105 protein-coding genes and 1 pseudogene (2 of these 106 running past the window's edge) are annotated in these 113,644 nt (G+C 70.0%); 57 read left to right on the top strand and 49 right to left on the bottom strand.

The genetic code is table 11. The annotated features are described in order from the left end of the window. The 4 genes from ASE56_RS04475 to ASE56_RS04460 all read right to left on the bottom strand — a co-directional run. Positions 1-548 carry the 5' portion of a DUF11 domain-containing protein gene (locus tag ASE56_RS04475; protein ID WP_156371607.1) on the bottom strand. The gene continues 1,537 nt to the left of window position 1, outside the view, so only the first 548 of its 2,085 coding nucleotides appear in the window; its start codon is at positions 546-548; its stop codon lies beyond the left edge, outside the window. Positions 549-652: 104 nt separating this feature from the next. Continuing rightward, positions 653-2,632, bottom strand: coding sequence for an S-layer family protein (locus ASE56_RS04470; RefSeq protein WP_156371606.1), 1,980 nt, complete (start codon positions 2,630-2,632; stop codon positions 653-655). A gap of 72 nt (positions 2,633-2,704) precedes the next feature. Next, positions 2,705-4,504 carry an Ig domain-containing protein gene (locus ASE56_RS04465; protein ID WP_056225459.1) on the bottom strand — a complete coding sequence of 600 codons (1,800 nt, stop codon included), beginning with the start codon at positions 4,502-4,504 and terminating at the stop codon, positions 2,705-2,707. 102 nt (positions 4,505-4,606) lie between these two features. Next, positions 4,607-5,902: a sigma-70 family RNA polymerase sigma factor gene (locus ASE56_RS04460; RefSeq protein ID WP_082450307.1), complete on the bottom strand. Its 1,296-nt coding sequence runs from the start codon at positions 5,900-5,902 to the stop codon at positions 4,607-4,609. A gap of 135 nt (positions 5,903-6,037) precedes the next feature. Here ASE56_RS04460 and ASE56_RS04455 point away from each other — a divergent pair, with 135 nt between their 5' ends. Beyond that, entirely contained in the window at positions 6,038-6,463 is a 426-nt protein-coding gene (locus tag ASE56_RS04455) for a hypothetical protein (protein ID WP_056225452.1), read from the top strand. A 233-nt stretch (positions 6,464-6,696) separates the two neighbouring features. Then, positions 6,697-6,942 (top strand): hypothetical protein, encoded by a 246-nt coding sequence (locus ASE56_RS04450; protein ID WP_156371605.1) that lies wholly within the window; start codon positions 6,697-6,699, stop codon positions 6,940-6,942. Positions 6,943-6,981: 39 nt separating this feature from the next. On the opposite strand, the gene ASE56_RS04445 is transcribed toward ASE56_RS04450, so the two are convergent. Together ASE56_RS04445 and ASE56_RS04440 are read right to left on the bottom strand one after the other, a co-directional pair. Continuing rightward, the gene (locus ASE56_RS04445; RefSeq protein WP_056225446.1) at positions 6,982-7,320 is read right to left on the bottom strand and encodes an Lsr2 family protein; all 339 of its coding nucleotides are present in this window, start codon (positions 7,318-7,320) and stop codon (positions 6,982-6,984) included. Positions 7,321-7,447: 127 nt separating this feature from the next. Then, positions 7,448-8,647, bottom strand: coding sequence for a sensor histidine kinase (locus tag ASE56_RS04440; protein WP_235556929.1), 1,200 nt, complete (start codon positions 8,645-8,647; stop codon positions 7,448-7,450). Positions 8,648-8,929: 282 nt separating this feature from the next. On the opposite strand from ASE56_RS04440, the gene ASE56_RS04435 reads away from it, so the two are divergent. Further along, positions 8,930-9,520 carry a response regulator transcription factor gene (locus tag ASE56_RS04435; protein WP_056225442.1) on the top strand — a complete coding sequence of 197 codons (591 nt, stop codon included), beginning with the start codon at positions 8,930-8,932 and terminating at the stop codon, positions 9,518-9,520. A 446-nt stretch (positions 9,521-9,966) separates the two neighbouring features. Here the strand turns inward: ASE56_RS04435 and ASE56_RS04430 are convergent, their stop codons facing one another. Next, entirely contained in the window at positions 9,967-11,220 is a 1,254-nt protein-coding gene (locus ASE56_RS04430; RefSeq protein WP_056225439.1) for a DUF4190 domain-containing protein, read from the bottom strand. 143 nt (positions 11,221-11,363) lie between these two features. Beyond that, entirely contained in the window at positions 11,364-12,557 is a 1,194-nt protein-coding gene (locus tag ASE56_RS04425) for an NAD(P)/FAD-dependent oxidoreductase (protein WP_056225436.1), read from the bottom strand. A gap of 90 nt (positions 12,558-12,647) precedes the next feature. On the opposite strand from ASE56_RS04425, the gene ASE56_RS04420 reads away from it, so the two are divergent. Beyond that, positions 12,648-13,862, top strand: a complete 1,215-nt coding sequence (locus tag ASE56_RS04420) for an amidohydrolase (protein ID WP_056225433.1) — start codon at positions 12,648-12,650, stop codon at positions 13,860-13,862. Positions 13,863-14,090: 228 nt separating this feature from the next. Here ASE56_RS04420 and ASE56_RS04415 read toward each other — a convergent pair whose 3' ends face one another. After that, the gene (locus ASE56_RS04415) at positions 14,091-17,279 is read right to left on the bottom strand and encodes a hypothetical protein (protein ID WP_200914122.1); all 3,189 of its coding nucleotides are present in this window, start codon (positions 17,277-17,279) and stop codon (positions 14,091-14,093) included. Positions 17,280-17,423: 144 nt separating this feature from the next. On the opposite strand from ASE56_RS04415, the gene ASE56_RS04410 reads away from it, so the two are divergent. The 5 genes from ASE56_RS04410 to ASE56_RS04390 are packed head-to-tail and all read left to right on the top strand — an operon-like array spanning position 17,424 to position 23,856. Further along, on the top strand, positions 17,424-19,610 hold the full coding sequence (locus ASE56_RS04410; protein WP_235556928.1) for a glycoside hydrolase family 36 protein: 2,187 nt from the start codon (positions 17,424-17,426) through the stop codon (positions 19,608-19,610). Further along, the gene (locus tag ASE56_RS04405) at positions 19,607-20,926 is read left to right on the top strand and encodes an ABC transporter substrate-binding protein (RefSeq protein WP_056225430.1); all 1,320 of its coding nucleotides are present in this window, start codon (positions 19,607-19,609) and stop codon (positions 20,924-20,926) included. The genes ASE56_RS04410 and ASE56_RS04405 overlap by 4 nt, the downstream gene beginning before the upstream one ends. Positions 20,927-20,981: 55 nt before the next feature. Beyond that, positions 20,982-21,920: a carbohydrate ABC transporter permease gene (locus tag ASE56_RS04400; RefSeq protein WP_200914120.1), complete on the top strand. Its 939-nt coding sequence runs from the start codon at positions 20,982-20,984 to the stop codon at positions 21,918-21,920. Next, the gene (locus ASE56_RS04395) at positions 21,917-22,792 is read left to right on the top strand and encodes a carbohydrate ABC transporter permease (RefSeq protein WP_235556927.1); all 876 of its coding nucleotides are present in this window, start codon (positions 21,917-21,919) and stop codon (positions 22,790-22,792) included. Before ASE56_RS04400 ends, ASE56_RS04395 begins: the two co-directional genes overlap by 4 nt. 29 nt (positions 22,793-22,821) lie before the next feature. Further along, on the top strand, positions 22,822-23,856 hold the full coding sequence (locus ASE56_RS04390; RefSeq protein WP_056225427.1) for a LacI family DNA-binding transcriptional regulator: 1,035 nt from the start codon (positions 22,822-22,824) through the stop codon (positions 23,854-23,856). 74 nt (positions 23,857-23,930) lie between these two features. On the opposite strand, the gene ASE56_RS04385 is transcribed toward ASE56_RS04390, so the two are convergent. The 3 genes from ASE56_RS04385 to ASE56_RS04375 are packed head-to-tail and all read right to left on the bottom strand — an operon-like array spanning position 23,931 to position 27,083. Beyond that, positions 23,931-24,839, bottom strand: a complete 909-nt coding sequence (locus tag ASE56_RS04385) for a carbohydrate ABC transporter permease (protein WP_235556926.1) — start codon at positions 24,837-24,839, stop codon at positions 23,931-23,933. Further along, entirely contained in the window at positions 24,836-25,723 is an 888-nt protein-coding gene (locus ASE56_RS04380; protein WP_056225424.1) for a carbohydrate ABC transporter permease, read from the bottom strand. Before ASE56_RS04380 ends, ASE56_RS04385 begins: the two co-directional genes overlap by 4 nt. 58 nt (positions 25,724-25,781) lie before the next feature. Continuing rightward, on the bottom strand, positions 25,782-27,083 hold the full coding sequence (locus ASE56_RS04375; RefSeq protein ID WP_056225423.1) for a sugar ABC transporter substrate-binding protein: 1,302 nt from the start codon (positions 27,081-27,083) through the stop codon (positions 25,782-25,784). A 185-nt stretch (positions 27,084-27,268) separates the two neighbouring features. On the opposite strand from ASE56_RS04375, the gene ASE56_RS04370 reads away from it, so the two are divergent. Then, on the top strand, positions 27,269-28,141 hold the full coding sequence (locus tag ASE56_RS04370) for a neutral zinc metallopeptidase (protein ID WP_056228153.1): 873 nt from the start codon (positions 27,269-27,271) through the stop codon (positions 28,139-28,141). A gap of 153 nt (positions 28,142-28,294) precedes the next feature. Here the strand turns inward: ASE56_RS04370 and ASE56_RS04365 are convergent, their stop codons facing one another. From ASE56_RS04365 to ASE56_RS04355, 3 genes are all read right to left on the bottom strand, one after another. Continuing rightward, positions 28,295-28,903, bottom strand: a complete 609-nt coding sequence (locus ASE56_RS04365) for a copper resistance CopC family protein (RefSeq protein WP_056225420.1) — start codon at positions 28,901-28,903, stop codon at positions 28,295-28,297. 2 nt (positions 28,904-28,905) lie between these two features. Then, the gene (locus ASE56_RS04360) at positions 28,906-29,649 is read right to left on the bottom strand and encodes a YcnI family protein (RefSeq protein WP_056225417.1); all 744 of its coding nucleotides are present in this window, start codon (positions 29,647-29,649) and stop codon (positions 28,906-28,908) included. 67 nt (positions 29,650-29,716) lie between these two features. After that, a complete protein-coding gene (locus ASE56_RS04355) occupies positions 29,717-30,307 on the bottom strand; it encodes a hypothetical protein (protein ID WP_074696268.1) in 591 nt (196 codons plus the stop codon). A 289-nt stretch (positions 30,308-30,596) separates the two neighbouring features. Here ASE56_RS04355 and ASE56_RS04350 point away from each other — a divergent pair, with 289 nt between their 5' ends. After that, a complete protein-coding gene (locus tag ASE56_RS04350) occupies positions 30,597-31,181 on the top strand; it encodes a GNAT family N-acetyltransferase (protein ID WP_056225409.1) in 585 nt (194 codons plus the stop codon). 44 nt (positions 31,182-31,225) lie between these two features. On the opposite strand, the pseudogene ASE56_RS18025 reads toward ASE56_RS04350, so the two are convergent. From ASE56_RS18025 to ASE56_RS04335, 4 genes and pseudogenes are all read right to left on the bottom strand, one after another. Then, positions 31,226-31,504, bottom strand: a pseudogene (locus ASE56_RS18025) (type II toxin-antitoxin system RelE/ParE family toxin); the annotation flags it as partial. Then, positions 31,501-31,734, bottom strand: coding sequence for a hypothetical protein (locus ASE56_RS04345; protein WP_056225407.1), 234 nt, complete (start codon positions 31,732-31,734; stop codon positions 31,501-31,503). The gene ASE56_RS04345 and the pseudogene ASE56_RS18025, both read right to left, overlap by 4 nt. A gap of 253 nt (positions 31,735-31,987) precedes the next feature. Further along, on the bottom strand, positions 31,988-33,517 hold the full coding sequence (locus ASE56_RS04340; protein WP_056225404.1) for a putative Ig domain-containing protein: 1,530 nt from the start codon (positions 33,515-33,517) through the stop codon (positions 31,988-31,990). A gap of 308 nt (positions 33,518-33,825) precedes the next feature. Next, positions 33,826-34,917, bottom strand: coding sequence for a VanZ family protein (locus ASE56_RS04335; RefSeq protein ID WP_056225401.1), 1,092 nt, complete (start codon positions 34,915-34,917; stop codon positions 33,826-33,828). 44 nt (positions 34,918-34,961) lie between these two features. Between ASE56_RS04335 and ASE56_RS04330 the strand changes: the two genes are divergently transcribed. From ASE56_RS04330 to ASE56_RS04320, 3 genes are all read left to right on the top strand, one after another. After that, positions 34,962-35,810 carry a serine hydrolase gene (locus tag ASE56_RS04330; protein WP_056225398.1) on the top strand — a complete coding sequence of 283 codons (849 nt, stop codon included), beginning with the start codon at positions 34,962-34,964 and terminating at the stop codon, positions 35,808-35,810. A 111-nt stretch (positions 35,811-35,921) separates the two neighbouring features. Continuing rightward, positions 35,922-38,015, top strand: a complete 2,094-nt coding sequence (locus tag ASE56_RS04325) for an APC family permease (protein ID WP_056225395.1) — start codon at positions 35,922-35,924, stop codon at positions 38,013-38,015. A gap of 203 nt (positions 38,016-38,218) precedes the next feature. Beyond that, the gene (locus tag ASE56_RS04320; protein ID WP_056225392.1) at positions 38,219-38,584 is read left to right on the top strand and encodes a PLD nuclease N-terminal domain-containing protein; all 366 of its coding nucleotides are present in this window, start codon (positions 38,219-38,221) and stop codon (positions 38,582-38,584) included. Between the two features lie 104 nt (positions 38,585-38,688). On the opposite strand, the gene arfB is transcribed toward ASE56_RS04320, so the two are convergent. Continuing rightward, the gene (gene arfB, locus ASE56_RS04315; protein WP_056225390.1) at positions 38,689-39,126 is read right to left on the bottom strand and encodes an alternative ribosome rescue aminoacyl-tRNA hydrolase ArfB; all 438 of its coding nucleotides are present in this window, start codon (positions 39,124-39,126) and stop codon (positions 38,689-38,691) included. Positions 39,127-39,523: 397 nt separating this feature from the next. Here arfB and ASE56_RS16845 point away from each other — a divergent pair, with 397 nt between their 5' ends. The 7 genes from ASE56_RS16845 (at position 39,524) to ASE56_RS04290 (ending at position 47,489) form a co-directional block, all read left to right on the top strand. Beyond that, a complete protein-coding gene (locus ASE56_RS16845; RefSeq protein WP_200914118.1) occupies positions 39,524-39,664 on the top strand; it encodes a hypothetical protein in 141 nt (46 codons plus the stop codon). Further along, entirely contained in the window at positions 39,661-39,750 is a 90-nt protein-coding gene (gene kdpF, locus ASE56_RS16490; protein WP_082450303.1) for a K(+)-transporting ATPase subunit F, read from the top strand. The genes ASE56_RS16845 and kdpF overlap by 4 nt, the downstream gene beginning before the upstream one ends. Positions 39,751-39,753: 3 nt before the next feature. Further along, a complete protein-coding gene (gene kdpA, locus ASE56_RS04310; RefSeq protein WP_056225387.1) occupies positions 39,754-41,439 on the top strand; it encodes a potassium-transporting ATPase subunit KdpA in 1,686 nt (561 codons plus the stop codon). Then, positions 41,439-43,577 carry a potassium-transporting ATPase subunit KdpB gene (kdpB, locus tag ASE56_RS04305; protein ID WP_056225384.1) on the top strand — a complete coding sequence of 713 codons (2,139 nt, stop codon included), beginning with the start codon at positions 41,439-41,441 and terminating at the stop codon, positions 43,575-43,577. Before kdpA ends, kdpB begins: the two co-directional genes overlap by 1 nt. An 11-nt stretch (positions 43,578-43,588) precedes the next feature. Then, the gene (kdpC, locus tag ASE56_RS04300; protein WP_056225381.1) at positions 43,589-44,179 is read left to right on the top strand and encodes a K(+)-transporting ATPase subunit C; all 591 of its coding nucleotides are present in this window, start codon (positions 43,589-43,591) and stop codon (positions 44,177-44,179) included. Between the two features lie 119 nt (positions 44,180-44,298). Continuing rightward, on the top strand, positions 44,299-46,821 hold the full coding sequence (locus ASE56_RS04295) for a DUF4118 domain-containing protein (protein ID WP_056225378.1): 2,523 nt from the start codon (positions 44,299-44,301) through the stop codon (positions 46,819-46,821). Next, complete coding sequence (locus tag ASE56_RS04290) at positions 46,818-47,489, top strand: response regulator (protein WP_056225375.1); 672 nt, start codon at positions 46,818-46,820, stop codon at positions 47,487-47,489. Before ASE56_RS04295 ends, ASE56_RS04290 begins: the two co-directional genes overlap by 4 nt. Positions 47,490-47,845: 356 nt before the next feature. On the opposite strand, the gene ASE56_RS04285 is transcribed toward ASE56_RS04290, so the two are convergent. After that, entirely contained in the window at positions 47,846-48,322 is a 477-nt protein-coding gene (locus ASE56_RS04285; protein WP_056225373.1) for a hypothetical protein, read from the bottom strand. A 319-nt stretch (positions 48,323-48,641) separates the two neighbouring features. Here ASE56_RS04285 and ASE56_RS04280 point away from each other — a divergent pair, with 319 nt between their 5' ends. The 3 genes from ASE56_RS04280 (at position 48,642) to ASE56_RS04270 (ending at position 50,926) form a co-directional block, all read left to right on the top strand. Continuing rightward, on the top strand, positions 48,642-49,883 hold the full coding sequence (locus tag ASE56_RS04280; RefSeq protein ID WP_056225370.1) for an aminotransferase class V-fold PLP-dependent enzyme: 1,242 nt from the start codon (positions 48,642-48,644) through the stop codon (positions 49,881-49,883). Beyond that, a complete protein-coding gene (gene sufU / locus ASE56_RS04275; RefSeq protein ID WP_056225367.1) occupies positions 49,880-50,341 on the top strand; it encodes a Fe-S cluster assembly sulfur transfer protein SufU in 462 nt (153 codons plus the stop codon). The genes ASE56_RS04280 and sufU overlap by 4 nt, the downstream gene beginning before the upstream one ends. 141 nt (positions 50,342-50,482) lie before the next feature. Next, positions 50,483-50,926: a hypothetical protein gene (locus ASE56_RS04270; protein WP_056225365.1), complete on the top strand. Its 444-nt coding sequence runs from the start codon at positions 50,483-50,485 to the stop codon at positions 50,924-50,926. A 192-nt stretch (positions 50,927-51,118) separates the two neighbouring features. On the opposite strand, the gene ASE56_RS04265 is transcribed toward ASE56_RS04270, so the two are convergent. Genes ASE56_RS04265 through ASE56_RS04255 form a run of 3 tightly spaced genes read right to left on the bottom strand, consistent with a single transcriptional unit; the run spans position 51,119 to position 52,804 of the window. Then, positions 51,119-52,096 (bottom strand): SRPBCC family protein, encoded by a 978-nt coding sequence (locus tag ASE56_RS04265; protein WP_056225363.1) that lies wholly within the window; start codon positions 52,094-52,096, stop codon positions 51,119-51,121. Between the two features lie 18 nt (positions 52,097-52,114). Then, a complete protein-coding gene (locus ASE56_RS04260; RefSeq protein WP_056225361.1) occupies positions 52,115-52,489 on the bottom strand; it encodes a helix-turn-helix transcriptional regulator in 375 nt (124 codons plus the stop codon). A 42-nt stretch (positions 52,490-52,531) separates the two neighbouring features. Then, on the bottom strand, positions 52,532-52,804 hold the full coding sequence (locus ASE56_RS04255; RefSeq protein WP_056225357.1) for a winged helix-turn-helix domain-containing protein: 273 nt from the start codon (positions 52,802-52,804) through the stop codon (positions 52,532-52,534). Positions 52,805-52,902: 98 nt separating this feature from the next. On the opposite strand from ASE56_RS04255, the gene ASE56_RS04250 reads away from it, so the two are divergent. The 8 genes from ASE56_RS04250 (at position 52,903) to ASE56_RS04215 (ending at position 61,713) form a co-directional block, all read left to right on the top strand. Then, positions 52,903-54,378, top strand: coding sequence for a proton-conducting transporter membrane subunit (locus ASE56_RS04250; protein WP_156371603.1), 1,476 nt, complete (start codon positions 52,903-52,905; stop codon positions 54,376-54,378). Next, positions 54,378-56,924, top strand: a complete 2,547-nt coding sequence (locus tag ASE56_RS04245) for a DUF2309 domain-containing protein (RefSeq protein ID WP_056225352.1) — start codon at positions 54,378-54,380, stop codon at positions 56,922-56,924. The genes ASE56_RS04250 and ASE56_RS04245 overlap by 1 nt, the downstream gene beginning before the upstream one ends. Then, positions 56,924-57,247 carry a transcriptional regulator gene (locus ASE56_RS04240; RefSeq protein WP_056225349.1) on the top strand — a complete coding sequence of 108 codons (324 nt, stop codon included), beginning with the start codon at positions 56,924-56,926 and terminating at the stop codon, positions 57,245-57,247. The genes ASE56_RS04245 and ASE56_RS04240 overlap by 1 nt, the downstream gene beginning before the upstream one ends. Further along, on the top strand, positions 57,247-58,080 hold the full coding sequence (locus ASE56_RS04235) for a DUF6671 family protein (protein WP_056225346.1): 834 nt from the start codon (positions 57,247-57,249) through the stop codon (positions 58,078-58,080). The genes ASE56_RS04240 and ASE56_RS04235 overlap by 1 nt, the downstream gene beginning before the upstream one ends. A gap of 491 nt (positions 58,081-58,571) precedes the next feature. After that, the gene (locus tag ASE56_RS04230; RefSeq protein WP_056225344.1) at positions 58,572-60,356 is read left to right on the top strand and encodes a putative T7SS-secreted protein; all 1,785 of its coding nucleotides are present in this window, start codon (positions 58,572-58,574) and stop codon (positions 60,354-60,356) included. An 83-nt stretch (positions 60,357-60,439) separates the two neighbouring features. Continuing rightward, complete coding sequence (locus tag ASE56_RS04225; protein ID WP_162234484.1) at positions 60,440-60,859, top strand: hypothetical protein; 420 nt, start codon at positions 60,440-60,442, stop codon at positions 60,857-60,859. A gap of 15 nt (positions 60,860-60,874) precedes the next feature. Continuing rightward, entirely contained in the window at positions 60,875-61,159 is a 285-nt protein-coding gene (locus ASE56_RS04220) for a WXG100 family type VII secretion target (protein WP_056225339.1), read from the top strand. Positions 61,160-61,293: 134 nt separating this feature from the next. Beyond that, complete coding sequence (locus ASE56_RS04215; protein ID WP_156371601.1) at positions 61,294-61,713, top strand: hypothetical protein; 420 nt, start codon at positions 61,294-61,296, stop codon at positions 61,711-61,713. A 126-nt stretch (positions 61,714-61,839) separates the two neighbouring features. Here ASE56_RS04215 and ASE56_RS04210 read toward each other — a convergent pair whose 3' ends face one another. Both ASE56_RS04210 and ASE56_RS04205 read right to left on the bottom strand, forming a co-directional pair. Next, the gene (locus tag ASE56_RS04210) at positions 61,840-62,913 is read right to left on the bottom strand and encodes a DUF4241 domain-containing protein (protein WP_056225334.1); all 1,074 of its coding nucleotides are present in this window, start codon (positions 62,911-62,913) and stop codon (positions 61,840-61,842) included. Positions 62,914-62,922: 9 nt separating this feature from the next. Next, a complete protein-coding gene (locus ASE56_RS04205) occupies positions 62,923-63,672 on the bottom strand; it encodes a DUF429 domain-containing protein (RefSeq protein WP_056225331.1) in 750 nt (249 codons plus the stop codon). An 83-nt stretch (positions 63,673-63,755) separates the two neighbouring features. On the opposite strand from ASE56_RS04205, the gene ASE56_RS04200 reads away from it, so the two are divergent. Next, on the top strand, positions 63,756-64,127 hold the full coding sequence (locus tag ASE56_RS04200) for a hypothetical protein (protein WP_056225328.1): 372 nt from the start codon (positions 63,756-63,758) through the stop codon (positions 64,125-64,127). A 4-nt stretch (positions 64,128-64,131) separates the two neighbouring features. Here ASE56_RS04200 and ASE56_RS04195 read toward each other — a convergent pair whose 3' ends face one another. After that, complete coding sequence (locus ASE56_RS04195; protein ID WP_056225325.1) at positions 64,132-65,214, bottom strand: citrate synthase; 1,083 nt, start codon at positions 65,212-65,214, stop codon at positions 64,132-64,134. A 52-nt stretch (positions 65,215-65,266) separates the two neighbouring features. Between ASE56_RS04195 and ASE56_RS04190 the strand changes: the two genes are divergently transcribed. The 4 genes from ASE56_RS04190 to ASE56_RS04175 are packed head-to-tail and all read left to right on the top strand — an operon-like array spanning position 65,267 to position 67,607. Beyond that, positions 65,267-66,448 carry a citrate/2-methylcitrate synthase gene (locus tag ASE56_RS04190; protein WP_082450380.1) on the top strand — a complete coding sequence of 394 codons (1,182 nt, stop codon included), beginning with the start codon at positions 65,267-65,269 and terminating at the stop codon, positions 66,446-66,448. A 39-nt stretch (positions 66,449-66,487) separates the two neighbouring features. Next, a complete protein-coding gene (locus ASE56_RS04185; protein ID WP_056225319.1) occupies positions 66,488-66,739 on the top strand; it encodes a type II toxin-antitoxin system Phd/YefM family antitoxin in 252 nt (83 codons plus the stop codon). Next, entirely contained in the window at positions 66,736-67,149 is a 414-nt protein-coding gene (locus tag ASE56_RS04180) for a type II toxin-antitoxin system VapC family toxin (protein ID WP_056225317.1), read from the top strand. The genes ASE56_RS04185 and ASE56_RS04180 overlap by 4 nt, the downstream gene beginning before the upstream one ends. Continuing rightward, complete coding sequence (locus ASE56_RS04175) at positions 67,149-67,607, top strand: hypothetical protein (protein ID WP_056225314.1); 459 nt, start codon at positions 67,149-67,151, stop codon at positions 67,605-67,607. Before ASE56_RS04180 ends, ASE56_RS04175 begins: the two co-directional genes overlap by 1 nt. A 3-nt stretch (positions 67,608-67,610) precedes the next feature. Here ASE56_RS04175 and ASE56_RS04170 read toward each other — a convergent pair whose 3' ends face one another. From ASE56_RS04170 to ASE56_RS04155, 4 genes are read right to left on the bottom strand one after another with little or no spacing between them, the layout of a single operon-like run. Beyond that, positions 67,611-68,030, bottom strand: a complete 420-nt coding sequence (locus ASE56_RS04170; RefSeq protein ID WP_056225311.1) for a YkvA family protein — start codon at positions 68,028-68,030, stop codon at positions 67,611-67,613. 7 nt (positions 68,031-68,037) lie between these two features. Beyond that, entirely contained in the window at positions 68,038-68,865 is an 828-nt protein-coding gene (locus tag ASE56_RS17675; protein ID WP_235556925.1) for an NTP transferase domain-containing protein, read from the bottom strand. Continuing rightward, complete coding sequence (glp, locus tag ASE56_RS04160) at positions 68,862-70,058, bottom strand: gephyrin-like molybdotransferase Glp (protein WP_056225309.1); 1,197 nt, start codon at positions 70,056-70,058, stop codon at positions 68,862-68,864. The genes ASE56_RS17675 and glp overlap by 4 nt, the downstream gene beginning before the upstream one ends. Positions 70,059-70,107: 49 nt before the next feature. Continuing rightward, complete coding sequence (locus ASE56_RS04155; protein WP_056225306.1) at positions 70,108-70,566, bottom strand: GNAT family N-acetyltransferase; 459 nt, start codon at positions 70,564-70,566, stop codon at positions 70,108-70,110. Positions 70,567-70,663: 97 nt separating this feature from the next. Between ASE56_RS04155 and ASE56_RS04150 the strand changes: the two genes are divergently transcribed. The 5 genes from ASE56_RS04150 (at position 70,664) to ASE56_RS04130 (ending at position 74,993) form a co-directional block, all read left to right on the top strand. Beyond that, positions 70,664-70,909: a hypothetical protein gene (locus tag ASE56_RS04150; protein WP_056225304.1), complete on the top strand. Its 246-nt coding sequence runs from the start codon at positions 70,664-70,666 to the stop codon at positions 70,907-70,909. Positions 70,910-70,931: 22 nt separating this feature from the next. Continuing rightward, positions 70,932-71,426 carry a DUF1990 family protein gene (locus ASE56_RS04145; protein WP_056225301.1) on the top strand — a complete coding sequence of 165 codons (495 nt, stop codon included), beginning with the start codon at positions 70,932-70,934 and terminating at the stop codon, positions 71,424-71,426. A gap of 312 nt (positions 71,427-71,738) precedes the next feature. After that, a complete protein-coding gene (locus ASE56_RS04140; protein WP_056225298.1) occupies positions 71,739-72,662 on the top strand; it encodes a carbohydrate ABC transporter permease in 924 nt (307 codons plus the stop codon). Beyond that, positions 72,662-73,603 (top strand): carbohydrate ABC transporter permease, encoded by a 942-nt coding sequence (locus tag ASE56_RS04135; protein WP_056225295.1) that lies wholly within the window; start codon positions 72,662-72,664, stop codon positions 73,601-73,603. Before ASE56_RS04140 ends, ASE56_RS04135 begins: the two co-directional genes overlap by 1 nt. 28 nt (positions 73,604-73,631) lie before the next feature. Continuing rightward, on the top strand, positions 73,632-74,993 hold the full coding sequence (locus ASE56_RS04130; protein WP_056225292.1) for an ABC transporter substrate-binding protein: 1,362 nt from the start codon (positions 73,632-73,634) through the stop codon (positions 74,991-74,993). A 50-nt stretch (positions 74,994-75,043) separates the two neighbouring features. Here the strand turns inward: ASE56_RS04130 and ASE56_RS17805 are convergent, their stop codons facing one another. The 7 genes from ASE56_RS17805 to ASE56_RS04095 all read right to left on the bottom strand — a co-directional run bounded on the left by ASE56_RS17805 (position 75,044) and on the right by ASE56_RS04095 (position 80,013). Continuing rightward, positions 75,044-76,609 (bottom strand): putative Ig domain-containing protein, encoded by a 1,566-nt coding sequence (locus ASE56_RS17805; RefSeq protein ID WP_056225289.1) that lies wholly within the window; start codon positions 76,607-76,609, stop codon positions 75,044-75,046. A 277-nt stretch (positions 76,610-76,886) separates the two neighbouring features. After that, positions 76,887-77,774, bottom strand: coding sequence for an Asp23/Gls24 family envelope stress response protein (locus tag ASE56_RS04120; RefSeq protein WP_056225287.1), 888 nt, complete (start codon positions 77,772-77,774; stop codon positions 76,887-76,889). Between the two features lie 20 nt (positions 77,775-77,794). Then, a complete protein-coding gene (locus ASE56_RS04115) occupies positions 77,795-78,382 on the bottom strand; it encodes a hypothetical protein (RefSeq protein WP_056225284.1) in 588 nt (195 codons plus the stop codon). Next, a complete protein-coding gene (locus ASE56_RS04110) occupies positions 78,382-78,960 on the bottom strand; it encodes a hypothetical protein (RefSeq protein WP_056225281.1) in 579 nt (192 codons plus the stop codon). Before ASE56_RS04110 ends, ASE56_RS04115 begins: the two co-directional genes overlap by 1 nt. Beyond that, a complete protein-coding gene (locus ASE56_RS04105) occupies positions 78,960-79,352 on the bottom strand; it encodes a hypothetical protein (protein WP_056225279.1) in 393 nt (130 codons plus the stop codon). Before ASE56_RS04105 ends, ASE56_RS04110 begins: the two co-directional genes overlap by 1 nt. Beyond that, on the bottom strand, positions 79,349-79,537 hold the full coding sequence (locus tag ASE56_RS04100) for a DUF2273 domain-containing protein (RefSeq protein ID WP_056225276.1): 189 nt from the start codon (positions 79,535-79,537) through the stop codon (positions 79,349-79,351). Before ASE56_RS04100 ends, ASE56_RS04105 begins: the two co-directional genes overlap by 4 nt. Next, complete coding sequence (locus tag ASE56_RS04095; RefSeq protein WP_056225274.1) at positions 79,534-80,013, bottom strand: Asp23/Gls24 family envelope stress response protein; 480 nt, start codon at positions 80,011-80,013, stop codon at positions 79,534-79,536. Before ASE56_RS04095 ends, ASE56_RS04100 begins: the two co-directional genes overlap by 4 nt. Positions 80,014-80,314: 301 nt before the next feature. Between ASE56_RS04095 and fdhD the strand changes: the two genes are divergently transcribed. Together fdhD and ASE56_RS04085 are read left to right on the top strand one after the other, a co-directional pair. Beyond that, entirely contained in the window at positions 80,315-81,193 is an 879-nt protein-coding gene (gene fdhD / locus ASE56_RS04090) for a formate dehydrogenase accessory sulfurtransferase FdhD (RefSeq protein ID WP_056225272.1), read from the top strand. A gap of 61 nt (positions 81,194-81,254) precedes the next feature. Next, positions 81,255-83,576, top strand: coding sequence for an FdhF/YdeP family oxidoreductase (locus tag ASE56_RS04085; protein ID WP_056225269.1), 2,322 nt, complete (start codon positions 81,255-81,257; stop codon positions 83,574-83,576). 59 nt (positions 83,577-83,635) lie between these two features. Here ASE56_RS04085 and ASE56_RS04080 read toward each other — a convergent pair whose 3' ends face one another. Then, the gene (locus ASE56_RS04080; protein ID WP_056225266.1) at positions 83,636-84,631 is read right to left on the bottom strand and encodes a glycerate kinase; all 996 of its coding nucleotides are present in this window, start codon (positions 84,629-84,631) and stop codon (positions 83,636-83,638) included. Positions 84,632-84,857: 226 nt separating this feature from the next. On the opposite strand from ASE56_RS04080, the gene purL reads away from it, so the two are divergent. The 4 genes from purL to ASE56_RS04065 all read left to right on the top strand — a co-directional run bounded on the left by purL (position 84,858) and on the right by ASE56_RS04065 (position 89,328). Beyond that, positions 84,858-87,197 carry a phosphoribosylformylglycinamidine synthase subunit PurL gene (gene purL, locus ASE56_RS04075; RefSeq protein ID WP_056225263.1) on the top strand — a complete coding sequence of 780 codons (2,340 nt, stop codon included), beginning with the start codon at positions 84,858-84,860 and terminating at the stop codon, positions 87,195-87,197. Positions 87,198-87,259: 62 nt separating this feature from the next. Beyond that, the gene (locus ASE56_RS17315; RefSeq protein WP_164481587.1) at positions 87,260-87,397 is read left to right on the top strand and encodes a hypothetical protein; all 138 of its coding nucleotides are present in this window, start codon (positions 87,260-87,262) and stop codon (positions 87,395-87,397) included. A gap of 158 nt (positions 87,398-87,555) precedes the next feature. Beyond that, on the top strand, positions 87,556-88,548 hold the full coding sequence (locus ASE56_RS04070; RefSeq protein WP_156371600.1) for a hypothetical protein: 993 nt from the start codon (positions 87,556-87,558) through the stop codon (positions 88,546-88,548). Between the two features lie 33 nt (positions 88,549-88,581). Beyond that, positions 88,582-89,328 (top strand): hypothetical protein, encoded by a 747-nt coding sequence (locus ASE56_RS04065; protein WP_056225256.1) that lies wholly within the window; start codon positions 88,582-88,584, stop codon positions 89,326-89,328. Positions 89,329-89,411: 83 nt separating this feature from the next. On the opposite strand, the gene ASE56_RS04060 is transcribed toward ASE56_RS04065, so the two are convergent. Further along, positions 89,412-89,639: a DUF3253 domain-containing protein gene (locus ASE56_RS04060; protein ID WP_235556924.1), complete on the bottom strand. Its 228-nt coding sequence runs from the start codon at positions 89,637-89,639 to the stop codon at positions 89,412-89,414. Positions 89,640-89,719: 80 nt separating this feature from the next. Here ASE56_RS04060 and ASE56_RS04055 point away from each other — a divergent pair, with 80 nt between their 5' ends. Then, entirely contained in the window at positions 89,720-90,451 is a 732-nt protein-coding gene (locus ASE56_RS04055; RefSeq protein ID WP_056225248.1) for a YqjF family protein, read from the top strand. A 53-nt stretch (positions 90,452-90,504) separates the two neighbouring features. Here ASE56_RS04055 and ASE56_RS04050 read toward each other — a convergent pair whose 3' ends face one another. From ASE56_RS04050 to ASE56_RS04035, 4 genes are all read right to left on the bottom strand, one after another. Beyond that, entirely contained in the window at positions 90,505-91,410 is a 906-nt protein-coding gene (locus ASE56_RS04050; RefSeq protein WP_056225247.1) for a glycine betaine ABC transporter substrate-binding protein, read from the bottom strand. A gap of 133 nt (positions 91,411-91,543) precedes the next feature. Next, the gene (locus tag ASE56_RS04045; RefSeq protein WP_056225242.1) at positions 91,544-92,548 is read right to left on the bottom strand and encodes a proline/glycine betaine ABC transporter permease; all 1,005 of its coding nucleotides are present in this window, start codon (positions 92,546-92,548) and stop codon (positions 91,544-91,546) included. Next, on the bottom strand, positions 92,548-93,882 hold the full coding sequence (locus ASE56_RS04040) for a glycine betaine/L-proline ABC transporter ATP-binding protein (protein WP_200914116.1): 1,335 nt from the start codon (positions 93,880-93,882) through the stop codon (positions 92,548-92,550). The genes ASE56_RS04045 and ASE56_RS04040 overlap by 1 nt, the downstream gene beginning before the upstream one ends. A gap of 386 nt (positions 93,883-94,268) precedes the next feature. Beyond that, on the bottom strand, positions 94,269-94,574 hold the full coding sequence (locus ASE56_RS04035) for a chorismate mutase (protein WP_056225235.1): 306 nt from the start codon (positions 94,572-94,574) through the stop codon (positions 94,269-94,271). An 80-nt stretch (positions 94,575-94,654) separates the two neighbouring features. On the opposite strand from ASE56_RS04035, the gene ASE56_RS04030 reads away from it, so the two are divergent. Then, positions 94,655-95,779 (top strand): AI-2E family transporter, encoded by a 1,125-nt coding sequence (locus ASE56_RS04030; protein ID WP_056225232.1) that lies wholly within the window; start codon positions 94,655-94,657, stop codon positions 95,777-95,779. Between the two features lie 50 nt (positions 95,780-95,829). Here the strand turns inward: ASE56_RS04030 and ASE56_RS04025 are convergent, their stop codons facing one another. Then, entirely contained in the window at positions 95,830-102,027 is a 6,198-nt protein-coding gene (locus ASE56_RS04025) for an Ig-like domain-containing protein (RefSeq protein WP_056225229.1), read from the bottom strand. A 133-nt stretch (positions 102,028-102,160) separates the two neighbouring features. Continuing rightward, a complete protein-coding gene (locus ASE56_RS04020; protein ID WP_156371599.1) occupies positions 102,161-103,180 on the bottom strand; it encodes a LacI family DNA-binding transcriptional regulator in 1,020 nt (339 codons plus the stop codon). A gap of 161 nt (positions 103,181-103,341) precedes the next feature. Between ASE56_RS04020 and ASE56_RS04015 the strand changes: the two genes are divergently transcribed. Genes ASE56_RS04015 through ASE56_RS04000 form a run of 4 tightly spaced genes read left to right on the top strand, consistent with a single transcriptional unit; the run spans position 103,342 to position 108,461 of the window. Further along, complete coding sequence (locus ASE56_RS04015) at positions 103,342-104,637, top strand: sugar ABC transporter substrate-binding protein (RefSeq protein WP_056225223.1); 1,296 nt, start codon at positions 103,342-103,344, stop codon at positions 104,635-104,637. A 53-nt stretch (positions 104,638-104,690) separates the two neighbouring features. Next, on the top strand, positions 104,691-105,596 hold the full coding sequence (locus ASE56_RS04010; protein ID WP_056225220.1) for a carbohydrate ABC transporter permease: 906 nt from the start codon (positions 104,691-104,693) through the stop codon (positions 105,594-105,596). Between the two features lies 1 nt (position 105,597). Next, the gene (locus ASE56_RS04005) at positions 105,598-106,506 is read left to right on the top strand and encodes a carbohydrate ABC transporter permease (protein ID WP_200914114.1); all 909 of its coding nucleotides are present in this window, start codon (positions 105,598-105,600) and stop codon (positions 106,504-106,506) included. A gap of 2 nt (positions 106,507-106,508) precedes the next feature. Continuing rightward, positions 106,509-108,461 (top strand): glycoside hydrolase family 127 protein, encoded by a 1,953-nt coding sequence (locus ASE56_RS04000; RefSeq protein WP_056225218.1) that lies wholly within the window; start codon positions 106,509-106,511, stop codon positions 108,459-108,461. A gap of 56 nt (positions 108,462-108,517) precedes the next feature. Here the strand turns inward: ASE56_RS04000 and ASE56_RS03995 are convergent, their stop codons facing one another. The 3 genes from ASE56_RS03995 to ASE56_RS03985 all read right to left on the bottom strand — a co-directional run bounded on the left by ASE56_RS03995 (position 108,518) and on the right by ASE56_RS03985 (position 111,868). Next, positions 108,518-109,720: a beta-propeller fold lactonase family protein gene (locus tag ASE56_RS03995; RefSeq protein WP_056225215.1), complete on the bottom strand. Its 1,203-nt coding sequence runs from the start codon at positions 109,718-109,720 to the stop codon at positions 108,518-108,520. Beyond that, positions 109,720-111,006 carry an adenylosuccinate synthase gene (locus ASE56_RS03990; protein WP_056225212.1) on the bottom strand — a complete coding sequence of 429 codons (1,287 nt, stop codon included), beginning with the start codon at positions 111,004-111,006 and terminating at the stop codon, positions 109,720-109,722. The genes ASE56_RS03995 and ASE56_RS03990 overlap by 1 nt, the downstream gene beginning before the upstream one ends. A 73-nt stretch (positions 111,007-111,079) precedes the next feature. Continuing rightward, a complete protein-coding gene (locus ASE56_RS03985) occupies positions 111,080-111,868 on the bottom strand; it encodes a hypothetical protein (protein ID WP_056225209.1) in 789 nt (262 codons plus the stop codon). A 104-nt stretch (positions 111,869-111,972) separates the two neighbouring features. Between ASE56_RS03985 and ASE56_RS03980 the strand changes: the two genes are divergently transcribed. The 3 genes from ASE56_RS03980 to argG form a co-directional block, all read left to right on the top strand. Continuing rightward, entirely contained in the window at positions 111,973-112,698 is a 726-nt protein-coding gene (locus ASE56_RS03980) for a Pr6Pr family membrane protein (RefSeq protein ID WP_056225206.1), read from the top strand. 32 nt (positions 112,699-112,730) lie between these two features. Beyond that, on the top strand, positions 112,731-113,408 hold the full coding sequence (locus tag ASE56_RS03975) for a peptidylprolyl isomerase (RefSeq protein WP_235556923.1): 678 nt from the start codon (positions 112,731-112,733) through the stop codon (positions 113,406-113,408). Positions 113,409-113,488: 80 nt separating this feature from the next. Then, positions 113,489-113,644, top strand: partial view of an argininosuccinate synthase gene (gene argG / locus ASE56_RS03970; protein ID WP_056225201.1) — the beginning only. It continues 1,287 nt past the right edge of the window; the window shows 156 of its 1,443 coding nt (coding positions 1-156); it begins with the start codon at positions 113,489-113,491; its stop codon lies beyond the right edge, outside the window.

Genomic DNA, 113,644 nt, shown 5'->3' with positions numbered 1-113,644 from the left:
CCCGGAGGGAAGGACGCGCGAAACGGCGTGGCGACGCCCGTCGTCGGGTTGATCTGGAAGATCTCCGTGGAGTTGCTCGTCCCGGTGAGAAGGTCGCCGGTGGGGAGGGCGCTCAAGGCGTTCGCATCATAATTCGCAGGAAGGCCCGTGATGGGCGTGCCGGAAATTTCCTGCCCGGTCGTCGGGTCGATACGCCAGAGGACGTTGACGCGCACGCCGTACAGCGTGGTGCCGTCGCTGAGGAAGGCGATGTCGTAGTAGTCCCGGGTGAGGGGCACGGAGTTGAGGAGCGTCCCCGTTGTCGAATACTCGTTCAGCGCGAGCCGACCGGACCCCACGTTGGCGTAGATGCTGCCGGCGGCGCACACCGTGGCCGCCTGAGCGGCGGGTGCCGCCACCGCGGGGGCGACGAGCCCCAACAGCCCCGCCAGAAGTGCTGCCGCGAGGATCCCGATGGAGCGCGCGAAACCGCCTGGACGCTTGTCAGCGCGCGGTGGCGAAGCTTCGGCGCGAAGAGCGCGCCCCGCAGAGAGGGAGTTCGGATTCATGGTTTCTCCAATGACGGGCCGGCGGTCCGGCGAACGGGTTCCGACGGCGAGGAATGGTGAGCGCTGACGCCGACGCCGACCGGGCCAGGTGAAGTGGGGTCGGATCAGGACAGATGGCGTGTGCGCGCCCGGATCAGGGCGCCGGCCCCGACGGCGAGCAGCACCAGCCCTCCGCCCGCGAGGGACGCCGCGAGTGCGCCGTTGCTGCCGGTGACGGCGAGCTTGCTGCTCCCCGTTCCCGCCGCCGTCGGCGTCGAAGACGGTGCCGGGGTCACCGGTGCGGCTGCGACCGCCAGCGCGTAGGCGCTCGCGTCGGACCCGGCGGCATTGGTCGCGGTGATTGTGAAGGTGAAGGAACCCGAGACCGTCGGTGTTCCGGAGATGACCCCGGTGGAGGCGTCGAGCGTCAGACCGGCGGGAAGCGCACCGGAGCTGACGGTGAAGGTGATCGGCCCGGAGCCCGATGCGGTGACGGTGTGCGAATAGGCCGCGCCGGCGGTCGCCGCCGGGGGCGTCGGGGAGGTGATGACCGGTGCCGCGAGGACCTCCATCGCGAAGTCGGCCGTGTCGGTCCCGTCGGCGTTCGTCGCCGTGACCTGGAAGGCGGACGACCCCGCGGTGGTGGGGGTACCGCTGATCGAACCGGTGGCGGCATCCAGAGCCAGACCCGCCGGCAGTGCGCCGGAACTGACGGAGTACGTGATCGGGCCGTTGCCCGTGGCGGCGATCGTCGCGGTGTACGCCGTGCCGCTCGCGCCGTTCGGCACGGTGGTGGTCGTGATGACGGGCGGCTGCGCGACGGAGAGCGTGTAGGCCTGCGAGTCCGTTCCTGCGACGTTCGTTGCGGTCACGGTGAAGGTAGAGGTCCCTCCCGTCGTGGGCGTTCCCGCGATGATGCCGGTGGCGCTGTCGAGCGTCAGGCCCTGCGGGAGGGCACCGTTGGAGACGGCGAAGCTTCGTGGCAGGGAGCCGGCGGCGTCGATGGAGGCGGTGTAGGCGGTGCCCGCCGATGCGTTCGGCACGGTGGTGGTGAAGATGTCCACGGCGGTGGCGAGGACGGTGACCTGGCTGTTGGTGGTTCCGGCGTTGTAGATGTACCCGTTCGTCTGGTCCACGGCGAGGCCGCGGTTCAGACCGGTGGGAGCGGCGGTGATCTGGGTCACGGTACCGGTGTTGAGGTCGATCAGGCGGGGCTTGCTGGAGCTGAGAAAGCTCGCGACGAGGTAGTTGGAGCTGGCGATGTGCGACAGCGCCGCGGACGCGGTCGACCCGAGCGGATAGGTGGCCAGGGTCGCCAACGTGGACGCGTCGAAGGCTGACACGTCGTTGCTGCCGCTGCCGGTGGTCACGTAGACCCGGCCGCGGGCACTATCGATCGCCACGCCATTGGAATTGGCCGTTCCGACTGCGATCGCCGCCGACGTCGCAACGACGGTGAGGTCCGAGGTTCGCATGGCCGTGAGCACCCCGGACGCCGTGCCGTAGAGCAGCCCGCGCGGGGCATCGACGGCGAGCTGCGTGTACGACAGGTTTGCCGTCGGATGCTGCGCGATGACCGCGCCCGATGCGGGATCCAGCTCGACGATGGAAGAGCCGGCGCTGCCCATGGTGGACACGAGCAAGTGCCCCGTGCCCGGGTCGTACGCCGTGGAGTAGTAGCTGGTACCGGCCGGGGCGGGCCAGAAGACCGACACCGCGGACGGGTTCAACACATCTACGACGTCGATACCCGTGAACGATGTCACGTAGAGGCGGGACCCGTCCGTGTTCTCATCGAGCTCGCGGTTCGTCCCGGGTTGCCCCGCGCGTAGCACCCGCTGCGTGGTGGACGGCGGCGACGCGGACAAGTCAGTGACGTTGAGATTGCCGCCGCCACTGTTCGTTGAGTAGAGGACGTTACCCGCGCTCGGCTTCAGAAGAAGGAAGGCGCCATTCGTGGTGGTGAACTGGTCGACCACCACGGGGGGCGAGGAGACCGCCGACGCCTGCAGCGCGGGCGCGGCGACGAGCGCACCGGCCAGCATCGCGGCGCCGAGAACCCGCGCGGACCAGCGCCGGGCCGATGAACGGGGAGAGGGACTCATGGACGACTTCTTTCTGGGATGTCTACGTGGCGCGTTCGGGAAGGTGGGATATCGGCGTCTGCGATGAGGCGCTCAGGACTGCCGGCGTCCGCGTGCGCGGATGAGGGACCCGGCGCCCACGACGAGGAGCAGCGCACCGCCGCCCGCGAGAAGCGGCGCGAGTGCTCCGTTGGTGCCGGTCACGGCGAGCGTGCTGCTGCCCGTTCGTGCAGCGGGTGCCGACGTTGCGGAGGGGGTCGGGGTGGCCGCTGCCGCCGCGACGGTCAGCGTGTACGTGCGTGAGTCAGTACCGGTGGCGTTCGTCGCGGTGACGACGAACGTGAACGTGCCCGAGGCGGTCGGTGTTCCGGAGATGACGCCGCTCGTCGGGTCCAAGGTCAGCCCCGCGGGGAGAGCAGAGCCGCTGGTGAGGGCGAACGTGACGGGGCCGGTTCCTGTCGCCGTGATGGTCTGGGAGTAGGCGGCGCCCGCCGTCGCGTCGGGAATGCTCGCCGTGGTGATGGCCGGCGCGGCAGCGATCTCCAGAGAGTAGGACCTGGTGTCTGAGCCCATGATGTTGGTGGCACGGACCTGGAACGAGAACGACCCCGCCGTTGTGGGCGTGCCGCTGACGGCACCGGTGGCAGGGTCCAGGGCGAGCCCGGGCGGCAGGGCCGTGCCGTTGGCGAGGGCGAAAGTGATCGGCCCCGTGCCGGATGCCGCGATGATCTGCGCGTAGGGCGCCGCGGCGGTCCCCCCGGGGAGGCCCGTGGTCGTGATCTGCGGCGCGACGGCAACCGCGAAGACGATTCGCGTCGAAGGCGCCTGGGTGAACGTGCCGTCTTGTGTGGTCTGCGTGAATGTGACACCCACAGGGCCGGGGAGAACCGTGGCCATCGGGGACGATGCGTACGGGGCGGTGCCCGACGTCGACGTCGGAATCCCCGCACCGATGAGAGTCAACGTTCCGGGCGGCGGAACCGGGAGGGTGGGCCCGGCGGCGCCCGATCCGAGCGCAGCACCGTTACCACCCCCCGGCTGGACTGGTGTCGATGCGGTGAGGTCACCGCCGGACATCGTGATATTGGCTCCTGCAGCATTGAACCCGCCGCCGATGCCCGCGGCCTGAGTGCCCGTGCTGGTGATCACGCCGCCGGTGATGGTGATGTTTCCGCTGACGGACGAATATTGCGCGGAGCCTCCGATACCGGGGCTTCCGCACGTACCCGCCGCGTTGATCGTGCCGCCGGTGATCGTGATGTCGGCCGCAACGGTGCTGTACTCGCCTGCGCCGATTCCGGGTCCGCAGTTGTACGTCTTTGTGTTGATGGTGCCGCCGTTGATGGTGATGGAGCCGGCAACCATGGCCGGCGCGAACTGCGCGCCGCCGATTCCGGCTCCGTCGATAGCGGTGGACACGTCGATCACACCACCGTTGATGATGACCGTTCCGAGGTCGCTGCTGGACGAAGCTCCGATTGCTGCGCCGTACGAACCTCCGCTGATGGTGGTCGCTCCGCCACCGGTGGCATCGATCGTGAGGGTGTTGCCGGCATCGACAGAGATGCCCGCCTCGATCCCCGAGCTCGGATCCACCGCGATCGTGAGGGAGTGGGCGTTGAGATCGAACGTCACATCGGAGCCGTTCGGCTGGCTGAGCCGATCAGCCCCCGGGACGAAGGACTGAGGCGCGGTGATGTCCGCGCCGAGGCAGATCACCGCGCCGGTTGCGGGGGCAGTGGCGAACGCGGCTTGCAGGTCCGGCCACGTCGTCGGCGTGACCGTGCAGGTCGCGGCCTGGGCGGGCGACGCTGCCAGCACCCCGAGAGCGACCAGGGAGACGCTCGCTCCGAGCGCGGCGGCTCGTCGAGCGATGGAACGGGTCGAAGACATGTCGTGGTCCCCCAAGGGCGCACAGAGACCGCCCCCGGGCCGGGACGTTCTTTGGACGGTAGAGGGGGACACATACACATGCCTCACCCCAGGCAACGGTTGTCAACTTCCGGTGACAAATGCGGCGCCGTGCGGAAAATACCCGGTGGCGGTCCCCTCGAAATCGAACTGGCCCGCCCGCGCGTGGACGACGACGCGGTAGGCGGGCGCGGCCGTCGTGCCGTCGGAGACGACGGTGAGGACGACGTCGATCGGTCCCGGGCCGGGGTCGCACACCACAGTGTCGGCGCGCGTCTCGCACCTCCATGCGGGAGGCACCTCGCCGAGGCGCCCGCCCTCGATCGTGAGGGCGATCGAGTCGGCCCGCCAGGTCTCCGCGTCGACGGCGAACGAGAGCGACAGGGTGGTCGATGAGACCGCCTCGGCGGTGAAGTGCGCGGGGGGTTCGGTGGCAGAGGTGAGGAAGAGCGTGACGAGTCCGACCGCGGCCAAGGTCGAGCCGGCAGCGACGGACAGCGCGCCCGGCTTGAGCCACGGGAGCGCCCGCGAGATCACGCTCCTCCCGCGCTCCACCGCCCGGTGACGACTCCCGCGCCGAGGGGGCGAGAGAGCGACGGCAGCAGGGGGCTCGCTCACGGATGACACGACGAGGACGGTCGTGACGCCGAGCGCCGACGTCAGGGTCGCCCACCGCCGCCAGTTGTCTTGGCACGTGCGGCAGCCGCCGATGTGCGCCAGCCCCGGTGCAGCGGGTTCGTGCGCCTGCCACTCCGGCTGCGGAGTCCGCGGAATGTGCGCGGCGTTGGCGGCGCAGTCGGCGTGCCCCCGGCGCAGTGTCGACACGAGAGTGGCGCGGCGAAGGGCGAGTTTGGCTCGTCGGAGCAGATTCGAGACGGCGGCGGCGTTTCGACCGAGTTCGCTGGTCAGCTCGGAGGGCTTCCGTCCATGAACGGTGACGGCGTCGAGAACCTTCCTCTGGTCCTCGGGGAGGCTGCGGAAAGCTTCCCGGATGAGCGTGAACTCGCCATCCAGCTCGATTTCGCGCAACGAATCGTCGACCGATTCGTCCGTGGGCATCCCCTCGAGGCCGAGGGGAACATCTCGGGAACGCGACGCACGGTATTCGTCGACGACGATGTTCCGCATCGTTCGAATGACATACGTGTGCGCGTGGGATCGGGGCCCGGTGCCCTGGTTCCATTTCTGCAGAAGCCGGGAAAGGGCTTCGCTGAGGACGTCGTCGGGGTCGAGGGGCGCCGAGGTGACATGGTTCGCCATCCGTCTCAGGTAGGGAAGCACACTCTGCAAGTACCGGGCCGCCGCGGCTCGGTCTCCGGCGGCGGCAAGAGCGGCGAGGCGGTCCGCGTCCCCCGCCGTCGTATTCTCCTCAGCTCTCATCGGCGTCCCCTCGAAGTAGCGGAATTCGCGCGCACGGGTCGGCGATAGATTCCTCCGCCCCGGGCGTCAACCGACGGAAGGAGTTTCGTTTCCCGCGCTGTCTCATGCGCGGGGCCTGCACATGAAGGAGTCCCGATGAACATCTCCCCCTCCACTCCCGCCGACAGAGGGCCGGCCGTGCAACCCCTGCGGCGCGCGGTGCACGACGCGCTCACCGGGCCGCACCGTGTCGTGATCGTCACGGGAGCGACGAAACGCCTGCGATCGACCATCGTCGCGGATGCCGTGGAGCAGACGTCCGAGTGGATACGACTGACGGCCCCGACAGCGACCGCCGTCCGCACGGCACTGGATCTGATCCCGTCCGGTGTGGTGTTCGCTGACGATGTCGCCCTGGTCGACCTGTGGGACGTGCTGGCGGAGGCATCGCGCGTGGCGCGAAACGACACTCAGCGCGTCATCATCACCTGGCGGTTCCACCCCGAGATCGCCCAGCTGGCGGCGGCGACCAGCGGAGCACATCACCTCGGTCTCCCACATCATGGCGCTGCCTCTCGCTAGCCCGATGCCGTCGTGTTCTTCATCGGCGCGGCCCAGCTCGCGCTCGATCTGGCGAGCAGCGGACGAGTCCGCCCCTCTCCCCCGGGGAGCGCCTGCTGCGCGACGCGCGGTGCGATCGGTGGTCAGAAGTTGACAAACGGCGTCGGCGCGCGCCGGGGTCGAGGTGGGCGTTCCTACAGTGATGCGATCGCCGGGCATCCCGGGCCCGGCGACCTGATCCCGAGGTGATCGCGATGCCGACATTCTCTGCCCCCGCCGCGCTCAGCGCGTCTCAACGCTCCGCCGGAGCACACCCTCACCCGCTGCGATCGGACGACCCGCCCGGCGACCCGACGATGACGTCGGAGAGTGCCAACGGTCGCGACGCGGGCCGGGCCGAGTCGCTGTCGTTCTTTCGAGGGGCTCTCATCGCCGCTCTTCTCGTCATCCCCGTGTGGGGCGGTGTGATTGCCGTCGTGGCCCTCGCCCTCTCGCGGTAGGCGGACGACGGGCACGCCTGTCGTCGGGCGGAGGAACGCTCAGTCCCGGGACGAGGAGTGATTCGCCGCCCGGTAGGCCTCGAGGACGGTGTTCGACATCCTGCCCTTGTCACTGACCGCGAAGCCGTTCGCGGTCGCCCATCTCCGGATGGCCTCGACGTCACGGGTCGACGCCGCGCGTCGCGTGCGAGCGGGACCGCCGGAGCGGCGGCCTGCGGCCACGTAAGGGGCGAGAATGTCACGAAGGGCCTGGGCGTTCCGTCTCGAGAGATCCACCTCGTACACACGACCGTCGATCGAGAAGTGGACGGTCTCGCCGTCTTCGATGACTGCCCCGTCGAGGTCGTCGACCATCTGGATGATTTTCCGCTGCGCCACGTGGGAGGCCTTTCGTCTTCTCCGGATACGGCGACAGACGCCGCAATGCGTGCGAATCTAACGACCCGCTGACACGGCTGCGGAGCAATCCCGGTGGGAGATCAACTTTCGGCCACGAGAGCGCGCGTTATTCGTCGGAATGTTCCGACCGGTGGGCTGCGTCCGTCATTTGGTGACCACCTACTTCTTCTAAATCGATGGGCAACATGAGAGTCAAGTACGCACGGGCGTCGTCTGTTGCGAAGGTCACCACTCCCCCGACGGGAACGGCATCTGTCTGGAGGCTTCGAATGCCATTCCCGCTCGAGATCGCGTGTCCCGCCTCATGTTCCTCTGCGCGTGGACTCGCGATGGTGAAGGTCACCGTCGCTGATCGCTCGTCGAACGCGGACGTGACGTCCGCCCGAGCGGGCCGCGCGTATTTCACCGCGTTCGTCAATCCTTCGCGGACGGTGCGTACGACGAAGTCGGAATGAGCACCGCTGAGCGGAAGGTCGTCGACGAGGTCGATCGACACGGCGAGCCCTGCGCGCTCGACTTCACGGACGATATCGGCGAGCCTGTCTTCCAGCACAGCCCTGCTCGACGTGGACGTGAGGTCGGTGACGGTGTTCGCGAGCGCCCGCGCAGCCGCCCGGTTCTGATCGCGGATGGTGCTGAGCGCTTCTCTGATCTCGCTGTCGGTCAGCCGGGCGGTCTCGATGCTGCTGACGAAAAGGTTGATGAGCGCCAGATTGTGACCGAGTTCGTCGTGGAGCAGGCGGGCGATGCGTGAGCGCTCCGCCTGCGTCGCCTGCTCGGAGATACGAGGCGCCTGCTTCATCGCGTCGAGGAAGAGGTCGGTCACCTCGGCGTTCCGCCGACGCTGGTGGCCGGCAACGATTCCCGCGAAGCCCGCGCCGGCGGTGGTGAGGATCGAGAACACCGCGATGAGAGCGGCAAGGCCGGCGTTGGAGGTATTCGCCCAGCGAATGAGATACAGCACGAAAAGACCGGCGCTCGATGTCATCCCCGCGATGACGAAGCAGATGGTCACCCGTGGGGTGTATCGGAGCCCGAGGAGGAACATCATCGCCCACCCGGCGGGGGCGGCGATGGGTGTCAGGGCGGCGGTGGCGAGGACGATCCCTGCCACGAGACGCGTTCGCTTGTGATTCCAGAGGAGAGCGGTCACGCCGATGGACCCGATCGCGAGGGTGACGAGCAGATTCCACAATTGCAGAGGCGGGGCGGCTAAGGCGAAAAGCGCCAACCCGATCGCTCCCGCACCCGCAGCGAGTAGTGCGTTTCGCTGATACGACCTGAAGTAGTCGAGGTTGTCTTTCACCAATGCGTCCTCCGCACGGGTCGGGCGCTGGATCGCGGCACGACGAGTAGTCCGCCTAGCGCTGATCGGGTGCAACGTGAGTGCGTTTTCCGTCTTCCGACGGATTGGAGACCGACAGTACCGGATACCGCGCACTGTCGGGATGCTCCGTGTCAACCGATGTTGATGGTTGGGCTGCATCTCGCCCGGGGAGGGCGGAGCTCGGGTGATACGTTTCGTCTCCGGCGCCTGGGGGTGCTCGCGAGGGAGAATTCGATGAACGTGTCTAGCAAGCCGGCTCGCGTGCTGGTGATCGATGACGATCCGCTGGTGCGCACCGGCATCAGGCTCCTGTTGCGCGGGAATACGAGCGTCTCGATCGTGGGTGAGTTCGCCGGCCATCGGGGGCTCCTGGAGGCCGTGAAAGACCTGCAACCCGACGTTCTTCTCATGGACCTCTTCATGCCCGAGGAATCAGGTCTCTCCGTCGCGCGCCGAGTCCGTCTCGTATACCCGGACCTGCGCATGGTCCTCATGTCGTCGATCGACAACCCGGCGCTGTATGCGGACGCACGCAACGTCGGTGTCAACGCCTTCGTCGCCAAGACGGCTCCCGCAGCCGACTTCATCACGGCGCTCGTCGGCGCAGACTCCTCATCGAAGACCAGCACCACCGTGCTCTCCGACAGAGAGATCCAAGTCGTCGAATTGCTGGCGATGGGGGCGAGCAACGAAGAGATCTCCGCGGCCCTGCATTTGAGTCAGAACACGGTCAAGACGTACGTGTCTCGCGCGATGGACAAAACCGACACCACGAACAGAGTCCAATTGTCCAATTGGTTTCACGGGCTCGCCGAGTCGCATCTGCTCGGCGATCGGGTGGATACGCCATAACTGCGCGAGCGTCACCTGAAGTGGACAAATTCGCGCTCAGCCCTCCTGGAGGGCGGGCACACGGTCAGGATGTTGTCCGCGCGAGATAGCTCCTCGCGTGGTCAGAGCCTGTGGTGGGCCGCTCGGGGCGGGTGTGGAAGTTCGAGATTCACGCCCGCCTCATCCCACCTTCGACTTGAGCAACCTGTTCTCCCCCTAGAGACTCCCCCGGTTGCTCAAGCGCCGAATGTACCCGATTCGGCGTCGGGCGGGGGGACGCGGCCCACTCTGCGTCTCCCCGCTCACCCCTCCGTGTGTTCCTCCGCCGGTGGGCACGAGCCCACTGTCAGGACACAGGCGACTCTCATGGCGCCGTCGGGGAATTCACCACCGTCGCCCCCGGCGCGAGGCACCTCCCGCCCCGCGCGCCACGCAGCGCCTCGCATGGACGCCGTTCGCGCCCGGCGTCAGCGCGCCGAGCCCGCCAGCGACCCGGTGGTCTCCTCGACGGCCGGGTCGTACAGCAGGCACGAGATCTCGCGGTCGCCGCCGGCCCAGGTGTCTTCGGTGGGAGCGACGAACTGATAGTTCAGCGCCGACTGGTCGAAGGGGATGCCGACGAACGACGGGAACGCAGCGTCGCAGCCCTCCTGGGCCGCGGTCGCGATCGCGTCGTCGCCCGGGAACGTCCCCTCGGGCAGGAGGAAGCTGCTGAACACCTCGTACGTGTGCGGGACCGCGCAGTCGACGAGGTTGGACGAGCTGATGAAGCCGCCCGGGACGTTGTCGAGGCACGCGCCGACGGGCAGCGTGAAGGTGTCGCCGTCGCCCGGGGCCGCCTCGCTCGGGCCCACGGTGACGCCGCCGTCCTGCGGGTAGTCCGGGATGTCGAAGGGGTCCGACGAGGACGCCTGCGAACCGACCGCGATCGAGAAGATCACGAGACCGATCACGGCGATGATCGCCAGGACGCTGATGACGGCGCCCGCGACGATGCCGGTGATGGCGAGGCCGCGTCCCTTCTCGCCGGTGCGCTTGATCTGGGCGAGGGCCACGACACCCGCGATGATGCCGCCGACGGGGAACACGAAGCCGAGGATGATCGCGAGGATCGAGATGCCGTTCGTCTTTCCCGGAGCGGCGGGAGCGGTGCCGTAGGGCGAGGCGCCGTGCGCGGGTGCACCCGCCTGGGGGTACTCCGGCGTCGCACCATAGGCGGGGGCGGCGCTCGAGCCGTCCGCGGCGGGAGCGGCCGCGCCCGGGTACCCGGGCGGCGCCGGCGGAACCGGAGGTGCCCACGTGCCGTCGGTCGCGACCGGCTGCTGCGCGGCGCCCGCATCGGACGGGGCCGCCGGCACGCCGCCGACGAGCAGGCCCTGCTGAGCCAGGCGCTCACCGGTGAGATGAGCCGCCTGTCGCACGACATCGCCGGCCTTGGCCGCGCCGATCGCGCCGCCCTTGAAGAACCCGCCGACCGCGGAGTGCTCGAACGACGCGAGCGTCCCCTCGGTAGCCTGAGAGAAGTGCACGTCGAAGCGGACGTGCATGTCCTGACCCGCGAAGGCTCCGGCGACGAGGGTGGTGCCCATGCTGCCGCGCGAGACGTCGAGGGAGCCGGATGCCGTCGGTTGCACCGAGAAGCCCTGCTCGGCGAGGGCGTAGCCGACCGCGTCGCGGGCTCGATCGACGGGAACGGACAATCGGAGTTCAGCGTTGGCCATCGGGCGCTCCTGGGGGGGGTCTCTCGCGCCGAAGACTGTCAGCGCGCGTCCAGGTTAGTGCCGCGGGGCCCTCCGCACGAGCGCGGAGCCCGGCGCAGGGCGAGGGGCGAGGCCGTCCGCACCTCGCGCCCTCGCCCGCACCGTCAGCGGATTCGCCCGACGAGGTCGTCGCGCGTCAGGGTGTCCGCCTCGGCGAGCACCGCGCGGGCGGCATCCCGCGCCTCTTCGACGTTCCAGAGCAGGACGCCGACGACCCGATCGTCGTCGAGGTAGTAGACGACGCCGCGCTCGGTGTCGATCCAGTCCTCGACCGTCTCGAGAGAGGAGTCGAGGGTTCCGACCGCCTCGTACCGGATGCCGAAGACCGCCGAGTAGTAGTACGGCGTGTGCGTGTAGGGCTCGGCGGCGCCCGCGAGATTGCGTCCGGCCGCCTTGCCCTGCTCGTTGGCGTTGTCGACGTGCTCGACGCGGCGGCGCCCGAGCAGGCGGTCGGGGTAGCTGGCGACGTCGCCCGCGGCGTACACGTCGTCGGCCGACGCCCGCAGCTGCGCGTCGACGTGCACGCCGTCGTCCACCGTCAGCCCGGCGTTCTCCGCCAGGTCGGTGGCGACCTCGATACCGAGACCGCTCACGACGGCATCCGCGCGGACCTCGTCACCGTTCTCGAGGTCGAGGCGGGCGCCCGCGGCATCCACTTCTCCTCCCGAGACCTTCGAACCCGCGACGATCTCGACGCCGGCATCGCGGAAGAGCTTCTCGAACCGCTCCGCGAGCGCCGGCGGGAACACCGCGTCACCGAGCACCGCACCGGTGTGGATCAGCACGGTCTCGACGTCGTTCTGCACGAGGGCTGCGGCAAGCTCCGAGCCGATGTATCCCCCGCCGACCACGGCGATGCGGTCGACGTCCTTCGAGAGGGCGCGCAGGCGGCGGTAGTCCTCGGCCGTGCGGAAGGTCAGTGCGCGCTCTCCGTTCGAGCGGTCGTCGACGGGGAGGGGGACGGGCTTGCCGCCGGTGGCGAGCAGGAGCTTGCCGTACGAGAACGTCTGGTCTCCGGCATCCACTTCGTGCTCGCCGGGGCGGATCGCCGTGGCGCGCGTGCGCAGCCGGATGTCGGCGCCGGTGTCGTCGGCGGTGCGGAGGGGCACCTTCTCCCACGTGAACTCGTCATCGGTCCACAGCTTCTTGCTCAGGGCGGGGCGCGTGTACGGCTCGTCGACGTCGTCGCTCAGGATCCCGATGGATCCGTCGGCGTCGATCTCGCGGATGCCGCGGGCGGCGGTGTCGGCGACCATTCCGCCGCCGACGATGAGGTAGTCGAAGTGTGTGGTGGTCATGGCGTCAGCGTCGCCGCTCAACCTGACCGAAGCGGATGGGTTGCGGGGGTGAGCGGCATCCGGTAGCGCCCCGCTGACTAGGCTCGGGGCATGAGCGTCGACCTCGAAAGCCTCTACACCGACCTGCACGCCCACCCCGAGCTGTCGTTCCAGGAGACGCGGACGGCGGGTGTCATCGCCCGCCACCTCGCGGATCTCGGGCTCGACGTCGAAGAGGGCGTCGGCCGCACCGGCCTCGTCACGACCATCGCCAACGGCGAGGGTCCCGTCGTGTGGGTGCGCGCCGACATGGACGGCCTTCCCGTCGAGGAGCAGACGGGCCTCGCGTACGCCAGCACCGCGCGCGGCACCGACCCGGCCGGCAACGCCGTCCCCGTGATGCACGCGTGCGGCCACGACATGCACGTCACCGCCCTGATCGGTGCCCTCGAGCGCCTCGTCGCCACTCGCGACGAGTGGGCGGGGACGGTCGTCGCCGTCTTCCAGCCCGCCGAGGAGTACGGGGCGGGCTCGAAGGCGATGATCGCCGACGGCGTGCTCGACCGGTACCCGAAACCCGACATCGTGCTCGGCCAGCACGTCACGCCCCTTCCCGCCGGCATGATCGGCGTGCGACCGGGCACGCAGATGGCGGCATCCGACGGCCTCACCGTCGTGCTCCACGGCCGCGGGGGTCACGGTTCGCGCCCGCACTCCACGATCGACCCCGTCGTCATGGCCGCCGCCACCGTCATGCGCCTGCAGACCGTCGTCTCGCGCGAGGTCGACCCTCGCGACGTCGCCGTCGTGACCGTCGGATCGATCCACGCCGGACTGAAGAACAACATCATCCCCGCCGAGGCCAAGCTCGAGCTGAGCCTGCGCTACCCCGACGACGCCGCGCGCGAGCGCGTGATGACGAAGGTCGAGCGCATCATCCGCGCCGAGGCCGAGGCATCGGGGGCCGAGCAGACGCCCACCATCACCACCGATCACACCCTGCCGCCGACCATCAACGACACGGATGCCACGGCCCGCCTCACCGCGGCGTTCCAGCGCTCGTTCGGTGAGGGCTCGGTCGTCGACCCCGGCATGTTCACCGGGAGCGAGGACGTGTCGTGGTTCGCGCGCGAGTCGGGCGCCCCCCTGGTGTTCTGGTTCTGGGGCGGTGTCGATCCCGAGACGTTCCAGAAGGCCTTCGCGGGAGGCACCGTCGAGCGCGACATCCCGACGAACCACTCGCCGTACTTCGCCCCGGTGATGCAGCCGACGATCGACCGCGGCGTGGAGAATCTCGTCGTGGCGGCGCGGGAGTTCCTCGGCTGAGAGCGTCGCGCGCGGCGTCCGGCGCCGACCCGGTCCCTTCGACAGGCTCAGGGAACTCCACGCCGAGGTGGCTGAGCACCTTCCGACCGCGGCCGATCGTGGGCGCGCGTGTCCGACGGTGTTCGGGGTCGGGAGCTGGCTTCTCACGCGACGGTGAGACCGTGCTCGGACCGACGAAGGTGCCCGCCCTCCGAAGAGGGCGGGCACTCGTGTTCCCCGGGCGGGGTGTCAGCTGAGCGAGCGACGCGGGCGCAACACCCACGCACCGGCACCGGCGACGAGGATCAGCACTCCGAACAGCGCAGCGCCCAGCGGCACCTGCGCTCCTGTCGCCGCGAGCTGTCCCTTCGCCACGACCGCGAGAGGCAGGACCGCGAACTCGGTGCCCGCGGCGTCGTGGATGTGGATGCTGTGCGCGCCCACCGCGAAGGCAGCGGGCACCCGCACCGAGAAGCTCACCGCACCGGTGGCGTCCGCGACGGGGATGCCCGTGATCACCGTCGGCTCGGAGCGGAGATCGGCGCTGGCCTGCTCTCCGGCCCGGAGCCCGGTCACATCCACCCGCACCGACTGACCCTGCTCGACGGTGCGCGCCGACGCGGTCGCCCGCGGCGCGATCGCGGACGTCGTGGGCTGCGCCGTCGGGACCGTGGTCGGGACCGTGGTCGGCGACGGCGAGGCCGTCGGCGACGGGCTCGTCGACGGACCAGGTGTGGGCGTCGCCCCGCCTGTCGTGGTGACGTCGCCGAGGCGTGCCGGAGCGATCACCACGTAATCGATGTTCGGCGCGAAGTGCCCGTCGCTTCCGAAGGTGAGGGCGCCGTCGGTCGTCTTCAGCGTCACCGGCACCGTGCGCTCCCAGAAGCTGTTCCACGAGTAGGTGTAGCGGAAGTACCCCTCACCCACCTGGCCGGTCCCGGCCTCCGACACCTGCAGGGGGCGGTCCACCACCTGCGGGTTGTAGTCGTGGCGACCCGAAACCTCGGCGTTGGAGTACTTCACGACGACGTCGTAGTCGCCCGCGGCCTGGAAGCCGGCGGCGCGCGGGATCGTCACGGTGTTGCCCGCGCCGTTCCCGAGGAAGCCGACGAACCGGCCCTCCGAGACGTTCGATCCCGTCGAGGCGGCGAGGCTGCCGACGCTGGCGGTACCCGCCACGACCCCCGACTCGGCTTCGACCTTGACGGCCGCCGAATCCGCCTGGGCGGCTCTCGTGGTCGACACCGAGGCGAGGGAGAGGCCCGCGTTCGAGCCGACCTCGATCTCGTTGATGCCCTCAGAGAGGTGCAGACGCACGACGCTCGACCAGGTGCCTGCCCCGGCGGTGGATGCCGCGGCGACCTTTCGGCCGTTCACGGAGATCGCCACGTCGGATGCCGTGGTCGTGGAGTAGTCGACGGCGACGTCGTAATAGCCGGATTCGAAGGCGGTGGCGTACACGTCGGCGCGACCGTCGCCCTGGATGGCGGCGGAGCCGCGGGACCCCTGGCGGTCGTAGGTGAGCGCAGCCCCACCGGCCAGACGCGTGGTCGACGCCGGGTAGACGGTCTTCTCACCGTCGGTCACGTCAGTGAGTGAGAACTTATCGAGCGTGATGTCGGCGTTCGGCAAGACGGTCGACCCGTCGGCGCTCGCGCGGACAGACAGCACGTGCGTGCCGGCCGTCAACGCGACCTCCACCTCGGCGCTGCCGCGGTACTTCCACCGGCTGTTGTCGTTCAGCGCGAGGTCGGCGGTGTACTGCACGGTGGCCGTGTTGGCCCCGTCCACGAACAGCGCGTGTCGTCCGGGGACTCCGGGAGTGGCCCCGATGACCTGGAATCGGTACGTCCCGTCGCGCGGAACGGTGACGCTCCAGTCGGCCTTCGAGCCGACGTTGTTGAACGAGCCCACGTCGCGCCCGTGCGAGGCGAGGAACATCCATCCCCCGTTGCCGGTGGGCGACTGGTCGTAGACACGGGCGCCGCTGATCGCGGTGTCCTCGGCCTCAACCGAGGCGGACCATGCCTGAGCGGTGTCCGCCGCGTCGCGCTGCGGGGTGACGACGAGCTGGTACCCGGCGTACCGGTCGTAGTTGGGCACGCTCACCTGCAAGGCGCCGTTGGTCACGGCTACGCCCTTGAGTGAGGTCAGCACGCGCGGGGTGGCCGCCAGTCCCTCCGCTCCCGACAGCGGGGCTTCACGAACCTCGACGTCCACGCGGTCGCCGAAGGTCGTGGCATCCAGCCCGGTCATCGAAAGGTTCACCGTGTCGGCGCTCGATCCTCCGTACAGCACCGTGGCCTTCTTGTCGGCGCTGTCGATCGCGCCGATTCCCTGCAGGGTATCGGCGACGTTGAGCTGCGGCGGGGTGACCTTGACCGTCTTGCTGCCCGCCAGGTCGCCGTACCACTTGAACATCCACCACCCGGCGTTCGCCCCGTTGGGACGAGCGGAGTTGTCGGAGAAGTTGCCCGCGTAGTTCCAGTACGCCGTCTGCGCGTCGACCTTGGTGTCCTCGAACATCGAGAACCACTGGACCAGTTGACCGGGCACGCCCATGTCGCGGAGGAGCCCGTACTCGGTGATGTTGATCTCGAGCGGCGCGATGCCCTTCGCCTTCTCCATGGCCCGGTACTCGTCGTAGTGCGAGCGATAGGTGGCGAGGTTGTCGATGCCCAGCTCGTGCCAGATCATGAACTGCGGCAGTGTGCCGGTCTGCTTCGCGTAGTCGAGCCACACACTGGTGCGGTCGGCGTGCCAGGACGCGTCGCCGGGGCCTCCGATGACCGGAGCGGCCAGACCGTGCCGGGCGTAGACCTCGCGGATCTTGTCGACCGCGGCCTTCCAGTCGGGCAGGAACTGCTGGTTGAAGAACGTCCAGTCGTTGTACCAGTTGCCCCCGTCGGGTTCGTTGAACGGGATGAAGACGTACTCGTCGGGGTGCTGGGACTGCGTGGCCACCGCCTCGGTGACGAACTCGACGACCTCGAGGTAGTCCCAGATACCGTTGGGCTGATTCGTGTACGTGCCATCCGCCTGGTTGTAGGTGCGGTCATCGCTCGGGCGCCGGCCGCCGTTGTAGGCCCAGTCGGGGTAGTAGTCCTGGACGTAGATGTCGAGTTGGGTGCCGTTCTTCGCGAAGAACCCCTTCTCCACCTTCAAGGCATCCCCGCTGGGGTGTTGCGTGCCGTATGGCGCCTTCTGCGAGGTGTTCGTGATGTGGGCGCCGTTGATCAGCGCCTGAGTGGGTGCTCCGTCGTCACCGAGCCCGTACAGGGTGCCCGACGCTCCGCCACGGAAGTCCCCCGTGGTGTTGGCGAAGTCGACCGAAAGGGTGTCGGTGGTGGCAGCCGCTGCGGGGGGCGCGACGACGGCGAGGGCGGCGAGGGCGACGGCCCCCGCCGTGCTCGCCGCGATCCATCGGGGGTGTCTCATCGGGGTGCATCTCCATCGATCAGAGGGCGCCGCGTTGCGCCCCGGAGGAATGTAACGCGATTTGATAGCGGTTTCAAGATCCGACTTGATAACGCTTTCACACTCGACTAGCGTCCTGGACAGTTCGACACGACGGAGAGACGAATGACGACGATGCAGCCCGCAGCCACCGGCTCGACCCCCACCCCCGTACTGGGCTGGGGCAACGACCTCGTGACGCTGTCCTTCGAGTGGGATGCCGATTCGCCCGTCGCCTGCACCGCCGTCGAAGTCGAGGGCCGCACGCTTCCGGTGCACCGCGTGCCCTTCGTCGAGGTCCTCACCGCCGACGCCGGCCACCGCCCCGCCTCGGGCCGTCTGGCCCACACCGAGCACGGCGCGCGGATGCGGTACGTCGACCACGCCGAGACGGAGTCGGGGGGTGTTCGCACTCTCACCATCCGCGAACGATCGGGCGCCCTCGAAGCACGTATCGAATTGGTCGCCCGCGACGGCATCGCCGCGGTGTCGAGCCGCGTGACCGTCACGAACGTCGGCGACGGACGAATCGTGCTGCGGGCCGTGGCGTCGTGGGTCTCGGGCTTCACCGACCGCACCCGTCCCGGAGACGCCCTCTCCGGATGGGAGCGGGTTTCCGGCGTCAGCGACTGGCTCGGCGAGGGTCGGTGGACGCGTACTCCCCTGCGCGGTCCCGATTTCGTTCCCCTCGCCGAGCACCTCACCGGACACGACCCTCGCGGAGCGTCGGCAGCCGTCTCGACGGGCACCTGGTCGACGGCGCATCACCTGCCCACCGGCATCTTGGAATCGCAGCCCGCGGGCCTCGCCCTGGCCTGGCAGATCGAGCACAACGGCGCCTGGCGGGGAGAGGTCGGCGAAGACACGGCAGGCGCATATCTCGCCCTGTCCGGCCCGACCGACGCCGACGCGGGGTGGACCCGCGTGCTCGACCCCGCCGACGGTTTCACCAGTGTCCCCGTCACCGTCGCGTTCGCCGGCGACGGGGACGGCGCCGTCGACGCGCTGACCGATCATCGGCGGGCCACCCGTCGCGCGCATCCCGACAACGCCGCGATGCCCGTCGTGTTCAACGACTACATGAACACCCTCGACGGCGACCCGACCACCGAAAAGCTCCTGCCTCTGATCCGCGCGGCGGCCGAGGTGGGTGCCGAGATCTTCTGCATCGACGCCGGCTGGTACGACGACTCGGGCCATTGGTGGGACACGGTCGGCGAGTGGATGCCGTCCACGACGCGCTTCCCGGGCGGCCTCGAAGAGGTCATCGACGCGATCCACGCCGCCGGGATGGTCTCAGGGCTCTGGCTCGAGCCCGAGGTCGTCGGGATCCGCAGCCCCTTGGCCGACCGCCTGCCACGCGAGGCGTTCCTGCAGCGCAACGGCGAGCGCGTGGTCGAGCATGACCGCTTCCACCTGGATCTGCGCCACCCCGCTGCACGCGCCCACCTCGACTCCGTGGTCGACCGGCTCGTCTCCGAGTTCGGGGTCGGCTTCTTCAAGATGGACTACAACATCAACCCCGGGCCGGGAACCGATCTCGACGCCGACAGCGTCGGCGACGGTCTGCTGCAGCACGGACGCGCGGTCCTCGACTGGCTCGACGGCGTGCTCGATCGGCATCCGGGCCTCGTGATCGAGAACTGCAGCTCGGGCGCGATGCGCATGGACTACGCGATGCTCTCGCGCCTGGCCATGCAGTCGACCTCCGACCAGCAGGACTACCGCAAGTACCCCGCGATCGCGGTGTCCGCCCCCCTGTCGATCCTCCCCGAGCAGGCGGCGAGCTGGGCGTACCCCCAACCCGAGATGGATGCCGAGGAGTCGTCGTTCTGCCTCGTCACGGGACTGCTCGGTCGCTTCTACGTCTCGGGCCACCTCAACCGCATGTCGGCGGCGCAGCGCGATCGCGTGGCGGCGGCCATCTCGGTCGCACGCGACCTGCGGACCGAGATCGCCTCGTCGCACCCCCACTGGCCCCTCGGCCTGCCGTGCTGGGACGACCCGTGGCTGGCACTCGGGCTGCGCGTCGACGGCGGCGAACTCGTCTCGATCTGGCGACGCGGCGGCGCGGACGCCGTCTCACTGCGTTTCCCCCACCTCGTCGGCATTTCCGTCGAGGTGACCCCGGTCTTCCCCCTGGACCTCTCCGCCTGGCACACCGATTGGGACGCCACGACGGGAACCCTCCACGTGCGCGGCGTCGACACCCGTCTCGGCGCCCGCACCCTGCGTCTGTCGGCTCGGCCCGTCGAGTCGACGACGACGCCCGCACCAGATCACACTGATCACATCGAAGGAGCAATTCAATGAAGAAGCGGTTCATCGCCGCCGCGGCGCTCACCACCGTCGCGGCCATCGCCCTCGCCGGCTGCTCGGACCCGGGCGCCGGAGGCGGCTCCGCGGCCGGCCCGGCCGACTGGCCCGCCCAGGACACGAAGCTCGACGGCACCACCTTGACCATCTGGGCCGCCCAGAACTCCAACAAGGTGCCCGACAGCGTCGTTCAGGGTTTCGAGGCCGCCACCGGCGCCAAGGTCGACGTCGTGACGATCCCCGATCCGTACGAGCAGAGCGTGCAGACGAAGGTCGCCACCGGCGACAAGCCCGACCTGGCGTTCTGGCAGCCGACCGCGTCGCAGCTGACGGCGCTGAACGCCAACACCAACCTTCAGCCGCTCGATGGCGCGCCCTTCGTCGACGCGTACACGCCCGAGCTGAAGGACATCACCGGCATCCTGAACGGCACCCGCTACGCCGCTCTCATCTCCACCCCGGCCGTCGAGGGCGTCTATTACAACAAGGAGGTGTTCGCGAAGGCGGGCATCACCAAGACGCCCGCGAACTGGGACGAGTTCCTCGCCGACGCCCGCCAGCTGAAGACCGCCGGCGTCACGCCGTTCTTCGACTTCGGCGGCGGCACCCCGTGGGCCACGCAGTGGTGGGTGCAGGTGCAGCTCGCCGACGCCGCGAAGGCGGGGCTGTGGGACCGCGTGAACAAGAACGAGGAGAAGTTCACCGACCCCACCATCCAGGGAGCCATCGACACCTACCAGGGCCTCATCCAGGAGGGTCTGTTCAACAGTGACCTGAAGACGGCGAAGTTCGAGGACCAGGGCCCCGCCCTGCTCTCGGGCAAGGCCGCCATGGCCGTGCAGGTGAACTCGTTCTTCGGTCAGCTGCAGTCACTGGCCGGCACTGACGAGCTGAACGAGAAGATCGGGTTCTTCCCGATCTCGCCGAGCGGCAATGTCGGCACCTTCATCCCCGACCAGTCGAACGCGCTCGTCGCTTTCAAGACGGGGGATGCCAAGCGCGAGGCCGCCGCAAGGCAGCTGCTGTCCTACTGGCTCGGCGACGGCTATGCGGACTTCGTGAAGGCGCAGAAGACCGTCTCGCTGCAGAGCGCGGTGGACTCGTCGAGCGAGGTGCCGCAGGCGCTGCTCGACGTCAGCAGCTCGCTGGGCGACTCGGTCGGGTCGATGCAGGCTCTGGCCGTCGCCAACCCCGACCTGTACCTCAATCTCGGCGACATGATCCAGGGCACCAAGACGCCCACCCAGGTCGCCGAAGCCACCCAGTCGCAGTTCGCCGAGCTCGCCAAGGCCATCGGCACCGCCGGCTTCTGATCCCGCGGGGCGCCGGTGGCGAGTCCGGCGCCCCCTTCTCGTTCGGAGGAACGTGATGACATCCACCCTGGAGCGTCCCCGCGCGGTGACGCCGCCACCGCGATCGTCGCGCACCGCGTCGCGTGGCCAGCACAAGAAGGACCACCCTCTGTGGTTCCTGGTTCCGGCTTTGACCGTCCTGGTGGTGTTCTTCGCCATCCCCACCGTCTTCAACTTCGTCTACGCCTTCACGAACTGGTCGAGCTTCAAGAGTTCGATCGACTTCATCGGCCCCGACAACTTCGTCTCACTGTTCTCGAACGGCACGCTCGTGAACGCGCTCACGGTGACGCTCGTCTACGCCGTCCTTGTCGCGATCTTCCAGAACCTGTTCGGCCTCGCCCTCGCTCTCCTGCTCGAGCGCGACACCCGGACGAACCGGGCCCTGCGCGTCGCGTTCTTCGTCCCCGTGATCATGTCGGCCCTCGCGGTGGGCTACATCTTCCAGGCGATGCTCAAGCCCGACGGCGCCCTCAACGGCATCCTGAGCCTGCTCACCGGGCAGAACGTCGACATCGCGTGGCTCGGTAGCACGACCTGGACGATCGTGGTGGTGGCCCTGATCCACGCGTGGAAGTGGATGGGCCTGTCGATGCTGATCTACCTCGCGGGACTCAAGACCATCAGCGACGACGTCATCGAGGCCGCCCGCCTCGACGGCGCGGGCTGGTGGACCACCTTCCGTTCCATCCGATTCCCGCTGCTCGCCCCCGCGGTCACGTTCAACGTCGCCACAGCTCTGCTGGGCTCGATGAACGGATTCGACATCGTGCAGGCCACCACGGCCGGCGGCCCCGGCGGAACCACCGAACTGCTCAACATCTTCATCTTCCGGACCTTCGGCCAGGGCCTGTTCGCCCAGGCGACCACGATGAGCCTCGTTCTCTTCGTCGTCGTCGCCGTACTGGCCTTCCCCGTCATCCGGATTCTGCGTAAGCGGGAGGACGTGCTGTGACCGAGACCATGACTCTGACGACGGGTCGCGCGCGACCCGAACCCCGCCGCCGTCGTCCCGTCGCCCGCGTGGCGCAGCCGATCGTCGCGATCCTCGTCGCCGTGGCCCTTCTCGGCATCCCGTTCCTGCTGACCGTGCTGACGGCGTCGAAGACCCAGGCCGAAGCCTTCGTCCCGACCCTCGCGCTCCCGACCGAATGGCACCTTCTCGACAACTTCGCCACCGTGATCGGCGATGGTCGCATGATCGCGGCCTTCGGCGGCAGCGTGCTCGTGATGGTGCCGGCCGTGCTCGGCGTTCTGATCCTCGGATCGATGGCGGCGTGGATCCTGGGTCGCCGCAAATCGAAAGGCCTCGCGTTCGTCTACGCCGTAGCCATCAGCGGGATCGTGCTCCCGCCCGCCGTCGTCACGATCGTGCTGCTGCTACGTCAACTCGGGCTCGCCGGTACCCCGGTGGGCATGATCGGGGTCTACATGGGTATGTACATGTCGACCGTGATCTTCTTCGTCACCGGCTTCGTGCGGACCATCCCGCTCGAACTCGAAGAGGCCGCCCGCGTCGACGGGGCCTCACCGGTGAAGGTGTTCGTGAAGATCATCCTGCCGCTGCTCATGCCCGTTCTCGCGACCGCGACGATCCTCATCTGCCTCTACATCTGGAACGACGTCTTCTACGCGTTGTTCGTCGTCGGCGGACGCCTCGACACGCTGCCACTCAACCTCTACCAGGTGGCGAGCGCCGGTCTGTACCTTCAGAATTGGCATCTGATCTTCGCGTACATCATCTTGATGAGCCTTCCCCTGCTCATCACCTTCATGGTCGCGCAGCGCAAGATCATCTCGGGCATCACCAGCGGCGCGGTCAAATGACCTTCGCCGCTCCCCACCGACGGAGCACGATGGACAACCCCCGCACCAAGCCGGCGACGATCGCCGACGTCGCCGCGCTGGCGGGGGTTTCCGTTCCGACAGTGTCGCGCGTGCTGACGGGCGCGGCGAAGGTCAGTGCCGGAAAGCGCGAGGCGGTCGAGGCGGCGATCGCCCAACTCGGTTTCCGCCCGAGCGCAGCGGCGCGCGTGCTCGCGTCGCGCAAGGCGCAGGTGATCGCCGTCATCGCCGGAGACACGTCTCAGTACGGCTACGCCGAGACAATCCGGGGCATCGAAGAGGCGGCCCGCGCCGAGGACTACACGGTCATGATCACCGTCGTCGAGAGCACCGACGAGGCCGAGATCGACCGTGCGATCGCCGCCACCCTGGCCCAACCCCTGGCGGGGGTCTGCGTGCTGAAGTTCGATCCGCCCGGGGTGGCCGCGCTGCATCGCATTCCGGCATCCCTTCCCCTGGTCGCCCTGTCGGGGGTGCGCGAGCCGGGACTGCGTCAGGCCGTGCTCGACGAGGCCAGCGCCGCCGAAGAGCTCACCGAACATCTGCTGGATCTGGGGCATGCGACCGTTCATCATGTGCGCGTGCCGCCGTCTCGGCGCGAGGACGGCCGCACCACCGGATGGCGTCGCGCTCTCAAGCGCCGCGGCGCCGTCGTCCCCCCGCTCAGCGATGCGTCGTGGGACCCGCGGTCGGGGATCGACATCGGTCGCCGCCTTGCCGACGACCCGACGGTCACCGCGGTGTTCTGCGGAAACGACGAGATCGCGATGGGCGTGATCCGCGGACTCGTCGCCTCGGGCCGACGCGTGCCGGATGACGTCTCGGTCGCCGGTTTCGACGATCACCCCCTCGCCGCCCTGTGGACGCCGCCTCTGACGACGGTCGACCAGGACTTCGCCGGTCTCGGCCGCCGGGGCCTGCAACTGCTCCTCAACGAGATTGCGGGCGAGACGGGGCGGCGCTTCTCGTCGGAGCGTCCGCAGCTCGTCGTCCGCGAGAGCACGGCGGCTCCCGCGGCGGATGCCGCCGTGCGCCGCATCGGCTGAGCCCGCGGCATCCGCTACCGAGGTGACTGAGCGACGGACCCGGCCCCTTCGACCAGCTCAGGAACCTCAGCGCCTCACTTGATGCCACTCCGCGCGAAGCCCGCCACGAAGTACCGCTGGAACACCAGGAACACGATCGCGATCGGCACCACGTTCAGCAGGGCGTAGGCCATCGTCGCGCCGTAGTCGCTGCCGAACTGACCCTGCAGGTAGAGCAGGCCGATCGGCAGGGTGAACAGGCGGTTCTCCCGCAGGGCGATCAGCGGCCAGGCGAAGTCGTTCCACGACGACAGCAGGCTCATGAACACCAGCACCGCGATGAGCGGCTTCGACAGCGGCAGCACGACCCGCAGGAACGTCTGCACGTGCCCGGCGCCGTCGAGGCGGGCGGCCTCGATCAGTTCGCGCGGGATGCCGAGCATGAACTGCCGCGCGAGGAAGAGCCCGAACGCCGAGGCCGACACGGGCAGGATCACCGCCCAGTAGGTGCCGTACAGCCCTGTTGCGGTGACGATGCGGAATAGCGACACCATGATCACCTGCACCGGTAGCACGAGCGTTGCGAGCGCGAGGAAGAACAGCGCCGTCGAGCCGCGGAACCGCAGCTGCGCGAAGGCGTACCCGGCGAGCAGGCTCGTGCTGACCGAGATGAGGGTCACCACCACCGCGATCGCCACCGAGTTGCCGAACCACGTCGCGACGGGGAACGAGGCGAACACGCGCTCGAAGTTCTCGAAGGTCACCTCGCGCGGCCAGAGGCGCAGCTCCCGCCCGCCGAGCAGTTCGGCGCGCGACGAGAAGGCGACGGCGAGCATCCAGTACAGCGGCGATACGGCGGCAAGACCCACCACCGCGACGATGAGGGTGCGCACGATCGCACTCCCCCGCCGCGACCGGTCGCGGGCACGGCGGCCCGGGGTCACGGTGGGTGGGGCCAGGGGGGACGCGGATGCCGTGGCGTCCAGGCGCTCGTGGATGCTCACTCGACCACGTCCTTGGTGCGGGAGGCGCGGTACTGCGCCGCGGCGAACACGAGGGCGAACAGGAACAGCACCATGCCGATCGCGGCGGCGTAGCCCTGGTCGCGCGTGACGAATCCGGTCTCGTAGGCGTAGGTCACGAGCACGCTCGTCGCGCCACCCGGCCCGCCGCCGGTGAGGACGAACACGATGTCGAAGACCTGGAACGAGAAGATCACGTTCAGCACGACGAGGAAGAACGACGTGGGTCCGAGAAGCGGGATCGTGACGTTGCGGAAGCGCTGCCACCGGTTCGCACCATCGAGGGTCGCCGCCTCGTACAGGTCGGGGCCGATGCCCTGGAGTCCTGCGAGATAGATGAGCATGTTGAAGCCCGTGCGCCACCACACCGTCGACAGCACGATGGTCGCGAACGCCGGTACCGGATCGGACTGCCACGTGACGGGTGCGAGACCCACCGCGGTGAGGATTCGGTTCAAAATGCCGGAGTTCTGGTCGAACACGAGCACGCCGATCAGCGCGGTGGCCACACCCGACACCGCCATCGGCAGGATGAGCAGCGAGCGCCAGAGCGGCCGGGCCGGCAGCGCGGTGTTCAGCAGGGTCGCGGCGACCAGGCCCAGCAGCATCGACAGCGGCGTCACGAGCAACGTGAACAGCACGGTGTTGCCCAGCGCCCGCCAGAACAGCGGGTCGCCGACGAGTCGTGCGTAGTTGTCGAGCCCCGCGAAGGTGCCGTCGCCGAACCCGTCGGTGCGCTGCAGGCTGACGAAGAACGCCCCCACCAGCGGCACGAGCACGAACACCAGCAGCAGCAGGTAGTTCGGCGCGAGGAACCCGTACGCCGCGAGCGCCTCGCGACGGGCGCCGGGGCGGCGGGTGCGCATACGCTCCCCCCGCTCCGGGCGACCCGGCCGCGGGAGGCCCGGCCGGGCGACTGCGGTGTCAGCCACCGGTGGCCGCTCCGATGCCCGACTGGAGGTTCGTCACCGTGGTCGCGGCATCTTGCGCGCCCGTGAAGGCGAGGTCGAGCTGCTCCTTGAGCACCGGGAGGATTGCCGACATCGAGGGGCTCGCGACCTGGGCGACGTCCTGCGGCTGCACGAGCGAGGCCTGACCGGCGAAGACCGGGGCGAGCTCGGGCCGCACGTCGAACTCGAGCTGGTCGTTCAGCAGATCACCGCGGGTGGGGAGGAGGGATGCCGCGCGGCAGAAGTCGCGCATGGGAGCGGCGTCTGTCACGAACTCCAGGAACGCCGCGGCCAGCTCGGGCTGCTGCGTGTTCGCGGTCGCCACGAGCGCGTTGCCGCCGAAGTCGCTGCCCGCGCGGACGTTGCGCGGCGCGTAGGTCGCCGTCCATTCGAAGTCGGCCGTGGTGTCGGCATCCGGGATCTGGAAGGCCCCCGACCACACCATCGCCACCGACTGCGAGAACCACGATTCGGCCGCGTAGCTCGAGGAGGCGATCGTGTTGTTGGCGGGTACGTAGTTCTTGGTGAAGAACGAGCTCGAGAACGCGACGGCCTCGCGCGCGGCGTCGGAGTCGATCGCCGGGGTCTTCTGGTCGGACTCCAGGAACGCGCCGTCGGACTGGAACAGCAGGCTGAGCCAGCGGGTGACGCCGTTGCCCTGCCAGTTGTAGGCCCACGGCCAGCGGTCGCCCGGCAGGCCGGCGCGCAGCCGCTCGCCGAGGGCGTCGAGCTGGTCCCAGGTCCAGGCGTTCTCGGGCGAGGTCGGGATCTCGGACGCGTCGATCCCGGCCTGACGGAACAGGTCGAGGTTGACGAGGATCGCCGAGGTGTCGGTGTGGTGCGGCAGGCCGAAGGTTCCGTCGCCGTTCTGCACCGCCGCCCAGGCCTGCGGGGTGAACTGGGCCTGGCGGTCGGCCGACAGCAGGGGCTTCAGGTCGAGCAATTGGCCGCGACCGGCGTACGCGCCGAACGTGTAATAGGGCACGCGGAAGATGTCGGGCGGGTTGCCCGCCTGCAGCTGCGCGTCGATGTTGGTGAACATCTGCTCGTAGGGAACGGCGTTGAGCTCGACGGTCGAGCCCTCGTTGGCCGCTTCGAACGCGGCGATCGCGGCGCGGAAGCCCGCGAGTTCGGCATCCGTCCCCCACGTCGTGAAGGTGAGGGTGCCTTGGCGCTTCTCGGCGGGGGCGGTCTGCACGAACCCGCAGCTGGCGAGGAGGAACGGCAGCGCGAGGGCTCCCGATCCGGCGAGGAAGGAACGGCGTGTGACGGGCATGGGGTCTCCGATGTCTCTCCGCGAGGAGCGGACGCCGGGGCCGCGCTGCTCCTCGCGGGCGACGGTACGCGCGCGAATCCGTGGCGCCGGGGGGTTGCGCAGACGGACGAGGTCTGAGCGAACCCGTCCCGCACCCGAAGTCCAGCCCCTCGGCGACGGTCCGGTCGGCGCGTAGCGTGACCGCCGTGACGTTCAACGACAATGCCCGCGTCGGCGGCAACTCGGCCAAGCGCCGAGGAGGAACCGTGGCGGCCGTCGGCGGTGGGGCCGTGGGCCTCGGCGCCGTGGTGGTGCTGCTCATCTCGATGTTCACCGGGACCGACCTCACCGGCCTGCTCGGCTCGGGTGGCGGCGCGGCCCCCGGCAGCGGCGGCGAACAGGTCGCGAGCTGCGAGACGGGCCGGGATGCCAACAGCGACGACGCCTGCCGCTTGGCCGCGGCATCGCTCGACATCGACCAGTTCTGGGCGGAACGCCTCGACGGCTACCGCAAGCCCCAGCTCGTCATCGTCGACCAGCAGACGGGGAGCTCGTGCGGCACAGCCTCGAACGCGACCGGTCCGTTCTACTGCCCGCCCGACGAGACGGTGTTCGTCGACCCGACCTTCTTCTCGATCCTTCGCGCGCAGTACGACACCACCGCGGGCCCCCTCGCCCAGCTCTACGTGCTCGCGCACGAGTACGGCCACCACGTCCAGAACCTCACCGGCGTGATGGAGCAGTACCCGAACAATGGCACCGGCGCCGACAGCAACGGCGTCCGCACCGAATTGCAGGCGGACTGCTTCGCGGGGGCCTGGGTCGCCGCGGCTTCCGAGCAGGTGGACGAGAACGGCACCCCCTACCTTCAGCCTCCGACCGAGCAGCAGATCCTCGACGCCCTGTCGGCCGCGTCCGCCGTGGGCGACGACCACATCCAGGCCGAGGCGGGTCAGATCTCGAACCCCGACAGCTTCACGCACGGATCGAGCGCGCAGCGCACCCGGTGGTTCGACGAGGGCCGCCAGGGCGGCGTCAACGCCTGCGACACGTTCTCGGTGCCCGGCGGCAGCCTCTAGGCCTCCGCCGGCGCCGCCTCGCGAGAGTCGATCAGCGTCGCCCCCCGCCTCCCAGGACTCCCCGTTCGGCTCGGGATGCCGAAACCCGGCGCACCCACCTCGACCCCGCGGAACGGGACTCGGGGTGGACGCGCCGGGTCATGGCATCCGGAATCACTCGGTGTCGGACGACTCCTGCTCCTCGCGGGGACGGCGGCTGAGGATGACGACGACGAGCACGCCGACGAGCACGACCGCTCCACCGCCCACGAGCAGGCCCACGGTCAGGCCCGACATCCCGCCCGAGGTGGAGGGTGCGGCCACCGGGGTCTCCGCCGGGGCGGCGCCCTGAGCGCTCGCGCACGGGGAGGCGTCGGCACCGGCCGACACGCTCTCGCCGGTGTACGTGAACGGGATCTCGCCCGAGACGGGATGCCCGTCGGACGAGACCGCTCGCCACTCCACCGTGTACCCACCGGGCGCTCCGAGAGCGACCGGGAGGGTGAGGGTCGGCCCCGCGAGGACCACGCACTCGCTCTCGTAGTGCCTGCCCTCGGGCCCGATCACGATGACGATGTTGCCGCCGTCGTAGCCGAGCAGATTGGCGCTGAAATCGAGGGTGACCTCCGACAGCGACGAGACGCTTTCACCCTCGGCGGGCGTCGACGACACGAGGCTGTCGTGCGCAGAGGCCGCCGACGACCCGCCGAGAGCGGCGGTCATCGCCGCAGCGACGACCACCGCCCCGACCAGGGCTCGGCGCAGAGCGTTCCGGGAGCCCATGCTCAGCTGCGCTTCGGGCGACGCGACACGGCGATGGCGCCGAGAACGGCACCGGCGATCGCGATCACGAGAGCGGCGATGCTGAGACCCAGCGACAGTCCCGAGGAGTCGCTCGTCTGAGCCGCGGCCTCCATCGAGTGGTCGCCCATCGTCGGCGCGGCCGATGCCCCGCCGTGACCGCCGTGGCCGCTCGCGGGCGGGGTGTCGTTGATGTACAGCACGGGCGCGGGCTCGAGCGTGTCGTCTGCCGCGACCTGCTCGGGGGTGTTCGTCCAGTCGACGACCGAGCCGTCCGAGTACGTCTGCACGGCGGGGAGCACCAGGTGACCCGTGTCGGGGATCGGCCCGAGGACCGCCGAGAAGATCTGGAACTGGTCCTGCCCGATGCCCACACCGGGATCGGCCTGCCACACGATCGTGAGCGGGCCGTCCGAGATGGTGTTGCCGTCGACCTCGACGGGGGCGGGCAGCGCCCCCTTCTCGACGGTGGCGGTCCAGCCCGGGACGGGCTCGACGAGGACCGAGGTCAGCGGGGTGTCGGTCGGCAGAGTCACCTCGACCTTGACGGTCGACGCGGTCTTCGACTCGGTGGGGACGCGGAAGTTCACCGTGGCGTAGCTTCCGGCCGTGGCGGTGTTGGGGTTGACGGTGACGTGGGCCGACGCCGCGAGGGGCACGGCGATCGCCAAGGCCGCGCCGGCGGCGAGGCCGACGAGGGTACGACGAAGAGTGGTCTTTCGAGACATGGTGCTGCTTTCTAAGAAATGCGCACGCCGATGAGGCGCTTCTTTCGCGCGAAGGATGAGGGCGGGATCAGGCCGCGAGCGGCGGACCCCGGTGCCTCATCGACGACAGCACGGTCATCGCCGTCGTCAGCAGCAGCGGCTCGGGCGCCGAGAGAACGGCATCCGTCCGCGGAGGAAGACCCCGCACGGGGCGCAGCACAGAGAGCACCGCGACGAAGAACCGGGCGATCGCCTGCACCGCTCGCTCGCCACGACCGAGGGCGACCACCGTCACCAGAGCGGCGACGGCGTGCGCCGTCCACATCCACGGCGACTCCGCGCCGTGAGCCGACGCACTGTGCGCTCCGGCCGCGCTGAGGATGGATGCCGCGCCGTGGTGAGCGGCCGGGACGAACCCGCCCTGCAGATCGAGCACGAGCAGCGCGTGGAACAGCGCCTGGCTGAGCACGACCGCGAGCGACAGACGCGTCCACGACAGTGCGCGACCCGCGAGCATGACGCAGACGGGAGCCGCGAGACACAGGGCCAGCACGATGTTGACGAGGGGCGGGCGCTCAGCCGAGACGGCCGCGTGCGAGAGGGTCGCCACGAACGTCGCAACCGCGGCCGCGGCCATGCCGCGCCCCGCCCGCTGCGCGCGCCCTGCTCTCGACGACATCTCACTCCTCGCGTCCAGCCTAGGCGGCGGGGGCGCCGAGGGCGGGGAGGGGTGTTCCGTCGTCGAGACACCCGTGGGTCGTGCGCGAGCACATGCGGGGCGTCCGCGAGCACAACCGCGGGGGCTCGCGGCCCGACCGCGGAACACGTGCGAGCACAACGGCGGGTCGTTCGCTCGACGCGCCGCTTCTCGGTCGACGCCGCCGGGGTGTCGGCCCAGGGTCCCGCCGTTGTGCACGCGCCCGAGACCCGGACGGCACGGTGTCCGACCGGTTGGGTAGCGTCGGGACATGGCCGACGACGCGATCCACGACACCGACACCGCCCTGGCATACGGTTCCGCCCTGCTGCGCGGCGAGCGCGTGCGGCTCCGCGCGCTGACCGACGCCGACCTCGACCCGCTCGTCGACTGGTGGCTGCAGAGCGACAGCGCCGTGCTGCAGCAGAACAGCGTGAGCCCGCGCCCGGCGGCATCCGTTCGCGAGATGTTCCAGGCGTGGAGCCGCAATGACTCCCCCGTCGGGGCGGGCTTCAGCATCGACGACGAGACCGGGCAGCTCATCGGTCACGCCACGATGTGGGGAGCCGCCCTCCCGGCCCGCATCGCGACCTTCGCGATCATCCTCGGCCCCGACGCCGTCGGCCGCGGATACGGCGCGGATGCCACGCGCACCATGCTGCGGTTCGCCTTCGACGAGCTCGGGGTGCACAAGATCGAGCTCCGCGTGTGGGCCTTCAACGATCGCGCCATCCGGGCCGACGAGAAGGCGGGATTCGTGCGCGAGGGCGTGAGACGCGCGGTGGCGTTCCACGGCGGGCGATTCCATGACGAGGTCCTCATGGGCGTGCTCGCCGAAGAGTTCCGCGCGGGCTGACCGGCACCGCAGTCGGCGAAGGCGCGTCCCACATCGCGGCGCGCGTGCAGCACGCGGTGAACCCGGACAACATCGTCATCGTTCGTATACAGGAGTTGATACGGAAACCTCTCGACCGCCAGACTGCGGAGTCCCGGGATTCCGGTGAGGGCTTCGGCCGACATCGACCCCACCGAGGGGAAGGCCGCGCTGCGGCGAACGCACTGTTCGATCGCGTCGAAGAACCGCTCGGCCGTCGCCGCGTCGGCGGTCGGTCGGTAGACCTCCACGGCGCCGGTGAGGTCATCGTCGGTGGCGTGAGAGGAGACGACGCGGCGCGTCACCGGGATTCGGTGCCGCGCGCCCGCAGTCGATCGAAGTATGCGGCATCCATTTCCGAACCGTCGCCCGAACGGACGCCGTCGAGGACGGCATCGCGGAGGCGCACGTTGTCGCGGTCGCGGCGGATGAGTTCGCGTACGTATTCCCTGCTCGACGCGTAGAGGTGCGAGCTCACCTGCTCGTCGGCGAACGCGCGCAGCTCATCCGGGAGGGAGATGTTCATCGTGGCCATGAGAGAAGCCTCCGCGTCGATGGCAAACCTTGTCATCGGGCCCGAGCGCCCCGCTCCACCGTCGGACTGACCACTCCCGCACGGTCGTCGACCAGACGGCGCCGGCCGACGGTCCGGGACGAGCGGTCATAGGCCGACCGAACCAGGCGTGACATGCGAGCCCCTGCGTGCAGACGGTATAAGAGATCGCAAGTGCCCGCGTCAGATGGTCCTGCGTAGCGGCTGCGGGAGCCGGGTACGCAGGACCATCTGGTCAGACGCGCCGGCGACGCGTGATGACGTACGCGCTCGCTCCAACGAGGAGCATCAGAAGTCCCACCACGCCTGCATACAGTGAGGCGGTGTAGTCACCGCCGGTGACGGCGAGGTGTGAGGAGTTGCTCGAGGCGGGCACGACCGGACTTGGGGTGGAGGTCGGGGGCGAGACGGTCGCACCGATCGTCACGCCGTAGGTGCGGGTGTCCGCGCCAGCTGCGTTGGATGCGGTGATCGAGAACGAGAAGGCGCCGGACTGCGACGGAGTTCCGGAGATCACGCCTGTTGTTGCGTCGAGCGCGAGCCCAGGGGGCAGGGTGCCGTTCGTGACGGTGTAGGTGATCGGACCGCTGCCGGTCGTGGTGATCGTCTGCGAGTAGGGAGTGCCTGCCGTGCCCGCCGGGATAGTGGGGGTGGTGATCACGGGGGGTGCGGCGATCGCGAGCGTGTAGTCAGCGGAGTCGGCTCCGTAGGCGTTCGTCGCGGTGACACGGAACGGGTAACTTCCCGGGGTGGTGGCCGTTCCCGAGATCGTCCCGGTGGTCGGGTCCAGCGTGAGGCCCGGTGGGAGGGTTCCGTTGCTCACCGCGTAGGTGATCGGACCGGTGCCGGAGGCGGTCACCTTGGATGTGTAGGGGGTACCCGAGGTGGGGTTGGACGGGGCAGCAGAGGTGATGCGCGGTGCGTCGCACACCGGGACCGGCGCGAGACGTCCAGCCGGCACGGATGCCGCGCCGTACTGTCCGGCGACTACTGCGTTGAAGGTGCCGGTGTCACTGCCGTCCACGAAGCCGTCGAGGTTGATGTCGTAGACCGAGTAGCCAGGCGGCTGCTGCGACACCGCGATATTCAACGCTGTGTAGTCTGCGGCATCGATGACACCGTTCGCATCGAAGTCCCCCGGGACCAGCTGAAGACGCGCCGGGGTGGGGTACCGTTCTTTGGCGGCGTTGGCCGGAACTTGGTTGTACATCAGCGTGGCCGGGTCGGTGAAGTCGACCGTCGGGGTCAGCGCCGCGCCAAGGGTCACCGGCGTGGCGGCCATGGCGGTCAGGTGGTTGCGTTGCGCGATGGCGACCCGGTAGCTGCCGGCGGGAACAGCGAACTCCGGGGTCGTGAGCGCGGCCCCGGTCAGGCGATCAACGGGGACGGTGTCCGTCGCCACGATCAGCGAGGCGTCGACCGTGTCGCGGAGCTCCACGATGACCCAGTCGGCGACCGGGGTGAGATTCGTGACGGTATTTCCAGCACCGCCGCGAAGCAGGCTGTGTCCGTCGGTGCTGTACGGCTCGGTCGTGGGGAACGGTCGAGACTGTGGATCAGCCGGGTCATACGAGGCGTTGATCTCGTCCGCACCACCGAAGGAATAGCCAGAGAGGAAGACGCTGATGTTGACCGGCAGCGGCGTCGTGATGCAGGCCGCGGCGAACGCGGGAGTGCTTGCGCCGGCGACGGCCCCGGTTGCGAGTAGCGCCCCGATGAGCGCTCCGGCCACGATGCGTGGACGGCCGGTATTGGACAATGGCATGTGCTGCTCCTCGGTTGCGCGTCGATCAGGGCTGTGTACGGGCGCGCATGAGGGTGAATGAATGTGCCGACTTCGAAATCGATCCCGGACAGATCGCGTCCCCCAAGGGCGCTCCATGTACGTCCCCGGGCCGGGACGTTCACTGGACGCTATGCGTGAGTGCACATTGAGCCCATAGCCGACAGACCGGTTGTCAACTTCGGGCGACAAAAGATACGCCGAGGGGAGCTCTCCACTCCCCGCCGTTTCACACCGCGCCTGTGCGCACAACGAAGAACTGCGCTCGACGAGTCGACCACGGGCTCGTGTCAGCGGGCCCGGGCGCCCCGGTCCACCGTCGGGCTGACCACTCCCGCACGGTCGTCGACCAGACGGCGCCGGCCGATCCACCCGGTCAGTCCGCGACCGTCGGGCCACACGAGCAGCAGCGCGGCGGTCGCCAGCGCCAGGACGAACGCGAGCAGCGACCACGGCGTCGGCAGTGCCTCCAGGATCGCGTACGCCCCCGCCCCGGTCGCGAAGCGCAGGGGGCGCGCGACCCAGGCCGGCAGCACACCGTTCGTGAACCGCACGCGCGTCGCGAGGTCGCCGATCGAGCGACCCGTCGCCAGGATCACTCCGAGCCACAGCCCCGCCGCCGCCACCGTCCCCGACAGCGACGCCACGTCATCGGTCGAGATCGACGACGCGTCGCCTCCCCGCAGCACGAGCACCGCCTGCACCACCACGGCGACGGCGATGCCGACCAGCCAGACGCCCACGACGTCGCACACCAGCCCCAGCAGACGGCGGCGACGCGTCACGGGGCGCGGGGTCTCGGCATCCGGAGCCATCTCCACCCCGCGGTGCTGCGCCGGGACGACGAACGCGAGGATCGACCCGAGCAGCGCACCGCCCGTGTTCGCGAGAAGGTCGTCGACGTCGAAGACGCGGTACGCGCAGGGGAAGATCCCCCACACACCGGTCAATTGCGTGGTCTCGATGATCCCCGAGGTCGCGAAGCCGACGAGACCCGCGATCAGGATGCCGCGACCTCCGAGCACGCGCAGGAAGAAGCCGAGAGGAGCGAACAACAGCACGTTCAGCGCCACCTGCAGCACCACCGGGTCGGTGAGATACCGGCCCGACACGGCGACCGCGGAGCGGACCTCGTCGACGAAGGCGAAGGGGTGGAGGTTGACGCCCGCGCAGCGGTAGACCTCGGAGTCGGGGAGCGGGATGAGCGTGTACGTCCAGATCGCCCAGAAGTACACGGCCGCCGCCGCCCACAGCAGGGCGCGTCCCAGCGTGAGCCGGCCGCGGCGCCGGTAGCTGACCGCGACGAACGGCACGAAGGCGAGGACGGCGACCACCGCCCCCGCGAGGACGGCCAACAGCCCCGAGCGCACGATGTTGTCCACCCCGCGAGCCTAGGCAGGATTGGCGGGCGACGTAGCCTGGGCGGATGACCCGCGCAGCCGCCCTCCGCGACGCGCTCGTCGCTCGCATCGACGACACCGGCTTCGGCGCGCACGGCCTCCACGTGCGCGTGGGCGACGATGTCGCGACGCACCGGTGGACGCCCGATAAGCGGGAGGAGATCCACTCCGTCGCGAAGGCTGTGGCCGTGCTCGCCGCGGGCATCGCCGTCGACGAGGGGCTGATGTCGCTCGACGAGCCGGTCCGCCCGGTGCTCCCCGCCGCGACTCCGGTGACCCTCCGGGACCTGCTCTCGATGTCGAGCGGCATCGACCTGCCCTGGTCCGAGACGATGATGACCGACTGGCCCGACCTCGCCGCCGAATTCCTGTCGCGCCCCTCGCGCGGTCGGATCTTCCAGTACTCGAATGCGAGCACGTATACGGCGATGGCCGCGTTGTCGCAGCGGACCGGTGACATCGAAGAATTCCTCCGCCCCCGGCTGTTCGCCCCGCTGGGGTGGGCCGACGTCTCGTGGCGGCGCTCCCCGAGCGGCCGCGTCCTCGGCGGAGAGGGCCTCGAGCTGCGCACAGACGAGCTGGCTCAGCTCGGGCTGCTCATCCGCGACCGCGGCGTCGTCGACGGTCGCCGCGTGGTGTCGCCGAGAATCGTGGATGCCATGCACTCGGGCTGGATCGAGACGGGCAGCGTCGGCGACGGGTACCGCCGCTACGCCTTGTCGGGGTGGGACGGGCCGGGAGGCGCGTGGCGCTTGCACGGTGCCCACGGTCAGCTCATCGTCTTCATCGGCGACGCCGTCGTGACGGTGACCGCGCACGATCACAGTGGGGCCGACGCCGTCGCGAAATTCATCGGGAATATCGCCGCGACGTGAGCGTTTCCTGCTGTGCAGGAATCATTTCCCCCGCCACCACCAGGTCGCGGTCCGGCGACCATGCGTTGAACGGTGTGCGCGTCAGATTGCGCATGGCGTCCAGTGCGCGTAATGTCGCGCGCCGTGACTGACGAAAGTCGCGTTGACGGCGAAGAGACGCCGATCGCGAAACGCATCCTGATCGGCGAGCCCCTCACGTCGGAGAAACTCGACGAGCAGCTCCTCCCGAAGAAGATGGCGCTGCCGATCTTCGCCTCCGACGCGCTCTCCTCCGTGGCCTACGCCCCGCAGGAGCTGCTGATGATCCTGCTCATCGGCGGAACGGCCCTGCTGACCCTCAGCCCGTGGGTCGCGGTCGCGGTCGTGACACTCCTGGTCGTGGTCGTGCTGAGCTACCGCCAGCTCATCAAGGCGTACCCCTCGGGCGGCGGTGACTACGAGGTCGCGAGCAAGAACCTGGGCGAGGTGCCCGGGGTGGTCGTCGCCGCAGCTCTCCTGGTGGACTACGTGCTCACGGTCGCCGTGTCCGTGGCATCCGGAGTCGACAACATCATTTCGGCATTGCCCGAATTGAATCCTTTCCGCGTCGAGATCGCGGTCGGATTCGTCATCCTCATCGTGATCGTCAACCTCCGCGGTGTGCGCGAGGCCTCGAGCGTCTTCGCGATCCCGACGTACCTCTTCATCGGCTCGGTCGGCGTCATGATCGTCGTGGGTCTCGGGCGCACGCTCCTCGGCGATGCCCCCGTCGCCGAGAGCGCCCAGTACGCCGTGCAGGCCGAGTCGCTCACGCAAGCGGCGCTCATCCTCCTCGTGCTGCGCGCCTTCTCGAGCGGCTGCTCGGCCCTCACGGGCGTCGAGGCCGTGTCGAACGGCGTGCCCGCTTTCCGCATGCCGAAGATCCGCAACGCGCAGACGACGCTCACCATGATGGGCGGCATCGCCATCGTGCTGTTCGCCGGGCTGACGATCCTGGCCCTCATCTCGGGCGTGCATTACGCCGAGAACCCCTGCCACCTGATCGGCTTCGACTGCGCCAACAACCCGCAGCCGAGCCTCATGGCCCAGGTCGCCGCCGCCACCTTCGGCATGGGAAGCATCCCGTTCTTCATCATCCAGGCCGCCACCGCGTGCGTGCTGCTGCTGGCCGCCAACACCGCCTTCAACGGCTTCCCCCTGCTGGGTGCCGTGCTCGCCCGCGACGGCTACGCCCCCAAGGCGCTCAACACCCGCGGCGATCGGCTGGTCTACTCGAACGGCATGATCATCCTCGGCATCGTCGCCATCGGCGTGCTGATCGTCTACCAGGCCAACCTCACGACGCTGATCCAGCTCTACATCATCGGTGTGTTCGTCTCGTTCTCGCTCGGTCAGATCGGCATGGTCAGGCACTGGCGCCGCGCACTGCGCGGGCTGAAGGACCTGCCGCCCGAGGCGGCGAAGCAGCAGTCGGCCGCGATCGAGCGCCGCTCGGCGATCTCGGGCCTGTGGATCAACTCCGTCGGCGCGGCGATGACCGTCCTCGTGCTGTTGATCGTCACGATCACGAAGTTCACCCACGGCGCGTGGCTCGTGTTCATCGCGATTCCGATCCTCGCAGTGCTCATGATCGGCGTGAACCGCTACTACCGCGACGTCGAGCACGAGATCCGCATGGACGACACCGTGCACTTCGGCTCGTCGGGAGACGTCGCGATCGTCCTCGTGAACCGCCTGCAGAAGCCCGTCATGAAGGCGATCGACTACGCCCTCGCGGCCAACCATCAGAAGACCCTCGCGGTCCATGTCGCCATCACCGACGAAGACGCGGCGAGACTGCAGAAGGAATGGGCCGACCACGAGATGCCCATTCCGCTGGTCATCATCGACTCGCCGTACCGCACCTACACCTCGCCGGTGTCGGCCTTCATCAAGAAGTACCGCGAGAACAACGGCTCCGCCGTCGTGACCGTGTACCTCCCCCAGTTCATCGTCGGACACTGGTGGGAGTCGATCTTGCACAACCGCCGCTCGCGCCGTCTCGCGCACCAGCTGATGCTCGTGCACGGCGTCTCGATCACCCTCGTGCCGTGGCTGCTCGACTCGTCCGAGGTCATCTACGGCCGCCGGTCGCGTCCGCTCCCCGGTCAGCAGCGCGGTGGTCAGCCCGTGGCCGAGGCCCCGGCGCACAAGGCGCGGAAGACGCCCACCGACTCGGCATCCTGAGCCCCTCTCGAACGCCCCCGCCCCTCCGGCGGGGGCGTTCGGCGTTTCGCCGCGCGACTGGCACCGGGCAGAACTCCTGAGAAACGCGAGCCGCGGCCGGTGGAATCAGCCCCGCAGACGCCGCGCGCGCGAAAAGTCCGGAGTTCGGCCCGCTCGCGAAGCGGCGGTGGACGCCACCGGGAGTCTCCGCCAGGGTGGATGCCATGCCCGTCCTCGCCCTGCTGACCCTCGTCGTGATGGTGATCGCCCTCATCGACGCCATCACCCGCCGCGAGGACCAGGTGAAGCACCTGCCGAAATTCGCATGGATCTTCTTCATCGTGCTGCTGCCGCTGATCGGCTCGATCCTGTGGTTCGCCCTCGGTCGCGAGTACGAGGCACGGTCGACGCCGATGTCGTTCGGCGACCCGCGGCGCTGGCAGAAGGACGCGCAGCCCGCTCCCCCGCCCGCCTCGCGCGAAAGCCGCACCACCGAGCAGCAGATCGCCGACCTCGAGCGCGAGATGCACCTCGCCGATCTCGAGGAGCAGGTGCGCCGCCGCCGGGCCGAGGGCGGCGCGACCAGCTGACTCCGGTCGCCCCCTTAAGTGTCCAAGACACCCGGACGATTTTCGGAAGCGTCCGGGTGTTCTGGACGCTCGACACGGGATGACGGGGACAGGACGAAACCGCGTCAGTCGGTCGGGCGGCGGCGCATCTTCTTCACGTCGGTGCGGCGCTGCTTGGCCTGCAGGCGGCGCTCCTTCGACCCGCGCGTGGGTTTCGTCGCGCGGCGGGGTGGGGCGGGCGGGCGCACCGCCTCGGCGACGAGGGCCGCGAGCCGGGCGCGAGCGGCGTCGCGATTGCGCAGCTGCGCCCGATGCTCCGAGGCCGCGATCGTCAGCACCCCGTCGACCAGCCGGTCGCCGAGCCGCTCGAGCACGCGCTCACGCTGAACCCGTGAGAGAACGGCGGATGCCGTGGCATCCCACATCACCTCCACCCGGGAGTCGGCGGTGTTCACGCCCTGACCGCCCGGGCCCGACGAGCGCGAGAACCGCCATGACAGCTCCGCCGCCGGGATCACGAGCGCAGCGCTGACGCGCACGTCGGATCCGTCGGAGGAGAGCATGCCTCCATCATGCGCGGTCGGCGCACAACTCCTGCAAAATCGGTGTTCCGACGGTCTGCGCTCCCCCCGCGGTTACATCCCTCAGGAGTTGTGCACGGCCGGCCGTGAACCCGCTTGTCGCGCCGGCACCGCGTCGCGCAGGCCCGCCCCGCGGCACGACTCCTGCAGATCCGACCTCGCCGCGCGGTCCGGGACCGGGGAGTGCCCGATCTGCAGGAGTCATGCATCGCCGGCCGCTCCCAGCCACCCCGTAAGCACCCCGTATGCGTCCGTCAGGGACCCGTAGGGAAAGCGTTAGGACGCCGGGATGCCGCGGGCTCGAGGAGTTGTATCGACAGACGTGCCGCCCCGCGGTGCCCGCGGCCCGCCCGCGGTCAGACCCGAATCTGGAGTCGTCGTGCTCGATGTCGTCTTCCTCGCCGTGACCGTCGCGATCTTCGCGCTGGTCGCGCTCGTCGCCAAGGGGGTCGAGAAGATGGGCCCCGAGGCCCGCCCCTCGTCCGCCCGCCCCACCGGTCGAGGCGGTGAGCGCTCGTGATCTTCTTCTCGATCCTGGCCGCCGTGCTCGCGGTCGCCGCCGTGGTGTACCTCGTGATCGCGCTCGTCCGACCGGAGAAGTTCTGAGTCATGGATAGCGGAAGCATCTGGTCGATCGTCCTGACCAGCCTCACCCTCCTCGTCGCCCTGGGCCTGGCGTATCGCCCCCTCGGTGACTACATCGCCCGCATCTACACCGGCGAGCGCGATCTCGCGGTCGAGCGCGGCACCTACCGCCTGATCGGCGTCGACCCCCGCAGCGCTCAGACCTGGCAGGCCTACCTGCGCTCGGTGCTGCTGTTCTCGTTCGTCGGCGCCGTGTTCGTCTACGCGATCATGCGCCTGCAGGCGGTACTTCCGCTGTCGCTGGGCTTCGACGCCCCCGGCGAGGCGCTGTCGTTCAACACGGCGGCATCCTTCGTCGCCAACACGAACTGGCAGTCGTACTCGGGTGAGGCCACGCTCGGCTACACCGTGCAGTTCGCCGCCCTGACCGTGCAGAACTTCGTGTCGGCCGCCGTCGGCATCGCCGTCGCCGTGGCCCTCGTGCGCGGCTTCGCGTACCGCCGCAGCGGCGTGATCGGCAACTTCTGGGTCGACCTCGTGCGCGGCACCTCCCGTCTGCTGCTGCCCTTCGCGATCGTCGCCGCGGTCGTGCTGCTGGCGGGCGGTGTCGTCCAGAACCTCACCGGTTTCACGGATGCCGCGACCGTCGCGGGAGCGGCCCAGTCGATCCCCGGCGGCCCGGTCGCCTCGCAGGAGGCCATCAAGCTGCTCGGCACCAACGGCGGCGGGTTCTTCAACACGAACTCGGCTCACCCGTTCGAGAACCCCACGCCGTGGACGAACCTCTTCGAGATCTTCCTCATGCTGGTGATCCCGTTCTCGCTCCCCCGCGCCTTCGGCCGGATCGTCGGTGATAACCGCCAGGGCTACACGATCCTCGGCGTGATGGGGGCCATCTTCGTGGCATCCACCGCCCTGCTCACCTGGGCCGAGATGGCCGGGAACGGCACGGCCCCGATGCTCGCGGGCGGCGCGATGGAGGGCAAAGAGGTGCGCTTCGGCATCTTCGGGTCGACCCTCTTCGGCACCACCAGCACGCTCACCTCGACCGGTGCCGTCAACTCGATGCACGACAGCTACACCGCTCTCGGCGGCATGATGCCGATGATCAACATGATGCTCGGCGAGATCGCCCCCGGCGGTGTCGGATCGGGCCTCTACGGCATGCTGATCCTCGCCGTGATCGCGGTCTTCGTCGGTGGTCTGCTGATCGGCCGCACGCCCGAGTACCTCGGCAAGAAGATCGGGCCGAAGGAGATCAAGCTCGCGAGCCTGTACATCCTCGTCACCCCGACCCTCGTGCTGGCCGGGACCGCGCTGAGCTTCGGCGTCCCCGCGATCCGCTCCGACGTCGAGACCACCTCGATCTGGAATCCGGGCGTCCACGGCCTGAGCGAAGTGCTCTACGCCTTCACCTCGGCCGCGAACAACAACGGTTCGGCGTTCGCGGGCCTCACCGCCAACACCCCGTGGTTCAACACCGCACTCGGTGTGGCGATGCTGCTCGGCCGCTTCCTGCCGATCGTGTTCGTGCTGGCCCTCGCCGGTTCGCTCGCGGCTCAGGATGCCGTGCCCTCCACCGCCGGAACCCTGCCGACGCACCGCCCGCAGTTCGCGGGCCTTCTCGCCGGCGTCGTCGTGATCGTCACGGCTCTCACCTATTTCCCGGTCCTCACCCTCGGACCCCTCGCTGAAGGACTGACCCGCTGATGTCCACCCTCACCCACGCCCCGGCCCCCGAAGCCGAACCGGCGGCGACCGCCCCGCGCCGCGCGTTCGGCGCCGCGCAGGTCGTGGCCGCCCTGCCGGGCGCGGCCAAGAAGCTCAACCCCGCCGCGCAGTGGCGCAACCCCGTGATGTTCCTCGTCTGGGTGGGCGCCGCGCTGACGACCCTCATCGCGATCGCCGAGCCGTTCCTCGACGGCAGCGACGACAGCCTCCCCTTCGGCTTCACCTGGGGCATCGCCGTCTGGCTGTGGCTCACGGTGTTCTTCGCGAACATCGCCGAGTCGGTCGCCGAGGGCCGCGGCAAGGCCCAGGCCGCGACACTGCGCAAGACGCGCACGACGACCTCGGCCCGCCGCGTCGTCTCGTACGACGAGAAGGCCGACCCCTCGGCATCCGGTGCCGCCACCGAAGACGTCCCCTCGGGCGACCTCCGCGTCGGCGACATCGTGCTGGTCGAGACCGGAGAGCTCATCCCCGGCGACGGCGACATCGTGTCGGGCATCGCGACGGTCGACGAGTCGGCCATCACGGGCGAGTCCGCCCCGGTGGTGCGCGAATCCGGGGGTGACCGCAGCGCGGTCACCGGCGGCACGCGCGTGCTCAGCGACCGCATCGTGGTGAGGATCACCTCGAAGCCGGGTGAGACCTTCGTCGACCGCATGATCGCCCTGGTCGAGGGCGCGTCGCGTCAGCGCACGCCCAACGAGATCGCGCTGAACATCCTGCTCGCGAGCCTGTCGATCGTCTTCGTCATCGTGGTGCTCGTGCTGAACCCGATCGCCTCGTACGCGGCATCGCCGGTGTCGATCCCGGTCCTGGTCGCGCTGCTGGTCTGCCTGATCCCCACGACCATCGGTGCGCTGCTGAGCGCGATCGGCATCGCCGGCATGGACCGCCTCGTGCAGCGCAACGTCCTGGCCATGTCGGGCCGGGCGGTCGAGGCCGCGGGCGACGTCACCACCCTGCTGCTCGACAAGACCGGCACCATCACCTACGGCAACCGTCGCGCCTCGGCCTTCGTGCCGATGAAGGGCATCGGCAGCCCCGAGCTCGCCGAGTACGCCTCGCTGTCGTCGCAGGCCGACCCCACGCCCGAGGGCGTCTCGGTGGTCGAGCTGGCCGCGGCCCAGGGCATCGTCGCCGACATGCCCCGCGGCGCCGAGCCCGTGCCGTTCACCGCCCAGACCCGCATGAGCGGCCTCGACCTCGTCGACGGCACGCAGGTGCGCAAGGGCGCGAGCTCGGCCGTGCTCGCGTGGCTCGAGGCCTCGGGCAGTCCGGTCGCCCCGGCGCTGCGCGCGCAGCTGATGAGCGAGACGGATGCCATCGCTCAGTCCGGCGGCACGCCCCTGGTGGTCGCGACCCTGTCGAAGGGTGCGGGCCAGGTGCTCGGCGTCATCCACCTCAAGGACGTCGTCAAAGACGGACTGCGCGAGCGCTTCGGCGAGCTGCGCGCGATGGGCATCCGCACCGTGATGATCACGGGCGACAACCCGCTCACCGCGAAGGCGATCGCGGCCGAGGCGGGCGTCGACGACTTCCTCGCCGAGGCCACGCCCGAAGACAAGCTTGCCCTCATCCAGCGCGAGCAGGAGGGCGGCAACCTCGTCGCGATGACCGGTGACGGCACGAACGACGCCCCCGCTCTGGCGCAGGCCGACGTGGGTGTCGCGATGAACACGGGCACCTCGGCCGCGAAGGAGGCCGGCAACATGGTCGACCTCGATTCCGACCCGACCAAGCTCATCGACATTGTGCGCATCGGCAAGCAGCTGCTCATCACGCGCGGCGCCCTGACGACCTTCTCGCTCGCCAACGACATCGCGAAGTACTTCGCGATCATCCCGGCGATGTTCATGGGCGTCTTCCCCGGGCTCGCGGTGCTGAACGTCATGCAGCTGTCGTCTCCGGCATCCGCGGTGCTCAGCGCGATCATCTTCAACGCGATCGTGATCATCGTGCTCATCCCCCTCGCCCTGCGCGGCGTGAAATACCGCGCCGCGAGCGCGTCGAGCATCCTCAGCCGCAACCTGCTCGTCTACGGGCTCGGCGGCGTCATCGTCCCCTTCATCGGCATCAAGCTCATCGACCTCGTCGTGAGCCTGCTCCCCGGTTTCTGAAAGGCCCCGTCATGCGCACCACCCTGCGTACCACCGCCGTCGCCGTCCGCGCGATGGTCGTCTTCACCCTGCTCCTCGGCGTGGCCTACATGCTGCTAATCACCGCGGTCGGCCAGGTCGCCCTGCCGTTCCCGGCGAACGGTTCGCTGATCAAGACCGCCGACGGACAGGTTTCGGGCTCGCAGCTGATTGGGCAGTCCTTCGCGGATGCCGACGGCAACGCCCTCCCGCAGTACTTCCAGTCCCGCCCCTCGGCCGCGGGCGACGGCTACGACTCGACCGCCTCGAGCGGGTCGAACTGGGGGCCTGAGAACGAAGACCTCATCGCCGCGATCGAGGAGCGAAAGGCCGCCTCGGTCGAGCTCGACGGGCCGGGACAGATCCCCGCCGATGCCCTGACCGCCTCGGCCTCCGGACTCGACCCCGACATCTCGGTCGCCAACGCCGAGCGACAGGTCGCCCGCGTCGCCGAGGCCCGCGGTCTCTCGGCATCCGAGGTCGAATCCCTCGTCAACGCGCACACGATCCCGCGCGACCTGGGGTACCTCGGCGATCCGCGCGTGAACGTGGTCGAGCTCAATCGCGCGCTCGACGCCCTCTGAGAGACGAGAATCAGGGACATGCCTCTGTCGCACGCCGCCGCCGCGCCCCTCGCGCGGCGGCGGCGCCGTGCGTTCGAGCGAGCGGTCGCTGGGACGCGAGCGGTCCCGAGGAGCGCCTCGTGAAGCGCGGGCGGCTGCGCGTGCTGCTGGGCATGGCACCCGGTGTCGGCAAGACGTACGAGATGCTCGAAGAGGGCCGGCGCCTGCGCGACGAGGGCCATGACGTCGTCATCGCGATCGTCGAGACCCACGGCCGCGTCGCGACCGCAGCGCAAGCCGAGGGCCTCGAGGTGATCCCCCGCCGCGCCGTCGCCCACCGCGGGGTCGCGCTCGACGAGATGGACCTCGATGCGGTGCTCGAACGGCATCCGCGCATCGCCCTCGTCGACGAACTGGCGCACACGAACGTCCCGGGCTCGCGCAACGAGAAGCGCTGGACCGATGTCGAAGAGCTGCTCGACGCCGGCATCGACGTGATAACGACCGTGAACGTCCAGCACATCGAATCTCTCAACGACGTGGTCGAGAAGATCACGGGGGTCGTTCAGCGGGAGACGGTTCCGGATGCCGTCGTCCGCGCCGCCGATCAGATCGAGGTCGTCGACCTGGCACCGCAGTCTCTGCGCGATCGCCTCGCCGCAGGTTCGGTGTACCCCGCCGAGCGCATCGACGCCGCCCTGTCGAACTACTTCCGCCTCGGCAACCTGACGGCGCTGCGCGAACTCGCTCTGCTGTGGCTGGCCGACGAGGTCGACTCGGCCCTGCAGCGCTACCGCACCGAGCACGGCATCGAGGGTTCGTGGCAGGCGCGCGAGCGCGTGGTCGTGGCCCTCACCGGCGGCCCCGAGGGCGAGACGCTCCTGCGCCGCGGAGCCCGGATCGCGGCCCGCTCGGCCGGCGGCGAGCTGCTCGCCGTGCACGTGTCGAGCCAGGACGGCCTGCGCACGAGCGCCCCGGCCACCCTCGCCGAGCAGCGCGCCCTCGTCGAGTCGCTGGGCGGGTCGTACCACCAGGTGGTGGGCGACGATCCCGCCACCGCCCTCGTCGACTTCGCGCGATCGGTCAACGCCTCGCAACTGGTCATCGGCGTGAGCCGTCGCGGCCGTCTCGCCGCCGCCCTCACCGGTCCCGGCATCGGCGCGACCGTCATCCGCCTCTCGGGCGATATCGACGTGCACATCGTCAGCCACGCGCGCGCGGGCGGGCGCTTCGCCCTCCCTCGCCTCAGCGGCCCCGCGCTGAGCGCGAAGCGCCGCCTCCTGGGCTTCGTCGTCGCCGTCCTCGGGGGACCGCTGATCTCGCTGCTGCTGATCTCGACGGGCTCCGACGACTCGATCGCCGCCGACGTGCTCGTGTACCAGCTGCTCGTCGTGGTCGTGGCGCTGATCGGTGGGATCTGGCCGGCCCTGTTCGCTGCGGTGCTGTCGGGCTTCACGCTCAACTTCCTCTTCATCGAACCGCTGTACACCGTGACCATCAGCAACCCCGCGAACACCATCGCGCTGGTGTTGTACGTGGTCATCGCGATGCTCGTGAGCACCGTCGTCGACCAGGCAGCCCGTCGGGCCCGCTCCGCCCGCCGCGCCACGGCCGAGGCCGAGCTGCTCGCCACGGTCGCGGGCAGCGTGCTCCGCGGCGAGAGCACGGTGCCCGCCCTGGTCACCCGTGCCCGAGAGGCCTTCGGCCTGGCCGGGGTGCGTCTCGTCGCCGCGGACGGCGCGGTTCTCGCCACCGACGGCGAGCCCGTGCGCGACGGTCGCTCGGTCTCGGTCCCGGTCGGCGACGGTCGCGCGACCCTCGAGCTGCACGGCGGCGATCTCGACGCCTCGGAGCGTCGCCTGCTCGACGTCGTCGTCGCGCAGCTCGCGGCCGCCCTCGAGCGCACCGATCTCGCCGAGACGGCCGCCGAGGCCGGAGCCCTCGCCGAGACCGACCAGGTGCGCAGCGCCCTGCTCTCGGCGGTCAGCCACGACCTGCGCCGTCCCTTGGCCGCCGCCGTCGCCTCGCTCGGGGGCCTTCGCGCCGCGGGCGACCAGCTCTCCGACGATGACCGCCGCGAGCTGCTCGAGACCGCCGACGAGAGCCTCGCGACCCTGTCGGTGCTCGTCACCGACCTGCTCGACGTGAGCCGCGTGCAGGCGGGGGTGCTCGCCGTCTCGCTCACGCCGACCGATGCCGCGGGCGTCGTGCTCATGGCCCTCGACGAGCTCGACCTGGGGCCGGACGACGTCGAGCTCGCCCTCGACCCCGACCTGCCGATGCTCAACGCCGACCCGGTGCTGCTGCAGCGCGTGCTCGTCAACGTGCTCACCAACGCCCAGCGGTACACGCCCGACGGCGAGCGCGTGCGCATCGCCACGAGCCGCCTCGGCGGCACCGCCGAGATCCGCGTGATCGACCACGGGCCGGGCATCGCCGCCGAGCGCCGCGAAGACATGTTCTCGCCGTTTCAACGCCTCGGCGACACCGACAACACCGCCGGGCTCGGCCTCGGGCTCGCGCTCTCGCGCGGCTTCGCCGAGGGCATGGGCGGCACTCTCACCCCCGAAGACACCCCCGGCGGCGGGCTCACCATGGTCGTGGCGCTTCCCGTCGCGGGCGCGGATGCCGTGGCATCCGGAATCTCCAGGAGGACGCCGTGAAGGTACTCATCGCCGACGACGACCCGCAGCTGGTGCGCGCTCTGCGGATCACGCTCGCCGCCCACGGTTACGACGTGGTGGCCGCGGCCGACGGCGCCGCAGCGATCACGCTCGCCGCCCAAGCGCACCCCGACATCGTGCTGCTGGATCTCGGGATGCCGCACCTCGACGGCGTGCAAGTGATCCACGCGTTGCGCGGGTGGACAACCGCGCCGATCATCGTCGTCTCGGGCCGCACGGGCTCGGCCGACAAGGTCGAGGCGCTCGATGCCGGCGCCGACGACTTCGTGACCAAGCCCTTCCAGATCGACGAGCTGCTCGCGCGTCTGCGCGTGCACGCCCGACGTTCGGTGCCCTCGGCGGGAGACGCCGTCGTGCGCTTCGGCGAGATCGAGGTCGACCTGTCGGCCAAGGCCGTCCTGCGCGCGGGCACCCGCGTGCACCTCACCCCGACCGAGTGGCGGATGCTGGAATTCCTCGCCCGCAACCCCGGCTCGCTCGTCACGCGCCAGACGCTGCTGAAGGAGATCTGGGCCAGCGAGCAGGTCGCTGACAGCGGCTACCTGCGGCTGTACATGTCGCAGCTGCGCAAGAAGCTCGAGGCGGACCCGTCGAACCCCGTGCACCTGCTGACGGAGCAGGGGATGGGGTATCGGCTGGTCGTGTGATCGGCCCTCGGCGTGCACAACGCAGGAGTTCCGGGGGGAGCATGGCCATCTCGTCCCTCCCGCGTCGCGTCGCCGGGTGGTTCTCCTGCGTCGCGTCCGCACCCCGGGCAGCGCCCTCGGCACGTTTCCCGTCGGGGCGTGCGGACAGGGCGAACGGACACAACGCAGGACGCCGGTCCGTTCGCACGCGATCCGACCGGCGTGGACCACCGCCAGACCCCGATCTCCTGCGTCCTGTCCGCTCGGACGCGGTCACTCGGCGCCGGACGGGTCCTCATCCGCCTCAGACTCCGCCGCCACGTATTCGGCTTGCACGCGGGCGCAGCGCGACGCGAAGACGATCGAGTGGAGCAGCATCAGCGGACCTCCCCGACCGTGTGGCATCCGGGGCACGGGAAGGCGATGCGGTCACCCGCGTGGACATCACCGGGGAGCACGACGGTTGCGCACGACTCCTCCCCGTGGGCGTCGACGACGGTGAACGGTTCGTCGTACGCGTGCGAGACGCGGCCGATGAGCCGCGCCTCGCGCCAGACGGCCTCGAGTCCGGCGACGCAGGCGTCGAGGCGCAAGGTGTCGGGCGTGGCCTCGGTCACCGTCGCGATCACCACTGTCGTCGACAGCGTCGCGGATGCCATCCCACCCGACGCCGGGATCACCGCGGGGCCCGTGCAGACGCAGGGCGTGCCGCAGAGGTCGGCGTAGCGACCGACCGACATCGCGCGCACCGTGACGTCGTCGAGCGTGGGCGCGGAGCCGGCGGGCCACGCCGTCGCGTCGAAGGGCGCCGGGATGCTGGCGCGGAGGGTGGGGAGCAGGGCCGTGAGGGTCATGGCATCCGGTCTACGCCGTGTCCATGGCCGTCCCTGTCGCGCTCACGGTTCCCGAACGGCCGCGGCCCCGTTCCTCACTCTTCGCTCGCGGTACGGCGGCGCCGCGGGGCTGGCATGACGAGACTGCATCTCGCTGACATCCTCGCCGCCGGATGACGCAGGGTTGTCGGCGAGATGCAGTCTCGCGGTGCTGCGGCGGGGCGTCGAGGCCGGCGCCGCGCTCAGGACGCGTCGCCCGCGATCTCGCGCGAGGTCGCGAGTCGGCTTCGTGCGAGCCGCACACGGCACCCACCCACCCGGCGCGACGTAGCCTGGAGGGGTGAGCCTCCCCTTCGACGTCGCCGCCGTGCGCGCCGACTTCCCGATCCTCGAGACCGAGATCGACGGTCGCCCCCTCGTGTACCTCGACTCCGGAGCGACGAGCCAGAAGCCTCGTGCCGTGCTCGACGCCGAACGTGAGTTCCTCGAGCGGGCGAACTCCGCCGTGCACCGCGGTGCCCACACCCTCGCGGCCGAGGCCACCGAGCTGTTCGAAGACGCGCGCGTCACGGTCGCCGAGTACGTGGGCGCCGAGCCCGAGCAGCTCGTCTGGACAAGCGGCGCGACGGCCGGTCTCAACCTCGTGGCGGGTTCGCTCGGCTACGCCGGGCGCCTCCGCGCGGGCGACGAGATCGTCGTGACCGAGGCCGAGCACCACGCGAACCTCATCCCCTGGCAGGAGCTCGCCGCCCGCACCGGGGCGCGCCTGCGCCACATCCCCGTGCTCGACGACGGCATGCTCGACCTGCACGCCGCAGCCGACCTCATCGGCGAGCGCACCAAGGTCGTCGCCTTCCCGCACGTGTCGAACGTGCTCGGCATCGTGAACCCCGTCGCGAAGCTCGTCACCCTCGCCCGCGGCGTGGGCGCGCTGACCGTGCTCGACGCGTGCCAGTCGGCACCTCATCTGCGCCTCGACCTGCCGGCATCCGGAGTCGATCTCGCCGTCTTCTCGGGCCACAAGGTCTACGGGCCCTACGGCATCGGAGCGCTCTGGGGCCGCGACGAGGTGCTCGAGTCGCTGCCGCCCTTCACCACGGGCGGGTCGATGATCACCACCGTCACGCTCGACACGGCCGAGTACCTGCCGCCGCCGCAGCGCTTCGAGCCCGGCACGCAGCCGGTGTCGCAGGCCGTCGCCCTCGCCGCCGCCGTCCGCTGGCTCGGCGAGCACGACCTCGATGCCGCGCACGCGCACGAGGCCGCGCTCGAGAAGCGCATGCGCGAGGGTCTCCGCTCGATCGACGGCATCCGTCTTCTCGGAGACACGGATGCCGCGGAGCGCGTCGCTCTGCAGGCCTTCGAGGTGCAGGGTGTGCACGCGCACGACGTGGGCCAGTTCCTCGACTCGCGCGGCGTCGCCGTGCGCGTCGGACACCACTGCGCACAGCCCCTGCACCGCCGCTTCGGGATGACGGCGTCGGTGCGCGCGAGCGCCGCGATCCACACCACGGAGGACGAGATCGACACCTTCCTCGACGCCGTCTCGGGCGTGCGCGGCTTCTTCGGTGCCGGCGCATGAGCGGGCTCGAGTCGCTGTACCAGGAGCTCATCCTCGACCACGCGAAGAACCGCCGCGGCTTCGGCCTGGCCGCCCCCGGCGCGCGCAGCGCCACCGTGCACCAGCGCAACCCCATCTGCGGCGACGAGATCACCCTGCGGGTCGAGCTGTCGGACGACGGCGAGCGCGTGGCATCCGTCACCTGGGAGGGAGCGGGCTGCTCGATCTCGCAGTCGTCCGCGTCGATGCTCGTCGCCCTGCTGCAGGAAGACGGCGGCGACGAGGGCATGGCGAAGGCCGACGTTGAGGCGCTGATCGCGCAGTTCCGCCAGGCGCTACGCTCCCGCGGCAAGGTCCCCCTCGACGAGGAGACCTTCGCCGACGCCGCCGCCCTCTCCGGGGTCTCGAAGTTCACCGCGCGCGTGAAGTGCGCGATGCTCGCGTGGGTCGCCCTCGAAGAGGGACTGCGGCAGGCCTGAGCGCCTCGGCGCGCAAGCTCGGCGATACGCGCAAGCTCAGTCGGCATCCGCCGGTTCTGGCTGAAGGTGTGCGGATCGCGGAGGATACGACCGGGACGACGCGCGCTACCCTTCCGTCAGACGAATGAGAGGGCGGATGCCATGGCCACCGGCGGAGCAGGATTCAGCGACGAAGAACGCGCGGCGATGAAGCAGCGCGCCGAAGAGCTCAAGGCAATGAAGGGCCTGAAGGGCGCGGCGAAGCTCGAGAAGGAGAACGAGGCCTGCCTTGAAGCGATCGACAAGCTCGAGGGCGTCGACCGCGCGGTCGCCGAGCGCCTGCACGTCATCGTGCTCGAAGAGGCCGCGCACCTGAACCCGAAGACGTTCTACGGCTTCCCGGCGTACGCGAAGGACGGCAAGGTCGTCGTCTTCTACCAGCCGGCGTCGAAGTTCAAGACGCGCTACGGCACGGTGAGCTTCGACGACAGCGCGCAGCTCGACGACGGCCCCATGTGGCCGGTGTCGTTCGCGGTCGTCGAGGTGACGGACGCGGTCGAGCAGCGCATTCGCGAGGCCGTGCGCCGGGCGGCGCCCGCCGCCTGAGCGCGATGGCGCCCGCTGCTCGCCCGCATCGACCCCGCCGCTGCGCACAGCTCCTGCACAACCCGCGCGAAAGCGATGTTCCGGCTTGCGCAGGGCGTCAGGTGCAGGAGTTATGCATCGCACGTGCCCGGAACCCAGAGCGACGCTCCGACCACGAGTGGGCCCCCCGCTCCGCGCGCGCCACCCGCCCCCTCACCCGAGGACGACCCGCTCCATCCGCCGGAAGCTCTGCTCCATCCCCTCGACCATCCCCGTGGCGAGCACGGCGTCGCGGGTCTCGGCATCCGGATACTCGATCAGCAGGGTGACCAGCGTCGCCCCGTCTTCTTCGTAGAGAGACAGGTCGTTGATCGTCGAGGGGTAGTCGGTGCCGGTCATGTGCTCGGTCTGCACCATGCGGCGCGGCTCGTCGAGCAGCAGGATCTCGCCGTCGAATCCGAAGGGCTCCCCCTCGGTGCCGGGTTCGGGCTCCCACGCGATGCGGTACGCGCCGCCCTCGCGCCGGTCGACCTCGCGGTGGGTCATGCGCCACCCGTCGGGCCCGAGCATCCACTGCCGCATGAGTTCGGGGTCGACGTGGGCCCGCCAGACGAGCTCGCGCGGCCCGTCGATGAGCCGCGTGATGCGCACGTGCTGGTTGTCGAGGATCTCGAGCTGCGTGCCCTTGCCCTGCGCAAACTCCCGTAGCCCCTGCAGCACGGCGTCGAGCTGGTTGATGGCGAGGGTCGACCCCTCGACGGCGCCCATGGCGAGCACCGTTTCGAGACCCTCGAGGGAGTCGAAGTACGTCACGTTCGTCAGCCGCGAGCCGCCCTCGGTCTCGTCGAACGCGAAGGTCATGCGCATCGCGGGCATGCCGGGGATCGCCTCGCCGTCCTCGTCGACGAACGAGTCGACGACCTCGAAGCCGCGCGGAGCGTCGATGCCGAGGAACTCCCAGCTCCCGCGTGCGATCTCGCCGCTCGCGCTGGCCATCGAGTATCGGGCGCGACCGCCGACCTCGAAGGCGAACGATGCGAACGTCGCCGGCCATCCGGGGGGACCCCAGAAGCGTTCGAGCTGCCGCGGGTCGGTGAAGACCGTCCATAACCGTTCGGCGCCCACGGGGAAGTCGGCGACCAGGGTCATGGTGAGCGCTTCGGCGTCGCTCTCGACGGATGTGACGGGCATGACGGCTCCTTCGTCGGTTCAGTTCTCGGTGGGTTCGGAGGGCGGGAGGGATGCCGGCACCCCGGCGTCTTCGAGCAGGATCGCGTCGAGTCGGTCGATGCGTCCCCGCCAGAGCTCTTCGTACGAGCGCAGCAGGTCCTGCGCCCGGGCGAGCGCGGTGGGGTCGGCGGACACGAGTCGCACCCTCCCCTCCGCGCGTTTGGTGATGAGCCGCGCGTCGGCGAGCACGGCGATGTGTTTCGACACGGCGGCGAACGACATCGCGTAGGCCGCGGCGAGCTGCGTCACCGACTGCTCGGAGACGAGCGTGCGCCGCACGATGTCGCGACGGGTCGCGTCGGCGAGGGCGTGGAAGACCCGGTCGATGTCGGCGTCGCTTTGTTGTTCAACCATTTGGTTGCACGTTAGCGCGGAGGGCCGTGGCCCGCAAGGGCGTCAGCCGCGCAACGCCTGCAACAACGCGCCGACCGGGTGGTCGCTCTCGATCGGATGACGCAGCGGCAGGTCTTCGACGCACTCGTAGCGGTTGCGTCGACCCTCCTTCTCGCGCTTGAGATAGCCGGCATCGACGAGATCGGCCAGGATGCCGTGCGCCGTGCGCTCGGTGATGCCCACGGCATCCGCGATCTCGCGGACGCGGGCCCCGGGGTCGCGGGAGACGTAGATGAACACGTGGGCGTGATTCGTGAGGAACGTCCAGGTGGTCATCGCCACAGCATAGTGACCCGAGGTACCGGAATCCAAGTACCGGTTATTTGTTACCTGCGTTTTGACACACGCAATTTGTTGCATGTAACGTGCTGCGCATGTCCCTTCTCGCCCCGCTCACGATCGCCGCACTGCTCGCCGCGGTCGTCGCCGCCCTCCTCCCGGATGTCGCGCGTCGGCGCACCCCGGGCTCTCTCGCCGTGTGGCCCGCCGGCGCCGCCACGGTCGTCGCCACGATCGGTCTGGCCGCGGCCCTCGCCGCCGACGACGACGTGGCCGGTGCCGCGCTGTCGCTGCTCGTGGTCGCCCTCACCGTGGTCGTGCAGTCCTACGCCAGCCGCAACCTGCGCGGCGACCCGCGTTCGCGCAGCTTCTTCGCGTTGTCGTCGCTCGCGGCCGTCGGGACGACCACCGCCATCGCGGCCGGAGACGTCGTCTTCCTCGCCGCGGGGTGGACGCTCGGCACGGTCAGCATGATCGCGCTGATCGGCACGGGCGGCGCAGGTCCGCAGACCCGCGTCGCCGTCTCGCGGAGCGCGGTGGCCCTGCTGCTCGGAGACGCGGCGCTCTGGACGGCCGTCATCATCGCGGTCGCCTCGACCGGATCGGCGTCGCTGGCAGCTCTCGGGAGCGTCGACGCGATCTCGGCGGCGGTGGTGAGCGCGCTCGTCGCCCTCGCGGCGGTCGCCCGCGCCGGCGCCTTCCCCCTCCACGGGTGGCTCCCCGCCACCGCGGCCACGACCACTCCCGTGTCCGCCCTGCTGCACGCGGGCTTCGTGAACGCCGGCGCCCTGCTTTTCCTCCGTTACGCGGCCGTCCCCTCCGTCGTCGGCCCCTGGATCGTGGCCGCCGCCGGTGCGATCACGATGATCGTCGCGGGCCTCGCGATGCTCACGCGCCCCGACGTGAAGGGCCGCCTCGTGCAGTCCACGGCCGCGCAGATGGGCTTCCTGCTCCTGGCCTGCGGTCTCGGCGCCTTCGGCGTCGCCCTGGTCCACGCGATCGGTCACGCGCTCTACAAGGCGAGCCTCTTCCTCGGCGCCGGCTCCGCGGTCGAGCACGCGCTGAAGGCGCGGGGCGTCGCGCATCCGGCTCGGTCGACCGCGGGAGCGATCGTGGGCGCGGTGATCGTTCTCCTGACCGGGGTCGCGGCGATCGCGGCATCCGGCGCGTGGGAGCACAGCGCGGCAGTACTCCTGCTCTTCGCCGGGGCCACCGCGGTGGTCGCCGGGGCGCGGATCGGCGCAAGCTCCCGGTCGGTCGCCGCGCGCGCGGCCCAGCTCGCGGGCCTGGCCGCCCTCACGGCCGCCTACCTCGCGGTGGTCTTCCCTGCGGCCGAGGCCCTCGCGCCGGTCACGGCGGCAGACCCGGTCCCCGCCCTGTTCGCGGTGGCCGTCTTCGTCCTCGCCGCCGCATCGGGCCTGGCCGCCCGCGGCTCCGGTCCCCTCGCGGATCGACTGTTCGCCTCCGCCTTCTCGTGGGGCCGACCGCCCCTCCCTCCGACCGCATCCCGCATCGACACGCCCTGGACCCCGGCACCCGCCGACGGCCCCCTCGAGTACCGGAGATTCTGATGACCACCCCCGCCTCCCCTCCCTCTCCCGCCGTCATCCGGGGCTGGATCGCCGCCGCCGGCCGCGCCATCTCGCCCCACTTCCCCCTCGAGACCTTCATCGCCCGCAACCCCGTCGCCGGGTACGAGAACCTCGACTGGGAAGAGGCGATCGGACTGATCACCCGGGATCACGGCATCCTGCTCTCCCTTCCGGAACAGCGCTTCCGCGACCTGTACGCGCAGGGGCGGATCAGCCCCGCCGACCTGCAGGCGGCCCTGCGGTTCACCGTGCCCGAGGCGGGCGCCCCGCGCTCTCTCGACATCGGCGGCACGCGCGTCACCGTGGGCGAGATCCTCGGCCACGACCTGCTCGTCGCTCCCCCGCTGACTGCGGCCGCGCCCGAACCCACCCCCGCCGCACGGCTGTCGCCGCGGATCCACGCGCGCATCGACGACCTCACCGCACGTTGGATCGCCGCATCGCTCGGGAACGCCCCGTGGTCGCCGACGAACGACGAGAGCATGTGGGTGGCGTGGCGGCGCCTGACCGCGTTCGACCCGACCCTGTCGCGGAAGGTGCGCAGCGGCATCCGGCATTCCTCCGACGACCCGGCCGCGGCCATCGGCGACGCGCTCGCCCGGTGGGAGCTCGACGGGCCGGCCGCGGAATCGTTCCTCCGCGCCCACGTGCTCGCGTTGCCGGGGTGGGCGGCGCTCGTCCGACACACGGCCGCGAGCGGCGTCGATATGACCTCGCTCGTCGCGTTCCGTGCGACGCTCGAACGGCTCCTGCTGCCCGCCGACGTCGCCCTGCCGGCAGCGTCCCCGACCGAGAAGGGCCCGACCGATGACGCCGCGCGGATCGGCACGGTCGCCCTCGCCCTCGGCGTCGACCCCGCCGACGCGGCGGTGCGGACCGCCCTTCGCCCCGTCCTCTCGCTGATCAACCCGGCCGCGCGCCTCGCCGTCTGGCAGGAGGCGTACGAGCGGGGAATCGCGCGCGAGCTCGCCCCCGCGACCGCCCCGGTAATCCGCGCGAGCAGGGCGCCGCAGCGGCCACTCGCGCAGGCCGTCTTCTGCATCGATACGCGGTCCGAGAGCTTCCGCCGGCACCTCGAGGCCGCCGGAGCCGTCGAGACCCTCGGTTTCGCGGGATTCTTCGCGGCGCCCATCTCGTTCCGGCCCGCCGACGGGTCGGCCGAGGTCGCCTCGTGCCCGGTGCTGCTCACGCCCCGCGTGGCGATCACCGAGTCGTCCGTGGAGCGCGACGCGATCGCGCGCTGGAAGCGGCAGCACGAGACGAGCGTGGAGCGGGATGCCACCATCGATTCCCTCAAAGAGTCCGCCGTGGCCCCCTACGCCTTCGCCGAGACCGCCGGGTGGGTGCTGGGCGCGGTGAGCGCCGCGCGAACGCTCGCGCCGGAGGGCTGGCGGGCGATGGTGTCGCGCATGCGGCCCAGCAAGCCGTCCACGCACGTCGATGCGAACGTCGTCTTCACGCTCGATGAGCGTGTGCTGTACGCCGAGACCGCGCTGCGCATGATGGGCCTGGTCGAGGGATTCGCCCCGATCGTGCTGCTGTGCGGGCACGGCGCCACCGTCGCCAACAACCCCTTCGCATCGTCGTTGCAGTGCGGCGCGTGCGGCGGCCACGAGGGCGAACCGAACGCGCGGGCGGCGGCGATGATCTTCAACGACCCCGAGACGCGCGACGCCCTCGCCGGACGGGGCATCTCGATCCCCGCCGACACGCTTTTCGTCGCGGCGCAGATGGACACCGTCACCGACGAGGTCACCCTGCTCGAGCCCTGGGCCATTCCGGCGACGCACGAGACCGTCGCGCTCGAGGTGACCCGGCTGCTCGAGACCGCGCGTGCGGCGAACGCCGCCGAGCGCAGCGCGAGCCTGCCCGGGTCGGGAGGGCGGCACGGCGCCGTCCGCGACACCGAGCGCCGGTCCGCGGACTGGGCCGAGTCGTACGCGGAGTGGGGTCTCGTGGGTAACGCCGCGTTCATCGTGGGTCCGCGCTCGATCACCGCGGGCACTGACCTCGGTCGCCGCGCCTTCCTGCACAGCTACGACGCCGCGGCCGACCCCGACGGCGCGGGCCTCGAGACGATCCTCACCGCGCCGATGATCGTGGCGCAGTGGATCAACGCGCAGTACTCGGCCTCGACCGTCGCCCCCGACCGGTTCGGCGCCGGCCCCAAGCCCCTGCACAACGTGGTCGGCACCGTCGGCGTGCTGTCGGGCTACGGCGGCGACCTGCGGCTCGGCCTGCCCTGGCAGTCGGTGGGCGTCGGCCGCGCGAGTCGGCACGAACCGATCCGGCTGCAGGTGTTCGTCGAGGCCCCGCTCGCGCGGGTGAACGACATCATCGACGCCTCCGAGGCCGTCCGCACCCTGGTCGCCAACCGGTGGATCACCCTCCGCGTCCGCGAGCACGACAGCGCCCGCTGGATGCGGTGGGGCCGCTACGGCTGGCAGGCCGACGACCTGGACACCCCCACCCCCACCGGCATCCCCGCCGCCACCGAAGAATCCACCACGAAGAAGATCCGCTGATGAGCCTGTCCGAACTGACCCCGATGACCAAGATCGAGGTGGTCGTCGCGAGCGACGACGTCGCCGAGGTGTCCGCCCTCATGCAATCGCTCGGCGCGCGCGGGTACACCGCGATCACCGGCGTGGCCGGGGTGGGCCACCACGGACCCCGCGGCGGCCGCCTGCTCTTCAACGACCACGACACCCTGACTCTTCTCGTCACGGTCGTGGCGCCCGAGAAGGCCGATGCGATCATCGCCGGCATCCGTCCGGTCCTCGACCACGCCTCGGGCGTGATGTTCGTCTCGCCGACCTCGGTCAGCCGCGCGGACTACTTCGCCTGATGCGCACCGCGACGAGTCACCGGGGGGCGCCGTACGCCGGCGAGACGATCGCCGTTGGCACCCTGCACGGCAAGGAGTCCGCGTTCGCCCCGGCCTTCGCCCGATGGCTCGACGCGGGCGTCATCCCGACGGTCCAGCTCGACACAGACTCCCTCGGCACGTTCACCCGAGACGTGCCGAGGGCGGGCACCGCCGAGCACGCGGCCACGGCTAAGGCCCGGGGGGCGGCGCTCGAGTTGGGGACGGCCACCGGTCTGGCCACCGAAGCGTCGTACGCCCCGGCGCTGGGCGGCTTCGGACCCATGATGCACGAGGAGCTCGCCGTCTTCATCGACCTCGAGCGCGGCATCCGCGTACGTCACGGCATCCGCCAGTACACGCACGTCGCCCCGGCCCGCACCGTGCGCACGTCGGCAGAAGCGCGGCGCTACCTCGCCCGCGCCGGATTTCCGCACCACGGCGTCGTCGCCCGCACCGCCGACGGCGTGCAGAAGGGCATCCAGGATGCCGCGGTCCTCGACGCCCTGCTGCGCCGCGGCCCCGTCGAGCTCGAGCCCGACCTCCGCGCGCACATGAACCCGACCCGGCGGCGAGTCCTCCGCCGCCTGTCGTGGCTGCTCGCCGCCCGACTCACCCAGCTGTGCCCGGGGTGCGGGTGTCCGGGCTTCGGAGCGGTGGGCGTGGTGCGCGGTCTCCCGTGCGCAGCGTGCGGCAACGCGACCTCGCAGGTGCGTCTCGACGTCGACGGCTGCCCCGCCTGCGACGAGCAGCGCGAGCGCCCGCGGCCCGAGCGGCAGGCCGACCCGGCGACGTGTGACGCCTGCAATCCGTAGCGGATGTCGCGAGGCCGGCGGGAGGGGAAAGGGATGCAGCGCGGTTGTGTCGCCGTCTCAGCCGACCGTGACGCGTCGGCCTCAGCCGGGACGGGACCCCCCCTAGCCGGCTTCTCCCGTGGAGGCGGGACGGGTGATTTACGGGCGGCGTCGGGGTGAAAAAACCCCTGAAGTCCGCTTCGGCAGGGCAAGCTGGCGACTGCTCACGGACCGTCACCGAGGGGGGTAGTCATGTCGACGTTCTGCGTGGAACCCGAAGCACTGCGCGTCGCGGCGGCACAGCTGAGGGGCGCTCGGCAGGCTGAGCCGCCGCCACGGTGGCCGACGCTGCCGAATTTCGGGGAGCAGGTCCTCCAGGCTGCCGCCCGAGCCTTCGCTCAGAATGTCGCCGCGGTGTGGTCAGCCCGAGCGGAAGAGTTCGACGAACTTGTGGAGCGATTGCGGGCGTCTGCCGACGCCTACGAACAAGCGGATCTCGACGGGGTTCCTCGATGACGGAACTCGGCTCGACGCACGACCCCGTCGCATTGATTCCAGGCTCGCCCGATGGCATCGCAGATGCGGCGGTGGCGTGGCGCGCTGCCGGTCAGAGCGCCTCGCGGCTCAGCGAGTCCGTGTTCGGGGTCTCCCCCGCGGACTCTTGGACGGGGTCGTCAGCGGAAGCGTTCGAGCACCGCCGGACGACCATCGCCGACAGCTGGTCTGCGATGGGGGAAGCACTCTTTCTGAGCGCCGCGGCGTGCGATGCCTACGAGGCCACGCTGCGGTGGGCGCAAGAACAGGCGGCCGAGGCGATACGTCTCTGGAACGAGGGCCAGGCCTCCACGCGGAACGCGCAGATGGCTCATCGCGAGCAGGAGAGAAGTGCGGGCGGGCTGTCCATCGTGCCGACCTTCGTCGACCCGGGCGACGCCGCTCGGATCGCAGCCGCCGAGGTCTTGGAGACGGCGCGCGCGGCGGTGGAAGAGGCCGCGTCCGGAGCAGTGACGCAGCTACGCGTCGCCAACGAGGCGATTGTTGAGAGCGTTCTCCGGAGATTCTCGGCGACCGGGGGAGGAGCGCTGGCGCTCATCGATCAGGCTCCCGGAGCCGCATCTGACCGACTTGCGATGTCGGTCCTCGCACGCTTGTCGCACTCTGATGACGACGAGGTCGCGCAACTCTTGCAGGTGCACCCGGAATGGATCTCCCTGCTCAAAGATCATCAACCGGCCCCCGAGGTAATCGCCACGTGGTGGAGCGAGCTAGATCCAGCTGTGCAGCATGTTTTGCTGTCCTCAGCTCCCGGAATACTGGGCTCGCTGGGCGGCCTTCCTCCCGCGGTTCGGGTGGCCGCGAACAGAGCCAATGCGGCCGCGCGAATGGATGTTATCGACAGCGCGCTCGAGTCTCCCGACATCGCCAGCAGCGACCGCGCGACCTTGGAACGCGAGCGCCAATACCTCGAAGACGCCGTCAACGGTCAAGTGCAGCTATACCTGTACGACCCTGAGGGCCGAGCCGTCATCGAGATGGTCGGCCAGCTCACGGACACGACGGCAGCGACTGTGTCATATGTCCCCGGAACTTTCACCACGATGGACAGCTTCTATGGGGAGCAAGTGCAACCGGTCGCCCGGTGGCTGAATCGACATAATCCGAACATCGTGGCATTCGTGTGGAAAGAGGGAACATTCCCTGGGGAGGTCGGCAACTCGCCCTATGGGTCGGGAGTCCTCATCGAAGTTCCTGCTGCGACCGGGTTCATGGAGGCGAACGATCCGAAGCTCGCGGATGCGCAGGCCGAGCTGCTCGCCGGTTTCGAGAAGGAGATGAGGGCCTCCGACCCGCGACTTTCCGGCGCTGAACAGATCGGTATGGGTCACTCGTGGGGGCTCGTCCCGATCACCGGGTCCGAAACTGACGGTATTTACTACGATCAAGTGCACTCGTTGGCCGGTGCCGGAATGCCTCCGGGCTGGGCACCCGCTCCCGGCACTGCCTACAGTCACTGGGGCTATACGGACGCGCTGAGTATGGCGCAGCAGCTGGGCGTGGTGTGGGATGGGCAGAACCCGAATACGAGCGCCGCATTCGACTCCCATGTGTACGCGAGAGAAGGGGACTTCGAGGTGCCGATCGGAGACCCGGAGGTCCCGCAAGTGTACGGAATGGGAACAGAACAGCCGGCGTTCCGCGGCTCCCTCTCGCCGGTGGAGAATCACAATCTCATCGCGAGCGATCGTGAAGAAAACCAGCAGGCCCTCGAAGACATCCTCCGAAAGGTGAATCAGTGAAGCGAGGACTCTGCCCGGTGCTCGTGGCCACTGCCCTCATCGGAGCGCTCGGTGGCTGCTCGACGACGACGAATGGGGGCACGGTGGACGAAACCTTGGACGTGTACGGTGCGAAGGCGGTTGCACAGTCGATGGAGGACGAGTTGGCCGGCTACGTTCCTGCCGGCAGCGTGTCTGCAGTGGAGCAGCTTGACAAAGGCATCCTGCTGAATTGCGGCGCTGACGGCGTGTACCAATGGACGGGACACAACTACCTGCCCCTTTCTCGTCCGGTCGACGTGCAGCAGTTGGTGCAAGAGATAGCGCAGACGTACGCAAATAGAGCACCTTTTGCGGCGCGAGTCGAGATGACGCAGGACGGTGTACCTCGGGCACGGGTGGTCGGGCCAGCGGGCTCTTCGTATTCGCTCACCCTCAGCGTTGATCGCTCCCGCATCGAGATCTTCTCCTTCTCGCCGTGCTTCCGGTTGCCCGATGACATGAGCCGGCGCGGGCTGTACTGAACGAGGAGGACGCACATGCAGATCAAGCTCGATCCCGCGAAACACGTCGCGTTCCTCGACGAGATCAACATGAGCATCTCGGCCATAGACGGTGAATTGGACCGCCTCGATGCTTCCGTGAAGACGCTGCAGTCGGCCTGGTCCGGAGAAGCGCGCGACGCCTATCGCGTCGCGCAATCGGAGTGGTCCCGTTCGATGCGCGAGCTTCGTGCGTTCCTCGATCATGCACGCGAGGGGGCAGCGGACGCGGGACGTAAGCTGCGGGCCGCCGACGAGGGTGTTCGAGGACTCTGGGGCTGACGCCTCAGCCAGAAGGCCCCGAAAGACGCGCTTCGAAAGGTGATTCAGTGAGACGAGGACGCAGCCCCCTGATCCTGACTCTGGTCCTCATCGGCGCGCTCAGCGGGTGCGCGACAGCGGCGAGCGGAGCCGCGGTGGACGAGACCTTGGACGTCCACGGCGCGAAGGCGGTCGCGCAGTCGATGGAGAACGAGCTAGCGAGCTACGTCCCCGCGAGCAGCGTGGCCTCGACAGAGCAACTCGACAAGGGCATCCTCTTAAGCTGCGGCGCTGATGGCATCTATCAATGGACCGGACACAATTACCTGACGCTTTCCAGCCCGGTCGACGACAAGAAGGTCGTGGACGAGGTGGTGGCAGGATTCGCTGACAGGCCGCCCTTCTCGGCGCTGGCAGACACGACACACGACGGCGCACCCTCCGCGCTCGTCGTGGGGGCTGCAGGCTCGTCTTATTCGCTCACCCTCAGCGTCGATCGCTCCCGCATCGAGATCTTGTCCTTCTCGCCGTGCTTCCGACTGCCCGATGACATGAGCCCGTTCGCAGATTATTGAGTGGGCATGGTTCTAGGAGGCTCTGCGACGAAGCCCTCAGCCTCGGCACCCTCGCTCCACCCGGCCCCGAGGACCACACACTGACGGCCGCGCAGAGCGCCCACCGGCAGGATCAACCCCCAGATGTCACAGGTGCCGCCAGTTCCCCTCGTCATCCGCGGTGACGAGCACCAGGAAGTCGACGACGAGCTGGGCGACCGCACCCGTCTCGTCGAGCCCCCAGTACACCGGGTACTGACCGTCGCCGTATCCGGATTCCGCGACGATCCCCACGTCGCGGGAACCGAGCGCGACCTCCTGCACGCTCGGGGACGGCGCGTACATGTACTCCGTGAACGCCGCCGCCTTGGCCCGGCGGCTCATCGTCGCGTACGCGGGCAGGTCGACGATGCAGGCGGAGCCGGCGTCGACACCGAAGAAGTGTCCCGGGCCGGACGGCAGATCGGCGGGATGCCAGGTCACCGGCATCCGTTCGCTGAAGCGCACCCGCAGGGCGGCGTTGCGACCGAACCCGGTCAGCCGCTCGACGGGGTACGACCCCGGGGCCACGCTGCGGGCGAGGGGGCGCGCGCCGTCGTTGTCGTAGCCGAAGTCGAGCACCGCGAGCACTCCCGATGAGGTGACGAGTGTTCCCGCCGGCGAGACGCGCACCTCCGATGATTCCTGGCTGCGCCGGTGAACGACCGTGCGCTCGGTGAAGTTGCGGACCTCGTCGAGGCCGCGCTGCTCGTCGGGCACGTCGTCGAGGCGAGCGTCCGGCATCGCGTCGGCGGCGAAGGCGCGTGCCTGCTCCGCACCCGAGAACGGGGTCCGCGGATCGTCGAAGTGCTGCTCGATCGCGGTGATCCTCCACCCGCGCCCGTCGCGCTCGAGAACGTATTCGTGCTTCTTGCGCGTCTGCGATTCGAAGACCTCGGTCAGCACGAACGCGCGGTCGCCCTCGACCTCCGACCGCACGATCCGTTCGACGGCCACCCCGTACGGCGGCGGCGTCCCGAACGACGAGTCCAGGCGAACGCGGTCTCCCGCGACGTGATCCCGCGTCAGAGGAATCGTGAGATCCCGCCACTCGGCGAACGCATCACGCCTCGTGGCACGGTCCTCGAAAGCGGGCGCCGCCCGCCGCCACTGCGCGTCGTAATCCTCGAGGAAACGCTGCACGCGCTTCTCGGCCGCCTTCGCCCCGCGATCGCCCCACATGCCGCCAGCCTAGGTCGCCGCGAGGGCCTCGAACGGTCCGTCCGGCAACACGACCCAGCCCTCGCGTCGGGCGACGGGGAGCTTCTCGGATGCCGGGCGCGCGAACGACCCGAGAGCTCCGGCGCGCGTGGCGAGAGCGGCGATCACGGCGTCGAAAGCGTCGGCCTTCGCGATGGCGAGGTCGTCGAACCCGCCGAGTTCGAGCCACGGCGCGCGCCGGGTCAGTGCGTCGAGCAGGACGGCCCGGCGGGTGGCATCCACTCGGTATCCGCTCGTGTCGAAGCCCCACAGGCGCAGCGACCCACCGGGGTAGACCTCGAACAGGCGCCCCTCGGCGGCGCGGTCGACGGGGAATCCCGCTGCGGCCAGGCGGCGCAGCAGACCCGCGCCACGCAGAGCGGTGACCCCCAACCGGTCGGTCGAGACGCTCAGCGGCCAGCGGCCGATGCGCTCCCGCACGACGTGGTCGGTGTGGCGGTAGACGAGCGTGCGACGCCAGTCGGCTCCCCCGTCGACCGGCCCGAGCCGCGGGTCGACATCGGCGTGGTGGGCCTGCACGAAATCGACGAACGCGTCGGGCCAGCCGAGCGGACAGTCCACCCCGAGCCACGTCTCGCCTGCCGAGACGGATGCCACGATGTCGGCATCCTGGATCCCGATCTCGAGCCGCATCAGCCGAGCGGAGGCGTCCGCCCAGTCGACCTCGGCGAGGGCGGTGCCGGGGGCTCCGGCGGCGAGGTCGACTCCGACGGTTCTCATCCCGTCGAGCCTAGGCGCCGTGGCAGACCGCGCGGCCCGTCAAGACCTCGCCGAAAGCCCACGCGACCTGGGAGGATCGGGACATGGCAGATGACGATCTCCCCGATTCGCTCGAACCGGCCGTCGACATCCCCCCGCGCGAAGAACCGCCCGCACCCCCGACGCCGAAGGGCGATCTCCGCGCCGTGTCGATCGTCGCGATCGTCACCGGCGTGATCGTCATCGCCTGGTACCTCTTCATCGCCACGGCGAGCGCGATCGCCGAGATCGACAACCTCCCGTTCATCCAGATCGGCATGTGGGTGCTCGCGGTGGTCTCGTTCGTGTGCGGAATCCTGAGCCTGAACGCGCGCATGGCGCGCGAGCTCGCCGCCGCGGGGTTCATCGCCGGGGTCGCCGCCGGTCTGCTGTCGGTGACGATCGGTCTGTTCAGCGGTCTCGAGCTGCTGGGCTGACGGCTCAGCCCCCGAACGACGGCCCCACGTACCGGGCGGCCGGGCGGATGATCTTCGGGTCGGCCGCCTGCTCGAGCACGTGCGCGGTCCAGCCGATCGTGCGGGCGAGGGCGAAGGTGGGTGTGAACATCGCGCGCGGGATGCCGCACTGCTCCATCACCACGGCCGCGTAGAACTCGACGTTGGCGTGCAGCGGGCGCTCGGGGCGTCGCTCCGCAAGTTGCCGCTCCGCCTCGCGCTGGAAGGCGAGTGCCTGGGCGACGCGGTCTCCTCCGAGTCGTTCGGCGACCCCGCGGAGCAGCTCGGAACGCGGGTCGCTCGTGCGGTACACCGCGTGTCCGAAGCCCATCAGACGCCGCCCGGCGGCGAGCTCGCCCGCGATCCAGACGGCCGGGTCGTCGCCGGCGCGGTCGAGGCTGTCGAGGGCGCGGGCCGGAGCCCCGCCGTGCAGGGGTCCCGACAGCGCGCCGAGCGCGCCGGACAGGCACGATGCTATGTCGGCACCGGTCGAGGCGATCACGCGGGCCGTGAAGGTCGAGGCGTTGAAGCCGTGGTCCATCGCCGCGACGAGGTAGGCCGACAGCGCGCGCACATGCTCCTCGTCGGACTCGCGGCCCGTCACGCGCTCGAGGTAGTCGGCGACGACCCCCCGGCCGCTCGGGTTCCCGGGAGCCAGCGCGAGCGGTGCCATCGCGGCGAACGTGATCGCCTCGTCGAGCCGCGCGGCGGGAGCGAGGTCGTACAGCGGCGCGGAAGAGCGGGCGGATGCCGCGAGCGTCCACACCGCGCGCAGCGCGGCGAGGGGCTGGTCGGTGCGGGCCGCGACCGCGCCGACCAGTTCGGGCAGGGCCGGATCGGCCTGGGCGGACGAGACGCGCGCGGCGAAGGCGGCCCGGGTCGCGGCATCCGGGAGCTCTCCGACGACCAGCAGGTGCCAGACCTCCTCGAACGACCGGGTGCGCGCGAGGTCGACGGCGGAGAATCCTCGGTAGTGGTAGACGCCGGCGTCGCCGTCGACGTCGCTGATGGTCGTCTCGGCCGCGACGACGCCGTTCAGTCCGCGGGGCACATCGATCAGGTCGCTCATGCGCTCAGTGTGCGAACATGACGACGACAGCGTCAACGTTGATCGGATCAAGATGAGCGCGCCTCTCCCCCGTCTTTCCGCCGCTCAGGTGGCCGCCCGGCTCGGCGTCAAACCCGAGACCGTGTACGCCTACGTGTCACGCGGCCTCCTCACCCGTGAGCGCGACGCCCGCGGCTCTACCTTCGACGCACTCGAGGTCGAGGCTTTCGCCGCCGGTCGCCGTCGCGCGGCCGTCCGGACGCCCACCCACCCCACGACCGGCATGCCCCTCGGGGTCGTGCAGACCGACGTGGCCGACATCGAAGACGACGAGCTGCTCTACCGGGGGCGGCGTGCCCGCGACCTGATCCCTCAGCCGTTCGCCGAGGTGGTCGCCTGGCTGTGGAACGCGGAGCGCATCGACGCCCCGGACCCCGCTATCGGCAGCGCCCGCGCGATGGTCGAGGCGCTCCCGCTCCCGGCCGGGGCGATGGACCGCCTACGCGCCGCTCTCACCGGATTCGCCGCCGACGATCCCCTGCGTTACGACGCCTCGGCGGACACCGCCCACCGCATCGGCTGGACCCTTCTCACGGGCCTGCCCGTCGCCCTCGGCGGGCGCCCGCACCCCGATCTCGCGCGTTCGCTCACGAGCACGTGGACCCCCACCGCCGACGACGCGACCATCACCGCCGTCAACGCCGCACTGGTCCTCGCCATCGACCACGACCTGGCGGTCTCGACGTTCGCCGCGCGCGTCGCGGCCTCGGCACGCGCCGACGGCTACGCCGCCGTCAGCGCCGCCCTCGGTGCGGCCGACTCCCCGCTGCACATCTCCGCCGCGACCCGCACAGCGCGACTGCTCGCGCGGGTGAACCGCGGTCAGGAACCCGAGCGGGCACTGACCGACGCGCTTCAGGAGGGCAACGGCATCCCGGGCTTCGGTCATCCGCTCTACACCGGGGGCGACGACCGGGCCGCGGCACTGTTCCCCCTTCTGGCCGGACTGCCCGACGGAGACCGGACGATGGATGCCGTGCACCGGTTGTCCGAGGTCGTCGCCGCCCGGACGGGGTTGCTGCCCAACGTGGACCTCGCGCTGGCGGCGCTCGTCTCGGGCGCCCGCCTGCCCCACGATGCCGCGAGCACGATCTTCGTGCTGGGGCGGATCGCGGGATGGATCGCGCACATCGCCGCGGAGTACGCCGAACCCGCGATGCGACTGCGCCCGCGCGGGGAGTACGTGGGGCCGTGAGGGTTGAACCTAGCCATATTCCTGGCTAGGTTGCACGGCATGATGTACAACGTCCTGGAGGCGCGGAACAGCCTCTCGAAGCTGATCGCCGACGTCGAGTCGGGCGCCGAGGTGACGATCGCTCGGCGAGGTGTCCCGGTCGCGAAGATCGTGCCGATCGATTACGTGCCCCGGCGCGCAGGCAACGCTTTCGCGCAGTGGCTCGAGGAGCATCCCCTGAGTCCCGAGCGCGCCCGCCCGGTGAACGAGATCGAAGCGATCATCGCCGAGAACCGAGCAGCCGGGGCGTGATCTACATCGACAGTTGCCTGGTGATCTACGCGGTCGAACGCGACGACGAGATCGGTGAACGCACACGCGCCACCCTCGCTCGCGCCGACGAGCCCCTCGCAACGAGCCCCCTGGTCATGATGGAGGCGTTGGTGAAGCCGATGCGGGCCGCCGATGCCGAGGCGCAGCTGACCATGTGGAGCGCCTTCGATGCCTTCGAGCTGCTCCCGGCCGACCCCGATGCGTTCCTCGATGCCGCGCTGTTGCGTGCTCGATACAGCGGGCTGCAGACGGCCGATGCCCTCCACCTCGCGATCGCCCGCCAGGCCGGATGCCGTTCGCTGTGGACCAACGACTCGCGCTTGGCGGTCGCATCCGGCGGTCTCGCCGTCGACATTCTCAACGATCCCGATGCGGCCCGGGTCGCCTGATGCGCCGCACCGCAGCCCTCGTCATCGCCGCCCTCTGCGTCTCGCTCTCCGCCTGCTCCGCCCCCGCGCCCGAGCCGCAGACCGCGGCGAAGCATAGCGACGGGCGCCTCCGCACCGACCTCGCCCCCCTCGCCGAGAGATACCCGCAGCTCGCGTCCGCCGAGTCGGTCGAGTGGATGGGCGGCACGCTCGGCTCGCGCGATGTCGGCCCCTCGACGTACTGGGTCGACGTGATCGCGGTCATGCCGGAGTCCGAGATCGACGTCTACCGGTCCACCGCGGACCTCGTGAAGGTCGATCCGCCCACCCTCGTCGACGATCTCGCGCCGAAGCTCCCGACCGGTCCGTTCGAAGGAAGCCCGGAGCTCGACGACCTGTTCTCGTCGGGCGGTCACGGCGCGACGGTCGCCATCGACCCGCAGACGCGCACGGTGGTGCTGTCGGGGGTCTTCGGCTGACATTCAGTCCTTCGCCGCGCCGACGAGCGTGAGGACGCTGCTCAACCCCTCGGGCGTTCCCGGCCAGTGGCGCTCGATGGCCGGCATCCCGGCATGACGGATGGCGAAGTGCAGCGCGATCGCGACCACGATCGCGTCGTCGGCGTAGCCGATCACCGGCAGGAAGTCGGGCACGAGGTCGATCGGCGAGAGCAGGTAGGCGAGTAACCCGATCAGCCACCACCGCGTCGCCCGCGGCACGGCCGGATCGACGGCGAGGCGGCGCACCAGGCGGATCACATCGGGCGCCAGGCGCAGCACGGCCCGCCAGTCGACGTCGCCACCCGAGCGCCGTTGCTGCCACCACAGCACGGCGATGAGCGCCCCCCACACGAGCACGAAGCCCGCCACGACGCCCAGGGCGACGATCAACCACTCGGGCATGGCCCGCTCAGTCGTTCTTCCACCCGCGGGCCATCTCGACGACCGCGGCGACCGCGGCTTCGGTGTCGGCGGGTGAGACGCCGGCGCGACCGGCGACCAGCCCCGCGACGAAGGCGCTGAGCGGCGCGGCCGGCCGGGCCACCCCGTTCGCGACGTCGCGCGCGAGGTCGAGGATCAACGAGATGGGGATGTCACCCTCGGCCAGGCCGAAGCGCTCCGCGAGCGCGGCGCTCCAGTCGTTCAGCGCCTCGGGCGGCAGGGTGCGGGAATCGGTCATGGCTCCTCCTCGGGCTACCCGGAGATCGTCCCACGTGTCGATGTCGCGCGTCAGGGACGCGTCCGCGGCGATCGCGGCGATGCGCAGTCCGCCCAGCAACGCGCGCATCGAGGCGTCGCGCCCCTTCTCGGGGAGGCCGGATGCCGCTTCCCGCAGCGCCGCGGCACGGTAGCGACCGATGAGCCACTGTCGGCGGCCATCGTCCAGGCAGGCGCCGTCGATGTCCGGGGCCAGTTCGTCGGGCAAGAGACCGACCGCAGCGCGAGCGGTCGGCAGGTCGCACGCGAGCACGAAGACCTCGTCGGCGCGTACGCGGGTCAGGGCGGCGACGATGGCCGCGACCGGTCCACCGAAGGGCGGGTCTTCGCGCACCCACTCGACGTCGAGGTCGTCGGCGAGCGCGGGTGCGGCCACGACGATCCGTTGCGCACCACGGGAGCGCACGGCCCCGATCGCCGCGTCCAGCAGGGTGATTCCGTGCACCTCGAACAACGGCTTCGTCGCCCCGTCGACGCGCGAGGCGCGTCCACCGGCGAGCAGGATCGCGTCCACGCTCACCACAGCAGCACCTCGACGGGATCTCCCGCGCCGGTCGCGCGCGTCCCCGGGGGGATCACGGCGAGGCCGTTCGCCTCTCCGAAGCCGCGCGTACCGCGTTCGACAGGCTCGGCCACCGGGAACGCCGGGTCTGACCGGTCGATCCGAACGGGCACGTACTGCGCCCGCTCGGGCCGCGCGCGCCACTCGGCGGCGAACGGCACGACGGCACGGGAGCGGTCGAGTTCACGATCACCCTCGAGCGCGCGCAGGGCGGGACGCACGAAGAGCTCGAACGACACCGCCGCGCTCACCGGGTTGCCCGGCAGCCCGAACAGCAGCGTCCCCGCCTCGGAACGACCGAAGCCCTGCGGCTTGCCCGGCTGCATGCGCACGGGCTCGAACCGCATGAGATCGCCGAGGGTGTTCTTGACGACCTCGTAGGCGCCCGCGCTCACCCCGCCCGAGAACACGACGACGTCGGCGCCCGCGGCTTCGGCGGCGGCGATCGCCCGGCGCGGGCCGTCGCCGCTGTCGTCGACACTGGTGCGCAAGACGACCTCGGCCCCCGCCTCTTCGGCGAGGCCGGCGAGCAGCAGACTGTTCGACTCGGGAATCTGCCCGCGTCGCAGCGGTGTTCCCGCCGGTCGCAGCTCGGATCCCGTCGACACGATGGCGATCCGTGCGGCGCGAGCGACCGAGACGGTCCCGACCCCGGATGCCGCGATCGCACCGACCCGACCGGCGGTGAGCCGCACACCGGCGGCGACGACGAGGGCCCCCTCCCGCACGTCGGACCCGCGACGACGGATATGCGCGCCGGGTCCGCGGGGCACCGTGAGCACCGTCACCGGACCGAGTCCGCCCGCGAGCCCGTCGGCGGTGTCTTCGAACGGCACCACGGCGGTCGCGTGCGTGGGCACGGGAGCTCCGGTCATGATGCGAGCCGCCTCGCCGGCCGCGATCGGCGGGTCGAGGTCGGCGCCTGCTGGCAGGTCGGCGACCACGCGCAGGGTCGTCGGCACGCCCGTGACGTCGTCTGCACGCACGGCGAAGCCGTCCATCGCGGAGCAATCGAACCCCGGCACGTCGACAGCGGCGTGCACGGCGACGCGCAGCACCCGGCCGCGCGCGGCCGCGACGTCACGCGGCCCGGGCTCGAGCGGCACGACCGTCTCGAGGATCGCGGCGAGGTGCTCGGCGACGTCGATCACGCGAGCGGACCGGGGACTGTCGACACCATCCCCTCAGCGTAAGCGCGCGTCAGAGGTCGTAGCGGTGCGGGATCGCGCCGTCCGTCTCCCGGTAGGGGACGAAGCCCATCGCCCGGTAGTAGGCCAGGGCGGGCTCGCTGTCGGCGCCGATCGTGGCATCGATGTGCCGCAGCCCCGTGGCGTGCGCCGCGGCGACCGATCGCGCGAAGAGGCTCCGCCCGATGCCGCTGCGCCCGAGATCGGGGTGGATGTGCGTGCCGATGATGCCCCACCCCTCTTCGACCCCGTACGGGTTGCCGGGCCACGCCCGCTTGAGCGACTGGAAGCCGACGACCACGCCGTCTCGCACGGCGACGGTGCACGCGACGGAGTGCTCCGCGTCGAAGTATCGTTCCTCGACGAGAGCGGCGTCGACCGGCCATGACCGCAGGCCCGCGCGGTGGATGGCGTTCTGCACCTCGACCATCGCGTCGATGTCGTCGAGGCCAGCTTCGCGGAAGTCGATCATCGCGTCATCCTCGCATCCCCCTCCGACGCCGCCTCGCACCTCGCGTGCGGGCCGCGCAGGAGGAAGCCCCCGAGACCCCTTCATCTCATTCACTCGAATGGGTACCCTCGTTGTCGATCCCGAGTTTTCCCGCGTCGGTTGTGTGGAGGAGCACGAGAACGTGATGAAAACGTACGTCGCCAGAGCCGTGGACAAAGTCTTGAGCGAGAGGCCTCACGTCGAGGTGAGATTCACGTCGGCAATCCACCCGGCGTGCCACTTCGAGAGCCCGACCGCCCTCTACCTGCACCCTGCTCACCGGGAGCTGATCGTCGGGATCCGCAAGACCCACCCGCCGCACTGACGGCCCCCGATAGCGTGAGGCCATGGGCGAGCTGACGTACGACGAGGTCGGCGCGACCGCCGGGCAGATGCCCGCGGGCTACCACCACGTGCGCGCCCGCCGCGTGATCGGTCGGGGCCCCGAGGACTTCGCCAGGGCAGCCGATGCCCTGCTCGCGGGAGAAGCGCAGCGCCGCGCCGGTGCGCGGATCGACCTGTCCGACACCCCGATGCGCGCGGGCACGCGCGTGACGATGCGCCTGGGTATCGGCATCCTGAGCTTCCGCATTCCGTGCCTCGTCGTGTGGGCCGACCGCACCGAGACCCTCGCGGGTTTCGCCTATGGCACCCTGCCCGGGCACCCCGAGCGCGGGGAAGAGCGGTTCACCCTGACCCTCACGCCATCTGGTGAGGTGGTGTTCGACATCGCCGCGTTCTCCTCGCCCGGGCGCTGGTTCACGCGTCTCGGTGCTCCCGTCGGCCGGCGGATGCAGTCCTGGATGACGCGGCGGTACCTCCGCGCACTCGACGGGCGCTGAGCCGGCCCACCCTTGCGCGCGCGCACAGGATCGTGCGATGTCACGCGGTCCGAGCCGATCCTTCCCCGTGATCTCGCGCGAGGCGGGTGTCCTCGTGCCGGGGGACGCGGCTTATCCCACGTTCGCGCGCGCTTGGCAACGCCCTGGACCCCTTCTCCCCCCTTCTCGACCCTGGCGAAGCGCTTCTCGACGACGAAGGCGCACGCGAGAGGAGACCCCCATGAGCATCGAGACCACCGCCCCCGACCGGTTCTTCCGGTGACGCTCTCCCCCGCCCGGCCAAGAGACGACGACACCACCGATCCACCCTCCATGAAACGCCGCGTCCCGCGGCAGAAGGTGAAATACAACCGCCGTGAGGCCCTCGCCGGCTACCTGTTCATCTCGCCCTGGGTCCTCGGGTTCCTGATCTTCACCGCCGGGGCGATGATCTACAGCCTCGTCATCTCGTTCTCGAGCTACAACCTGGCAACGGGCGCCGCCCGGCCGGTCGGCACCTCGAACTATGCGCAGCTCTTCGAGGACCCGCGCGTCGCCGTCTCGCTCGGGAACACCCTGTTCTACGCGGTCATGGCCGTTCCGCTCGAGATCGCCTTCGCCCTGATCCTCGCGCTGCTGCTCAGCCGGGTCGGCCGGGGCGCCGGCGTCTTCCGCACCCTGTACTACCTGCCCAAGATGACGCCCGCCGTGGCGACCGCGGCGGTGTTCTTCCTGCTGCTGAACGGCAATTCCGGAGCGGTCAACCAGGCGCTCGGGGCCATCGGCGTCCAGGGTCCGCAGTGGCTCGTCGATCCCGCATGGGTCAAGCCGAGCATCGTGATCATGGCGCTGTGGACGGTCAGCGGCACGATGGTGATCTTCCTCGCCGCGATCAAGAACGTGCCCGTCGACCTTTACGAGGTCGCGCAGATCGACGGAGCAGGTCCCGTCCGCCGCTTCTTCTCCATCACCCTGCCGATGATCTCGGGCGCGATGTTCTTCAACGTCATCGTGCTGACGATCGCGGCGTTCCAGGTCTTCGATCAGGCGTATCTGCTGTTCTGGCGCGATCAGAGCAACGCCTCGCCAGAGGCATCCCTCTTCTATGCCATCTACCTCTTCCAGCAGGCGTTCCGGCAGTTCAACTTCGGGTTCGCCGCCGCGATGGCGTGGCTGCTGTTCGTGATCATCCTGCTCATCACCCTCGTGCAGGTGCGCCTCGGCAACCGCTTCGTCTACTACGAGGGGGACCGCTGATGACGAACACCCTGCAGACCCCGGGCGTCGCCCAGGCCCGCCCCGAGCTCGCGGCCTCCGCCGCCCGGCCGTCCCGGTGGCGCCGGGCACTGAAGCAGCCGAAGACGCTCGCCGGCCGGGTCATCCTCGCCGGCGTGCTCGTGCTGTTCGCGTTGCTGTTCCTCTACCCCTTCGCGTGGCTGCTCGCTGCGAGCCTCAAGCCGCGCGGCGAGGTGTTCGACAACGCCCTCATTCCGAAGACCTTTCTCCCCGGCAACTACGTCGAGGTGTGGAACCAGCTGCCTTTGCTGAGCTGGATGTTCAACAGCGTGGCGATCGCCTTGCTCGCCGCGACCACCGTCGCCGTCATGAGTTCGATCGTCGCCTTCGGCTTCGCGTACTTCCGCTTCCCCGGCCGAGGGCTGCTGTTCGGTCTCGTGCTCGCGACGATGATGCTGCCGGGCGCCGTGACGATGATCCCGATCTACCTCATCTGGAAAGAGACCGGGCTGCTCGGCACGTGGGTGCCGCTGTGGGGCATGAACCTCTTCGGCTCGGCCTTCTACATCTTCCTGCAGCGGCAATTCTTCCTCGGCGTCCCGCGCGAGCTCTTCGAGGCGGCACGACTCGACGGGTGCAGCGCGTGGGGCCTCTTCTGGCGGATCGCCATGCCGTTGTCGATCCCGTCGTTCATCATCGTGTTCCTCTTCGAGTTCCAGGCGAGTTGGAACAACCTCCAAGCAGCGCTCATCTACCTGAACGCGGGCAGCGTCGAGGAGTTCACCGCGCCGCTGGGCATCGCGTACGCGATGACGAAATACAGCCCCAGCGCGGGCGGACAGGGCGACTACCAGTACGTGATGGTCGCCTCTCTTCTGGTGACCCTCCCGATGCTCATCATCTTCGCCTTCGGCCAGCGGTATTTCGTCGAGGGCGTCGCCACCCAAGGCCGTAAGGGCTGAGATCCCCCCGTCTCGAAAGGACCCCATCATGCGCAAGCGCTCCCTCGCCGGTGTCGCCGCGGTCGCGGCATCCGCGCTCCTTCTCACCTCCTGCAGCGGGAGCGGCGACGATCCCGCCGCCGGCGCCGACTTCTCCGCCGCACCGAGCGGCACCCTCGCCGCCTGGGGCTTCGAGAACGCCGACGACGTCGGGCAATCCCGTCTCGACTATGCCGCCGAACAACTGCCCGATGTCGAGGTGACCCTGGATGCCACGGCCTTCGACGCCCAGAAGTTCACCACGCGCATCGCCAGCGGCGACGTGCCCGACGTCGTCCAGATGGATCGCCGCTACGTCACAACGTATGCCGCTCAGGGATTGATCATGCCGCTGAACGCATGCTTCGAGGCGAAGGGCGTGGATCCGACCGAGCGCTGGTACCAGAACGTCGTCGACGACGTCACGTATGAGGATGCCGTCTACGCGGTCTCGCAGTTCTACCAGCCGCCCGCGATCCTGCTGAACATGAACGTGCTGAACGAGGCCGGCGTGACGCCCGAGCAGTTCGACACCTCCGACATGGACGGCCTCCTGGCCGCGATCAGCAAGATCTACCAGGCGTCGGGCAGCAACCCCACGCGACTCGGCCTCGACCCGGTCGCCACCGGACAGGGCGGCCTCTGGGTGCTCGGCATGGGCGGACAGCTGACCGACGCCGACGGGAAGCCCACCCTCGACGACCCGGCCAACGCCGCGGGTATCGACGCGCTCAAGCAGATCACCGATGCCCAGGGCGGCTACGCCGCCGTGAAGAGCTTCACCGACTCGTTCGACACCTTCGGCGACGCCAACCAGTTCGTGCAGAACCAGGTCGGCGCGCAGGTCGCGAACCAGTGGTACCCCAACGTGCTCGGCGCCTACCGCGACCGGATCTCGCTGGAGGCGGTCCCGTTCCGGGATGCCGACGGGAAGCCGTTCTCTCTCGCCTCGGGGACCGCGTTCGTGATCCCCGCCGGTGCGAAGAACCCCGCCGCGGCGTGCGCCTGGATGACCGACCTCACGTCGACGGACGCGTGGATGGCGGCCGGGACCGCACGCGCGGAGACCATCTCGGGCAAAGGCGGGCTCAACACCGGCCTGTTCACCGGCTCACCCGAGGCCGACACGATGATCCGCGACCGATTCGTCGAGCCGACCGGCGACGCCGGCTTCGACCAGGTCATCTCGACCTACTACGACGTCGTCGAGAGCGGGAAGTCGTTCGGCTCGTCTCCGGCGGGGCAGGACATCCAGAACGAGCTGAACAACGCCATCACCGCTGTGCTGCTCGGCGACAAGACGACCGAGCAGGCCTTGGCCGACGCGCAGCAGGCCGCGCAGCGCGCGTACGACAACGCCACGGCGAACTGACCGTCGAGGGGTGCCCGCAGAGATGCGCGGGCGCCCCTCGACCGTCGGGATCAGCTGCGGCGACGCCGGCGAGCGACCAGGGCGACCGCCCCGGCGAGCAGAAGAACCGCCCCCACGATTCCCGCGACGATGACCGGGGTGCTGTCGACCCCCGTGACGGCGAGCCGCTTCGGGCCCGTGGACGCCGCCCGTGCCGGCGCTGAGGCGGGCGTCGCCGATGACGGCGGCGTCGTGCTCGACGTGGGGCTCGGCGACGACGTGGGGGCCGGCGCGGCGGGGATCGCGATCGTGTAGGGACGCGAGTCCGTGCCGCCGGGACCGGTGGCCTCGACGATGACCGTGAACGTGCCCGACTGCGTCGGCTGACCCGAGATGACCCCACTGACGGGGTCGAGAGTCAGCCCGGGCGGGAGGGTTCCGCCCGCCACGGCGAACGCCAGAGGACCCGTACCCGTTGCCTGCACCGTCTGCGCGTACGGTTGATTCACCGTGCCGCCCGCGAGTGCCGGGGTCGTGATCTGCGGGGGCACCAGGCGCGCGAACACGATGTGCGTCATCGCCGGCTGCATGGCCGTGCCGTCTTGCGTCGTCTGCGTGAAGACCACACCGGGCGGGCCCGGCAGTACCGTCGCCGTCGGTGACGAGGCCCGGGGGCTGGTACCCGACGTCGCGGTCGGCACACCCGCGCCGATCAGGGTGAGGGATCCGGGTGCGCGCAACGGCCCGTTTCCGGGGGTGTATCCCGATCCGAGCGCCGCGCCGTTGAAACCCCCGCTGGCGGCGGTGGATGCGGTCAGTTCGCCCCCCGACATCGTGATGTTCGCGCCGGGACTGTCGAGGACACCCCCGATGCCGGCGCCTTGCGTCGCGGTTGCGGTGATGACACCGCCGGTGATGGTGATGTTGCCGCCGGATGCGCCGGCCGCGCCACCGATTCCCGGGCTCCCGCATGAGCCGTGGGCGGTGACGGTGCCTCCGGTGATCGTGATGTCCGCCGCGACGGTGTTGTACTCGCCGGCTCCGATGCCGGGGCCGCAGTCGTACGCCGTGGCGGTGATGTCTCCCCCGTTGATGGTGATCGACCCGCCTCCGGCATTCGAGAGGTTCGCACCCCCGATTCCCGCGCCGTCCCACACGGTGGAGACGTTGATCGTGCCGCCGTTGATGATGATCGTCCCGAGGTCGTCCCCGTTGTGAGCGCCGATCGCGGCCGACAGCGCTCCCCCGCTGATCGTGAGGGCGCCCCCGCCCGTGGCCTCGATGGTGAGCGTCTTGCCCGCACTGACGTCGATGCCCGCGTCGGGAGAACTGGGGCCTCCGGGGTTGAGCACGCTGGTCAGAGAGTGACCGTTCAGGTCGAAGATCACGTTCGACCCGACGGGCTGATTGAGAGACAGGTTGACCGTCGGTGACGCGGGGCTCGTGATGTCGGCCCCGAGGCAGATCACCGCCCCCGCCAGGGGGGCGTTCGCGAAAGCGTCCTGTAGGTCGACCCACGTCGTGGGGGTCGTGGTGCAGCCCGCGGCCGCCGCGGGCGACGCGCCGACGGCGACGCCGGACGCGATCAGGCCGACGGCCAGAGCACTGACGGACACCGTCGTGGCCAAACGCTTCATGAGCTCTCGATTCACAGGAAGGACCGCAGCGCGGAGGGATCACCGAGAGCGGACGCGGCCGCTGGCATTGCTTTCTTATCGCGTGATCGACTCCGGCTCACGGGCACCGAAGGGAAATGCTGCCCATCATGCAGGCATGTCGCTTCTCGGGGTGGGATACCTGCCTGAGCGACAACTTCCGGTGACGTGTCCGGGACGTGTCGGGTGGGGTGCGTGTGCCGTGGCACGCGAGAGGGCGCCCCGGTCGAAGCCGGGGCGCCCTCTCGGTACTCGCGGTTCAGGCGCGGGGGCGCTCGTCCTCCACGACCGACTGCACGCTGTCGGTCGCCGGGGTACTGTCGTCGGCGCGCACCTCGTCGGCGGCGATCGCGATGTCGATCGCGGCGTCTTCGAGCGCCTCGGCGACGACGTCGCTCACGTCCCCGCGGTCACCCGCAGCCGGCGCGGACCGCTCGGGCTCGAGGCCCTCGGTCACGCGATCCGCGGCGTCGATGTCGGACTCCGCGTCGGCCGCGACCACGCGCTCGCGTGCCTGACGAACGGTCTCGTCCACCGCAGCCGCTGCGCCGGCGGCGACATCCTTCGTCTTGGAGACGGCGGTGTCGATCGTCTCCGAGGCGCTGGCCGCGAGGTCCTTCGACCGCGACCGCACATCATCGGCCACCTCCGAGGCCCGGGACTTCGCGTCGTCGGCCACGGCCGACGCCCGGTCCGCGACGTCCTTCGCCTTGGCCTTCGCATCGTCGGCCACCTCGGATGCGCGGGCGGCGACGGCATCCGCCCGCTCTTCGGCCTCGGCCACGACGTCGCGGTCGAACGGTCCGAACACGCCCGTCACCACCACGTCGACGTCGACCCGACCGCGGCCCAGCGGCTCGAGCGCGGTACGAACGGCCCGGCGGACCTCGTCCGACACCTCGCGCAGTTTGTGCGGGTAGTCGACGACGAGCGAGATGGTCGCGGTGACCGCGTCGGCCCGATCGGTGTCGATCTTCACGCCCGGAGCGGTGCTTGCGAGACCGACGCGCTCGCGCACGGCATCCGACGCCCGTCCGATCAGGCTGCCGAGCGCGTGGACGCCCGGGACCGAGCCGGCGGCGGTCGCCGCCAGGGTCGCCGCGGCGTCGAGGTCGGGCGGGTCGATGGTCGCATCGATGGTGGACATCACGTCTCCTCGTGGGGGTGTCAGTGGACGCGGGTGTTGTCGCGTGCGAGCTTCGCGCGCAGACCCGAGTGGATGGAGATGTAGGCGCGCAGGTTCTGGCCCGTGAGAGCGGCAAGGTTGGTGACCAGCGTGTCGACGTGCTCGGCGACGTCGCGGGGAGAGGTGTTCTGGCGCGGGGTGACGGCCACGTGCAGGACCGACTCCTTGCCGACCTCGCCGGCGCTGACGCGGGACGAGAGGATCTCGTCGCGCTCGCCCAGGGCGTTCTTGAGGGCTTCGGACGCGAACCCGTCGGTGACGGTGATGCGTCCTTCGTCGTTCGCGCTGCCGGTCGACTGCAGCGGAGCCTGGCGGCGCCCGCGCACGGCGGCCGAGGCGATCAGGATCAGGATGATCGCCAGGACCACGATGGCCGCGACGGCGCCCCAGCCGGCGGACTCACGGCCCAGCGACTCGAGCCAGCCCTGGAAGCCGCCCATGACGGAGGTCCAGGTGTCGGTCCCGCCCGGGAGCAGACCCACGGCGAGCGCAAGGGCTCCCAGGCCCAGCAGCACCACGGCCACCAGGAAGAGGAGGAAGCGGTTCAGACCGCGTCGCGTCGCGTTCATCAGGACTCCTTGGTGTCGGGACGCTGTACGCCCAGGTGGGTGCGCACGGCGGGCGAGAGCTTGTACGAGGTGACTTCCTCATCGACGATGCGGCGCAGCTGCGCCTCGTCGACGGGGATGCCGACCGGGGGCCGCACCGTCACGTCGACGGAGCGGTGGGCGACGCCCACGACGATGTCCTCCCGAGCGATCCCCGACTCGTTGCTGAGGTGCTGGGCGAGGGCGGATGCCACGACGCCGTTGTCCACGACGACGGCCCGCTCCCCCCACGACATCTCGTGGCGCGAGAGGCGGCCGGGCTTGAGGGACAGGACCAGGACGATGAGCCCGACGATGGCGAGCACGACCCCGCCGACGATGAAGGCGACCGGCATGAGAGCGGTGGGCGCCGCGACGACGGCGTTGAGGGCCTCGCCGGGGGCGACCAGCAGCGGCTGGGCTCCGGACAGGTCCAGGATGATCTCGACCGCGGCGTAGGCGAGGGCGAGCAGCAGCAGCACGACCACGACGAGCATGGCCACGGTGCGGGGCGAGTGGGTCTCGCGACGCACGACGGTGCGGAGCACGGTGTCAGTCATCACAGCACTCGCTTTCGCTGAGGGGCGGTGGCGCCCGAGATGGTGAGGTCGACGCGCGAGATCTCGCGGCCGAAGAGACGGGTCAGACGCGAGCGCAGCTCGGTCTGGGCGACGCGCGCGGCCTCCAGCACGGGAGTCGCGGCGCGCACGGCCTCGGTGTCGTCGAGGCGGGGGACGGGGAACGCAGTCGTCACACGCACGGCGGCGGTCTGACGGGCCGAGACGATCTCGACGCGGACGCTCTTGGCGTCCACTCCGATGATGTCGGCGGCGGCCCGCTCGGCCGTCTTCTGCAGCACGCGGTCCGAGATGGTCACCCGGCCGGCGGGGAGGCCGGGGCCGGCAACCGTGGTGCGGTTGCCGACCCCGGGGGAAGCGGTGACGGTGGTCACGATGTGCTCCGACCCTTGAAGGCGTTGACGATGTTGCCGAAGTCGAGTTCACCCGCCGTGATGCGGGCGACGACCACGCCGATCGCCATGAAGAGGGCGACGAGGATGAATCCCCAGAAACCGAAGATCAGGGCGCTGAGGGCCAGGACGAGGCCAACCAGGGCGCCCTTCGTGGTGGCGCTCACTGGACGCGCTTCTCGGACTCGGCGTCGTTGTTCTCGTCGCCCGGGATGTGGACGTCGTTCACGTCGACGTTGACCTCGACGACCTCGAGGCCGACGAGACGGTTGATGGCACCGGCCACGCGGGCGCGGACCTGGTCGGCGACCTCCTGGATGGGGGCGCCGTACTCGACGACGATGGTGACGTCGGCGGCGGCCTGGGTCTCGCCGACCTCGACCTTGACGCCCTGCGTCAGGTCGGTGGCGTTGATGGCGTCGCGGATGGCGCCGAGGGCGCGGGCTCCGCCGCCGCCGAGGGCGTAGACGCCGTTGACCTCGCGGGCCGCGATGCCGGCGACCTTCGCGACGACGCCTTCGGCGATCGTGGTCTTGCCCTCGGTGTGGGCTTCCTGACCGCGACCGGCGAGGGGACGGTTCACGCGCGACGCCGCCTGGGGGACGTTCTGCGCAGCGGGGGTGGTGGGGGCGTTCTCAGCCATGTCCGTGCCTTTCGAATGTCTGGACCCGGGTATCCGGGGTGGGCGCTTCGGCCTACATGACTAAGACGTACCGGGTGGGGGAATCGTCACGTCGGACTTGAAAAACTTCTGCGGATCTGTATTCGCATGAATGCGAATGGCCGGAAACCGCAGGATTTCGGGACTGTGCACGTTCCCATGGCGACCGGGTCTCGGCATCCCCTCGTTCGGTCATTTCGTCGCGGAAGAGCGCGCCGCGGTGTCGGAGGCCCGGCGTACGCTCGACCCATGTCCCCCTCCAGCTCTCGGATTCGGTCCTGACATGGGCCGCCTGACCGCGTCGCGTCGCGTGACGCGCCTCACCCTCGACGGCGTGAACAGACAGCGGCCGGATGCCGTGGCCGTCGAAGAACCGCTCGAAATCCGCGTCGCCGGTACGCCCCTGTCTGTGACGATGCGCACCCCCGGGCACGACGTCGAGCTGGCGGCCGGCTTCCTCGTGTCGGAGGGCGTCATCAGTCGCGGCGACGAGTTCGCCCGGGCGATCCACTGCGGCGGTCCCGGAACGGGCGGAGCCGACGGCAACACCTACAACGTGCTCGACCTCACGCTCGCACCCGGCGTGGAACTCCCCTCCCCCGACATCGCGCGTTCCTTTTACACGACGAGCTCGTGCGGAGTGTGCGGAACGGCGTCGATCGACGCGGTCGAGAAGGTGTCGAGCTACGACGTCGCCTCCGACGGCATCCGGATCCCCGCCCAGGACGTCGCTGCCTACCCCGATCGTCTGCGCGAGCAGCAGAAGACTTTCGACAAGACCGGCGGTCTGCACGGCGCCGCGCTGTTCGATGTCGCCAGCGGCGATCTTCTCGTCGCCCGCGAAGACGTCGGCCGGCACAACGCCGTCGACAAGGTCGTCGGCTGGGCACTGCTGAATGACCGCCTGCCCCTGCGCGGCACCGTGCTGCAGGTGTCGGGCCGCGTGAGCTTCGAACTCGTGCAGAAGGCCGTGATGGCCGGCATCCCGATGCTCTCCGCCGTGTCGGCGCCCTCATCGCTCGCGATCGAGCTCGCCGAGCGGGCGGGTCTCACCCTCGCCGCCTTCGTGCGGGGCAACAGCATGAACCTGTACACGCGGACGGATCGCATCATCGCGCCGTCCACAACCCCCGCGACGACCGATCTCGCGAGCGTACGCTGACGACCGAGTGCAGGGCGAGTGGATGCAACCACCCCTGCGCCGCAATCCACGGAGGGTGAACATGGGTGAATCGTTCGGGCTGATGACCGAGGAACCGCGCCAGGGAGGCCTCGGCCCACAGGTCGAGGGCGAGTGGTCGAGCACCGGCCCCTACGAGCACCCCGCCGCCGGCTGGGGCGCCGCCCTCACCGTCGGCAAGGTGCTCTACCAGCAGCGCCAGCCGGTCGCCGGCACCAGAGCGATGTTCACGATGAACCACCCGAAGAGCGGTTTCGACTGCCCCGGGTGCGCCTGGCCCGACGACAAGGGCGTCACCCTCGACATCTGCGAGAACGGCATCAAGCACGTCACGTGGGAGATGACGCACAAGAGGGTCGGCAAGGAGTTCTTCGCCGAGCACTCGGTGACCGAGCTGTCGCGATGGAGCGACTTCGAGCTCGAGGACGCCGGTCGACTCGTCGGTCCGATGGTCTACGACGCCGAGACCGACCACTACGTGCCGATCTCGTGGAACGACGCGTTCCGCACGATCGCGCAGCACCTCACCGCGCTCGACTCCCCCGACCAGGCCGCCTTCTACACCTCGGGCCGCCTCAGCAACGAGGCGTCGTTCCTCTACCAGCTGTTCGCGCGCGAGCTCGGGACCAACAACCTCCCCGACTGCTCGAACATGTGCCACGAGGGCTCGGGCCGTGGACTCACGGCATCCCTCGCCACCGGCAAGGGCACCGCCGACCTCGAGGACTGGGAGAACGCCGACGCGCTGTTCATTCTCGGCGTCAACGCGGCTTCGAACGCGCCGCGCATGCTCACCAGCCTCGCCGAGGCGATCGACCGCGGCGCCCAGGTCGTGCACGTGAACCCGCTGCGAGAGGTCGCCGGCACCCGCACGATCGTGCCGCACGAGATCGTCGACATGGCGACCTTCCACTCCACCCCGACCAGCACGATGAACCTGCAGGTGCGCCCCGGCGGCGACCTCGCCCTCGTCCGCGGCATGGCCAAGGTGGTCTTCGAAGCCTCGGCGACCGACCCCACCGCGATCGATCAGGCGTTCCTCGACCAGTACACCAGCGGACTCGACGAGTACCGCGCGATGGTCGAGGCGACGACGTGGGCCGAGCTTGTCGAGCAGGCGGGACTGACCGAGGCCGAGATCCGCGGAGCCGCGGCGGTGTACCTCGCCTCGGAACGCTGCGTCATCAGCTGGTGCCTCGGCGTCAGCCAGCACCAACACGGCGTCGACACCGTGCGCGAGATCGTCAACCTGCTGTTGCTGCGCGGAAACGTCGGGCGCAAGGGCACCGGCCCCTCGCCCGTGCGCGGCCACAGCAACGTGCAGGGAAACCGCACCTGCGGCATCAACCACAAGCCCACCGAGGACTGGCTCGCCAAGCTCGACGAGGTCTGCGGCATCACCTCGCCCCGCGAGCCCGGCCTCGACACCGTGCACACGGTGGCGGCGCTGCACCGCGGCGACCTCAAGGTCTTCCTCGGCATGGGCGGCAACTTCGTGCGGGCCGCTCCCGACACCACGCTCACCGCCGAGGGCATGGGCCGGTGCGAGCTGACGGTGCACGTGAGCACCAAGCTCAACCGCAGCCACCTCACCCACGGCAAGCAGGCGCTGATCCTGCCGTGCCTCGGCCGCACCGAGCGCGACGAGCAGGAGTCGGGACCCCAGTCGATCTCGACCGAAGACGCCATGAGCTCGGTCATGCTCTCGCTCGGGTCGCGCAAGCCCGCCTCGCCGCACCTGCTCAGCGAGCCCGAGATCATCGCGCGCATCGCCCGCGCCACCATGCCCGAGTCGGCGACGCCGTGGGAGTGGTACGTCGGCGACTACGACCGCATCCGCGACACGATGGCCAAGGTGCTGCCCGGCTTCGAGGGCTTCAACCAGCTCGTGCGCCAGCACTACGGCTTCCGCATCCCGCAGCCCGCGCGCGAGCGCGACTTCCAGACGCCGTCGGGCAAAGCCGAGTTCTCGCACGCCGAGCTGCCGAACGTCATCCCCGAAGAGGCCGATGTGCTCGTGCTGCAGACCATGCGTTCACATGACCAGTGGAACACCACGATCTACTCGGCCGACGACCGCTATCGCGGCGTGCGCAACATCCGCGAGCTCGTGTTTATGAACCGGCGCGACATGAAGCAGCGCGGCATCGCCGAGGGCGACCTTGTCGACATCGTCGCCACTTCGCGCGACGGCTCGGTGCGCAGCGTCACGGCGTTCCGCGCCCTGGAGTACGACACCCCGCGCGGCAGCGCCGCGGGCTACTTCCCCGAGCTGAACGTGCTGCTCGGCCCCGACGACTACAGCCGTCAGAGCGACCAGCCGCTGATGAAGGACATCCGGGTGCGCATCGCGAAGACGGCCTGACGCCGAGAAGAGTCGAGGCCCCCGCCGAGCCGAGCCTGCCCCGCGGAGGCCGCGACCCCTCAGAGGTCGAGCTGCCAGAGAGCCTGCGTCGTCGTGACGCGCAACGCTTCGGCGGCGTCGGCGAGCGCGCGCTCGGCCCCGACGATCTCGCTCATCGAGAAGACGCGCGAGCCGACGGCGTCGGCGGCGACGACCCCCGCGATGACGACCGCCGGCACCCGGTGGCGCGCGGCGACCGAGAGCACGTGCCCCGGCCCCTTGCCCGCAAGGCTCGTGGCGTCGAACGCCCCCTCCCCGGTGAGGACCAGATCCGACTCGGCGAGCGCCTCGCTCAGCTCGAGCGCCTGCGCGACGTAGGCCGCGCCGTCGACCACCTCGGCGCCGGCCGCGAGCAACGCGCCGGAGAGACCACCGGCGGCGCCCGACCTCGGCACGACCGAGACGTCGAGCCCGAAGCGCTCGGCCCAGTCCGCGGCATCCGCCCGCAGGCGCTCCGTCAGGCGCTCGACGAGCTCGACGTCGGCGCCCTTCTGCGGACCGAACACCTCGGCCGCGTGGACGAACGTCGTGGTCGTGTCGGTGAGCACCGTCACCTGGCCGGGAGCGAACGGCACGTGGTCGCCGAGCGCCTCGATCGCCGCGCGTCCGCCGTCGGTCGCGGCGACGCCGCCGGTGCCCACCACGATGCGGACCGACCCCGAGTCGAGCGCGAGCCCGATGAGCTCGCCGACGCCGCGTGTCGTCGCACCCCAGGGGTCGTTGGCCTCCGCTCCCCCGGCGAGGACGAGTCCGGATGCCGCCGCCGACTCGATCACGGCGGCTCGACCGTCGAGGCGCCAGGCCGCGCGCACGGGTGCGCCGAGCGGTCCCGTCACCTCGTCATGCACGTTGGCCCCGCCGAGGGCGTCGAGCGTTCCGTCTCCGCCGTCGGCTATCGGCACGATCGCGATCTCGGCACCCGGCCATCGGTCGCGCACGGCCAGGGCCATGGCATCCGCCGCCTCCCGCGCGGTCAGCGTGCCCTTGAACTTGTCGGGGGCGATGACGATGCGCATGGGCGTCCTCTCAGCGGGCTGCTGGCGGCGCAGCCCCGACCATCTTGCCCCGAGCAGCCGCACGGGCTCGGCGATCCGCACATCCTCAGCCCGGATGCCGGGAACCCGGCCGACTTTCCGCGGATCACCGAGGTTGCGCCCTCACGCTGCCGTCGACCCCGGGCATGTCGGCGCTCCCAACTAGACTGACTGGCGTCCGGCCCCTGCGATCTTGGAGCTCAGCCGCGTGACCACCCCGAACCCCGCCGCCCGTACCGCTCTTGCGGACACCGTCGACAACGCGATCGCCACTCCCGAGAAGGATCAGCCGTACGGCGCCCTCGGGCTCAAGAGCGACGAGTACGCGAAGATCCGCGAGATCCTCGGCCGCCGCCCCACCAGCGGCGAGCTGGCGATGTACTCGGTCATGTGGAGCGAGCACTGCTCCTACAAGTCGAGCAAGATCTACCTCCGTCAGTTCGGCCAGAAGGTCAGCGACGAGATGAAGACCCGCCTCATGGTGGGCATGGGTCAGAACGCCGGCGTCGTCGACGTGGGCGACGGCTGGGCGGTGACCTTCAAGGTCGAGTCGCACAACCACCCCAGCTACATCGAGCCCTTCCAGGGCGCGGCCACCGGCGTCGGCGGCATCGTGCGCGACATCATCTCGATGGGCGCGCGCCCGGTCGCGGTCATGGACCAGCTGCGCTTCGGCGCGATCGACCACCCCGACACCCCGCGCGTCGTGCACGGCGTCACCAGCGGCATCTCGTTCTACGGCAACTGCCTGGGCCTGCCGAACATCGGCGGCGAGACCGTGTTCGACGCGGTCTACCAGGGCAACCCGCTCGTCAACGCCCTCGCGGTCGGCGTCATGCGCCACGAAGACATCAAGCTCGCCAACGCCACGGGCGTCGGCAACAAGGTCGTGCTGTTCGGTGCCCGCACGGGCGGCGACGGCATCGGCGGCGCGAGCATCCTGGCATCCGACACCTTCGCCGACGGCGGACCCACCAAGCGCCCCGCGGTGCAGGTCGGCGACCCGTTCGCCGAGAAGGTGCTCATCGAGTGCTGCCTCGAGCTGTACCGCGACGACCTCGTCGAGGCCATCCAAGACCTCGGGGCCGCCGGCATCTCGTGCGCCACGAGCGAGCTCGCCGCCAACGGCGACAGCGGCATGAAGGTCGAACTGTCGAAGGTGCTGCTGCGCGACCCCTCGCTGACGCCCGAAGAGATCCTCATGTCGGAGTCGCAGGAGCGCATGATGGCGATCGTCGCGCCCGAGAAGCTCGACGCGTTCCTCGCCGTCGTCGGCAAGTGGGACGTCGAGACCAGCGTGCTCGGCGAGGTCACCGGAGACGGCCGCCTCGTCATCGACTGGTACGGCGAGCGCATCGTCGACGTCGACCCCTCGACCGTCGCGGTCGACGGCCCCGTCTACGAGCGCCCTGTCGCGTACCCCACGTGGATCGACGCCCTTCAGGCCGACTCCGCAACGACACTGCCTCGCACGACCGACAACGACGTGTTGCGCGACCAGTTCACGACCCTCGTCGCGAGCCCCAACCTCGCCGACACCTCGTGGATCACCAACCAGTACGACTACTACGTGCTCGGCAACACGGCGCTGAGCTTCCCCGACGACGCCGGCATGATCCGCGTCGATGAGGAGACCGGTCTCGGCTTCGCGATCGCGACCGACTGCAACGGCCGCTACAACCAGCTCGACCCCTACAACGGCGCGAAGCTCGCCCTCGCCGAGGCGTACCGCAACGTCGCCGTCACGGGAGCGGTGCCCACGGCCGTCACCGACTGCCTCAACTTCGGCAGCCCCGAGAACCCCGAGGTCATGTGGCAGTTCAGCCAGGCCGTCGAGGGTCTGAGCGACGGCTGCCTCGAGCTCGGCATCCCGGTCACGGGCGGCAACGTCTCGTTCTACAACCAGACCGGCGACCAGCCGATCCACCCGACCCCGGTCGTGGGCGTTCTGGGCATCATCGACGACGTCGCCGCCCGCATCCCCAGCGGATGGCAGGACGCCGGCGAGAACCTGTACCTGCTCGGCGTCACCGCCGACGAGCTCGACGGCTCGCAGTGGGCCGGCACGATCCACGACCACCTCGGCGGCCGCCCGCCGAAGGTCGACCTGGCGCAGGAGCGCAAGCTCGCCGAGCTGCTCCAGGCCGCAGGCTCCCAGTCGCTCGTCTCGAGCGCGCACGACCTGTCGTCGGGCGGTCTCGCGCAGACTCTCGCCGAGGGCGTCATGCGTTTCGGCGTCGGCGCGCGCGTCTGGCTGACCGAGCTCATGGAGCGCGACGGCGTGGATGCCACGGCTGCCCTGTTCAGCGAGTCGACCGGCCGCGTGCTGGTGAGCGTGCCCCGCGAAGAAGACGTGAAGTTCCGCGGACTCTGCGACGGTCGCGGCTACCCGGTGCTGCGCATCGGCGTGACCGACGTCGAGCCCGGCACCGAGGCCACCCTCGAGGTCCAGGACGTCTTCACCGTCCCCGTCTCGGAGCTGCGCCGCCTGTCGAACGAGACGCTGCCCGCGGTCTTCGGGCCGACCGTCTCGGAGCCGGTGGCCTGAGGCCCGGGCTCCGGCCCTGCACCGCACCCCCGCACCCCCGCACCGACGAGAGGAGACGCGCGATGACCGATGAAGACGACGACATGACCGTGTTCAGCGACAAGCGTCAGAAGCGCGTCAAGATCACCGCGTGGGTCGTGATCGGCGCGCTCGTGCTCACCGGCGGCGGTGCGACGGTCATCTCGCTGATCCTCGGCTGAGCCCCGCGATCCCTGCGTGAGGGGTCATCTCCTGTCACCTGGCGAGCGCCTCGGCGACAGAAGATGACCCCTCACGCTTGTGACCCACCGGTCCCGCCGCTGCGGATTCCGGCTCGACACCCAGCCCCGCGTCGGACCCCCGGCATAGCATGGGGACCGTGGAACCGCTGATGGCCCTTCTGGTCGACTGGTGGTGGATCGGCCCGGCTGCGGCCGGTGCGGGCACCGTCGGCTGGCTCGGCGTGCGTCGTTCCCGCCAGCGGGCTCTTCCCATGGGCACCACGACCACCACAGATCGCGCCGTTCGCGCCTGGTCGTCGCGCCCTCTCGGCAAGGCGGCCGCGCGCCGCCTCGAGCTCGACGCCGCCGTGCTCGATCTCCAGACCGCGCGCCATGCCGTCACCCGCGGCCGCGCCGATGTGAAGGTCGCCGACGCCGAAGTCGTGCGCGCCCAGGCCGAGCGGGCGGCATCCCGCATCCCGTCCGACGCGGTCGCCGCCGCGCGGGGGCGGTTGACCGACGCTCAGCGCGACCTTCGCGCCGCCCTGGCCGAGGTGCGCGCGCGCCGCGCCGGGGTGAAGGCCGCGAAGGCGATGCTCCCCGCGATCCGCTCGGGCAGCGCGCCGTTGCCGGTCGCCCGCCTGCTGGCGGAGCACGACGCGATCCTCGCGCGCTGGATGGCCTACGAGACCGACCCCGGGCTCGCGATCGACTACCCCCAGATGAGCGACTCCCGCTCCCCCCTGCTCGCGGAGTTCCTCCGCGCGCACGAGAAAGCGCAGTGGCTCCGGCCGGCCTCGGTGCAGACGCGCCTGTCTCCCGCCGACTTCCTCGCCTACCGCGACGCCGTGCGCCGCACCGCTCACGCCTTCGACCGCGCCGAGCGGGCGGCCCGCCGCGGTGCCGGCGAGCAGCCGAGCGTCGAGGGCAACGACGCGTGGAGCCGCGTGGCATCCGACCTCGCCGAGACCGCCCAGCGCGCCCTCGCCCGCTCGATGGAGTCGGTGGGGCGTGCTGCCGCCCGCAACTGGAGCGAGCGGGGCGCGAAGCGTGCCCAGAAGAAGACCCCGGATGCCGGGAGCCCGCCGCCGTCGAGCGGCCCGGTCTGGCCGCCGCCCGCACGCGACCGGCCGCCGACGTCGTCTTCCTGAGAACCGCTTGAGGCAGCGGCGTAGCATGACGCTGTGCACGACTTCTGGTCCTTTGCGGGCAACTACTGGTGGCTCGCCTTCCCCCTCTTCGGAATGACCATGGGTGTCATCAACCGGCGCGTGAAGTTCCGCGAGGCCAGTGCCCGCCGTCGCCACCGTGAACAGCTCGAGCTGATCCGCGCTCAGGGTGGTGCGATCGAGACACCGGGTGCGGCGCCGATGCCCCTCGCCGCCCCGACCGACGGTCAGCAGCGTCTGATCGCCGCGCAGGACGCCGTCACGCACCGCTGGCTCGAGTACGAACTCGACGCGACGAAGCTCATCACCTATCCCGCGATGAGCGATGGCCGCCAGCCGCTCACCGCCGCGTTCCTTCGGGCGAAGAAAGCCGCCGACAACCTGCGCCCGGCCGAAGGCGAGACTCTTTCGCCCTCGCGGCTGCGCGAGTACCGCGACGCGGTCACCGACTACGAGGTCGCCTTCGACGTGGCCGAGCGCGACGCGCGACGCGTGAAGGACGCGGCGTTCACGGCCGACGAGCGCAAGCGCCTCGACACCGCCAAGCAGTTGCTGACCGTCGCGACCGATCAGGCCGCTACCCCGAACGAGCGCCAGCTCGCCTATCGGCGGGTCCGTGAGGAGCTCGACGGGCTGATCCTGCTGTCGGACGAAGCCGTCGACGTGCTCGAGAAGAAGGTCGCGCTCGAGCTCCCCCGCGAGCGCACCGCACCCCCGGCATCCGGGCCCTCTGCCGAGGCGGCGCCGGGCTCCGCCGCCTGACCGCGTGGGCTCCGTCGGATCCGACTCCGGACGCCCTCCGCGAGCGCGCCCAGCCCCGGTTCACCGGCTGAACACGCGCGCCCTCAGCCCACCCGACGGATGCGCACCGGCCCGCGGGCGGTGGTCACGTCGACCACCTCGCCCCTCTGCGTCACCTCGACCTCGCCCCGCTCGACCAGCGCGTGCGCGGCGTCGCGTGCGGGCTGCATGAGGTCGCGCCAGTCGTCGCCGCCGACCGCCCGCGCGGCCTCGGAGGGGCAGATCGTCTTCCCGGCGTCGCGCGCCGCGAGCAGCTCGCGAATGGATGCCACGAGCCGAGGGTCTGCACCAGATGACGGGGCCATCTGTCCAGTGTCCCTCCGCGCCGAGGCGACGGGGCCAGAATGACCCGGTGATCACCGAGCGACACGCCCCCGACCTCCCCGGACGCGCCGTCATCGCGCAGCGATGGAACCGCGCGGTCTTCGTGCATTGGCGCATCGACCCCGACGAGGTCGCTCCGCTGCTTCCTCGGGGTACGCGTCCCGACGTGCACGACGGCTCCGCCTGGGTGGGGCTGGTGCCGTTCGTGCTGAGCGAGTTCCGGTTCCTACCGCTGCCGCCGGTGCCCCTGCTTGGCACCTTCACCGAGATCAACGTGCGCACATACGCCGTCGACGACGAGGGGCGTCGGGGGGTCGTCTTCCGCACGCTCGAGGCCGAGCACCTCGCCCCGGTGCTGGCGGCGCAGGCCCTGTTCGGACTCCCCTACCGCTGGGCGCGCGCGGGGGCCCGCACCGACGACGCGCGGATCGAGTTCCGGTCGCGGCGCCACGGGGGTCGACATCCGGGAACCCGCGTGCGGGCCACCCTCGGCACCGAGACGGTCGACACCCCGCTGTCGCGCTTCCTCACCGCGCGGTGGGGCTTCCACGAGCGGCACCTCGGCCGCACGATCTGGGCCGCCAACGAACACGAGCCTTGGCCGCTCGTCGAGGCAGCCCTCGACGTGCTCGACGACGACCTGGTCGCCGACTCCGGCTTCCCCCAACTCGCCGGTCGCACGCCCGACTCCGTACTGGCGATGCCAGCCGATCACCCCGGCTTCATCACGCGGTTCACGGGCGCGCACGCGATCGCCTGACACGACAACGCCCCCTCCGCCGCGAAGCGAAGGAGGCGTCATCGAGCGGGGCGTCAGTCGCGCTGCGTCGAGAACGCCGAGGGGTTCTTCTCGAGCCAGGCGTCCACGGCCTCGGCCTCGCGGCCCTCGCCGTACTCGTTCACCACGAGGTCCTCGAGCGAGCCGTACTGCTCGTCGTCGAGCTGGATCCCCTTGATGAGCTCAGCGGCATCCGGGTACTTCTCGGCGAAGCCGGACGTACCGAGGAAGTGCAGCGCCTCGGGGTCGCCCATCAGACCCTGGGGGTCTTCGAGGTCCTTGACGTCATAGGTGTCGTTGGCCCAGAACGGACGCCACAGCGTGACGGCGATGTCCTTCTGCGCCGCGATGGCGTTGTCGAGCTCGGTGAGCATCGCCGCGGTCGACGAGGTGACGAGCTCGAAGTCGCCGTCCAGCCCGTAGCCGGGCATCATGGTCTCCTGCGTCTGCGTGGTCAGGCCTGCGCCCGGCTCGATGCCGTAGATGCGGCCGTCGAAGCGCGCGGCGTTGGCCTTGAGCTCTTCGATCGAGTCGATGTCGACGTAGCTGGGGACCGCGATGGTCAACTTGGCGTTGTCGTAGTACGCGCCGAGGTCTTCGATCTTGTCGCCGTAGCGGTCCATGTACGACTTGTGCGTCAGCTCGGGCCAGGCCGAGGGGTAGATGTCGACATCGCCCTGGGCGAGGCCCGTGTACAGAGGACCCGCCTCGGTGAGCGTCTGCATCTCGACGTTGTAGCCGAGCTTCTCGAGCTGGTCTTCGAGGAGGTACGCCGTGCTGAGGCCGTCCGTCCACGAGGGCAGGAAGCCGAGCGTGATCGTGCCCTTGTCGCCGCCGCCGCCGTTGCCGCCTTCGGCCTGGTTCCCGCTGGCGCAGCCGGCGAGGGCGAGGGCGCCCACGGCGCCGAGGGCGAGGGCAGAGGTGAGGTGTCGCGTGTTCATTGCTGTGTTCTCTTCCTTTTCGTATGTGATTCCGTGGGTGCCTTCCCGCGTGAGGGGTCGATTCGTGTCGCCTGGCGCGAGCCGGAGCGACCGGAAGCGACCCCTCACGCGGAGGAGGGAGGGATGCCGGGACTCAGTGCCCCGTCGACACCGGCGCTCGACGCGGCGAGGCCTTCTCGCGCTCGGCCTCGCTCGTGGCATCCGACGAAGACGTGTCGGCGTGCGGCGCAGCGGTGGGTCCGGCCGTGACGGCGGTCGCGGAGCGCGCGGCACGGCGACGCGAGAGCAGGCCCAGCAGCGAACCGCGGTTGTCGGCACGGTTGCCGAGGGCTGCGGTCAACCGGTCGAGGTAGACGGCGAGCACCACGACGCTCAGACCCGCCTCGACGCCCTTGGGCAGGTTGACGGTCGAGATCGACTGCACGACCTCCTTGCCGAGGCCGTCCGCCCCGACGATGCCGGCGACGACCGCCATCGACAGCGCGAGCATGATGACCTGGTTGACGCCCGCCATGATGGTGGGCATCGCGAGCGGCAGCTGGATGCCGCGGAGGATCTGACCGGGGGTCGCACCGAACGCGTGTCCGGCCTCGACCGTCTCGGAGTCCACCCCGCGAATGCCGAGCTCGGTCAGTCGCACGCCCGGCGGCAGAGCGAAGATGACGGTCGAGACGACACCGGGAACGACGCCGATCGAGAAGAAGGTGATCGCCGGGATCAGGTAGACGAACGCCGGCATCGTCTGCATGAAGTCGAGGATCGGCTTCAGGATCGCGCGGACGGTGGGGTTGCGAGCCGACCAGATGCCGAGAGGCACCGAGATGGCGACCGCCACGATGGTCGCCACGAGCACCAGGGCGAGAGTCTGCATCGCAGTGACCCACTGGCCCATCGCCAGGATCAACGCGAAGCCGATGACCGTGCCGAGCGCGAGCTTCCACGAACGCAGCAGCCACGCGAGGGCCGCCGCGACCACGATGACCACGATGATGGGCGCTGCCAGCAGCACGTCGCTGAGCCCGCCGACGAGAAAACGCACGACCAGGGCGACGACGTCGAACAAGCCCGAGAGGTTGTCGCGGACCCAGTCCACGCCGGCATCCACCCAGGATCCGACCGGAATGCGGAAACCATCCATCAGCGCACCCCCTCGGTCTCGGATGCCGAGACCCCGGCATCGGCGGGAGTCCCGTCGAGGGCCGCGTCGATCTCGGCGGAGGGAAGGGGCTGGGGCAGCACGGTGAGCTCCTCGGTCGCGGTGGGGCCGGGGCCGAGAGCCGCGAGCAGGGTCACGCGGGGGATGACCCCGGCGAGGCGCCCGTCGGCGTCGAGGACGGCGAGGGGAAGGGGCGATTCGACCGACGGCACGAAGAGGTTCATCAGGACGTCGTCGACGCCCACGCTCTGCGGCAGCGGCCTGAGCGTGCCGAGCAGGGAGTTCTCGCCGGCGCGCACGAGCTTGATGGCATCCCGATCGGTGATGATGCCGAGCGGCTTGCGATCGCGGTCGGTCACGTAGACCGCGGACATGTAGGCGTCGCGCATCTGACGGAGCGCGGTGCGGGGACCGGCGGAGGCGTCGACGCGGGGACGCGCACGCTCCATGACGTTGCCCGCGGTGAGCACGCGGGCGCGGTCGACGTCCTGCACGAACTGCTCGACGTAGTCGTTCGCCGGGTCGGTGAGGATGTCCTCGGGGGTGCCGATCTGCACGATGCGGCCGTCGCGCATGACGGCGATGCGGTCGCCGAGGAACATCGCCTCGTTGAGGTCGTGGGTGATGAAGACGATGGTCTTCTTCAGGGTGCGCTGGAGTTCCAGCAGCTGCTCCTGCATCTCGCGACGGATGAGCGGATCGAGGGCGCTGAACGCCTCGTCCATCAGCAAGATGTCGGTGTCGGCGGCGAGGGCGCGGGCGATGCCGACGCGCTGCTGCATGCCGCCCGAGAGGGCCGAGGGGAGCTTGTCGCCCCACCCGTCGAGACCGACGAGGGCGAGGATCTCGTTCGCTTTCGCGAGGCGCTCGGTTTTGCCGACGCCGCGGAGCTCGAGCGGGTACGCGACGTTCGCCGCGACCGTGCGGTGCGGGAGGAGCGCGAAGTGCTGGAAGACCATCGCGAGGCGATCGCGGCGCAGGGACCGCAGGCGCGCGGCGCCGACGCCGGTGAGAGCGTCGCCCTTCACCTCGACGGTGCCGGCGGTTGCCTCGTGCAGGCCGTTCAGCATGCGGATGATGGTGGACTTGCCCGAGCCGGAGAGGCCCATGATGACGAAGATCTCGCCGGGCTGGACGTCGAAGCTGGCATCGATGACGGCGGCGGTTCCGTCGTCGGCCACGTCTTCTCGTCGGGCACCGGAGCGGAGCTTGTCGACGGCGGCCTGAGGGGCTCGACCGAAGACCTTGAACAGATTCTTGGCGGAAAGAGCGGGCGCCACGGTTGCGGGCGGCGCGGAGGCAGGCGGATGGGTCACTGTGTGCACCTCAGCGGCCTCGGGTGGCCGCAGCGGTCACGCCCGGGTGGCAGCCGTCGGCGCTCTCCGGGGGTGGAGCGCGTCAGCGTCGGATATCGGATCCGGCGCTCAGGCCGCCGACCGTACGCTCACCGGGTCGACTCCCCCGAGTCGTCACCGGCGACCGCGGACTGGTCGGGTGGGCGGCCCGAGAACGGGCCTCCACAAACGTTTCACGCTGATGGAATCCCTGGCAAATCGGCCACGGCCTTGCGATCCCGGATGCCGTGTGGCACGCGTGCGCGTGTGGGTGAGGTGGCTCCGCAGCCCCTACCGTCGACGCCGCCGATGTCAGCCCGGGCGTGTCGCAGACCCCGTGCGCGGGAAGGGGACGGTGTGGCGACGCCTCAGTCGACGGCCGGTTGCGCGGCGGCGGAGCGGTGGTGACGGATGACCTCGGCCACGACGAAGTTGAACCACTTCTCCGCGAACGCCGGATCGAGGTCGGCCTGCTCGGCGAGCTGCATGAGCCGAGCGATCTGCTGCTCCTCGCGCGCGGGGTCGGATGCCGGCATCCCGTGCTTCGCCTTGAGCACGCCCACCTGCTTGGTGCAGCGGAAACGTTCCGCCAGCAGGAAGATCAGGGCGGCGTCGATGTTGTCGATGCTGCCGCGGAGCCCCTGCAGAATCGTCGAAGGATCGGCCTCGGTCATGTGTCCTCCTCAATCGCTCCGACCCTACCGGTCGGCGCCGCCGCCCGAGCACGACTCTCAGCGAGTCCTACAGTGTGAGCATGAGCCGATCCACGCGCCCCGACCCGACCGCCGAAGGCGCAGACGCCGGGGCCACCACGTCGCGCGACAAGCCGGTCTGGTCCGCCCTGGCCCGCCCGTACGCGGCCGGGTTCTTCCTCACCCTGGGCGGACTCACGGCGACCCTGCTCGCGCTGGCCCTGTCGAACCTCTCGACGGTGCTCATCTACATCGCCATCGCGCTGTTCATCGCGCTCGCCCTCGACCCCCTCGTGCGTCTGCTCGTGCGGCGCGGGCTCTCCCGCGCGTGGTCGATCGTCATCGTGTTCGGCGGGCTCGCGGTGATCCTCGCCGGCGCCCTGTGGCTGCTCATCCCTCCGGTCGTGCGCCAGATCGAACAGTTCGTCGGCGACATCCCGACGTTCGTGAACGACCTCATCGACAGCGAGGCCGTGCGCTGGGTCGAGACCAACTTCGGCGACAGCCTGGGCGACGTCTTGAAAGAGGTGCAGGGCTTCGTCACCAACCCCGCCAACATCGCCGCGATCGGCGGCGGGCTGCTTCAGGTCGGGATCAACATCGGCACCTTCGTCTCGGGTGCGATCATCGTGCTCGTGCTGAGCCTGTACTTCTTGGCATCCCTGCCGAAGATGAAGAACTCGCTCGTGCGCCTCACCCCCGCCCGCAGCCGGGAGACCGTCGCCGACATGACGGGCCAGATCACCGACTCCGTCGGCGGCTACCTCGCGGGGATGGTCGTGCTGGCCCTCTGCAACGCGGTCTTCGCGTTCATCGTGCTGACGATCCTGCAGCAGCCGTTCGCCGCCCTGCTTGCCGCGCTCGCGTTCGGCATCACCCTCATCCCGCTCGTCGGGTCCGTGCTGTTCTGGGCGACCGCGACGATCTTCACGCTCATCGTCAGCCCGAGCGCCGGCCTGATCTTCGCGATCGTCTACCTCGTCTACATGCAGATCGAGGCATACGTCCTGACGCCCCGGGTGATGAACCGCACGATCTCGGTCCCCGGCGCTCTCGTCGTCATCGGCGCGCTGGTCGGCGGCACGCTCCTGGGCCTTCTCGGAGCGCTCGTGGCCATCCCTGTGACCGCGTCGGTGCTGCTGATCATCAAGCAGATCGTGATCCCGCGACAGGATGCCAAGAAGTAGCCGCCCGCGCCGAAGGGCCGGGAGAGAGAACGCCCCCGGCCCCTCGCGCGTCACGCCGACCGGCGTCGGCGGTGAAGGGCGATCGCCATCACGAGCAGCCCCAGCGCGAGGACGCTCGAGCCGAGGACCGTCGCGATCCGAGCGGGCGCGGGGTCTCGACCTGTCGTGGCGAGCGGCGGCGTCTGCGAGGACGACGCGCCCGGTGCGACCACGGTCACCTGAGCGGTGATCTCACCGCCCGGCACCATCAGCGCCACGGTGTGCGTCCCCGCCTCGGCGTACGCGGGGACGGTGAACACCCCGCTCCCTGCGCCGTCGGCGCCGATCGTGAGAGTGCCCAAACGAGCCGGCGTCGAGCGGAACTCGACGGCGAACACCGTTCCCGGCGCCGCCCCGGTGACCGTGACGGGCAGCTGGCCGCCCGGGGAGACCTGCGTCACGCCGACGCGGAGCACCTCTTTGCCGGTGAGCGCCCCGGTCGGTTCCGCGCCGGGGTCCCCTCCGCCCGCGCCGGGTCCCGTGCCGGGGTTCCCCCCGGCAGACGTCCCCTTCGCGGGAATGCTCGCCTCGGCGACCTCCGACAGGTTTCCGGCCACATCGACGACCCGTACTCGGACCGTTGTGGCGGCATCGCCGACGGCAACGCTTCCCTGGGCCGGGGTCCACGCGCCGCCGCCCACTTGGTACTCCACCAGAGCCACGCCGGAGCCGGTGTCGGTACCCGCGGGGGTCACCGTCCGCGCCCCGGCGTTGTAGCCGACATCGGCGACCGGCTTGGCGGCATCCCTCTTGACGTCGACCTGAACGGAGGCGGAGATGTTCCCCGCTGCATCCCCCGCCCGGAACCGGACCGTCGTCACGCCGTCGGTCGAGACCTCGACCGGCGCGGTGTACGCGGCCCATTCGCCGTCTCCGACGCGTGCCTCGATCTTCGGGGCGTCGTCACGGTCATCGATCGCCGTCGCGGAGACCTTGACTGTGCCGGTATACCAACCGCTCGTCGGGGCGACGGGATCGACCGTCGTGGCCACGAGAGGGGCCTGCGTGTCGGGAGTGGGCATCGTGGGCTGTTCCCACACCTGCCATTCCTTGATGCCGACGCTGCCCTTGCCCTGCTCTGTCCCGACCGGGTCGAGCGCGAGGCGGAGCTTCGTCGTGGTCACGGGGTCGAACGACACCGTGTTGTAGGTGGTCTTCGCCGTGCCGTACGTGCCCGCGTTCTTCACCGGCGCCCACGCGCTGGTCGTGGCATCCCAGTACTCGGCCTCCCACTTCGCGGGGACGTCGATGCCGAGTCCCTGCGCATCGATGTTCGACACGAAGTACACGCCCAGTTCGCCGACCGTCACCGGCTCGGTCCAGTCGTACTGCACCCACTGGTCGGTCACCGCGGGCCAGACGCCCCACACGTTCGCGTTGTCGTTGGGTGCGACGTCGCCGGAGGACGTGGGCTGGACGTTGTCATTCAGACCCGTGACCTTGTTCCAGGCGGCGGTTCCGGATGCCGTGGGCGTGGCGAGCAGGGCGACGTTGCGCCGATGCGTGCCATCGGCCTTCGGCACCGTGCGCTCGATCACCGGCGAGACGTTGCCCGCGGTGTCGGTGGAGCGCACCTGCACCTTCGTCTCGTCGAGTCCGACGAGCACGGAGCCCGTCAGCGCCCTCCAGCCACCGGAGTCGCCCAGGCGGTACTCGATCGAGGCCACACCCGAGCCGGAGTCCGTCGCGGTGGCCTTGATCGTGCGCGAGACCGCGTCGGTGGTCACCTCGACGGCCGGAGCCGTGGTGTCGATGCGCACGGTCTGCTCGGCCACCGACGACGTGTTGCCCGCCGCGTCGGTCGCCCGGGCCTGCACGACGTGGGCTCCGTCGCCGGTCACCGAGACGGTGCCGGTGTAGGCCGCCCAGGCGCCCGCATCCACGCGCACCTCGATGCGCGGGGAGGCGTCCTGGTCGTCGCGCGCCGTCACGTCGACGGCGACCGCCTGCGTGTACCAGCCCGACCCGGGGGCCGCGGGCGAGACCTGGAAGGCGACCGTGGGCGCCTTCGTGTCGTCGCCGCCGGTCCCGACCGTCACCGCCGCCGAGGCGGCCTTGGCGCCGGGCAGGTCGCTCTGCACCGTGCCCGCGACCGTGAACTGTCCCGGTGCGGCGTACGAGTCCGCGGCGACCGCGTTCCACGTGACCGGGAGGTCCTGGCGCGAACCGTCGTTGAACAGCACGCCCACCGTCTTCGGCAGCACCGGCGCGACACCCGGCTGGGTGCGGCTGGTCACGGCATCCACCTGGTTGATCTGGCCGGGAGGGGTCGCGCGGACCCACACGGTCGCCTTGGCCGAGACGGGCGAGCCGGGGACGATACCCGACACCGGGAAGCTGCCCTCACCCGCGACCTGCGCGTCGCTGACCTCGGCCCACGTCACGGCGAGGTCGGCGTGGCTGCCGTCGGAGTACGTGGCATCCACCGTCGCGGGAAGCGTCGGCTTCGTGCCCACGGCCGTGCGCACGTCGATCGGCTCGATCGAGGTGGGCGCGTCGGCGAACACCTTCAGCTCGCTGACGGCGACGGCCGCGTACGGTCCGGTGCCCGCGGCCTGCAGCACGACGCGGAGCCGCGTGGCGGTCACGGCGTCGAAGGTGACGGAGGTGGTCGCGTCGCGCTTCACCGTGTAGTCCGACGGGTTCGCGACGTCGGCCCAGGCCGATCCGGTCCAGTATTGCGCCTTCCACCCCTTCGGGACGTTGACGCCGTTGCTGGAGTTCGGGTCGGTCTGGTCGCTCCAGAAACCGATCTCGGCCCCCGCGATGCGCTGCGGCGTCTTCCACTCGTACTGGAGCCAGCGGGTCGCCGGGTGGTTGCCCGACCACGTTCCCCAGATGTCGCTCTGGCTGCCGCCGGTGAAGAACACCTTGCCGTCGTTGACCGCCTTGACGTTGTTCCAGCCCGCGGTGTACTCCGCGGTCGGGGTCGCCTCGGGGGCGACGTTCGTGCCGGCGGTAACCGGCTCGCCCTGCACGGTGACGTCGGTCTGCGACGTCTTCTCCCCATCGTCGGCGGTCAGGCGCAGCACGTACTGCCCCTTGTCCGAGAAGCGGGCCGTGGTCGAGGCGGACGCGGCGTCGTCGAAGAGCACCGTCGCCCCCTCGGGTGCGCGCACCACCGACCAGGTCGACGACACGGTGCCCGCGGGCAGCCCGTCGTCCTTGACCGTGCCGACGAGGGCGGCCGCGCCGCCGACCGACGCCTGGAGGTTCTGCCACGCCGTGACCAGGGGAGCCTGGTTCGTGGATGCCGGGGCGGCGACGCCCGTGTGGAACACCTGCAGTTCCTTGACACCGGTCTTCATGCCGCTGGCGTGGGTCACCGTCAGGCGCACGGCGTCACCGGTCACCTCAGGGAACTGGACGTGGTTGTAGTTCGCGCGGGGGTACGCGGGTGTGCGGGCCTGCTGCGGGATCACCGACCACTGCCCGCCCCGGCGCACCTCGAGCGTGTAGACCGCCGGCTCGGCGTACCCCGGCGCGGTCGCCGACGACGAGCTGTCGTAGAAGTACGTGCGGATGTCGTCGAAGCTCTTCTCACCGCCCAGCTCGACGGTGAGGGAGTCCTTCGCGTTCGGCGATCCGGCGGTCCCCCAGAAGGGCTCGTTGATGGTCGTGCCGTCGACCGCGCCCTTCGGGTCGCGGCCCGCGGCCGAGAACGTGGCCGTCGCCGAGGCGGCGAGGTTCGCGCTGCCCGTGCTGGCGGTGCGGACGTCGGCACCGGCCTTGGCGAACAGGTCGACCACGCGGGCGTCGTCGGCGAAGCGCACGTCCTGCGGCGCCTGGACCGATGAGGTGGTCGCCGTGGTCACCTGCGCGTCGCCCTTGACGACCTGCACCGTTCCGGTGGCCGGGTCGTAGATGACGTGCGACAGCTTGTCGACGGTGAAGGCGAGCTTGCCGTCGAGGAACACCGAGTAGCCCTCGGGCACGTCGTCGCCGTAGTACCGCGTCCCGCCCGGAGCGTCCCACGTGACGGTCAGGTCACGATCGCGGTACCGGATGTTGTTCGCGGTGAAGTGGTCCCACCCGATGTCGATCGGGTCGAGCTCGATCTTGGCGTCGCTGCGGGTACGCACGCCCATCGTGTCCTCGATCATCGTGAAGTTGGTCGCGCCGAGGATCGTGTGGTGGATCCACGACCGGTAATCGATCTTCTGCGGGTCGGCCGAGCCGTTCGCCCAGAACTCGTTCTGGTCGGGCAGGCGGTTGTCTCCACCGTTCTGGTAATGGGCCCACGCGTTCCAGTACAGGAGCTTCTTGTACCACTCGGCGTTGATCGCGTCGGTGGGGTAGTCGCGAAGCACCTTGGACAGCATGCGGAACATGACCGTCGAGTTGATCACCGAGAAGTTGTTGCTGCCCTGTCCGCCGGTCGCGTTGTAGGCGGCCTGGTCAGCTTGGTTCGCCGTGTAAAAGGGGAAGATCGGGTACTGCTTGTCGTCGCCGAAGAGCCGCAGCGCTTGGACGTAGTCGTCCTTGTAGTCGGCATCCCCCGGCTTCGGGACGAGACCCACGGTGAACGGGTAGTAGTTGTTGATCTCCTTCCAGGGCACGTGCTCGCCGTTGCTCGCCATGGCGTGCTCGATCAGCTTGGTGTCGGGGTTCCAGAGCACCTTCATGAGCTGGCTCTTGATGTTCTGCGCGAAGGCATCCATCTCGTCGGCCTTGGCCGTGTCGCCCGCCGTGCGGTATGCCTGCGCCGAGGCGAGGGCGTTGGAGTACAGGTACGCGTTCTCGGCGCGGTCCTGGTAGCCGCCCTTCCAATGGAACGACACCGCATCCGCGTCATTGCCGGTCATGGCGCCCCAGTTGTACTCGATGAGGCCGTTCTTGTTGAAGTCGTAGGCGTCGACCAGCCCCTTCACGTCGTCCTCGGCGTACTCGGCGAGGTTCTTCGCGATCGCGGTAGGACCGCCGTGCAGCTCGTAGGAGCGCCATGCGGCCTCGGAGATGTACTGCGTGTAGCTGTTCGACCAGTTGGCCGGATCGCCCGGATTGTCGACGAACTTGTAGCTCTTGCTGGTCTCGCCGGTCGACACCCACGGACCGTAGGAGTAGATCGGGTCCCGGAAGTACTTGAGGTCGTCGATGAACATCCCCGTGGTGAGCACGATCGAGTTGTTGTACCCCAGCACGCCCTCCATCGCGACGGGGAACTGGTACGTGTTTCCGGGCATGTCCGCGTCGAGGAAGTTGTACCTCATCAGCCACCAGCGGTAGTACAGCGTCTTGTCGATGTTGTCTTCGGGGGTGTCGAGGTAGGGCACGTTGTCGGCCCACCACTTGTTGTAGGCGGTGACATGCGAGGTGAATGCCTCACCCGGGGACTGGGCGCGGGTGGCGTCGTAGTCCGTCCGGGAGGCGGCGATCTCGTCGGTGACGAGGCCGAGCTGCACCTTCGCGGTGACAGAACCGCCGGCGGGCACCGACAGCGTGCGAGTGAGGCTCTCCCCCGCGGGAGTGAAGCCGTCACCCGAGAAACGCGGCGAGAGCTTCGTCAGGTCGTTCAGCGCCTGCACGTGACCGACGAGTTCATCGCCTTCAGCCGTGAGGGCGTAGGGGGAGGATGCCACGAGTTCGACGTCGACGGCACCGCCGGTCGAGCTCAGCTCGAGGTTGGTCACGAGCACGTTGGCGTCGGTGATGAACTTGGTCTGCACGACCTCGAGCCCTGCTCCCCGGTGAACGCTCCGCCAGTAGCTGGGGGTCTGCTTCCGCTGCGTGACGTCCTCGGTGAGCGGCACCTCCGTGCCGGCGACCCGCGCGGTGATGGCGTATCCCGAGCGCCCGTCGATGGACTCCCAATAGGCGAGCTGTCCGCCGAACCCGAGGACCGACGGGTTGTGCTCCTTCATGAAAGCCGCCCGCCCGCGGGTGAACAGCCATTGATTGTTGTCTCCGAAACTGCCCGCGTCGCCGGTGCGCGCGAGCATCTCGTCCATCCAGAAATCGTTCGACGCGTTCGATCCGGCGCCCGCCGCGACATCGGCGTCGAAGATCCTCTGCAGCTGGTTGCCGGGGGTGTAGGCCACCCCGGTGTCGGGGACGGGGGTCGGGCTTCCCGAGAACGTCGGGTAGCCGATGTCGGTGTTGGCGGCGTGTGCCGGCGCGACCACGAAGGTCGTCGCCAGCACCGTCGCGATCGCCGCTGTGGCGATCGCGGAGCGCCCGACGCGACGGGGGGTCGTCGGATTGCAGTCCACGGTGTCTGTTCCTCTCGGCGCCGCTCATCGATGAGCAGCGGGTGCGTGGCTGGGACGCTACAGAGGAACCTGAGAGTTTCGCAATGGTTTTCGTAGATTTCGAAATATCCCGAAAATGCCCACCGCCGCGCCCTCAGCGGTGGGCGATCGTCGACCCCCGGATGACCAGCTTCACCGGCATCGGGTGAGTGCCGGCTCCGACATCGACCCCGTCGATCGCATCGAAAACCCGCTGCGCGGCCTGCCTGCCGAGCTGCTGGAGGTTGGCGTTGATGCTGGTGAGGGGCGGGCGGGCGTTCTCGGTGAGCAGCTCCCAGTCGTCGTAGCCGATCACGGCGAGGTCGCCCGGCACGTCACGGCCGAAATCGCGGGCGGTGTCGAGCACCCCGCGGGCGATCTGGTCGGACCCGCAGAACACGGCGTCGACCTCGGGATGCCGCTCCAGCAGCATCGCGGCCGCGTCACGGCCCCAGTGCTCGTTCCACGCCGCGAACATCGGTTCACCGACGAAGTCGAGGCCCGCGGCCGTGAGCGCCGCCCGCGCCCCGGCCAGGCGGTCTTGCGCGGCGGCATAGGAGGGATCGCCGGAAATGTGGGCGATACGCCGGCGACCGCACGCGAGGAGGTGCTCGACCGCGAGGCGCCCCCCCGAGTAGTTGTCGGGCGTCAGGGAGAGATCACGAGGATCGTCGGAGGGCGAGTAGGCGTACACGACCGGGACGGGGAGTTCCTGCCCGAGCGAGGGCCGGGGGTCGGTCTGGCGGCCGACGACGATGATCCCGTCGACGCGACGACTCAGCAGGGCCCTCAGGTGGTGCTGCTCGCGGATGGCGTCGCCGCGCGCGTCGCACAGGAAGACGTTGATCTGACCGGCGCCGAAGGCGTCTTCCGCGCCCATGAGGATCGGGATGACGAAGCGACCCTCGAGGTCGTTCGTCAGCAGGCCCACCGTCCCCGTGCGACCGGCAAGGAGCCCCCTCGCCATCGCGTTCGGGGTGAACGCCAACTCGGCGGCCGCCTCCATGACGCGCTTGCGCGTCCCCGCGGCGACGTCGCCCCGGCCGTTCAAAGCCTTGGACGCCGTGGCGATGGAGACGCCGGCGCGACGCGCAACATCGCTCAGAGTGGCGGCACGCACGGGATCTGTCGTCATCGGCATCCGTTTCGTTTTCGTGATCTTCTGCCGTCTTGACGGATCGGCAGAACTCACGTTACCGTCCCGAAAGGGATTTCGGTTATTTCGATTTCCCGCCCTGAAAGCGGTGCCGACCCCGAATGTCGCATCCGCTCAATGAAGAGCTAGAGGAGACTGCAATGACCCCATCCCGGCGCCGCTTCGCCCTTCGGGCCGCGACGGCCATCCTGGCCGCGAGCGCACTCGTCGGCGGCCTCGCCGCGTGCTCGGGCGGTTCGACCACCACTGCACCGGCCGACATCCCCGCTGAAGGCACCGACGACGGCACGACCCTGACGCTGTGGACGCGCGCACCCCTCGAGAAGCAGGCCAAGCTGCTCGTCGAGGCGTACAACGCCAGCCACAAGAACCAGGTCGAGCTGACCGTCGTTCCGAACGACGACTACGTGGCCAAGGTGGGCGCTGCCGCCGGCTCCGGCGGCCTGCCCGACCTCTTCGCCGCCGACATCGTCTACGTGCCCAACTGGGTGGAGCAGGGACTGTTCCAGGACATCACGGCCCAGATCGACGGGCTCTCCTATAAGGACACGATCAACCAGGGTCACCTCGACGCGGGCACGCTCGAAGGGAAGGAGCACGTGCTGCCCTTCGTGCTCGACCTCTCGGTGATGATGTGGAACAAGGACCTCGTCAAGGAGGCCGGCCTCGACCCCGAGAAGGCCCCCGCCACCATCGCCGACTTCGCCAAGACCGCGAAGGCCGTGCAGGCCCTGAACAAGCCCGGGGTCTCGGGCACCTCGACCGGACTGAACTGCGGCGGCTGCCTGCTCTTCACCTGGTTCCCGTCGATCTGGGCTTCGGGCCAGGACGTCCTCAACGCCGACGGCACGCAGTCGCTGTTGAACAACGACGCCGCCAAGGAGGTCTACTCCACCTGGAAGGACCTCGACGCGTCGGGAGCAGTCGCCCCCGGCTCGGCTGACGAGACGGGCGCCACGTGGGTCGCCGGATTCCAGGAGGGGAACGTCGGCATCATGCCGTTCCCCGCCACCCTGCTGTCGAGCCTGACGTTCGACGCCGGCGTCTCGGGAATCCCGGGTGTCGACGGCGGCGAGTCCACGTTCGTCGGCGGTGACGGTATCGGCATCTCGAAGGATTCCAAGCAGTCGGCGCAGGCGTGGAACTTCCTGTCGTGGCTCACCTCCGAGGACGCCCAGGTGGGCGTGCTGGCGAAGGACGGCAGCACGGTCTCCCGCTCCGACCTCGCCAACAACGAGTATTCGGCGAAGGACCCCCGCCAGGTGGCGATCAACGAGGTCGCCGGCAAGGGCAAGACGCCCGTGGCGCTGAACTTCCAGCAGGCGTTCAACGCCCCCGGGAGCCCGTGGCTGACGCTCGTGCGCAACGCCGTCTTGAACGGTACGAGCACCGTCGACGCCGACAACGACGAGATCTCCGCGGTCCTGTCCCAGTGATCCCCGTGGGGGTGCCGGTCCTCCGGCACCCCCACACCCCCGGAAGGAACAACGTGGCTCTCTCCACCTCATCCCGGCGCTCACGCTACGGGCGCTCCGCGCTCGGCGGCCCCGTTCAGGGCTGGCTGTACGCCGCGCCGACGGCGATCTTCGTCATCGCCCTCTTCGTCATCCCGCTGCTGCTCGTCCTGCAGATGTCGGGCTCGGATTGGCCGCTTCTGCGCGGCAACAAGGGCCTCAACTTCCCCGAGAACTTCGTGGATGCCGCGACCCACCGTCTCTTCTGGGATTCGGTGCAGTTCACGGTCCTCTACACCGTGATCACCACGGTCCTGTTGATCGGCCTCGGTCTCGGTCTCGCGTTGCTCGTCCAGGAGTCCACGGCCTGGAAGGGATTCCTCCGCACGGCGTTCCTGCTGCCGAGCGCCCTGGGCCTGGCCTCGGCATCCCTCCTCTTCTACGTGCTGTACTCCCCCATCGCCGGACCCTTCTCGAACCTCATGGAGTCGTGGGGAATCACCTTCCTTGGCTCTCCGGAGGGGGCTCTGTGGTCCACGGTGTTCCTCATCGTGTGGCGCTTCGCCGGGTTCTACATGCTCCTGCTGCTCGTGGGCCTCCAGGGCATCCCCGAGGACATCTACGAGGCCGCGCGCATCGACGGCGGTTCGCGGTGGCAGATCTTCCGCGACATCACCGTGCCGCTGCTGCGCCCCACCTTCGCCCTGACCACCGTGATGTGCGTGACGGGGTCGCTGCTGGCGTTCGATCAGTTCTACATCCTCACCAAGGGCGGGCCCGACAACAGCACCATGACCGTGGTGCAGCTCATCTACAACATCGCCTTCCAGGGGCAGAACAGCCTCGGCATCGCCGCCGCGCTGTCGGTGATCGTCCTTTTCGCCCTGGTCATCATCAACGTCGTGCAGCTGCGCGCGTTCCGTCGTCCCGAGGAGTCCTGAGATGGCCACGACCGACATCCGCCCCCGCGCGGCCGCCACCGGAAGCACTCGCGCGATCGTCGCCCCCGGCTTCCGCGATCGCCGTCGCCCCACCGGACGCCTGTTGTGGGGCGTTCCCTCGAAGGTGTTCACCGGGGCGCTCGCGATCATCTTCCTCTACCCCCTGGTCTGGACCGGGGTCGCCTCGGTGAGCCCGCAGGCGGGCACCACGCAGTCCGAGGGCTGGGGGTTCGGCAACTACGTGAAGCTGTCGAACTTCCAGTCCGGCATCTGGGTCTACCTCGGAAACTCGATCTTCGTCTCGGTGCTGACCGTGGTTCTCACGCTGCTGGTGTCGTTCCTCGGTGGATACGCTTTCGCCCGCTTCCAGTTCCCGGGCAAGAACCTGTTGTTCCTCTCGGTCCTGGCGATCCTCATGGTCCCGTACGCGACGCTCCTCATCCCGCTGTACGTGATCCTCAACGCCGTCGGTCTTCAGAATTCCCTCGTGGGCGTCGCGCTCGTGCTGACGATGTTCCAACTGCCGTTCTCGATGTTCATGATGCGCATCTCGTTCGAGTCCGTGCCGCGCGAACTCGACGAGGCAGCACTGGTCGACGGGTGCACGAGTTTCAGCGCTCTCTGGCGTGTTCTGCTGCCCGCGGTGAAACCGGGGCTGATCACGGTGGGATTGTTCGCCTTCCTGACCGCGTGGAACGACTTCATCGCCCCCCTGATCCTCATCAACGACCAATCGCGCATCACGCTGCCGCTCGCGGTGGCGAACCTCCGCGGCCAGACGATGGGCGTCATCGACTACGGGGTCACCGAAGCCGGTGTCGTCGTGCTCGCGCTGCCGTGCATCGTGCTGTTCCTGATCCTCCAACGTCACTACGTGCGCGGCTTCATGTCCGGCGCCTTCAAGGGATGACCATGTCGACCACTCTCCCCGCCCGTCCCCTCGACCCCGACACGGCCCGCACCGTCGCCGCCCCCGTCGTCCCCTCGCACTCCCGGCTGCGCCCGCTCGGTTTGGGCGACGTGCGCATCACCGGCGGGTTCTGGGGCGAGCGACAGGGCGTCAACGCGCGGCACACCCTCGCCCACATCCTCGGACGACTGGAGTCGGAGGGATGGCTCCCCAACTTCGACCGTGCCGCCGCCGGTACCCTCCCCCTCGGCCGCCGCGGTCGGGAGTTCAGCGACTCCGAGGTCTACAAGTACCTCGAAGCGGCTGCGTGGGAGATCGGCCGCAGCGACGACACCGCCCTGGAGGCCACCTTCCGGGCGGTCGTCGATCGCGTCGCCGCGGCTCAGGAGGACGACGGGTACCTCAATACCGAGTTCGGACGGGAGGGACAGCAGCCCCGATGGTCGGATCTCGAGTGGGGTCACGAGTTGTACTGTCTCGGTCACCTCTTCCAGGCGGCGGTGGCTCGTGAGCGCACGCGACCCGGGGCCGACGACGGACTGCTGCTCATCGCCCGGCGCGCGGCCGACCTGGTCTGCGAGGTCTTCGGGCCCGATGGCATCCCGGCGTTCTGCGGCCACCCCGAGGTGGAGACCGCACTGGCGGAGTTGGCGCGCGTGACCGGTGACGCGCGCTACGCCGAGCAGGCCGCTCTCTTCGTCGCCCGGCGCGGGCACGAGACGCTCGCCGACATCGAGTGGGGTCGCCGGTACTTCCAGGACGACGTCCCGGTCCGCGATGCCGAGGCGTTGAGCGGCCATGCCGTACGCGCCAACTACCTCGCGGCGGGTGCCGTCGACGTCGCCGTCGAGAGCGACGACCACGAGCTGCTGACGTCGTTGCGACGGCAGTGGGCGCGGACGCGCGGACGCCGCACCTACATCACCGGCGGTCAGGGATCGCATCACCAGGACGAGGCGTTCGGCGACGACTGGGAGCTCCCGTCGGACCGTGCCTACTCCGAGACCTGCGCCGGGATCGCCTCGGTCATGTTCTCGTGGCGTCTTCTTCTGGCAGGCGGAGAGTCGGCGTACGCCGACCTGATCGAGCGGACGCTGTTCAACGTCGTGGCCACCTCACCGGCCGCCGACGGGCGCAGCTTCTTCTACGCGAACACACTCCACCAGCGCGTTCCCGGCATCGTCGCAGACCCCGACGCCACCTCCCCGCGCGCCTCCTCATCGCTGCGTGCGCCGTGGTTCGACGTGTCGTGCTGCCCTCCGAACGTGGCCCGCACCCTGGCCAGCCTCGATGCCTACATCGCGACCGCCGATGACCACGGCATCCAGATCCACCAGTACGCGCCGAGCGAGATTCGAACAACCCTCACCGAGGGGAGGGCCGTGTCTCTCGACGTCGCTACTCGCTACCCGAGCGAGGGGAGCATCCGTGTGAGCGTCATCGACAGCGCGGACGAGCCCTGGACCCTGTCGTTGCGCGTCCCGGAGTGGGCAGACGGCGCGCGGCTTCGCGTCGAGGGTGCCGACGGAGTGACGCAGGAGGCACCGACTGCGGGGGGATGGGCTCGAGTGCATCGCGCCTTCCGAGCGGGTGACGTCGTCGAGCTCGAACTGCCGATGGCCCCCCGCGTCGTCGTCCCCGACCCGCGTATCGACGCCGTCCGCGGCTGCGTGGCCGTGGAACGTGGACCCGAGGTGCTCGCCCTGGAATCCGTCGACCTCGACGGCGGCCACGACGTGGGCGAGGTGGTCGTGCTTCCCGACGTCCCGCCGGTCGAAGACGGAGGACGCGTCTGGATGAGCGTCACCACTCGAGGGCCCGCGCCCGACGGCTGGCCCTACGGCACCGAGGCGACCGTGGCCCCCGCCGCCGCGGGACGTGTCGCTCTCGTCGCCTATCACGACTGGGGTAACCGCGGCCCGTCGACGATGCGGGTATGGATGCCGATCGCCTGAGCGCGCGTCCACTCGACCGAGGCTGAACCGGCGTCCCGCAGCAGTGGGGCGCCGGTTCAGCGCATCGGCAGCAGGCGCGTCGGAGACGGAGACGGGGTGCGGTGGCGCACCTTGCCGGGGATGCCGGTGCGGCCATCGAGCGGCAGCGAGACGATCTCGTGCGCCAGCTGACCCGCGACGAGCAGGGTGTCGTCGACGACGACGTGATGTCGCGGCCAACGGGTGCCCGTCTCGGCGAGAGCGAGCAGCTGCAGCTCTTCACCGTGCCCGCGCACCGAGAGCACGCCCACGGTGTCGCTGCCGCGCACGCCGGCGTACAGCGTCGACCCGTCGCGACTGCTCGACAGCTCGGCGGCGGTGTCGGTGTCGAGGGTGCCGAGCAGCGGCTGACCCGAGACGAGGTGCCACCGTCCCGCGCGGTCGGGCGCGAGGACGAAGACCTCGCAGCTCAGCTCGGTCACGACGTAGAGATGACCCGAGGGATGCCACAGACCGTGGCGTGGACCGCTGCCCTTGGGGAGGGCGACCTCTTGCGCGAGCCGTAGCCCGCCCTCGTGCGTGCGCCAGAACCGCACGAGGTCGAAGCCCATGTCGGTCGTCGCGATCAGGCCGCCGGGCAGGAACACCGCCTGGTGAGCACGCGACACGCGGGCTCCCGCGACGGCCTCTTCCGACTCGGCGTCGGTGACGGGGACATCGTCGTACGCGGGCACGAGGTGGGAGTACTCCTCCCCGGCTGCGTCTCGAAGAGCCCGTGCCGCGGCGGCCAGGTCGGGCACCACCGCGCCCGAGACCCGGGCGCCGGTCGAGACGGTGCCCTCGTCCGATGCCGCCCCGTGCGGATCCGCGGCCTCGGCGGCGACGACCGGGCGCGACGGCCGACCCTGGGCGTCGAGCGCGATGCGGACGATCCGGCCGTCCCCCCAGCAGCTCGCCACGAGGAACGAGGCGTCGGACGCGACCGCGATGTGGCAGACGGCACCACCCGCCTCGACGGGCGGTCCGAGAGATGTCAGGCGGGTCTCGGCGGTCCGTCGGAACGCCTGCACGGTCCCGTCGAACTCGACAGCGGCGTAGACGATGTCGTCATTCGACGGGTGCGCGGCCACCCACGAGGCGGAGCCCGGCACGGCGGCGGCGGTCGCGACCATGCCGAGGGGACCGCCGGCCCCGAGCGAGTCGGATTCGCCGGCCTGCAGGATGCCGATGCCCTCGGCCACCCCGGTGTCGGGGGCGTAGGCGCCGACCCAGAACCGCATCAGTCGATCAGGTCGTGGCGCACGATCACCTGGTCGCGGGCCGGGCCCACACCGATGACCGAGATCCGCGTGCCGCTCATCTTCTCGAGCGCGAGCACGTAGTCCTGCGCGTTCTGCGGCAGGTCCTCGAAGGCCCGCGCGGTCGAGATGTCCTCGCTCCAGCCCGGGTAGTACTCGAGGATCGGCTTCGCGTGGTGGAAGTCCGTCTGATTGACGGGCAGGTCGTCGAAGCGCTCACCGTCGACGTCGTAGGCGACGCAGACGGGGATCTGCTCGAGCCCGCCGAGGATGTCGAGCTTGGTCAGCACGAGGTCGGTGATGCCGTTGATCCGCGTCGCGTAGCGCGTGATGGGCGCGTCGTACCAGCCGACGCGACGGGGGCGTCCGGTGGTCGTGCCGAACTCGAAGCCGCGCGAGCGCAGCCAGTCGCCGCTCTCGTCGAACAGCTCGGTCGGGAAGGGACCCGAGCCGACGCGCGTCGTGTACGCCTTGACGATGCCGACGATGCGGTCGAGACGGTTGGGACCGACGCCCGAACCCGTCGAGGCGCCGCCGGCCGTCGCCGACGACGACGTCACGAACGGGTAGGTGCCGTGGTCGACGTCGAGCATGGTGGCCTGGCCGCCCTCGAAGACGACGACGTCGCCGGCCTCGAGCGCGTCGTTCAGCAGGAGCGAGGTGTCGGCGACCATCGGGCGCACGCGCTCGGCGTACGAGAGCAGGTCGTCGACGATCTCGTCGGCCGTGATGGAGCGGCGGTTGAAGATCTTCACCAGCAGGTGGTTCTTCTGGTCGAGGGCACCCTCGACCTTCTGACGCAGGATGTTCTCGTCGAAGAGGTCCTGCACGCGGATGCCGACGCGGTTGATCTTGTCGGCGTAGGCCGGGCCGATGCCGCGACCGGTGGTGCCGATCATGCGCTTTCCGAGGAAGCGCTCGGTGACCTTGTCGAGCGTGCGGTGGTACTGCGTGATGATGTGCGCGTTGGCGCTGATCTTGAGGCGGCTCGTGTCGAGGCCGCGGGCGTTGAGGGCCTCGAGCTCGTTGAAGAGCACCTCGAGGTCGACCACGACGCCGTTGCCGATCACGGGGGTGACCCCCGGAGACAGGATGCCGCTGGGCAGCAGGTGCAGCGCGTACTTCTCGTCTCCGATGACGACGGTGTGCCCGGCGTTGTTGCCGCCGTTGAACTTCACCACCCAGTCGGTGCGCTCACCGAGCAAGTCGGTGGCCTTGCCCTTGCCTTCGTCGCCCCACTGGACGCCGACGATCACGATTCCGGGCATGTGCGCTCCTCGCGTCTGATTCCGGCGGTACACCCCATCCTATCGAGCGGGTCCGATACGGCCCGCGCGCGCCCTATGCGCCGAAGGTGCTCGTGATGTCGTGCCAGGCGATCGACGCCGGGACGCTCGCGCCCTGCGCCGATGCGAGCACCAGGGTCACGGCATCCGGAGCCGACAGGACCTCGTTCGGCAGGACGCGGAACGAGCGCGTCGCGCCCGGGAGATCGACGAGGTCGCCCGCGGTGCTGGCCGAGGTGGCGGCGACCGTATGCCGGAACCCGGGCGGGGTGGCTGCCGGCGTGCGCCTCTCCACGGTGAGACCGTCGCGCCCACCCGCGTACTGGACGTAGTCGTCCTCGCCGAGGTTGAGGATCGCGAATGCAGGCCCGCGGTGGTCGGCGATCCAATCGACCGACGCCGCCAGCAGCGCGGGGCTCGGATCGGCATGGGTTCCCCCGTTCTCGACCGTCAGGCTCGCTCCCCCCAGGGGGGTGGGATCGACCTGACGCGCGGGATCCGGACGCCAGAGCATTCCGTCCGTCACGCTGACGTCGTCGAAGCCCCATCCGTGCTCCGTGGCAAGACGGTGGACGACGGCGGTGAGGTCTTCGGCGTCGTACCACGGCGCGGAGAGGGACAGGAGCGCACCCTCGGGGGCGTAGTCGGCGAAGTGCTCCCCCTCCGTCAGGGTGTCAGGGGCCTCGGACAGGGGCCGGTAGAACTGCTGCAGGACACCGACGGCCCGGGTGATGAGCGCGCTGGGCTGCTCGTCGCGGGCGGGTCCAGCGAGCCATGCCCGCAGCGCCTCTCGTCCGAGGGGGGCGGCGGCGGCGGGGTCGAACACGTGGATGTCGTAGCTCACGGCGCACTCCTGGGTCGCGGTGCGACCACCCTAGCGGCCCGCTCGCACGGGCCGCCCCGCCGCAACCCCTGCCCGCGCGTGCGGCCACTCACTAGCCTGGGGCGATGCAGACATCGCGCGGGTGGACGACCGGGTGGAACGCGGCACGCGTGGCGATCGCGGTGCTCATCCTCGTCGCGGTGGGGGCGCAGTTCTCGTCGTCGGTGGCCGAGGCGGTGGCGCGCGACCGCGACGTGGCGACCGTGACCGCGAACTTCTTCAGCTTCTTCACGATCCTGTCCAACGTCTCGTCGGCCGTCGTGCTGGTGCTTCTGGGCGTGCGGTTCTTCGCACGCGGCCGCCGGGTCGAGGTCGATCCGCCGGCCCTCGCGACCGCTCTCGCCTTCGTCTCCACGTACATGATCGTGACCGGCATCGTCTACAACCTGCTGCTGCGCGGCATCCCCCTCCAGCCCGAGACCGTGCCCTGGTCGAACGAGATCATGCACGTCTGGGGTCCGCTCTTCCTCCTGCTCGACGTGCTGCTCGGGCCGACGCGACGCCGCTTGCCCTGGTCGGCGGCGTTCGCCGCGGCGATCTTCCCCATCGTGTGGATCGTCTACACGCTCCTGCGCGCGCCCCTGATCACGAACCCGACAACGGGGGCGCCGTTCTGGTACCCGTACCCCTTCCTCGACCCGAACACCGGCGGGTGGGGCAGCGTCGCGGTCTACATCGTCGTCATCGCGGTGGCCATCATCGCCCTCGCGGTCGGTGTCGTCGCGATCGGTCGGGCACGTGGCATCCGGATGCCGATCGACCCGACGCCCGCGACGCGCGCACGGCCCTGACGAGTCGACGTCGACGCCCTACCCTGGAACCCGTGCGCACTCGACTGATGTCTGCGGCCCTCGCCGCTTCCACCCTGCTCCTGCTCGCCGGCTGCGCCGGTGGCACGTCGTCCGCCCCCGCCCCCGCGGCGAGCGCATCGAGCGCGAGCACCGCCTCGGGCGAGTGCTCCTACCCCGCCTCGGGACAGCCGTCCGTCGACGTGACTCCCCCCGCGGCGGGCACCGAGCGTCCCACGGGCACCGTCGACGCGACGCTCGAGACCTCGGCCGGGGCGATCCCGATGACCCTCAGCGGCGAGCGCACCCCCTGCACGGTCGAGAGCTTCGTCTCGCTGGCCCAGCAGCAGTACTTCAGCAACACCGAGTGCCACCGCCTCACCACCCAGGGCATCTTCGTCCTGCAGTGCGGTGACCCGACCGGCACGGGCCGCGGTGGCCCCGGGTACCGCTTCGCCGACGAGCTCGACGGCAGCGAGACCTACCCCGCGGGCACGGTCGCGATGGCGAACGCGGGCCCCGGCACGAACGGCTCGCAGTTCTTCCTGGTCTACGCCGACTCCCAGCTGCCCCCGGACTACACGGTGTTCGGCACGATGTCGCCCGAGGGGCTGCAGGTCGTGAAGAACATCGCCGCGGCGGGTACGGCCGGCGGCTCGCCCGACGGCGCCCCCGCCACCCCGGTGACGATCAGCGCCGTGACGATCGGCTGACGCTCCTCCCCGTCCCCTCGAGGCGCCCGATCCTCCCCCGAAGTCGGGGCTCGGCATCCCTCCGCTCTAGAATCGAGGGCATGTCCAAGGTCTTGCAGTCCCTTCCCGTCGGCGAGCGCGTCGGCATCGCCTTCTCGGGTGGTCTCGATACTTCGGTGGCCGTCGCGTGGATGCGCGACAAGGGCGCCGTCCCCTGCACCTACACGGGCGACCTCGGGCAGTACGACGAAGACGAC

Origin of the sequence: Microbacterium sp. Leaf203, from assembly GCF_001421275.1 — a bacterium.
In the GTDB taxonomy this organism is placed as follows: Bacteria; Actinomycetota; Actinomycetes; order Actinomycetales; family Microbacteriaceae; genus Microbacterium; species Microbacterium testaceum_A.
The sequence above is the reverse complement of the archived record's forward strand: the minus strand, read 5'-3'. Positions and strand labels throughout refer to the sequence as shown.

What these genes read in the sequence shown, in the direction of transcription:
- ASE56_RS04470 (WP_156371606.1), bottom strand. Translation starts at nt 2,632, where the DNA reads ATGAGTCCCTCTCCCCGTTCATCGGCCCGGCGCTGGTCCGCGCGGGTT.
- ASE56_RS04465 (WP_056225459.1), bottom strand. Translation starts at nt 4,504, where the DNA reads ATGTCTTCGACCCGTTCCATCGCTCGACGAGCCGCCGCGCTCGGAGCG.
- ASE56_RS04460 (WP_082450307.1), bottom strand. Translation starts at nt 5,902, where the DNA reads ATGAGAGCTGAGGAGAATACGACGGCGGGGGACGCGGACCGCCTCGCC.
- ASE56_RS04455 (WP_056225452.1), top strand. Translation starts at nt 6,038, where the DNA reads ATGAACATCTCCCCCTCCACTCCCGCCGACAGAGGGCCGGCCGTGCAA.
- ASE56_RS04450 (WP_156371605.1), top strand. Translation starts at nt 6,697, where the DNA reads ATGCCGACATTCTCTGCCCCCGCCGCGCTCAGCGCGTCTCAACGCTCC.
- ASE56_RS04430 (WP_056225439.1), bottom strand. Translation starts at nt 11,220, where the DNA reads ATGGCCAACGCTGAACTCCGATTGTCCGTTCCCGTCGATCGAGCCCGC.
- ASE56_RS04425 (WP_056225436.1), bottom strand. Translation starts at nt 12,557, where the DNA reads ATGACCACCACACACTTCGACTACCTCATCGTCGGCGGCGGAATGGTC.
- ASE56_RS04420 (WP_056225433.1), top strand. Translation starts at nt 12,648, where the DNA reads ATGAGCGTCGACCTCGAAAGCCTCTACACCGACCTGCACGCCCACCCC.
- ASE56_RS04415 (WP_200914122.1), bottom strand. Translation starts at nt 17,279, where the DNA reads ATGAGACACCCCCGATGGATCGCGGCGAGCACGGCGGGGGCCGTCGCC.
- ASE56_RS04410 (WP_235556928.1), top strand. Translation starts at nt 17,424, where the DNA reads ATGACGACGATGCAGCCCGCAGCCACCGGCTCGACCCCCACCCCCGTA.
- ASE56_RS04405 (WP_056225430.1), top strand. Translation starts at nt 19,607, where the DNA reads ATGAAGAAGCGGTTCATCGCCGCCGCGGCGCTCACCACCGTCGCGGCC.
- ASE56_RS04400 (WP_200914120.1), top strand. Translation starts at nt 20,982, where the DNA reads ATGACATCCACCCTGGAGCGTCCCCGCGCGGTGACGCCGCCACCGCGA.
- ASE56_RS04390 (WP_056225427.1), top strand. Translation starts at nt 22,822, where the DNA reads ATGGACAACCCCCGCACCAAGCCGGCGACGATCGCCGACGTCGCCGCG.
- ASE56_RS04380 (WP_056225424.1), bottom strand. Translation starts at nt 25,723, where the DNA reads ATGCGCACCCGCCGCCCCGGCGCCCGTCGCGAGGCGCTCGCGGCGTAC.
- ASE56_RS04375 (WP_056225423.1), bottom strand. Translation starts at nt 27,083, where the DNA reads ATGCCCGTCACACGCCGTTCCTTCCTCGCCGGATCGGGAGCCCTCGCG.
- ASE56_RS04365 (WP_056225420.1), bottom strand. Translation starts at nt 28,903, where the DNA reads ATGGGCTCCCGGAACGCTCTGCGCCGAGCCCTGGTCGGGGCGGTGGTC.
- ASE56_RS04360 (WP_056225417.1), bottom strand. Translation starts at nt 29,649, where the DNA reads ATGTCTCGAAAGACCACTCTTCGTCGTACCCTCGTCGGCCTCGCCGCC.
- ASE56_RS04355 (WP_074696268.1), bottom strand. Translation starts at nt 30,307, where the DNA reads ATGTCGTCGAGAGCAGGGCGCGCGCAGCGGGCGGGGCGCGGCATGGCC.
- ASE56_RS04350 (WP_056225409.1), top strand. Translation starts at nt 30,597, where the DNA reads ATGGCCGACGACGCGATCCACGACACCGACACCGCCCTGGCATACGGT.
- ASE56_RS04345 (WP_056225407.1), bottom strand. Translation starts at nt 31,734, where the DNA reads ATGGCCACGATGAACATCTCCCTCCCGGATGAGCTGCGCGCGTTCGCC.
- ASE56_RS04340 (WP_056225404.1), bottom strand. Translation starts at nt 33,517, where the DNA reads ATGCCATTGTCCAATACCGGCCGTCCACGCATCGTGGCCGGAGCGCTC.
- ASE56_RS04330 (WP_056225398.1), top strand. Translation starts at nt 34,962, where the DNA reads ATGACCCGCGCAGCCGCCCTCCGCGACGCGCTCGTCGCTCGCATCGAC.
- ASE56_RS04325 (WP_056225395.1), top strand. Translation starts at nt 35,922, where the DNA reads ATGTCGCGCGCCGTGACTGACGAAAGTCGCGTTGACGGCGAAGAGACG.
- ASE56_RS04320 (WP_056225392.1), top strand. Translation starts at nt 38,219, where the DNA reads ATGCCCGTCCTCGCCCTGCTGACCCTCGTCGTGATGGTGATCGCCCTC.
- arfB (WP_056225390.1), bottom strand. Translation starts at nt 39,126, where the DNA reads ATGCTCTCCTCCGACGGATCCGACGTGCGCGTCAGCGCTGCGCTCGTG.
- kdpA (WP_056225387.1), top strand. Translation starts at nt 39,754, where the DNA reads ATGGATAGCGGAAGCATCTGGTCGATCGTCCTGACCAGCCTCACCCTC.
- kdpB (WP_056225384.1), top strand. Translation starts at nt 41,439, where the DNA reads ATGTCCACCCTCACCCACGCCCCGGCCCCCGAAGCCGAACCGGCGGCG.
- kdpC (WP_056225381.1), top strand. Translation starts at nt 43,589, where the DNA reads ATGCGCACCACCCTGCGTACCACCGCCGTCGCCGTCCGCGCGATGGTC.
- ASE56_RS04285 (WP_056225373.1), bottom strand. Translation starts at nt 48,322, where the DNA reads ATGACCCTCACGGCCCTGCTCCCCACCCTCCGCGCCAGCATCCCGGCG.
- sufU (WP_056225367.1), top strand. Translation starts at nt 49,880, where the DNA reads ATGAGCGGGCTCGAGTCGCTGTACCAGGAGCTCATCCTCGACCACGCG.
- ASE56_RS04270 (WP_056225365.1), top strand. Translation starts at nt 50,483, where the DNA reads ATGGCCACCGGCGGAGCAGGATTCAGCGACGAAGAACGCGCGGCGATG.
- ASE56_RS04265 (WP_056225363.1), bottom strand. Translation starts at nt 52,096, where the DNA reads ATGCCCGTCACATCCGTCGAGAGCGACGCCGAAGCGCTCACCATGACC.
- ASE56_RS04260 (WP_056225361.1), bottom strand. Translation starts at nt 52,489, where the DNA reads ATGGTTGAACAACAAAGCGACGCCGACATCGACCGGGTCTTCCACGCC.
- ASE56_RS04255 (WP_056225357.1), bottom strand. Translation starts at nt 52,804, where the DNA reads ATGACCACCTGGACGTTCCTCACGAATCACGCCCACGTGTTCATCTAC.
- ASE56_RS04250 (WP_156371603.1), top strand. Translation starts at nt 52,903, where the DNA reads ATGTCCCTTCTCGCCCCGCTCACGATCGCCGCACTGCTCGCCGCGGTC.
- ASE56_RS04245 (WP_056225352.1), top strand. Translation starts at nt 54,378, where the DNA reads ATGACCACCCCCGCCTCCCCTCCCTCTCCCGCCGTCATCCGGGGCTGG.
- ASE56_RS04240 (WP_056225349.1), top strand. Translation starts at nt 56,924, where the DNA reads ATGAGCCTGTCCGAACTGACCCCGATGACCAAGATCGAGGTGGTCGTC.
- ASE56_RS04235 (WP_056225346.1), top strand. Translation starts at nt 57,247, where the DNA reads ATGCGCACCGCGACGAGTCACCGGGGGGCGCCGTACGCCGGCGAGACG.
- ASE56_RS04230 (WP_056225344.1), top strand. Translation starts at nt 58,572, where the DNA reads ATGACGGAACTCGGCTCGACGCACGACCCCGTCGCATTGATTCCAGGC.
- ASE56_RS04220 (WP_056225339.1), top strand. Translation starts at nt 60,875, where the DNA reads ATGCAGATCAAGCTCGATCCCGCGAAACACGTCGCGTTCCTCGACGAG.
- ASE56_RS04210 (WP_056225334.1), bottom strand. Translation starts at nt 62,913, where the DNA reads ATGTGGGGCGATCGCGGGGCGAAGGCGGCCGAGAAGCGCGTGCAGCGT.
- ASE56_RS04205 (WP_056225331.1), bottom strand. Translation starts at nt 63,672, where the DNA reads ATGAGAACCGTCGGAGTCGACCTCGCCGCCGGAGCCCCCGGCACCGCC.
- ASE56_RS04200 (WP_056225328.1), top strand. Translation starts at nt 63,756, where the DNA reads ATGGCAGATGACGATCTCCCCGATTCGCTCGAACCGGCCGTCGACATC.
- ASE56_RS04195 (WP_056225325.1), bottom strand. Translation starts at nt 65,214, where the DNA reads ATGAGCGACCTGATCGATGTGCCCCGCGGACTGAACGGCGTCGTCGCG.
- ASE56_RS04190 (WP_082450380.1), top strand. Translation starts at nt 65,267, where the DNA reads ATGAGCGCGCCTCTCCCCCGTCTTTCCGCCGCTCAGGTGGCCGCCCGG.
- ASE56_RS04185 (WP_056225319.1), top strand. Translation starts at nt 66,488, where the DNA reads ATGATGTACAACGTCCTGGAGGCGCGGAACAGCCTCTCGAAGCTGATC.
- ASE56_RS04175 (WP_056225314.1), top strand. Translation starts at nt 67,149, where the DNA reads ATGCGCCGCACCGCAGCCCTCGTCATCGCCGCCCTCTGCGTCTCGCTC.
- ASE56_RS04170 (WP_056225311.1), bottom strand. Translation starts at nt 68,030, where the DNA reads ATGCCCGAGTGGTTGATCGTCGCCCTGGGCGTCGTGGCGGGCTTCGTG.
- ASE56_RS04155 (WP_056225306.1), bottom strand. Translation starts at nt 70,566, where the DNA reads ATGATCGACTTCCGCGAAGCTGGCCTCGACGACATCGACGCGATGGTC.
- ASE56_RS04150 (WP_056225304.1), top strand. Translation starts at nt 70,664, where the DNA reads ATGGGTACCCTCGTTGTCGATCCCGAGTTTTCCCGCGTCGGTTGTGTG.
- ASE56_RS04145 (WP_056225301.1), top strand. Translation starts at nt 70,932, where the DNA reads ATGGGCGAGCTGACGTACGACGAGGTCGGCGCGACCGCCGGGCAGATG.
- ASE56_RS04140 (WP_056225298.1), top strand. Translation starts at nt 71,739, where the DNA reads ATGAAACGCCGCGTCCCGCGGCAGAAGGTGAAATACAACCGCCGTGAG.
- ASE56_RS04135 (WP_056225295.1), top strand. Translation starts at nt 72,662, where the DNA reads ATGACGAACACCCTGCAGACCCCGGGCGTCGCCCAGGCCCGCCCCGAG.
- ASE56_RS04130 (WP_056225292.1), top strand. Translation starts at nt 73,632, where the DNA reads ATGCGCAAGCGCTCCCTCGCCGGTGTCGCCGCGGTCGCGGCATCCGCG.
- ASE56_RS17805 (WP_056225289.1), bottom strand. Translation starts at nt 76,609, where the DNA reads ATGAAGCGTTTGGCCACGACGGTGTCCGTCAGTGCTCTGGCCGTCGGC.
- ASE56_RS04120 (WP_056225287.1), bottom strand. Translation starts at nt 77,774, where the DNA reads ATGTCCACCATCGATGCGACCATCGACCCGCCCGACCTCGACGCCGCG.
- ASE56_RS04115 (WP_056225284.1), bottom strand. Translation starts at nt 78,382, where the DNA reads ATGAACGCGACGCGACGCGGTCTGAACCGCTTCCTCCTCTTCCTGGTG.
- ASE56_RS04110 (WP_056225281.1), bottom strand. Translation starts at nt 78,960, where the DNA reads ATGACTGACACCGTGCTCCGCACCGTCGTGCGTCGCGAGACCCACTCG.
- ASE56_RS04095 (WP_056225274.1), bottom strand. Translation starts at nt 80,013, where the DNA reads ATGGCTGAGAACGCCCCCACCACCCCCGCTGCGCAGAACGTCCCCCAG.
- fdhD (WP_056225272.1), top strand. Translation starts at nt 80,315, where the DNA reads ATGGGCCGCCTGACCGCGTCGCGTCGCGTGACGCGCCTCACCCTCGAC.
- ASE56_RS04085 (WP_056225269.1), top strand. Translation starts at nt 81,255, where the DNA reads ATGGGTGAATCGTTCGGGCTGATGACCGAGGAACCGCGCCAGGGAGGC.
- ASE56_RS04080 (WP_056225266.1), bottom strand. Translation starts at nt 84,631, where the DNA reads ATGCGCATCGTCATCGCCCCCGACAAGTTCAAGGGCACGCTGACCGCG.
- ASE56_RS17315 (WP_164481587.1), top strand. Translation starts at nt 87,260, where the DNA reads ATGACCGATGAAGACGACGACATGACCGTGTTCAGCGACAAGCGTCAG.
- ASE56_RS04050 (WP_056225247.1), bottom strand. Translation starts at nt 91,410, where the DNA reads ATGAACACGCGACACCTCACCTCTGCCCTCGCCCTCGGCGCCGTGGGC.
- ASE56_RS04045 (WP_056225242.1), bottom strand. Translation starts at nt 92,548, where the DNA reads ATGGATGGTTTCCGCATTCCGGTCGGATCCTGGGTGGATGCCGGCGTG.
- ASE56_RS04035 (WP_056225235.1), bottom strand. Translation starts at nt 94,574, where the DNA reads ATGACCGAGGCCGATCCTTCGACGATTCTGCAGGGGCTCCGCGGCAGC.
- ASE56_RS04030 (WP_056225232.1), top strand. Translation starts at nt 94,655, where the DNA reads ATGAGCCGATCCACGCGCCCCGACCCGACCGCCGAAGGCGCAGACGCC.
- ASE56_RS04020 (WP_156371599.1), bottom strand. Translation starts at nt 103,180, where the DNA reads ATGACGACAGATCCCGTGCGTGCCGCCACTCTGAGCGATGTTGCGCGT.
- ASE56_RS04015 (WP_056225223.1), top strand. Translation starts at nt 103,342, where the DNA reads ATGACCCCATCCCGGCGCCGCTTCGCCCTTCGGGCCGCGACGGCCATC.
- ASE56_RS04005 (WP_200914114.1), top strand. Translation starts at nt 105,598, where the DNA reads ATGGCCACGACCGACATCCGCCCCCGCGCGGCCGCCACCGGAAGCACT.
- ASE56_RS04000 (WP_056225218.1), top strand. Translation starts at nt 106,509, where the DNA reads ATGTCGACCACTCTCCCCGCCCGTCCCCTCGACCCCGACACGGCCCGC.
- ASE56_RS03995 (WP_056225215.1), bottom strand. Translation starts at nt 109,720, where the DNA reads ATGCGGTTCTGGGTCGGCGCCTACGCCCCCGACACCGGGGTGGCCGAG.
- ASE56_RS03990 (WP_056225212.1), bottom strand. Translation starts at nt 111,006, where the DNA reads ATGCCCGGAATCGTGATCGTCGGCGTCCAGTGGGGCGACGAAGGCAAG.
- ASE56_RS03980 (WP_056225206.1), top strand. Translation starts at nt 111,973, where the DNA reads ATGCAGACATCGCGCGGGTGGACGACCGGGTGGAACGCGGCACGCGTG.